Below are 115,343 nucleotides of genomic sequence, written 5' to 3'. Positions count from 1 at the left end.
CGGAACAAACCCATAAACAAATTGCCCAGTCGTGGGTCGATACCGGCAATATTTCATTTTTAAATAAAGCGATGAAACTGACGCCGCGGGAAGAGCGCTGGATTGCCAAACATCCGGTGCTGCGCGTGCTGATTAACCCGTATTACGCGCCACTGAGCATGGTGGACGAGCATCAGGAAATTCGCGGTTTGCTCGGCGATATTCTGAATCTGATCCAGCTGCAAACCGGTCTGGTTTTCCAGCCGGTGATCGCCAATTCGAATACGGATATGGTGGATATCATGCGTAAAGGCGGCTGGGACGTGTTGCCGACGGCAACGTTCAGCGCTGAACGCGAAGAGGAAATGTTGTTCACGCATCCGTTTATCGCCACGCCGTTTGTGCTGGTGACGCGGGCGTCGTCGGAGCAAGACGATTTGCTTTCGCCCGGCTCAAAAGTGGCAATCCCGGCCTATCATCCGCTGACCGACAAACTCAAAATGAAATATCCGGGCGTGGAATGGGTGATTGCTGAAAACACCAGTACCGCGCTCAGTAAGCTGATGCTCGGTGATGTGGATGCGGTGGTGTCTACGCAGCTCGCGTCACGGTTTATCATCGATCACTATTATCCGGGCACGATGAAATACACGCGCATTCCGGATGAGCCTTCGGCGCAAATTGCCTTTGCGATCCCGCGGGAATCCTCTGAACTGCAGAGCATTCTGAATAAGGCGCTGGACGATATTCCGCCGAAAGAGATCCTGAATCTGGCCGGAAAATGGACCAAAGCGCCGGACGTGAAAATCGGCACCTGGAATCTGTATAACCGGCCTTTTTATCTGGTGATCGGGCTGGCGGTTTTACTGGTGATCACCAGCCTGCTGTGGGGCGTGTATTTGCTGCGCGCCATCGGGCGGGGCAAAGCGGCGCAGGCGGCGCTGAACTATCAGCTTATTTTCAGCCAGACATTGTCCAATTCCATTCCCGTGCCGGTTTACGTCATCACGCTCGAAGGCGAACTGGAAAGTTATAACAGCGCCTTCAGCGATTTCTTTATTCCTGAGCTGCGCGGCTCAATGAATTATTCCCTGTTTGACCGGCGCAGTCCGCTGGCGGACGTTTTCCATGCCATTCAGCCGGACATTTTGCTCGGCCTGAAACCCGGTCATGTGCTCACGCATTCGCTGACGCTCAATAATGGCGGTGAAAATCGTCAGATCCTGCACTGGCTGACGCTGTGTCTGATGCCGGAAAACCGGCCTGCGATTCTGATTTGCGGCTGGCAGGACATCACGGAATCCCGCCAGCTGATGAAAGCGTTGCAGGTTGAGAAAGACAAAGCCATCGGTGCGAATCAGGCCAAAAGCCAGTTCCTGGCCAGCATGAGCCATGAAATCCGCACGCCGGTGAGCTCGATCATGGGCTTCCTGGAGTTGCTGACCACGCGCAAGCAAAGCGCGGATGAAACCAAAGAAGCCATTCAGCTGGCGTACAGCACGGCACAAACCCTGATTGCGCTGATTGGCGACGTGCTGGATATGGAAAAAATTGAGTCAGGCAATTTCACGCTGACGCCGGAATGGGTCGATCTGGAACCGGTGATTAACGCGACGGTCGCCAATTTTGAAGGGCTGGCGCGGCAGAAAAACTTGCGGCTGACGGTGGATTGCCGCCTTGAAGACGGTAAAACGCTCTGGCTCGATCCGCAGGCGGTGAAGCAGGTGCTGTCGAATCTGCTGAGTAACGCCATCAAATTTACCGCCGAAGGCAGCGTGGACGTGATTGCCCACACGCAGGCGATGGGCGAAGAGCGGGTTTATCTCACGCTCAGCGTGCGCGACACCGGCGCGGGCATCAGTCATGACGAACAGCAGCAATTGTTTAAGCCGTTCAGCCAGACGGATGCGGGGAAACGCCAGATCGGATCCGGCCTCGGGCTGGTGATTTGCCGCGAAATGGTGGAGCGCATGGCAGGGCAGATCAGCATTACCAGCCAGCCGGGCATGGGAACCACCATGATGGTGACGCTGGTCACGCAGGCCTCGGACAACGCGCCCGCAGTGCCACTGATTGCCGAACAGGAAGCGACGCGCCCGGCCGCGCTGCGGATTGTGATTGCCGAAGATAACCCGACCAACCGTCTGTTGCTGCGTCGTCAGCTAGATATTCTCGGGTATCACGTTGATGAGGCCGAAGACGGCCTGCATGCGCTGAACCTCATCAAAAATCAGGATTACGATCTGCTGATTACCGATCTGAACATGCCCAATATGGACGGCATCACGCTGACCCGGCGGGTGCGTGAGCTGAATCAGCACATGGTGATCTGGGGGCTGACCGCCAATGCGCAGACGGAAGAAAAAGAGCGCTGTCTGGCGGCGGGCATGAATTTATGCCTGTTCAAACCCATCGATCTGCAACAGCTCAAGGCCGCGCTCAGCGGCGTGAATATGCCGGCGGACGGACCGCCGCTGGATGCGTTTATCGACATGCGGATGCTTGAAGCGCACAGCCTTGGTGATAAAAAACTGATGTGTCAGATGCTGGAACAGTCACGGATTGAAAACGACAAAGACGTGGCGGCCGCCGTTCAGGCGCTGGCGCGTGAAGAGTGGGAACTGCTGCAACATCATCTTCACCGCATCAACGGCACGATGCAGCTTCTGGGCGCGACGGTTTTATATGAACTTGCCGAAACGCTGGAAAATCAGCTGGCCGCCGGGCTGCATCCGCCTGCGCTGGAAAAAGGCGTGTTGCAGCTGGAGCAGCAAATTCAATCCCTGAATGCGGCCATTGAGGCGTATTCCCGTTCCGTCCGTTATTAATGACGGAAACTCCGTAACGCCAAAATAAAGCCATCCCTTGTGATGGCTTTATTTTTATTTCACGCCGTGCTAGTTTTTGAATCAACATATTTATCACGCCATTAATATTTCACGTCCTACATCTGTAGTCGCCGACCTTCATTAAAATAATCTCCCTCTCATGGTGCGGATATTTGTTTCTGCGTATTATCTTTCCCTCAGCCACGGCAGGCTGAGATAAATGTTATTAATCGTAATAAACACTATTCTATTGAAGGATTGAGTAATGAAAAAAATTATCGCCCTTGCGCCCGTCGCTCTGATTTTGGGTTTTGCTGGTAATGTTCAGGCTGCAACTCAGGCTGATGTCACCCTGCAAGGGAATATTGTAGAAACCACTTGCGAAGTGACTGCAAATAACGGAGCTGCAACACTGAACGTGGGTTCTTTTGCTAAGACTGAATTTACAGCGGCTAAACAACAAGTCGGCGAAGAGCCACTGGTTGTTACCCTGAAAAACTGTGCAGCTGACGAAGAAGGCGCATTGCAGGTGAGCGGCGTTGTCGGTTCTGACAGCAACCTGTTCCTGAGCGACGTGACCCAGACTGCGGGCTTTATGCTGAAGCAGTCTGACAACACCACTCAGGTGACCAACGACACCAGCATCCCGGTTGTTGCTGATGAAGATGGCGCGCTGACCTATGCCTTCACCACCGGTATGGCGGTGATGGACACTGCAAACGTATTGCCAGGTGCTTACAACGCGCCAATCAAGATTTCTTACGTGAGCAACTAATAGCAACGACTCCGTCATTCCCGTGAATAACGGGGACGACGCGAAGAGTAAGAAAAGAGAGGCACTTTGCTGCCTCTCTTTTCCATTGAACGGACAGAGAATATTATGAAGTTTCATCACAAAGCAGGCGTTATTTTAAGCCTGAGTCTGTTTTTAATTCAGCCGGTATATGCAAGTATCAGTATTGGTGCATCGCGTATTATCTTTTCCGCAAACGACAGCAGCCAGAGTGTTGACATTAATAACCGGTCGGCGAATCAACCTTACCTTATTAATGTCGGTATTTCAGACAGTCTTTCGACGAAATCAACCGACAGCGCATTTATGCCCGCGCCTGCGTTATTTCGCATCGAATCTGATTCGACCAATAAAATTCGTATTCTGAAGAAAACGAATTTGCTGCCGCGTGACCGTGAATCGGTATTTTATCTGAATATTATGGCGATCCCGACCGGGAAGTCAGGCCAAAATAATACCGGCAATAGCGTCGGCGGTACGCTTCAGGTCGCGACAGGCAATACCGTAAAACTGTTTTATCGCCCGGATAATTTGCCGATGACGCAAAAAGAGGCGATGGGAAAATTGCAGATTTCCCGTACCGGCCAGGGTGTGAAGGTGATGAACCCGACGCCTTATTATATTTCCCTGAACAAGCTGATGGTCGACGGCAAAAAATCAAACTCGATGTTATCAAAGGCACCAGCATGGTGGCCCCGTTTGCGGCCAACACGTATCCGGTGAGCGTCGGACAGGGTAAAGCCGAATGGGCGGCAATCAATGATTTTGGTGGCGTGGAGGCGTTTCGTGGCACCGTCAATTAAGCCGGTTTTACTGGGTTTCACGGCAGGGCTTGCGCTGATTTTGTCCGGCGCGGCGGCCGGTGCCGCCACTACCGAAATTAAGGCCAATATCGTGGACGGCAGTTGTCAGGTTTCGCTCGATAACGCCAGCATCACCTTTGACCGCAAAGACACCACGCAATTTGCCACCGGCACGGCGCAAATTCTGCCGCTGGGCGTGAACCTGAACTGCGTGGAAATGCAGGGCAAAGCGCCGTCGCTGAGTGTGACCGGTGAATCGGCCGGGCTGACCGACACGCGCTTATTCCGTGCGGCCAGTTCAACGGCGAAATACGCCGGTTTTATGCTGAAAAAAGGCACGCTCACCAGCCTGACGGATTTCTATAACGCGGCGGATACCGTCGCGCCGGGCGAAACCGTGCTGATAAGCCAGGATGACGGCAACTCAGTGCAGCCATTTTCCGTCGGCCTGGTGCGCAGCGCGGGCGACCCGATGCTGACGCAGGGCAACGTCAACGCCAGAATCACGTTCGCCTTCATTTTCCCTTAACGCTTTCAACAGACAAACCCGATGAAAAATCTCAACATTTTATCAGGGCATTTATTTGCCCTGAGGGCGTCCCTTTGCCTGTGTCTGCCGGGGATCGCGGCCAGCGCCACGGCAGCAGACGTGCAGTTCAGCGCGACTTTTCAGGCGCCGACCTGCCAGGTTTCGGCACCGGCGACGCTGGATTTCGGCGCGGTGCTTTCGTCTGACATCCGGCAGGGCGTCAGTCTGGCAAATCCGTTACCGCTGGAAGTCAGGTTGTCGCAGTGCGCCGGATTTATTGGCGCGGTGCAGCGCCCCGGCGTCACGGTGACGGGCACGGGCGACAGCGCAACCGGCGATTTTCTGTTCCGGCAGGCCACGTCTCAGGCGGTGAATTACGGCGTGCGCATTGTGACGGCGTCGGGCGCGGTCGTGACCAACAACACGTTCCTTCCCGCGATGGTGGATGCCGCCAGTTTCAACGGCGGCTCCACCAGCATTCCGCTCAAAGTGGCACTGTCGTGCGGCAATCAGTGTACCAACGCCGCCACGAAATCCGGGCGGCTAGACGCCAGCGTCACGTTTGATTTTGTTTATCAGTGAGGATCCCGCCATGAATTTACTGTGTTTACTCGCGCGCCGGACGGTGACCGTCGCCGCGCTTCTGGCGGCGCTGGTGCAGGGTGCCGCCGCTGAAGATGGCGGGATCAGCATCAGCCGGACGCGTGTGATTTTTCAGTCCACCGATAACGCGCAGACGGTGACCCTGCAAAACCACGGGAAGTTGCCGTATCTGGTTCAGTCGGCAGTGGTCGCTACCCCGGCCGGACGCGAGCCTGCGCCGTTTCTGACCACGCCACCGCTGTTCCGGCTGGAAGGCAACAGCAAGAACGCCGTGCGTATTTTACGAAAAGGCGCTGCGGCGCTGCCCGACGATCGCGAGTCGGTGTTTTATTTCACCGCGATTGCCGTGCCGTCGATGGCGCAGCCGAAAGAGGCCGAAGACGCCTCGCTGGCCGCGCGTATTTCCGTGGGCATTCAGAACACCATCAAGCTGTTTTACCGCCCGGCCGGGCTGGCGATGTCGCAGGAAGAAGCCGCGGGGCGTTTAACGTTTCAACATCACAGCGGGCAGGTGCAGGTGAATAACCCGACGCCGTATTACCTGACGTTCTCGCGGCTGGCGTTTGATGCCGCTGAAGTGGACGTAAGCCGCGGGATCATGGTTGCGCCATTCACGCAGATCACCGTTCCGTCTTCAGGTGGCGTCCGTCAGGCGCAGTGGACCGTGATTAATGACTATGGCGGCAACAGCGCGCTGTTCAAAGCGGCCGTGCAGGGCGGAGGAAAATCATGAAACCGGCATTGAAACTCGTCCTGTTTATGGCAGCCCTGTCCGCGGCTCAGCCGTCCTTTGCCTCGCCGGATAAACCGTCCGGTTTTTCGCTCAATGAGTTTCGGATTGTGTATCCGGCGGCGCAGAAAAAAGGCATCACCTGGTCGATGACCAACAACACCGGGCGCGCTTATCTGATGCAGTCGTGGATCCGTCCGGTGGATTTCGCCACCGGATTACCGGCGGCAGAAATTGACAACAAAGCGCCCGGCGACGCCATTCCGATGATGGTCACGCCGCCGCTGCAACGCATCGACTCCGGCGAGCCGCTCCAGCTGCGTATCCGCCTGACCGGCATGACGCTGCCGCAGGACAGGGAATCGGTCTTTTATCTTTCCGTTAAAGGGATCCCGTCCGTGCCGGGCAGAGCCAGCCAGACCGGCGGCCAGCTGGTGCTTGCGGTGGTGAACAACATGAAGCTGTTTTACCGGCCTGCGGGTTTGCCCGAAGCCGGCGTGAAAAGCGCGGCGAAACAGCTGCGTTTCAGCCTGCAAAACGAGGTGCTGGTGGTCGATAACCCGACGCCGTTTTATCTCAATTTCAGCCAGCTGACCGTTGGGGGGAAACCGCTGGCGGCCGATGAACTGCGCAGGCTGGTGCCGCCAAAAGGGCAGCAGCGTTACCCCGTTTCTGCGGGTATGCGCGGTGCGGTGGAATGGCAACTGGTGGACGAAGACAGCCAGGTGACGCCGTTGCAGCGCCAGACATTATAAGGTCCGGCATTTTTCCAGACGCCATAAGACCGGGAATAATTCATTACAAAGCAGGGAACGATCTTGAGTAAGAAATTGACATCCTGTTTCAGGACAAACGGCATGGTAGCCAGTACCCGCGCCTTCCCGCGCAATTCAATTGCACTTTTAGTTTTGATGAGCTGCCACGGTGCGTGGGCAGAAGATTACTTTGACCCTGAGCTGCTTTCGCTGGGGACAGGCACTTCCGAGGTCGATTTGTCCGCATTCTCGCACGCGGGCGGTGTGGCCGAAGGGGATTATCTGGTGACGATTTTCGTGAACCAGCGCGAAGCCGAGTCCCGCGATCTGGTGTTCAAAAAGAATTCGCAGGGCAATGTCGCACCGCTGCTGACGCCTGAATTGCTGAAAACGCTGGGCGTGAATGTGGATCAGCTGCCCGCGCTGAAAGAGTTACCGAAAGATCAGCCGGTGGACAACCTGACTGCGCTGATCCCGCAATCCACAGTGAAGTTTGATTTATCGCGCTTGCGGCTGGATGTCAGCATCCCGCAGGTCGCCATGCAGCCGGGCCGGGACAGCCAGAGCGATCCCGCGCAGTGGGACGACGGGATCCCGGCGATGCTGTTTAACTACAATCTCAGCGCCGGACGCAATGAGCAGACGGTGAACAACGATCAGCGCGCCACCAACAACGTTTTTGCCAACGTGCAGACCGGCGCGAATGCCGGGGCGTGGCGGCTGCGCAGCACCATTACACACAGCCATTCCGACACAGACAGTGGCAACAACACCGACAGCACGCGTTTTTCCAATACCTATCTGGCGCGGGATATCCGCGACTGGCGTTCGCGCCTGCTGATGGGCGAAGCCAGCACCGGCGGCGATGTGCTGGACGGCGTGCCGTTTCGCGGCGTGCAGCTGCGTTCCGCCGACCAGATGATGCCCGCGCGGTTGCGCGGATTTGCGCCGCAGATTAACGGCGTGGCGAACAGTAATGCCCGCGTCACGGTGCGTCAGAACGGCTATGTGGTGTACGAGACGTACGTCGCGCCCGGCCCGTTTGAAATTAAAGATCTGTATCAGGCGGGGATGTCCGGCGACCTGGACGTGGCGATCACTGAAGCTGACGGCAGCGTTCACAGCTTTGTGGTGCCATATTCTTCGTTGCCGGTGATGCTGCGGCCGGGCGCGGTGAAATATGAAGTCACCGCCGGACAGTATGACGGCGGCACCACGCAGGGCTCGCGCCAGTCTGACTTTGTGCTCGCCACGCTGATTTACGGTTTACCGAAAAACCTGACGCTCTACGGCGGCCTGCTGACGTCGCAAAAATACAGCGCGCTGAGCATGGGGAGCGGCGTTTCGCTCGGTGACTGGGGCGCAATGTCGGCTGACGGCACGTTTTCCAGCACGCAGTTTGAAGACAAAAACCGTCAGGGCGGTGCCTCTTGGCGCGTGCGTTATTCCAAAAGTATGCTCACCACCGGCACGTCAGTCGATCTGACGGCGCTGCGTTATTCGACGCGAAACTATTACAGCTTCTCCGAATACAACAGCCTGGGTTATGCGCAGAAGGAAGACGTGTCGCCGTGGATCATGAGCCGCCGTCGCAGCAGTTTCCAGACGCAGGTGACGCAGCAACTGGGCGATTTCGGCTCGGTCAGCCTGCGCGCCAACCGTGATGATTATTACGGCTCGACGAAAACGCTCACCAGCCTTTCCGCAGGGTATAACGGCAGTGTCAAAGGCATCAGCTACGGGATTTATTACACCGTAGACCGGATGAAAGGCAACGGCGACTGGCCGGAAAACCGTCAGGTGTCGTTCAACGTGAGCATTCCGTTCAGCATTTTCAGTTATTCGTCCGCGCTGCAAAACACCTACGCCAGCAGCCAGTTCACGCATGACAATCAGGGCCGCACGCAGGGCCAGGCCGGGATCGCGGGCAGCAACGCCGACGGCGCGTTTTCTTACAGCGTGATGCAAGGCTGGGGCAATCAGGATCAGGTCAGCAGCAGCACCGCCAATCTTGGCTATCAGGGGAGCAAAGGCAATATTTCAGCCGGTTACGGCTATTCGGCAGACATGCGCTCGATGAACGTCAACATGAGCGGTGGCGCGGTGGTGCATTCGGAAGGCGTGACATTGTCACGACCGCTGGGCAGTTCCGTAGCGCTGATCAGCGCCCCCGGCGCGGAAGGCGTCAGCCTGTCAAACAACGGCGGAAAGAGCGACTCGCGCGGGTACGCCGTGGTGCCTTATCTCTCCGATTACACCCGCAACAACATCGGGCTGGACCCGAGCACGTTGCCGGATAACGTCGATTTGCCGCAAAACCAGCAGACCGTTTATCCGACCAACGGCGCGGTGGTGAAAGCCAATTTTGCCACCCGCATTGGCTATCAGGTGCTGATGACCCTGACGCGTGCAGGCGGCGCGGGCGTGGTGCCGTTTGGCGCAACCGTCGCGCTGGTGCAAAGCGCCACCAGCGAAGAAAACACCGGGATCACCGGCGATAACGGTCAGGTCTATCTGACCGGCCTGCCGCAAAAAGGCGAGCTGTCCGTGATGTGGGGCAAAGGCCACGATAAACAGTGCCGCGTGAGCTACAACCTGCACGGCCTTGCACCGACCGCCCAGATGCCGGTTATCCAGATGAAAGGCGAATGCCGCTAACCATTAACCCTCAATGAATTCCGGCGCAGGGCGTTGAAAATCACGCCCTGCGCCGCAAATGGAGTCAGACATGACCGCTTTAACTTTTCATTCAAACGTATTTTCAGACCGCCCGTGGAAACGCCGGGCAAAATACCTTCTGGGCGCGGCCGCATTGCTCAGCGCGGCGAACTGTTCCGCACTGCAACTCAGCTCCGGCTATCAGGTAATCAGTGACGTGGTCAGTACCACATTGCCGTGGACCACCGGCGGCGTGGTGCCCGGCAACAAACCCGGCTGGTACTATTCGCAAAACCTGGTGCCGTTTCTGGGTTACGGGCAGGTGGGGACAATCCTGGTTTCCGCCGCACCGCTGGCCACCGGCGAATGCATCAACATGTACCCGATGGCGACGTACGACGGTTATCGCGGCTATGAAATTGCTGCCGGGATCCTGGTGATCCCGTTTGGCACGATGTCCGGCCCGATGGTGGTCACGGCGGGAACCATGAACCCGATCACCACCGGCGGGACGTTCACCCCGAACAGCAACGTCGGCCTGAACACCACGTCCACTGCGTCATGGGATAAATTCGGCACCGGCACGGGAAATCTGAGCACCCGTACCGACTGCATCGGCGTGGGTACCACGTATACCGTCTCCACCGGCGTCGTCGAAATGAACACCGGCGGCGGCACGCAGGCGGCGATAGGTTACGGAGTTTACGTGAAACCGGGCGCGGCAAAAATGGCGACCAAAACCGTCTACGCGCAGGCCTCGCGCGGATATCGCTGGAACGCCACCACGTCAACATTTGAACAGCGGACGTTTTCCCTGACCTGGACCGGCGTCAGCTGCAACGTGAGCACGCCGTCCTCGATTTCCTTCGGCGACGTGACGCCGGCGGACGTCGGTAAACCGGGCGGCATTCCGGTGAGTTCCACGCTGGATGTGACCTGCGTGAACCCGACGGGCACCTCATTGCCGGTGTCTTATTCGGTAACGCCAAAATCACAGGCCGGCGACCAGAACAGCGTGCCGCTGATGTCAGCCAGTGGCGCTGTCAATGGCGACGTGCGCGGGTTCCGCGGCACGACGGCGGCCACCGATGCGGGTTGCACCAACAAAAGCTCCTCGGTTCCGATGGACGGCACGAAAACCACTCTGCGCACCATCACCACGGAAACATCGTGGTCCGATCCGCTGGTCTGGGTGTTGTGCCCGCGGGCGAGCGCCGACCCCGGCCTGGCGACCGCAGCGGTGGCGATTGATCTGAACTGGTAGAAGGCGGGTGACGTTGCGGTGAGAAAAGGCATTCCCTTCGGGGGATGCCTTTTTTACGGGAGGGGATTGGGTGTGTTGCGGAAGAAAGCGGCCATCTCAACCGGCTTCGAGAAGTAATATCCCTGAAAATGCGTGACGCCCATTGCGGCCAGCTTCACTTTTTGCGACGCGGTTTCCACGCCTTCTGCAATGGTCATGCAACGCATATCCTGCGCGATGGCAATGATGTTGCGCACAATGGCTTCTCTGCTGGCGTCGGTTTCAATGCCCGCCGTAAAGACTTTATCAATCTTGATATAGCGCGGACGGAACTGCATCAGGTAGCGGTAATTGGAATTCCCCGTACCAAAATCATCTATCGAAATCTGCACACCCAGCGCGTCGAGTTGTTCACACAACGCCTGAGCAAGTTGCGTATCTTCAACAGGTTCTCTTTCCGTAATTTCCAGCCCGATCTGCCAGCCAGAAAGCGGCGTTTTTCGCCTGAATTCCCGGCACCAGTCTGCAATGTCATGATTCATAAAGTCAGCGGCGGAGACGTTGAAAAATAACGTCATATCGCGGGCGGGAATAATGTCCGCGGAGTTCAGTGCGTCCGCAACATGACATAATCCCGACTGCGTTATCCGGGTGATCAGACCATTTTGTTCCGCCAGCGGAATAAACTGCTCAGGGGAAATATGACCCCGCTGCGGATGTTTCCAGCGCATCAGTACCTCGCCGCCAACGGTATTACCGCTTTGCGCTTCGACTATCGGCTGAATAAAAGGAATGAGTTCATTTTTATCCAGCGCTTTCCCAAGCATAAACAATAAAGTATTACGGCGGGAAAGTGTTTTAGTGGTTATTGTCGAGAGCAGGGCGGAGAGTAAAAGCGTCAGGAAAACCCCTGACTTTTCATCCTGCCAGACAGTTTTCAACAATAAATTCGGGCTGACCGGCGCAACCGGATTTGCGCTGATCTGGTACTGATACTCCGGGGAGAAATAGCGCGCAGATGCGGTATTGTCGCGGTGCGTCAGAACCTGGCCCGCCGCGTTAAGCGTCAGGCCGTTCAGCGTCATCTGGTAATCCGTGCGCCTGTCGTGAGTTTTAAGTTTGTTTTGCAGGTAATAGCCGTCGATGCCCACCATCACGCTCTTACCGGCATGCAAGGTGCGGTAGATGAGCAGCGAACGGTAAGGCGTGAGCGCATTGCCGTCCATCAGGGAGAGCCCGACCGGCGGCGTGCTTCGGGCATCCAGTATGAAGTTCTGAGCCCCGAAAACCGAGGAGCAATAAATCTCGTTGCCCCGGAGCAGGCTGACCGTGCGGATATCAGGGATGGTCGCGACGATTTTACGAATATCCGTTTGCGTGGCCGCATCACATTTCCCGGCCAGAAGATGCGCGGCGGCGTCACTGGCGATTCTGGCATGAGTGAGCACGCGATCAATTTCGTCGCGAATCATGAGCACGTTTTTTTCAGCTTCTTTTTTCTGGCTGAATTTCATCTTTTCTATAACAATCCATGCGCCCGCAAGATTAATGCTGACAAATGTAATAAAAGTAATAGAGAGTCTGTTGCGAAGACGCATGTGTTACCAGGTCTAATATTCGGGCGACAGTTGTAAGCTATTTCGCCTAAATAATAAATAAACAACCACCGGCTTTAACGTTATTTCAGATTGTGGCTACGCCTGTAAGAAAATTCTGACGTAATAATCATCTTACACTGATTTATTTACTTGAATTATTATGAAAAAATTAACTTAATCTGTAAATATAAAAACAGGTTATTGACTGACGATTGGGATCGTAAACGGACAGTATGAAAAAGGAATTACTATGGGCTCGCCATGCATTATTGTTTCGGAAGATAATTTTTTCAATGCCGGACTAAAAGCGCTGTTTTCATCCAATGCGTTTGGCGCCGGTTATGTCATTGTCGATGTTGAATCGACCCGCCGCTCGCAGGTGGAACAGTGCTTATCTCAGGGGAAAAAGGTTTTCGCTTTTATCGACAGCGACTTTGATTATTACGCGTTATGCCATCTGGAGAACGTGATTTTTATCGACCGGCGCAGCGGGGTCAGCGAAGTGCTTTCGTGCCTGTCGCTCAATCATGCGCATTTCAATTACCGCGTAAAAGCCAAACTTTCCGAACGTGAAGGCGAAGTGCTGTCCTGTCTGCAGGAAGGGTTAGATACCCGGCAGATCGGCGAACGTCTGGGCGTCAATATTAAAACCATCTACGCCAGCCGTTCGCGCCTGATTAACAAAATGCAGGCCGGGAACCGCATCTATCTGTACCGGAATATTGCGCGGTTGTGAGGGTGTTACTCTTCCCCGACGCTTTCAAAATTGAGGGACACGGAGTTCACGCAGTGTCTCAGGTTTTTCTCGGTTAAATACTCGCCTTCAAACACGTGGCCCAGATGCGCCTGACACTTGGCACAGACGATTTCGGTTCTGCGCCCGTCGGCATCCGGCACGCGTTCTACCGCTCCCGGAATTTCGTCATCAAAAGACGGCCAGCCGCAGTGGGATTCAAATTTGTGCTCTGAGGTGTACAGCGGTGTTCCGCAGCGCTTGCACACATAGCGGCCCGGCGAAAAATGCTCATTGTAGACGCCCGTGTGAGGGCGTTCTGTCCCTTTGTCTTCAATAACAAAGCGTTCAAACTCGGTGAGGTCATTTTTCATGGAATTCATTCCTGTTAAATTGCGTAAAACAACTATCATTATATTTTACAACCGCAACACCTCAGTGACAATGCGGTTTACCCTGACAACGTAAAAGAGTGTTTTTTAACGGCCAGCGTCTAATCCCTTCAGATAATTTGTTTACCTAAGTCATTTAGCTTTTCCTTATGAACCCATCAATACTAAAATTACAGAAATTATAAAACTTAAGTCTGAAAATGAGGGAAAGCTGTGAAAGATACAAATGTTTTGGAAAACGTACAGAAACTCAAGGACTTCGACTTAAACTTATTGAAGGTTTTCGAAACCGTTTATATTTGCCGTAGCGGCATTCGCGCCGCGGAAATGCTGGGTGTCACCGCCTCAGCCATCAGCCAGTCTTTGCATAAGCTGCGTATCTTTTTCGACGATCCGTTGTTCATCCGCGAAGGAAAGGGCGTTTCTCCGACCAGCATTGCCGACAATATCCATGAAAGCATCAGTGAAACGATCGGATTACTTTTCGAGAATTTGCTGATTTCTGAACCGACTTCGCTCAACCAAATCACTATCTATTGCACGCCATTTTCAGCGGTCAGAGTCATGCCCACGCTGGCATCTGCGTTAAAGGAAGCGGGCATACACTGCGGCATAAAGCACATCAGTTCGGACGGCATGCTGGAAACTACCGAGGAAATCCTCACTTACCGTAAGGCCGATGTGGTATTCGGTACCGCGCCTTATTACAGTTTTTCGACGGTGACCGAAGTTTTTGATTCCGCGATGGCGGTGGCCGTTTGCCGTAAAGATCATCCGCGGATTGGCGATGTTCTGACACAGGAAAACATGAAAAAAGAGAGGTCCACGTTTTTACTGAATAATACGGAAAGTGTTAAAAAAGCTCAGGTGGATCTTGAAAATTACTTTGTAAAAAGAGAATTTGCTTTCAGCAGCAGCTCGTTAATCACTATCCTGAGTATGACGGAGGCATCTGATTACATCAGCTTTATGCCTGACTGGTTCGCTGCAAAGTTTGCAGGCTCCTTTAATCTTAAAATACTAAAAAGTGATTTTGTATTACCGCCGGTAAGCATTTACATGACTTATCATAAAAATCTGATGAAAAATACTGAGCTCTTTAATGTTGTAAAAAAAATGCGTGAACAGAATAATAAAAGTGAATGATTTCATTTAAAACGTTGGCCGAGCGCCGTCTGGTCGATGTTTATTTCAAGGGTATCTCTATATGCATACTACTAATCCCATGCTCATTTCATGATCAACCTATTAGAAAGTGAGTGGTTTATTCGATAAATCATGTATCGCGTGAATAAAGTTAGTGAATTCCAGTTTCTGTTAAGTTCTTTAATTCTCTGTATATAACCAGAAATTAATTATCTGGTTAAGGGGTGCTGTATTTTGAATTCAGCAAGGCTAAAGGTAATTACAATAAGGCTATATTAAGATGCCGCCGGTAATAACGGTGGCACATAGTTAATTGATGTGCTGAATCATTAATAATCAATATTGGATTCAAGAATGAAACGTTTTTTGATTAAAGCACTTCCTGCTGCTTTGCTTCTGTCAGTTGGCGCATATTCCACTCTTGCTGCTGCATCTGATGGTGATATCACGTTCAACGGCAAGGTTGTTGCTGCGGCATGTACCCTGAACGGCTTCAACGGCGGTAATTCTGCTAATGGCGCTGTTATGGCACTGGCGACCGTGACGCCATCTTCTTTCAATTTCGCGGGGGGTTATGCGGCGATGAAAGACTTCACAATCGATCTGAAAGATTGTGATACGACTACGATGAAAAATGCGATGGTATCTTTCAGCGGCACGCCAGACACAACTGATGGCGCAATCTTGAAAAACACCCAGACCAACGGCCCGGCGACCGGCGTAGGTATCGCGATCCTGGAAAATGATGGCACCACGCCGATCGCCATTGACGGGGGTAAACCTTCAAAACCTCAGGCTCTGACTACGGGTAATACCTCACTGCTGTTTAAGGTTGCTTATAAAGCAAACACTTCTACACCGGAAGTAGAGCCAGGTGGTGTCAGTGCGAAAACGTTCGTTGATATTACCTATAACTGATACACGCACGAAAAAGTTTTTAAATTTCTCTGATCTGTAAATGAAAGCGGGCTGGTTTTAATGAATATTCATTTTATTTTTATAATGATGGTCATCATTATTATGCCCGCTTGTTTTTCACTGAATAGTTTCGCGGAAGAAGTTTCACTTAAAATTAATAATGAAACTTCCGCTTTCGATGCCGATTTTTTACGTAAAGATTCACAGGCCATTCCGCAACAGTTTTATCATCCGGATGAAACCAGCCCCGGTATTAAAACGGCCGATGTTGTTCTCAATGGCAGAACGTTATTCAAAACAAAAATAGACTTTATTCCGGTCGCCGGTAAAGAGGGCGCAGCGCCCTGTTTAACACAGGCATTGTTGCACCAGATGGGCGTCGATCATCATCTGAACGAAATGGCAAAATCTGGTGATCAGGCGTGCTATGACCTGATCGCGAAATGGCCGGAAGCCAAAATTCATTATGACGAATCCATGCAGCAGCTGGTGATCACCGCGCCTCAGGCGGCCATGAACGTCTCCTCGCAAAGTGAAATGATTGACCCGACGCTGTGGGACAGTGGCGTTAACGCCCTGCGGTTAAGCTATTCCGGCTATGTTTATCATACGGAAAATCAGGGGGATAACGCCGAATCAGCGAGCAGCGACACGGCATACCTGAGCCTGAATTCCGGGGTGAATCTCGGGAACTGGCGCTTCTACAGTTTTGACACATTTAATAAATCTGAACGGGGTTGGGAAAATAACCACGACCGTGCGTACGCCGAGCGGGATATCGCGCCGCTGGTTTCCCGTTTTACCGTCGGTGATGTTTATGCCAGCACGTCCAGCGACGTACTCGGTATTTTGCCGGTGCGCGGCATGACGCTTGAAACCAATGCGCAGATGTTGCCGTCCGATACGTTCAGCTATTCACCGGTTATTCGCGGCGTTGCCCGCAGTAACGCCCGCGTGGTTATCCGTCAGCGCGGCAACATTATTTACAGCAAAACTGTTTCACCCGGCAGTTTCGCCATTTCCGATTTAAATAACGGGCAGATTGGCGCGGATTTAGACGTCACTGTCGAAGAAAGCGACGGCAGCCAGCAGCACTTTAGGGTGCCCTATACGTCGTTGCCCAATATGTTGCGGCCCGGTTCCTGGCGCTACAGCCTCAGCGGCGGCCGCTATCGTGACAGCGGAATTTCCTATCAGCCGCTGGTGGCACAAGGCAGCCTGCAATACGGCTGGGACAAATTAACGCTCAGCGATCTGATTGTCGCCGGGGAAGGTTATCAGTCGATGGCGCTCAGCGGAGCCTTCAATTTAGGCGTGATGGGCAGCGTTTCGCTCGACTGGGCACTGGAACGTCATCAGTCCGGGAATGATAACGATCTCGCCAACAATGATGCAGCGCAGGCGGTGGGCGATCAGGGGCGGGCATTGCGCCTGCTCTATGCGCGCCGTTTTGACAGCTCGGACACTTCCCTGCAAATCATGGGTTACCGCTATCAGACGACGGATTTTATGGATTTCCCGGAATACGCCGGCTGGCGCTGGGGGGATGACGACACGCAGCGTCATCGCAAAAATGAAATTCAGGCTACGGTGAATCAGGGGTTGGGCGAGTTTGGCAGCGGTTATTTCACCTTGCAGCAGGACACGTATTACAACTCGAACGTCAAAGACACCTCTTTAACAATGGGCTACAGCTTCAATATTAAAGCGGTCAATGTGAATGTCAGTTACAGCTATCAGGCCAATACCGGCAATGAGTATGACGACAATGACAGCCCGGATCGCCAGCTGTCGCTGAACTTCTCCGTGCCGCTGGATATCGGCGAAAAACGCAGCCGCAATCTGTCGTTCGGTACCAACAGCAGTAACCATTCCGGCGATTCGCAGATGGCGACCGTGTCCGGAACCGAACTGGACAGCGCGCTCAGTTATTCGCTGTCCGCACAGCACGACAGCAGCGGTTATTCACCGGCGGGTTCGCTGGCTTACCGCAACAGCATGGCCAATATGAATGCCAGCGCGAGCGCCAGCCGGAGTAGCAAACAGTATTCGGCGGGGATCTCCGGCGGCGTGGTGGCGTACGGGCAGGGCGTGGTGCTTTCGCAGCAGCTGGGCGACACCATTGCCATTATTGAAACGCCGGGTGCCAAAAACATCAGCGTGGAAGGCCAGCCGGGCGTATCGACCAACCGCTGGGGACGCGCCGTGGTGCCGTCGATATCAGCTTACCGCGACAACGCGCTCTCGCTGGATACGCGTCACGCAGAGGATAACGTTGAATTAATCGACGGCGGCGAAAATGTCATTCCGACTCACGGCGCGGTGGTGGTTCGCCGCTTCCAGACGAAAGTCGGACGCCGGGCGATCGTGATGTTATCGCTGCCGGATGGCAAGCCCGCGCCTTTTGGTGCAATGGCCTGGCAAGGCAAGGAGCAGGTCGGCATGGTGGCCGATAACGGATTACTGTATCTCAATGGCGTTTTAGAAGACGCAGAGGCAGTGCTGGATGTGGCCCTGGAAAACAATACACAGTGTCAGTTTGTTTTACCTGTCTCCAAAGGTCAGTCTGACCTTTGGTATCAACAAGTTAACGCGATTTGTCGCTAAACCGAGTGTTCTATGAAATTGACTAAAATTGCAGTGCCGGTATTGATGAGCCTTCTGTTATTAACGAATGCGGCATCGGCGGCAGTCCGTCCGGCGCTGACGCGCGTCATTGCGCTGGAAAGTGATAAAGAAACCTCCATCAAGCTGCTCAATGACGATAAATATAACGATTATCTGGTTCAGTCGTGGGTTGAAGATCTCAAGGGTAATGATAAAAATCTGCCGCTTCTGCTGACGCCGCCGTTATTTAAAATCGGTGCGGGCCGCGAGGGGAAATTACGTATGGTGATTTTGCCGGGCAAAGTGCCTCAGGATCGTGAATCCGTTTTCTGGCTTTGGATCCAGGAGATCCCGCCGGTGAGCAAAGTCGAAGGAAATCAGTTGCAGGTCGCCATCCGCACGCGTGTCAAAGTCTTTATCCGTCCCACCACGCTGAAAGAAAAATCCGCCGATATGATTACCAAATTGCAGTGGCAGGTCGCTCAAGAGGGCGGCAAAAGCTGGCTTATCGCGAAAAATCCGACCGAATATTACGCCAGCTTCTCTGAGCTGTCCGTCACCGCCGGGGGCAAACCGGTTGCGCTTGCCGATAAAAACACCATGGTTCCGGCGAAAGGCGAAACCCGCTACGCCCTGCCCGCAGGCGTTGCCGGTAAACCGGGCACGCTGAATTATTCTGCGATCAACGATTTTGGTGGCGAAACGCCGGTAATGCATCAGTCTTTAAAATTCTAGCAGGCAAAGAAAATGGGCAGAAGAAATCCGGGATTGAAAGTCACCACCGCAGGCATCGCTTTGATGTTGTTTAGCCTGCTGCCGGTCACCGGCCAGGCAGCGGTTTTGCATTGTGATATCGATTCCGGTGGCGCTCTGCCATTCTCGCCTTACACGCGGGAAAACCCGATTGCCGCCGACCAGGATATCCCGGATTATTCCGTGGTGTTGTCGCTCGATTACGCACAGTTTTTGCCGAATATGCGCCTGAGTTGTACGTCTGACGGGCAGGAATTTGAAGCGCCCGCGGCTTTTGATGGTGACATATCGCTGAGCCTGAGCGCCGTGAATGACGCGGCGCTGGACTGGACCGGCGAGGCGCAGACCACCAACAATGGCATTAAGCTGCGGATGTACATCAAGGCCGTGGCGATTAATGAAGAGACGCTGCCGGACAGTTATCCGCCCGCCAGAATGGCTTCAGGCAAACGGCTTGGCGTGGAATACCCGGTTATCAACGGTAAAGATGACACCACGCTGGTGCAGTTTGGTGCGCAGTACAACGCTTCGAAAACGCTGTACAAATACGACAAGAAATACAATTTCGCCATCGAATCGATGCGCGCGGAGCTGATTAAATTTGGCTGGATGGAGTACGGTTCTGAGGCGGTGATCCCGCCGGGCGCACATCTCACATTTACCATCGACGGGCTCAGTGGCATCACGACGGTTGACGTGCCGCTGGGCAGCGGCGTTTATATTGCCGCACCGTCCTGCACGCTGGACAACAAACATCAGGTGGTAGATATCGGCACGCTGCGTAAAAGTGGCAGCGGTACGTTCCCGCAGGAAGGGCCACTGACCCGTTTTGGGATGGATTTCACGTGCAGTAGTTACACCAGTAACGTCGAATTCACGTTCGATGACGCGAATTCTGCCCTGATGGGAAGTGACACACTGGTGGTACACGATGCCGCGACCAATAAAGCGCTGAACGGCATTGGCGTCGGCCTTTATGACAGCACCGGCAAAGCAGTCAGAACCGGCGTGAAGCAAAATCTGGGCGTCGGCCAGCAGGGCAAAAACACCGCCACATTCCAGGCTGCAATTGTCCAGACCGCACCCGCAATTACGGATTCCGGCGGCAATAACTTCACCGGAAACATTACCGCAAAAGCGAATGTGACGATTACGTATTATTAAGTAACGGAAAAAGGGTGAGTACCTGATTAGCCAGATCTTATCGCTCAATTAAAAACAGCTATCCGGAGATAGCTGTGAGGTCTAACTGTGCGGGGAAAGCTTGTCAGACCTGCGTCAGGCCGCCATCCACGCAAATTTCAGCTCCGGCGATATAGCTGCTCTCGTCACTCGCGAGGAATAGCGCAGCATTGGCGACTTCTTCAGGTTTGCCTAGTCTTCCCAGCGGGATCGCACCGGCTAATCCGTTGCGAACATCATCAGACGCAGCCGCCATCATTTCAGTATCAACAGGGCCCGGCGCAACCACGTTTATACGGATGCCGCGTGGGGAAAGTTCACGTGTCCAGGTTCGTGCAAAAGAACGTAACGCCGCTTTACTGGCGCTGTAAACGCCGTATCCCTGAGTGCCAATCACATCGGCAATCGACCCCACGAGCACGACGCTGGCACCGGGTTTCAGCAGCGGAAGTGCTGCCTGTAACGCAAAAACAGGCGAGCGCACATTGAGGCCAAAAATTTGTTCAAAATGGGCTGCGCTGATGTCATCAATCGTGGCGTATTCGGACATTCCGGCGTTGATGACCAGTACATCGATCTGGCCAGATTCGGCCTGAATCGTCTGCATAATGCGGGTTAGCTCGCTTAACTGGCTCACATCTGCGCGCAACGGGATCCGGGTTCCTGAGATTTCACTGCCAGCCGCCTCAAGCTCTTCTTCACGCCGCGAGGTAAACCAGGTTGTTGCGCCTTCACGGGCAAACCGCTGGCTAATCGCCAGACCAATACCTTTCGCACCGCCCAGTACCACGGCCACTTTGTTGTCTAAATTGCCCATCTGTATTCTCCTGTTTGGTTGGAAAACAGATGATATAAAATTTATACTAGATAACAATTACGCACTTTGTTTATATCAGGTATAGAGGAGTATATCGGCATGGCTGAAATCGAGGGTAACAGCTTGAGAGATGTAGGAAAAACGCGTCCGGTGTTAGAACACATCACCAATAAATGGTCGATTTTAATTCTCACCGTGCTCTGTACCAGACCTTCGCGTTTCAACGAAATCCGCCGCCGGCTGGATGGGATTACGCATAAAGCGCTGGCAGACGCCTTAAAGCGGCTTGAGCGAAATGGCCTGGTTAATCGTGAAGTGTTGCCCACATCGCCGGTTGGTGTGGAATACAGCCTTACGCCGCTGGCGCAGACATTGCAGCAGCCGTTTATCGCGCTGTATGACTGGGCGCTGGAATACGGCCCGGCCCTTGAGAGGGCGCAGGCGGACTATGACCTTGTGCATGCTGATGAGGTTCAGGAGGTTTAAGAAGCACGCGCCCCCATAACTTTGCGCCATAACGAAGGAAGCTCGTCAATTAACGCCCCGGTGACGCGTTGTTTCGCCGCGCCGGGTGGCCAGATCGCCACCATCGTAATGTCCAGCCCCTGATTACCCACTTCACATTCCATCGCCTGCACGTTTTTCCAGCCTGAAGCCTGAAAATGTGTCGGTAAGAATCCCCAGCCCTGACCGTTTTCCAGCAGATAGCGCAGGGTAGAACGCTCATTGACATACAACGTTTGCCCGGAGATTTGCAGGCTGCGGGTGATTTGCTCGTCGTGTGCTTTGTGCATGACGACCTGCGGGATCAGCGAGAGATTCAGCAAAGTCAGCGGGCGTTGCTGGTGCTGAAACAACTGTGCGGACGCGTAGAAATCAAGCCCGATGTTACCCAGCGCGCGCCATTCCATTTCTGTCCCGAGTGCGCGGTTGTTGGCCTGACATACAGCAACCTGCGCTTTACCGCTTTTTAATGCGGCTTCGGCTTCTTCCCGGGAGGCGCTCCAGGCACTGAAACACAGGCCTTTTTTAGCCATTTCAGCGATCACCGCTTCGATAAATGCCGGCGAAACGAAAGGGTCGTACACCATGACCAGCTCCTGCCGTTTCGCATCCGGTAAGGATTGGGCATAAGACTCAAAGGCCTGCGCCTGACGCAGCAGTAAATGTGCCTGCCGGTGCAATTGCTGGCCTTGCTCGGTCAGGATTAATGTGCGGCCCTGACGCACAAAAAGCGTATAGCCCAGCGCGTCCTCAAGGTAATCCAGCAGATCGCGCACCGTGGTGCGATCCTTTCCCAGCAAAAGGGCGGCTCTGGATAAACTCCCTGATTCCGCAACGCAGGCGAAGGCTTCAATTTGCGAGAAGGAATAACGTAAGGCAGACATAAACTCTTCCAGTTCATCGATTTATAGGGGGATTTTCCCCCATAACGTGATTTCTTCAAGGGGTTTTTCCTTTCTATACTCCGGTTTTCTGACACAGGAGTCATTCAATGAAAAATAGACAAACCTTATTTCCGGCGGTAATGAAACCTCTGGTGCTAGCCGTGGCTTTGGGTTCCGCCTGGTCATTTGTGCCCTCCGCGCTGGCGGAATCCGCGCAAAATTGTGACGGCGTGATGCTCAGCAGTTGCCCGACGCCGCAGGACAAAACGCTGCCTGACCCGAAAGATATGCTGAACTGGGATCAGACCGCGCGCGTCATCGGATTTCGTAATGACTACCGCAACTACGCGGGCGATGTGTTTAAGCACGGTCAGTCCACGCCGTTTGTGCGTGCGGATAAGCAACTGAAAGAGGCCACGTACAGCGTGAAGGGGAAAACGTATACGTTGCAGGATTACCTCAAACGCCAGAATGCCACCGGAATGCTGGTGCTGAAAAACGGCAAAGTAGCCTATAAATATCTGGGCGAAGGCAATACCGACCAGACACTGTGGACATCGCGCTCAGTGGGGAAATCCGTGGTTTCAACGCTGGTGGGGATTGCGATTAAAGAAGGGAAAATCAGTTCTCTGGATGACCTCGTCACGCGTTATGAGCCTGACCTGAAAGGCACGGCCTGGGATGGCGTTACGATAAAACAACTTATTCAGCATACCTCCGGCGTGGCGTGGAATGAGGACTACACGAACCCGCATTCCGATTTTGCCAATCTCACGCAATGTGAAGCCAGACCGGGAACCTATGACTGTGTGCGTAAAATTGTTGTTGGCCTGAAACGTGCGCATCCGGCCGGGCAGTCATGGTCATATTCATCCGGCGGCGCGTGGTTACTGGGCGATGTGCTGGAAAAAGCCACCGGAATGCCGCTGGCCACCTACCTGCAACAGTCCATCTGGCAACCTTACGGCATGGCGCACGATGGCGTCTGGCACTCCTACGAACCGGGCAAACACGATGTGGGCGCGCACGGTTTTAACGCCACACTGGAAGACTGGGGACGCTTTGGCGAGTTTGTGATGAGCGGCGGACGTCTCCCGGATGGCAGAAAAATCCTGCCTGAAAACTGGATTGAGCAGGCAGGCAACTGGACGACGGCGAAAAACTCCGTGTCGGCAGCCCACCCGAACGGCCTTTATGGTTTTGAATGGTGGAATAATGAAGTGCCCGCCAATGCTACAGACGTTACCCCGGCACCTTCGGACTCACTGAAAGGATCGCTGTGGGCGTTAGGGATTTATGGCCAGATCATCATGGTCAACCCGGCTGAAAATCTGGTGATTGTTCAGTGGTCGACATGGCCAAAAGCCGAGCCTGATTTCAGCGCCCAGCCTCTCGAGGCATCGCTTATGTTCAGCGCGATCGCACAAAAACTTCACTGAGATTGTTTGCGCGAATGAGAATAAAAAAATCCACGCTAAGGCGTGGATTTTTTTATTGAAGCAGGAAAGAGATCAGACGTTGAATCGTGATTTTAAAGTTATGTTATTAAATTATTTATTTTATTTTATTAATTTTTTTACGTGTACTCATCATTGTACTCATTTTGGAGTTTGCTCGCATTAGTAATGCGAAGGTCGTAGGTTCGGCTCCTATTAACGCCTTAAATTTTTCAGGACAACAGAATTAGGTCATTAGGTTAGTCTTGCAACGGTGAAAACGACATATAGCCAACCCAGGTTACAAACAACTGAACTTCGTTTGCATGCTGTCGAAACCCACCTTCTCTCATTGGGAACATTCCTGTCAGAATAAGTGCACAAAGAGCATGTCGCGATGGCGCATCCGTTCGCCTTTTTTCAGGTCGGAGAATGATTCCGGCATTCACTGTGCGGGATGCTCTGGGTTGCAATACTCACGGATAAACCAGGTGGGTAAGGGATGCCGATACAGTCGGGCTGACAACGCGATGAGGATTTGCCAATTTCCATACCATCTAAAGTCAGATGAGGCTGCGGCACCGTCAAAGATTTTAATTGACGCCTCGCCTTCTTCCCTTGCTGAAGGCCTTAGGCCAGACAATGCCTTGGATATCCCAACGCTATAAATGCCCTGTGACGAGCCGCTTAGTGTTTCGAGTCGTGCTGTCGGAAACCAGCGCTCAAGTGTTACCCCCTTCATTAGAGGAAGGATCTTATCCCGCAGTGCTTGGAAGGTTTCTTCATCACTCAGTAGTGACGTCACAGTCGCGAGTGCTGGCACCAACGTTGAGGTCTGGAAGAAATCACGACTCTCAGCCTTGTTTCTGTCGAGGGCAATAGCATCTTCCAGCGAGTCGGTGTCGACCGGCAGATAACATTCTGTTCTCAGAGCATGGTGAAGCCGGGCCACAACTTCTCCTGCGATAATCCGCGTATTGTCCCAGTCTGACTCGCCCATCAGCGCGCAGAAGAGCAGGGTAAGGTCGATGCTGTGCCCGTCATAAAGGGGAAGTAGTACCCCCGAATGCTGATTGACCAGATGAATGATGGCGTTGCGGAGCGTCGTGCGAAGCGCCTCATTTCCAGATTTTTGCTGGAGTAATAGTAAGAGGGTAGACAGGCGTCCTAGTTCCTCAAACATAAGCTCCAGGTAGAAGACGCGATCCGGGCGCCAGCGGAGGACGGCTCGTGGTGACTCCAGGGTAGGCATTATTTTTTCAAAATAGTCCATCAGAGCTTGTATATGCAGCGTAACTAGGGTTTCAAATCGGTCAATAAAGGCGTGGTCGGCATACAATTCCAGTTTTGCCGCCTCGGCCCACATACGCAGTATCAGGTATTCACCGCTAACGACCCCAGGCTTTAAATTGTCTTCGCTTTTTCCCCAGACCAGCAGGACCGCCCAGCCCATCGACGCTGCGGCACATCGCCTTAAAAACTTCTTCTTTCGTGTTTCTGCACTTTGTTCTGACTCCTCGGCCTGTATTTCAAAACAGGCATCAACAAAGCGGATAAACCGGCTTATCGCCGAGCTTGACTCCTCAAGGCCGGCCAGAGCCGCGCGGAGGTCAGATTTTCCCCGTGCCAGCAGTAATGTTTCATCGAAGAGGTACTGCTCTATCCATGGTGTGATCTGATCGGTGCCCCAGAATTCAAGACTGCAAAGCGGACGTGTTGCGATGTCTTCCGTCAGGGCTGAAAAACCGGCCTGGGCTTCTTGTAGCAGTACGCCATTGGATACCAAGACGATTCGTTTATGCAGCGGCTTGAGCGGTTCAGGTAAACGATTTCTGAGGAAGTCATTGCAGGCCTCCCGGATAGAGGGATCGATAGACTGCGGCCCACCGTAAAAATCGGCCCGTCCGACGTTGCCGAATTTGATGATAAAGACAAAAACCTCATCAACCCCGTCGGCACCCACTTTGGTCGACAGCACGTCAACACCAGCCTGTGCGGGGCCAATCTGTGGGCGACTGAGCACATTGTGTCCCATGGCCTTAAGCAGTTCTGGCAGCAGTACATCGAGCTCATTGCGCTCACGCAGGCCCGCCAGGTAATGGGAGAGAACCAGCTGAATACTCATTCCAGCTCTCCTTTCCACAGTCTGTTTCTGGTCCGGTCACCTGAAAGTGGATCGGTGCGCCAGGTGAGGGGCAACTCAACTTCAATCTGAAAGGGCATCATTTCCAGCGTGGTTTCTTTTACATCGTCACCCACGGAAAACTCTACTGCGGTTTTGTTGGCGTATTTGAAATGTTGCTTTGTGAAGAACTGACCAAAAATGGAGTGCTCTTCCGAGTGTCGTTGAATCTCCCGGTTCTCACTGCGTTTCAGACTGGCATACATTAGACGCATTTCAGGCGTCATCGCGAGCTCACGAAGCGCCGGTAGTCCGTTCAGATGGTTTTGCTGTTGTTCCATCTGTGCCAGGGCGTTTTGCGCCAGTTCAAGCGAGATAAACGGGGATTCAGGGCTGGCAAGCAGTCGCTGCGTGGTCCAGGGATACTCTTCCATGTGATGTTGCAGGAGTGCCCTGGCTGCATTGAGTGCCGTGACGCTGGCTGGGTAAGCGATTGCCAGGCTTAAAGCCCAGCCGAGTGAGACGGCGGGGGAAACATGCAGGGCGCAGAGCCGGGACGCCGCCAGTATGGCGCGTGACTCATCGACGGAGGAAAGGTCGTACGCCTGTGGGGTCGCTGCTTGAAGGTGGCACACGCTTGCCTCATGCGCGAGGACTTTCGCCAGCCCATTAAGCGCTTTATCGGTCAGCCAGCAGGAGAGGGCGACTGCAAAAAGCGGAGCAGACTGACCGATTTCATGCAGGCAGTTATCTGCGGCGCGAAGACACTCTTCAGGAGACGAGGCCCTGATGGTTTCGCAACACAGCAGGGTCAGTTCCGCGATAACGGAATGGCAATTGCCGGCATCGGTTCGTAATGCAGCGAGCTGGCGATAGAGTTCATAAAACTGATTTGTCGACATACCGTCCTCAACTCAGAATGCTCAATATACGTGAGGCAGACAGCCCCTCCAGATGAAGTCACACGCCGCTTGCCGGTTCTGGCGTTTTCAGATTCTTGCCTTATCCACTGCAGCGCTTTCAGGGTTTCTTATTCGTTAATGTGGCGAGATGACGCTTAAACCCCTCTTCCTCACTCGCATACTTATTGCTGTTCAGAAAGGGCATCCACATTGATGTGATGACGTCTTTTTTGATTACATTGTTGTGGTCGAAGATTTTGTTGATGGGCTGAGTGAGAATATGGCTCGCTGAGGTAAAGCCGTTAGTTCCAGCTTGGTCAAAAAGTGGATCCAGTCCCACCCATTCGGCTGGTTTTCTCGGCATCCAGCTTACCCATTGTGTTACCAACGGTGCGAAAGTGATCCATATCCGACGCCTGAAATTAGATCCAGGGGTTAATCTGCTCTCCTGATTCGGGAGAGCTTATGGTCACTTTTGAGACAGTTATGGAAATTAAAATCCTGCACAAGCAGGGTATGAGCAGTCGGGCGATCGCCAGGGAACTGGGCATCTCCCGTAACACTGTAAAGCGCTATCTGCGTGCGCAATCTGAGCCGCCAAAATATACGCCGCGTCCTGCAGCATCTTCACTTCTGGATGAATACCGGGACTATATTCGCCAACGCATCGCTGATGCCCACCCTTATAAAATTCCAGCAACGGTTATCGCCCGTGAAATCATGGAACAGGGCTATCGTGGTGGTATGACCATCCTGAGAGAGTTCATACGTTCCTTTGCCATACCTCAGGAGCCTGAGCCTGTCATTCGCTTCGAAACCGAGCCCGGACGGCAGATGCAGGTCGATTGGGGTACCATGCGGAACGGCAAATCCCCGCTTCATGTGTTCGTTGCCGTTCTGGGGTACAGCAGAATGCTGTACATCGAGTTCACCGACAATATGCGCTTCGACACGCTGGAAACCTGTCACCGTAATGCGTTCAGCTTCTTTGGCGGCGTGCCGCGGGAAATACTGTACGACAATATGAAAACAGTGGTACTCCAGCGTGATGCTTACCAGACCGGACAGCACCGGTTCAATCCTTCCCTGTGGCAGTTCGGTAAAGAGATGGGCTTCTCTCCCCGGCTGTGCCGCCCCTTCAGGGCACAAACCAAAGGCAAGGTGGAGCGGATGGTGCAGTACACCCGTAACAGCTTCTACATCCCGCTAATGACGCGTCTGCGCCCGATGGGGATCACCGTCGATGTTGAGACCGCAAACCGCTACGGTCTGCGCTGGCTGTACGATGTGGCCAACCAACGGAAACATGAAACCATCCAGACGCGTCCCTGTGATCGCTGGATAGAGGAACAGCAATCCATGCTGGCGCTGCCGCCGGAGAAAAAACAGTATGATGTTCAGGTCGACGAAGGCCTGGTGGCCTTCGACAGGCAACCCCTGCACCATCCGTTGTCCATCTATGACACGTTCTGCAGAGGAGCCGCATGATGGTTGAACTGCAACATCAACGGCTGATGGTCCTCGCCGAACAACTGCAACTGGACAGTCTTATCAGTGCCGCGCCAGCCCTGTCGCAACAGGCAGTAGACCAGGAATGGAGCTACATGGACTTCCTGGAACATCTGCTGCATGAAGAAAAACTGGCCCGGCATCAGCGAAAACAGGCCATGTTTACCCGCATGGCGGCCTTCCCGGCAGTAAAAACGTTCGAGGAATATGACTTCACCTTCGCCACCGGGGCACCACAAAAACAACTCCAGTCCTTACGTTCACTGAGCTTCATCGAGCGTAACGAAAACATCGTGTTGTTGGGGCCATCCGGCGTGGGGAAAACCCATCTGGCTATAGCGATGGGCTACGAGGCGGTGCGTGCGGGTATCAAGGTTCGCTTCACGACCGCGGCAGATCTGTTACTCCAGCTGTCTACAGCCCAGCGACAGGGTCGTTATAAGACCCTGCTTCAGCGGGGGATCATGGCGCCCAAACTGCTCATTATCGACGAAATAGGGTATCTGCCGTTCAGTCAGGAGGAAGCCAAGCTGTTCTTCCAGGTCATAGCCAAACGTTACGAGAAGAGCGCGATGATCCTGACCTCCAACCTGCCGTTCGGGCAGTGGGATCAGACGTTCGCCGGTGACGCAGCCCTGACGTCGGCGATGCTGGACCGTATCTTACACCACTCACATGTAGTCCAGATAAAAGGAGAGAGCTATCGACTGAAGCAGAAACGAAAGGCCGGGGTTATAGCGGAAGCTAATCCTGAGTAAAACGGTGGATCAATATTAGACCGTCGGTGGAGATGTAAGTGGATCACTTTTTACCCGTCGTTGACACCATTGGTCATTAGGCGCTATTTCATTTCTGACTCGCGCGACTTTGTTGCCGACACAACTTTCCCAGTCATAGTTTTCGTTCAGAATACTGCCGGTGAGGATAATCGTGTTGAAATGTACTGGAGTAAACTCCTCGAAGCCGTCAAGGTAAGCGCCGATCAGATAGGTACCGAAGGAATGTGCAATGATCGAAATCTGCTCACCGTTCTGGCAATAATCTCTTTGAACTGAATAAATCCAGTCCCTAAATGCATCCACTGCTTCTTTCCTTTTTCCCTTGTTCAGCAGAATGTCTGGAGTGGTATAGCCGTAGATATAAGGTGCGACAATCCAGCCCTGGCTACTCGCAATAGGGATCAGATTAGCGTTCCATTCAGCGTGAGTCATGAGCCCGTGAATAGTGACCAGCACGCCCGGGGCTTCATTTAAATCGACCAGATGCCGGTTGAAGTAGGCTCTTTTGATAACTTCATAGGTATCATCATCAGGTTCATGATGGGTTGTCCAAGGTTCGTCCGGGTGATTAAGGCTTATCTGTATCACTCCCACACCACTCCCGAATCGCTCGTAAGACAGCAGTTTTAAAAACGAGGCTGTAAGAATGGGATCGTCTGCTGAGCAGAACATTATGTCAGTGCGTTTACCTTCTAAAAGCAGACGTTCTGGCCTTGTCGGGATGTGATCTTTACTTCGCAGCACGATCACGACATCCAGATCATTAGGGTCTTTTTTGTCGGTTACGTAGGAGCCACCGACCAGCACAAATAAGGCATTACGCGCGTTTGCAAAGTCCAGAATATCGATAAACGCTTTTTTCAGAAGCTGCCGCTTCTCATTAACCAGGCAAAAGCGATCAATAAACTGCTGTGCTGAACAGCGGTGCGTACCCTCAGGAAGGTACCCTTTTGCTGTAAAGTCGGGAATCGTTGTCATCATTTATTTATAGTTAAATATACAAGGATAGGAATATGTCACCAGAGATGCTCCGCAATAAAAAATGCTCTCCTGCTGTATTGTTCTGGGACTTCGGTGTTGTCGTGTGTTCTGGAAATTAATATTGTTTTTCGGTCTGATAAAAACCTCAGTCCTGTAACAGGCTGCGAACTCTTGTAGCAGTTGCAACAGACTTTTTAACTTCGTTCTGCTTTGCATACAGCTTATTGGGTTTATGATGTAATTCCAGCTCTTTTTCGCGTTCGAGTTCACGTAAAGCGATATGGATCTTTTTTACATCTTTAAGTAACTGTACGTCATTGAATCCCAGAACCTGAAGGCGTGTTTCATAGACCATCGTTTCGCTGAAATTGTGCCCCAGTCTTGCACGGCAATGGTAGGCAAGAGCTGCATCAATGTAGTTGCAACTAAAGGTCAGCGCTACGATAGCGTGTTTTAGTGCGCACTCGCGTATTTTCTCCCTCCTGGGTGAATATGGCCTGTTTTCATAGGCCATATACTGTCCCCACGCACGACGATGTGCTTTAAGAGAATCAACGGCAATACTAATAAAAAGCGCTCGGTTGCACGATGTGGACAGCATCCTGATATGGCCCCCGTGGACTTAGATCCCGGCCGTTTTCTGGAAACTGCCAGGCCACGTCCAACATAGCGAAGCCAGCGCTCAGGCTCCATGACATTTTTTATACTTCACTCCCGACCCGCAGGGGCAAGGTTCATTTCTGCCTACCACCCCGAAAAATCGAGTAATTTCGGATTTTGCCGCCTTGTAAGCAAGCTGGGCAATATAGTTCGACTGGTCCTCAAACTCCTGGCGCTGCCCCCCCGTTAACCCCTCAAAATAGGGTTCGATTCGGCGCATTTCTGCTTCCGCCTGCCCATGTTCCCCGACGAGTGCCAGAATGACAGCGTACTGGCTCCGGACCTGAACCAGCCGCTGTACCAGACCGGCTTCATTGACTACGGGCAGGACGTGTTGCTCCATCACCTCTCTGGCACCGACATAGTCCTTTCTTGCGACAAATTCGTCCGCCAGATCCTGTCCTACCCGGACTAAAGATTCGGGGGCTGCGGTCATGTTGTAAAATTTCATCGCGTGAATACGCACAAACGGTGACACTTTTCCCTGCGCGTCATTAATTCTGGCGAGTAACTCCAAGGCATCGGCCAGGTGTTTGATGTGCTCGTGAACATTTTTAGGCTGGTTGATGATTGTCCACAGCACATCCGAGTTTTTACCCATGACATCCCGTGGGGTAATACCAAATAACGCGTAATAGCGATCCACTACGCTCCGGCACAGCGTTTCTGCTTGCTTGTATTTTTTCAGTCTCCAGAGCGCGATAGCATGGGTATAGTCAAAAATACGCGCATGCTCCTCATCCGGAAGACCGGGGCGGGCGTCTTCAGCCAATTTATGTACTTGGGAATGGTCGCCCTTTTCGGATAAGAAAAGCATCCGCTTCATTGTATAGGCCGTGCGTTCCCGGTAGCCAAACTCATGTTCTGTAAGCAAGGCTTTCATCGCATCCAGCCATTGGGTGATTTGTTCAGAAACGCCGTCTTTAAGCTCGGAAAAAACCAGGCCATCGAGTGCCCAGAACTTATGAACCGGTGCCAGTGAGTTCGAAGCCGTTGCCTTTTTCAGGCTTTCCATAATGTCGACAGTAATGCCCATCTCATAAAATAGCTCTTCGCCGGACAGATCGATAAGTGTCATGACGTCGTTAAGTTTGATGTAGATCTGCGTCAGGAGAGAAAATCGCGAAGTGTCACGTGCCTGGTGAAGGCTCTCAATCAAAAGATCTTTTAACGTCAGTAACGCGTTATTTACGATATCCGCGTCCATCATGGTCAGGTGCTGCAGCCCCAGCGCCCTGACAGCGTCATGTACCTTTAATGTCTGGTTGCCATAGTTTTCAATTGTTCCGGTGGCCCGCATTTTTTTAATAAGGGTGGCCGCTCCGCTTGAAGGGATATTCAATGAGCGGGCAAGGTACTCTGAAACCTCATCACGGCTCAGTCCCACATCGGACAGACTGAACAACGCCAGGGCGTTCTGGACCAGTGGTTCAAACCCCTGATAGACACGGCTGAGAATGACTTCCTGCGCGGTTTCCGTGCTGTTTTCTTGTTGTCGCAGTTCAGCGCACAGCGTGTCTATATCCCCTTTGGATTCCTCTGCGGCAACTCTCGCCGCACTTTCGACATACAGCGGCAACCCTCCGGTATAGCTTCGTAGCTGCTCATATCCCAGCGCACTGGCGAAACCACCGAGGTCGGTCACTGCGGCAGCCACTGTGTCGATATCCCATCCCTGTAACGATTCACGCTGAAATCCGGTCATGGCCTCCAGTTGCCGGACATTGTCATGAGGCTGGCATAGCAGCACAAAATGGATGCAAGTTGTGGCATGCAAAACATCCCGCAAATTCTCTACGGGAATACGATGTGCGTTATCCAGAACCAGCAGCAGGCTGTCGTTCCGTTGCCGCAAGACGGTGTCGAACGTTCTCAGTGCTTCAACGCCACTGGCTCCAGGAAGCAGTATTCTCCGCAGGCCACCTTGCTCCTGAGTCGCAAACCTGGCTGCCAGCTCACGAACCAGCGTACTGGCAAGTGCAGGACCCGGAAGGTCGCCGGCGTCGTAATACGCACACACCTGGCTACTGTGCTGGGCGGCTTGGGCTGCCCACGCTGTTTTACCTGCACCGGACAAGCCGCAAATGATGCGCACCCGCTCATCCGACACAAAAGAGGGTTCCTCTCGTAGTGGTCGGTAGAGTGCCGGCGGTGCAGGGAAGTCCTGTAACTGAACAATCAACTGCTCGAAGAGGGCAGGAAGGTCCTTTGTATAAAAAGCATGCTGTCCGCTGGCATCGCCTCCGGTGGCGGCGAGCTGGACCAGACCGGCCAGCTTCCAGATCAGGGATTCTGGCGACAATAACGAAAAGTTCAGTTGCTCTGCTTGCGTGATGCACCAGGCTGCAGCGTCAGCCACGGTGTCCCAGGCAGGGGGAAGTGCGGGATGGCGCTCAGCGTTTGACTGGGGCCAGACAAAACGGACATCCGCAGAAAGCGTCATATCCTCAATCATCTTCTGCAGGTGCGGACCTGGCGCCTGGTTGGCGACGATAATGAACGACGCGCTTCCCTGACGGCGCCCATCAGTGTGTTCGTTACGCAGATCGGCAAACCGCGCCAGTGCGCCAGACACATCGCTGGGAATGATGGGGTTCAGGCGGGTTTTAACCTGAACGTAAATGCGCTCCTGCCTGGAGTTCAGCTCAATATCCTCATCAAGCTCCACGGTCACTGTATCCATGCTGGCTTTCTGTGCCAGCAGCAAGCAACCAACGGCATACAGGTGTTGATAAAGGAATCCCCGGTGTACGGCTTCAATACGTATCAACTGGGCAGAGTCCAGAACATCCGGCGTAGATTTTTCTTCGTTTCCCTGCATTTTTGTTCCTTAAGTTACTTGTTAGAAATACCCCAGATTTACATATCGGCGTGCGCAATGGAATTTAAGCATGGCTACCAAAAGTTTGACCAGAACACCCGGATTAATCGGTGTGCAACAATTTCACCTCATATTCTGGTGGAGGCAGATGTAGTTCGTATGGTGTTACGTCAATAAATTGAAGGAAATCCACTCGTCGTTCGATATGTCAGTAAAACTGGGTATACATCATTGATTGAGAGATGCGGGGGCGTTATTTTCATCAGTGTAGGTTCACTGGCTCCGCATTTATAGCTATCTCTACGAAATGCGTGTGGACAAAAATAATAAGGGAGGGAGAGTGCCGTGGTCAGAGTTTGTAACGTTGAAATTCAGAACTTCCGATCTATCCGTTTATTGACCTGGCAGCCTTCGCCAGGGCTCAACTGCCTCATTGGTTCGGGGGACAGTGGCAAGACCACCATTCTTGACGCTATTGATCTGTGCCTAGGGGCCCGGCGTAATGTCAGTTTCAGCGATACCGATTTTTTTGGTCTCGATGTGACTCAGCCCATCAGCATTACTCTGACCCTGGGTTCATTGCCGGATGCTCTGAAGACGATGGAAACCTACGGTAATTATTTGCAGGCGTTCAACAGCGTGACGGGACAGATTCAGGAAGAGCCTCAGCTAGGGCTGGAAACGGTTCTGTGCCTGCGGCTTAGTGTAGACAGTGAACTGGAACCCAACTGGACGCTGGTGTCTCAGCGTGCCGAGGCCCTGGGCCAGGAACGCAATCTTGCCTGGAAAGATCGGCTGCTCATCGCACCGGCGAGACTTGGCACCTATGCGAGCTCAAATCTGTCTTGGACACGCGGATCGGTGCTTAATCGGCTTACAGAGGAGCGTCCTAATCTGGGGGCTGAGCTGTCAAATGCTGCGCGTCAGGCCCGAACCAGCTTTGGTGGTCAGGCTTCGGCACAACTGGCGGCAACGCTGGGCGTAGTTACTCAGAAGGCCAATGAGTTGGGTGTACCTGTCGGTGGTCAGACTCAGGCCTTACTGGACGCTCACGCAGTTTCCATTGGCGATGGTGCAATCGCGCTGCACAACGCAGCCGGTGTGCCGCTGCGTTCTCTTGGTACGGGGTCGTCCCGTCTGCTGGTGGCAGGAATGCAACGTGCTGCCGCGCAACGGGCGTCCGTGGCACTGGTGGATGAAGTGGAATACGGCCTGGAGCCACATCGGCTTACCCGGTTGCTGAACTCTCTGGGGGCCAGGGAAACACCGCCGCCGCTTCAGGTTTTTCTGACTACGCACTCACCCGTGGCCGTGCGTGAGCTTAATGGCAACCAGCTCTTTGTCGTGCGGGGCCATCCGACAGCTCCCCACCAGGTGCTGTCGGTGGGCATTGCCGATGATATTCAAAGTACGGTCCGGGCCGACCCCGAAGCCTTTTTGGCGCGTAGCGTTATCGTCTGTGAAGGGGCGAGCGAGGTGGGGTTAATCCGTGGGCTGGATCATTATTGGACCGCCCTCAACGATAATTCCATGCTGAGTGCAGGAACCGCATTCGTGAATGTTGGTGGAGGAGAGCCTGATCGGTGTTTTGTGCGTGGGCTGGCACTGCGTCAGCTTGGCTACCGTGTTCTGGTTCTGGTGGATGCGGACAAGCCGCCCACCCCGGCGACGGTCGAGGCCTTCGAGGCTGCGGGTGGAGAACATATCACCTGGCGAGCCGGTCGCGCGCTGGAGGATGAACTGTTTGTAAGCCTGCCGGATGCAGGCGTCGATGCGCTGCTTCAGCGGGGCATTGAGCTTATGGAAGAAGAGCAGGTGGCGGCACATATCCAGACGCAGTCCAACGGTCAGGTCACGCTTGCACAGATCCGGCAGCAGCGCCAACTGAACGACACCCCTTATCCTCTGGAAATACGACAATTATTGGGGCTCGCTTCCCGTCATCGACGAAACGGGTGGTTTAAATCGGTGACCCGGTTTGAGAATGTGGCGCACGACATCCTTGGTCCTCATCTCCCGACTTCCGATGCCGGGTTCCAGGCGCTGATTAACCAGCTTTACAGGTGGGCCCATGCCGCCTGACTACAACCTGCTGGAATATCATCGGGGGACGATTACGGCCCCAGCCGGGTGCGGTAAAACGCAAATCATCGCGGACACCCTGGCCCTGCATACGGGGGCCAGACCGGTACTTATCCTCACGCACACTAACGCGGGTGTGACAACACTGCGTCTGCGTATGCAACGCGCCGGTGTTTCGGTTGCGGCCTACCGTATCGCTACCATTGATGGATTTGCCATGCGTCTTGTGGCGATGTTTCCGGCGCGCAGTGGGCTGAACGTTGAGATCCTTCAACTGCGCAATCGTGGGGCTGACTATTCCGCTATACGGCTGGCTGCCTGCCAGCTGCTGCAGGGAGGGCATCTCAATGATGTTCTGGCGGCCAGTTACGCTCACCTCATCGTGGACGAATACCAGGACTGCAACCTGGTGCAACATGCTCTGGTAACCGCGTTATCAACGGTGCTGCCAGCCTCTGTACTGGGTGATCCCATGCAGGCCATTTTTGGCTTTCGGGGTAATCAGCTCGTGGACTGGAATGCGCACGTACTCGCTCACTTTCCACTGATTGGTGAGCTCAACCACCCATGGCGCTGGGCTAACGCAGGTGCGCCGGAACTCGGTCGTTGGCTTCTGGACTGCCGGCGAATACTGTTAGATGGTGGTGCAATTGATCTTCGCCAGGTGCCTGCCGAGGTGACCTGGATACCGTTGCAGGCGGAAACCGTTGTTCAGCAGCGTCTGACTGCCGCCCAGACGCGAGCGATAACCGCGACAGGGCAGGTACTGGTGATTGGAAACAGCTACGACACTCGCGGGCGTCAGCGGATGGCCAGCCAAACGCCTGGTGCAACTGCCGTAGAGGCCGTAGATCTTGTCGACCTTATCGATTTTGGTACGGCGTTTAACCTAGGTGCTGCTGATGCGGTGACGCGTCTAGTACAGTTTGCTGCGGGTCTCATGACACAGGTTGGCCCGGCAGCTTTGCTCCCCCGATTAGAAACTCTGCGAAGAGGTAGAGCACGTAACCCGCCGACAGTGGCTGAAGCGGCTTTAGTAGCATTTGCGGATGGGCCAAGTTTTACGCTGGCCGCAGAGGCACTACGCCTTCTGGCTCGTCAGGAAAATGCGCGAGTCTATCGACCAGAGGTTTTGCGCTGCTGCTTGCATGCCTTGCAGTCAGCAGCCGTTGGTGTGTGTACTTTTGCCGAAGCCACGGTAAACGAGCGTGAACGTAATCGACACGAAAGTCGACCACTGGCCCGGCGTGTAATAGGTAGTACATTGTTGCTAAAAGGATTAGAAGGGGAGGTAGCCGTTATAACTGCACCTGAGGAGATGGATGCGCGGCATCTCTATGTCGCTATGACGCGAGGGTCTTCGAGGCTGGTTATGTGCTCGTCAACGCCAGTGATTTTGCCACGTTAGGGGGTTACAGATGAAATGGATGGATATGTACTAGAGAAAAACTTAGTAAAGATCAGCTTCGCAGTATCACCATCCGGGGCAAGGACAACCAGAAGTCGCATGTAGCAGATCTAAACCGGGATGCAGAAAACATCAACGGCAGTATTGGGCCAATTATAAGCATTAACACAACAATGTATCATTGGGGGGAGAGGCTAAATTTTCTACCGTATTTACTATGACGTTGAGTGCGAAAAATGGTTACAGATTTGGGCTGATTAAATGGATAATATATTTTTCAAATGCCTATTGATATCAACTCGTCGGTTTCTATGTTTTTGAAAAGTTGAGTAAATGAAGTAACATTGCCCTAAGTTGTCATAGTTCTCTTTTTTTTCAGTAAAATACAGACAAACTGTATTTGATAGTGATATTGACGATGTTATGAAACAACTGTGCCTGGATATTGAATTTCGCTATCAGGTGAAGTTTTTGGAAATAGGAATGGATGAAGAACACTTCTATTTGCTCGTGCAATAAGTGCCAACTTACAGTGCGGCAAAATTGCCATACTCATCAAAATCCTGACAGCACGTGATATTAAAACGCTGCCCACAAGTGAAGATAGTTCTATAGGGTAGAGAGTTTTGGACTGACGGTTGTTTTGTCAGTACGATAGGTAAGCATGAAAATGAAAGATGATTGATCGGGATCTCAAAAATCAGGGTAACGAATACCACAAATTGTATTCAGATTATCAGATGGCGTTGTTCTGATATTTCCCGCCGCTTGCGGTGGGGTTATTAATTGCTAGGGATATTAATAAATAAGACGTGTAAGGCACTGGAAAAATTAATATAAATATAATCCAGCATCTGTCTATATAATAAATAGTCAGATGCGGAATTATGTTAACACTGAAATGTGTAATTTTCACTGTGATTTATAATCGTTGATCAAACCGTAATCATAATTTGAATCATGCTTGCTGAAGCGTTTTGCTATATGGAACTCATTTGGTCTATTTGCAGCAAACTCGGCAAGGTCATTGTCAACAATGATAACTTGAAATTTACGCTCTTTTTTATTTGCTAGTTCATATATTTTATATAGTTGTTCATACACTCTTTCATATATTTTTTGGTCAGAGGCTATTTCATCACCATTGGTATTGACTGTACGATAGCGGCCAATGTTATTGCCTGGGGTATCTATCATCAGAAACGAAGGTATGTTAGAGTCATTAATAATAGAAAATATTAAGAACGACATATAAGTACTAAGGGATGTTATGGTTCTTACTCCACCGGATGTTAATTCTGTTAAAATTTTATCGCGTACGATAAAATCAAGGTTATCATTGACATGTGAATTACTTACATTTTGTAAAAGGCTGTTTGACATTAACCATCGGAATATTGTGCTTAACTTTGATATTATTTTCTCTTTCCCTTCACTTTTTTCTTTGGCTTCAATAAGTCTTACATTCAATATATCTATTGCTTTTTGAAGATTGTTTTCCTCGGAAGTTAACATGTCAATTTTATTTTGTATTATAGAGTCTCGCTCTTTTATTTTATTCTCTGCTATCAAGTTTGCTTTATAATTTTCGAGGAGCGAAATGGTTTCAACTAGTTCAGAAACTTGCCTTGCATAACTATCATTAAATGAGTATTGTAAGTCATGTATATCGCTCCTTGCTTTCTGGAGGGTTTTGATGTTTATCTCCAATTTATTTCTGGTTTTTTCTATATAATCATTAAGACTCAATATTTTTTTATTTAACGATGATTTTTCTGAATTCATATACTCTACAGATATGGTACTATCAACTTCGTTGGAGCGTTGGATGTGCTTGCAAAGTGGGCACTTGATATCAATATCAAGTGGTGCATGAAAATCTTTATGTAATTTTAATGACAACGTAATTGATTTTTTTTCTTCATTATAGCTATTTCTTAATTTAATGAAATTAGACAGATCATCATTCAAATTTGAAATAACTTCATTACATGTAATGACTATATCATTCAATTCTTTGAGTCTTCTCTCGACTAATTCTGTTGTTCCTGAAGCTGAATTATAGTCATGTTTTATTTCTGTTATTTTCTTCTCTAAATCTGTTAATTCAATTTCATGTGAATCATTAAAGAAAACATCGTCAGAAAGCTGCTCGAATCCTACATTACCTAAAAATTTAAGTATGTCTCTTCGTTCATTTTTTTTTGAATTTAATTCTTTTTGGTTCTCAGCTAATTCTGCCTCAATCTCTGAAATAAGCTCATTGTGAATGTTTAGAAGGAATTTTAATATTTCTTTGTTTTTCACATATCTATATTTTTCGCTCATATTTAACATTGTATCTGACGCTATTTCTTTTTGTTTCAAATACAGGAATTTAAGAACATCTTTAAAGCTGACTCTATTAAGGGTTGAGTCTGTCTTACTTGGTGATACCTTTATTTTTGCTATAGGAAGTCCCATTAGGCCCATAATGTAAAACGCGATGTATCCGTCAGGGGCGTCCCCATCTAAATCCGGAGATAAGATCACGGATGGGCCTGCAGGGTTGATTTTTTTCTTGAACCCTTTAATATAGGAATCTGGTTTGAACAGGTTCCTTTCAAATATATATTTATCGCTATTAATAGTTACACTAACGCGTGCAGAATGTGCCTTTGTTTCAAGTTCCCCATAAGAATCCAAATTTGAAGCTCCAAGACAATAGGCTATAATTCCTAAAATACTACTTTTCCCACAATCCAGATCGCCCCATATTATATTTATACCTTCCTTGAAAAAAATCTCATAGGATTTTGTAAGACCCATAATCTCAAGTTTATCTATAATTAGCGTAGGTGAGTTATTCATAAATCAATCCTATGAGTAAATTAAAGAGTTCCCGGTCACTTTTTTTTAAGCAAAATCTTATTAGATTAATGTTCTTAAGCCATTTGTCAGTTAAATCATATCCATCATAAAAAACCATGTCCTTTTTTAAATTAAGATAAAGGTCATGGTTTATATTTTCAACAGATACTTTTTCTAAACTCGATAGTTTTAATATCATATCACGAATATATTTCCCATCAAAAGCCTCCCGAAGATGCTCTTTATTATGATATGAATAACCTTCATCATAATCGTCATCATCTATCCCTACAACGGTATCTCCATAATATCTAAGTACTGAATTTGTTAAACTATCACTGACGATAATAGCATTGAAGAAACAAAGTTTATTAATAGTCAATTGCTTTCGCATTAACTTATTATATTGTAACTCTCTGATAATAATGCATAACCGTAAAATATTAAGGTGTGGTTCTGATAAAACATCATGATAAATATTCATCTTACACCTCGTAATGGGTTTCTGGAATATCGTTTTCTCCCCAGTAAACCTTACTTTCTTTCTTGTTTGCTAATTGATGCAACATTCCAATCTTTTCAAGAAAAGAAAAGTGTTTTAAGGCCATCTTCAACGCTGAGTCGTTGTTGTCTTTTATTTCTTTATGCACTTTGTACACTAACTCAGAACTGGTTATTTCGCCATTGCGTCTTCTATAATATTCCTGTTGATATAAAAACTTTATCTTATCATAAATATCTTCTAATATTTTCGCTTCTTTTCTGTGAAGTCTACACGCTACCTCTGCTCGAAAAAAAGAATTCTTTGATGAATCAATGAGACCTTCATCAACATCAGCTAATATTAGCTTTATAACAAAAACCTCTTTCTCATATGATGTTAGTTTCGTGGATTTCTCATCTAGCAAAAAACCATGTTCTAACATAGATGTTATTTTATCTAATATGAAGTTTTTAATGATGATGAAGTTTGTTTTTGTCATGTCCTCTGGTTTACATATGGAAGTATGATCTTCATCATTTATTTCGTAACAAATGCTCCTATTAATTCCGGCAGGAATAGCACAATGTGGTAATACAACTTCGTCGTCCAAAGCTATCAAATATAATGAGTCAGGATGTGATTGGTTGTTTTTCATCCAGTCGGTGTCTAAATTCATAGTCTGTTCGTTTAAAGGTTCAAGTTCTTTGGCATGTTTGTTTTTGCTAAATTTGGTGAATAAAGCTTTAAGCGAGCCATGGTGAGGAGTTGCTATAGATATATAACCAGTAACGTTGTTAAGATTTCCATCCTCAATGCGTTTGAGTATTAGCTTTTTGGCGACAAGACCTCCGAGACTATGCCCAATTAAGATAATTTCACTGTGATCATTAAAACGTACTCGTAACTCTGTTTCAAGACCACTTGCTAGATGAGCAATTGTTTTATTTTTTCTATTCTTTTTCTCGCTCAATTTTTTTGGCACGAATGGGATTTTACTTAACAGATTGCTTCCATATTTTGCAACTATGCCATCCATAAATTCTATTAATTTACTATAATAATTATATTCATAAAAGTCGCAATGGTTCTCAATTCTTTTGTCACTCGTTTTAAGTAGTTTTTGTAGAGAGTTGCCATTGCCATGCACCCAAGTTTCATTGTTACCTGTTAAGCCATGTATGAAAACAACTGCGATTTTATTCATCTTCTGAATGTCCATTCACTGTGTCATCAGGGTGGTTAATAATTTCCAGATATTTCCAATAAGTTAAGTAATCTCATATCTGAAGAGTAGAAGGATTTTCTATCATTGTTGATGGTAGCACATCAAGGAATAGTACTGCATTCTTATCTAATTGATCTGCCGATATACTGCTTGCTCAGGATCATCCTACCTATGGATAGTGGACACCGTGTTATGCGATTAAAATCGTTAACAGGTGAGCCCACGAAGCAAGAAAAAGGGGGCCCCTAATAAGTTGTCAAGCATGTTTATGACGCTGTTGGGGTATAAAAAGTACCGTCCGCATCATGGCGAACAGAACGTCACAGCACCGTCTTGCTAGGGCGATAAGTGCCTGGTTATGTCGTTTTCCCTGGCTCATTTTGCGTGTGTAGTAAGCCATTGGATATCTGAGCGCAGTAAAGGCTGACAGGAACAGTGTCTACCCCGTTGGGATGGGGGGGCGCGTATGGACTTATCGGAACTGGCCGGCTCAAGGGTATCAATCCCGAAGCCTACCTTCGCCATACCCAGGGCGAACTGAGAGAGTAGTCCAGCACAAGGTGGCCGAACAGTTGCCATGGAATGTGGCTCTCACCGATAAATAACCGTCAATATGGCGCTCACTTAATGCTTACGAAATAAGCACCGGTTGTGATTGATGCCGGAACGAGACCGTTTAAGAACAAACCGCCCCCGGTTAGCAGGACCGTCTCGTCCGGCAGGAAAGCATGCTAACACCTACATGTAGTTCCTGTCAGTGCCAATCCCCGACTCATTACCACCAATCTTTTTTCACCGCTGCAGAGCAAGAGCAGGGTGCGTACATTAGCGACACTGATGAAAGCGAAGCTGGAAAACCGGCTGGAGCGTCAGCTACAACAGCTGAGCTATGCGCGGGTGTTGATCCTGTATGAAATAGGCTACCTGCCGATGAACAGAGAGGAAGCCAGCCTGTTCTTCCGCCTGCTGAACCGACGGTATGAAAAAGCGAGCATTATCCTGACATCAAACAAAGGCTTCGCAGACTGGGGAGAGATGTTCGGCGATAACGTACTGGCAACGGCGATCCTGGATCGGTTGCTGCACCACTCAACCACAGTGAATATAAAAGGAGAAAGTTACCGGTTGAAGGAAAAACGCAAAGCCGGAGTGCTGCCAAAAACGCAACGCCAATCAGTGATGATGAAATGGCGGAAAGCGGACAACAGAAGTGATCAAATAGCGGACATTAAAAATGGCGAAAAACGATCATAAATCTTGGCGTTGACAACAAGTGGACGTGACACCGCTTTAAATATGTTTCCTTAGTTCCAAAGCGCATAAAAAAGCGCTGTAATCAGGGCTGTTCTTGCTTGTTTGTTTTGACTGCGTCAGTCACACCTGGAATGGGTGTTTCTGGGATCAACGTATCGACTACACCTTTCAATGAATCTCGAGCTGTATCCCTAACTGAAGGAGTGAAAAGGGACACAGCCCCGACAATCAGGAGTGTAGAAATTGCGGTCGCAAGTAGGCCAGATACACCGCCACCGAGCCACGATAAAATGCCTTTCCCGAACCGGGTATACCATACTGGCTGTGCAAGATGAGCACTGTACAACGCCGCATCTTCGCCCCACTTTTTCCATTTTTCCTGCAGGTCGATCTGATGATTATCCGTCATCGTAGCGATTGTCTGATCGTATGCGGCTGCGACCCTCTCACTTACACTGCCTACCAGCTGATCTACAGCCCGTTTTGCCTTGTCACGATAGTCCTGAAGCCTTCTTTCTGAATAAGCTATACTGTCATGGAAACTGGTGAGTTCAACCACTATGTCTGCCTCAGGAAGCAATCTTGCACGGCATTGTATTGCAAGATCATCTTTGTCTGCTTTATACATCGCATAAGCAATCAATTGTTCCGGCTCGTCTGAGTCCTGTACGAGCTCAGTAAACACCCATTTCTTTGGTTGAGACATGTTCCTTTCCACCAAAAATTCCCCCTCACTTAAGGGGCGCATTGAATCATGTAGCTATCAGCCTTTACGCACTTTATTAAAGGCTTCTTTGAAATACCCTTTGGCTTCTGCCTGAGAGAGTACGGAACCAGCTAACGACTTCTGGATGCCTGAAGCGCTTGGATTATTGAGTGTCTTACGACCCACCGTACTGATTGCAGCTCCTTTGGCCTTCGATTCGACGGGGCTCATTCTCTGAGGATTACGCGAAAATTCCACTGCGCTTTTTGATGTGGTGATTTTCTGGCGTGCTACGTCTGCCACCGCTTCACTTGCTATGGTTCGAAGTTGTTCGGCTGTCAGGGTCGGCATGCGACGTGTGGTCATAATTTATACCCCCGTATATGCAAATGAGTGTATATCGACCGACACTCGATTGCATCATAAAAGGCCAGCCCAATTTATATTAAACCGCACCTTTCACATGAAAATATCTGGCAGGTGAGTTCGGCCTGTGCAAATGTGATCTGCTGCCTAATTATAATTGCAGTACGGACTTTAGAAAAGTCCGTTGTTGGCACTGAGCTGCCTGTCAGATTAAGAGGAGGACAATGTCCCCCTGCAGGATATACGTAATAGCAAACTTTTTCTTTTTACGCCCCAAATGATTAACCTATTCGGATGACAATTTTCCCGAATGGACCTCTCTCCAGGTGTGTGAATGCAGCTAACGCGTCAGAGAAATCGTAGATTTTATCAATCACCGGTTTAATCTGATGGTGGTCAACTGCCTGACATAAATCCTCAAGAGCCCGTCGGTGGCCCACAGTAATCCCCTGAATAACCGCTCTTTTAAGCATCAGGGATACGGCAGGAAGAATCATCTCACTGCCTCTAAGGAAGCCAATCTGGGCAATCCTGCCTCCTGGCGCAAGAGCATCCGCAGACTGGCGCAGGTTATTCCCGCCGATCAGCTCTAGGATATGGTCAAATCCATGCCCCCCGGACAGCTCAGCAGCCCGTGATGACCATTCCGGTGTCTGGCGGGTATTAATCAGACTCGATGCCCCGAGCGCCTTCGCTCGCTGTAGTTTTTCTTCACTACGGGAGATAACGATCACTTCCGCACCCAGTGCCCGTGCCAGCTGGAGTCCTGCCAGAGCCACGCCTCCGGTTCCCTGGACCAGCACCCGCTGTCCCTTTCTGAGATTTCCTGTTTCCATCAGCGCAAACCAGGCCGTCAGGGCCGCAACCGGCAGAGTGGAAACTTCCTCGTCACTCAGTGACTTAGGAGAGGCGACAGCCACATCTTCGTGGAGTATGACATATTCAGCCAGCATTCCGGGCAGCGGTCCGCCCAGTGAGCGACCATGACGGACCATGTCTTCTGGCGCATCGCCATCCAGCCACTGCGTCCAGAAATTTCCTGTGACCCGGTCTCCGCTACGGAAACGGGTCACGCCGGGTCCTGCTGCGACAACAACCCCCGCCATATCTGAAACGGGCGTGAAAGGCATTTCCGGCAGGTCAGGCAACAGTTTCCCCTCCAGCACCAGTTTATCCCGGTAGTTAAGGGAGACCGCAGAGACTTTAACCAGCAATTCGTTATGCCCTGGTTCCGGCAAAGGCACGTCTGCCAGGTGGAGGTTTTCAGTGCCGAAAGACGACAACTGCCAGCGTTTCATCATTTGAGCCATAGTGTTTTCTCCAGTAAGTTGGAAAAATCATCTTATTGACAACAATACGGCGTGTATCGCGATATAAAGGAGTGATATTTCCTCCCATATGGAGACAATTGAATGGCGTTCATCCTTCATTCTCAGTTACTCAGCATGGCCGCTTTTGTGCATACGGTGGAGACAGGCAGTTTCACCGCTGCCGCTGTCCGGATGGGCGTATCAAAATCGGCGACCGGTAAACATGTCGCCCGCCTTGAACAAAGGCTCGGTGTTAAACTGCTGAACCGAACCACCCGCAGCATCAGCCTGACCGAAGAGGGTGAGCTGTATTACCGGAGCTGCCTCAGGGTTATGGATGAGCTTGATGAAACAGAATCTCTTCTGGCGTCCCGCAAAAAGGTGGTTTCAGGTACGCTGCGCATCAGTCTTCCCGTCTCATATGGCCGGATTTGTGTCATGCCTGTCCTTGCTACGCTGTGTTCTGAATACCCGGAACTTAAACTGGATATCACGTTCACTGATCGCCGGGTGGACCTTATCGAGGAAAATATCGATCTTGCTGTGCGACTGGGTGACACAGGAAACTCTGCCAGTCTTGCCGGGCGAAAAATCGCCACTCAGCGTTCTGTCATATGCGCTTCTCCTGCATACATTAATCGTCACGGCCGACCTGGCAGCGCAGAAGAACTGCTTTCACATGTCTGCCTTGGCTTTTCAAGGGATGGCAAAGTCTTGCCCTGGAAAGTGCTGGATGAAAATGGCCGCATGGTCCTGCTTGAACCCACTGTCCGTCACATTGTTAGCCAGGGGGAAGCTTTGCGGGACGCGGCTGTGGGAGGGATGGGGATTGCCTTCCTGTCAACATGGCTGGCCGGAGACGAAATAGCTAAAGGGCAACTGAGGATTATACCTGTTAAGACTCCCGAGAATGATGCTCCGGTTACGGCGCTGTGGCCTGTTTCAAGAAATCTCTCACCCCGGATCCGGGCTGTGGTGGACAGACTGTACGCTGCGTTCAATGAGGAGACAGTCCGGACCCGGTAGTGATTAATGCCGGAACGAGACAATTTAAGAACAAACCACCCCAGGTTAGCAGGATCGTCTCGTCCGGCAGGAAAGCATGCTAACACCTACATGAAGTTCCTGTCAGTGCCAGTCTCCGACTTAACACCACCAGTCTGCTTTTCACCACTGCGAAGTAAGGGGCGCTACGCTCGGCTATGCAAGGGCAAGTTTTTTTCTCCTGTGTGCTTTTCGTTTCTGTATCGGCTTCCGGTTAATCGTTTCCCAACACAACCCGTCCCGCAAGGGTGAAGTACACGCATTCTGCGCCCTTGCTGGCCGGAACGATGCCGGGAAAGCGAACCGTCAGGCGATACGAAGACGAATATCACACAACTGACGGAGAAAAAACCATGATGACTTCCCTGCATACCCAGACCAGCGCCCCTAACACCGCAGCGGCGACCAGCGTATCCCCGCTGGACCCGTCAGGCTCCTCAAAAACGAAATTGTCTAAAACCAGAACTGATATTTATCAGACCGTCACCGACAGCATCATTGCTGCACTTGAAGCGGGTGTTAAACCGTGGTCCTGCCCGTGGCAGCGCGTACCAGGTATGTCTGGTCTGCCATCCAATTACACTACTGGCGTGGCCTACAGCGGCATGAATATCATGTTGCTGTGGTGCAGTGCGTCAAAACAGGGTTTCAGCGATTCCCGCTGGATGACGTACAAACAGTCGCAGGCAGTAGGCGGACAAGTTCGCAAAGGTGAGCACGGTACGACTGCGATTTTCTACACCACGCTGGAGAAGGAAAACGACGCCGGAGACACTGAGCATATCCCGATGCTGAAAACCTTTACCGTGTTTAACGTCGAACAAATTGATGGTCTCTCACTGACGGCAGAAACTGTTGCCCCGGAAGTGGCGTTTGACCCGTTGCCGCAGGCCGAAAATCTGTTTCGTAGCAGTGGAGCTAAGATCATAGAGAAAGGCCAAAATGCCTTTTTCAGCCCTTCAAACGATGAGGTCTGGCTACCGGAGCGTCACCTTTTTTCTGATGCCGCTAATTTTTACGCTACAGGTCTGCATGAGCTGGTGCACTGGAGCGGTGCAAAAAAACGCCTGAACCGTGAAATGAAAGGGAAATTTGGCAGTGCCGATTATGCATTTGAGGAGTTGATCGCCGAGCTGGGAAGCGCGTTCCTGATGGCGGATCTGGGGATTGATGGAGAGGTCCAGCACGAAAGCTATATCGCTTCCTGGTTGAAGGCATTGAAAAACGACAAGCGTTATATCTTCAAAGCCGCCAGCGCGGCATCGAAAGCGCATCGTTATCTGATGGAGAAGGTCTGAGCAGGAGGATAAGAAGCCGCAAGGGAATGCGGCTTTAACCTTATACCGGGGCAGGGAGAGTGCCAGTGTTTCAATTTCCCTTCGAATTTTCCGGACATATTATGTCCGGAAAATTCGAAGGCTGCGGGGGCGGGCGGCAAAGAGCCCGCGCATACCGCAAAAGGAATGTTAACCCCAGTGATTACGCTACTGGCGCAGCTAAGATCGGGATGAATATTATGTTGCTGGGGTGCGTGCGTTTCAGCAAGAGTCAGTGACTCCCACAGGAGGACCTATGTCAGGCTTTGGTTGAAGGGGGACAGGTTAAGAAAAGATTATTATTTTATCCTGGCGACCATATTATCGGCCTCTGCCCCGAGGGAGTGTAAACGCTGCGCCAGAATGTCTATGCTTTCTTCGAGTTTATGACTCTGTTGCTGAATATCCTCCATCGTTTCTGATAAAACATCATGTAGCAAAACAAAATTGGCGTGGAGGGCATACACAAAATCGTTGCCGCGTATCAGCAGTTCTTCGCGTGGCATGCCTTGCTGTGCGGAATGAGTCATCCATGTGACGAGTGCTTTTGCGCACATTTCAGTGAGTACGTCCGAAAGCGGGTCGGCGTTTCTGTTCATTTTGTTTTCCTGTCTGTTTTAAAATCATGGGTTTTGCTAGGTAATACGCTCAGTTGAGCGTCCCTGTCGTCCAGCGCGGTCTAAAAATTCGCGAGAGGGCTGATGTTCGACGTCTGTCGGGCTGGGTAACCTTTCAGTCATAGCAGGGTGTCTATTATCCTGTGTACATCCACAATAGGGGCTGGCGTTTTAGTCGCGGTTGGTGGATGCTTGTTCCAGTTCATCCAGAGTACGGAAGAGAAACATTTCCCGGTTTTTCGCATCAAACGGAGCGGGAGTACTGTTTCTCATCACTGTCCTGATGCTGCCAAACAGCCTGACCAGCGATTCTTTCGTTTTATCATCCGGCATTACATACATGGCATAGTGCCAGCGTCCGGTGTCGCTGGCGGCCAAATGACTGTTAATAATGCTGATGTAGCGGGCGCGGGTTTTCAGCGAGCGCTCTGTTTCCACCGCAACGATGGCACCGCTGCTTAAGGTAATAATGCCGTCCGGTCGGTGCCGGACACCCGGATATCGCGCCATAAACGCCCCCCGGTCGCCGTTTAGCCAGCCTGTACCGCCTTTTTCCTCCAGGGCCAGCCTGACCCGCTGGTTTAACAGACGATGCTCCAGCGTCCAGTGCCTGAGTTTTCCCGGCTCAAAATAAGCGGGAAAAACAGGATCATCCGCGTTAACCACCCTTGCCAGTCCCGGCATAGTTATTCCCCACAATGATTTTTTCCCGGTCAGTACCGGATATTCATGTTTACTCAACAAGCCCAGCGCAACCGCTTTATTCAGCAGGTTATACATCGCATGGTTATGTTTTCCTTTATAGCCGACAACTTTTTTTAATGTCTGGAAATCAGAGAATGTTTCTTCCTTAAGAAAATTCAGCAGTGCCTCTATTCTCCGGTTGACGGCTTTATTTCTTTCAGTAACGTTATGAATAAGCACGGGCAGCCTCACAGATTAATGGAAGGTTTGTGAACCTGATTGTCTTTTTCAGTATGCAGCGGGTTTTTATGCTCAAATGACAGCAGGTCGATATGTTGCTTTTTCGCCGGTATGTGAAAAAGCTTTGTCGCCTTCGCCAGATCATTCTGGGTAAATACAAAACCAACAAATTTCGGCAGATTAAGCAGCATATTACTGTCGATATAATAGCGTTCAGCCTGGCGGATCATCCGGTCGGTTTCCATTTTCTCCGTCAGGGTGATATCCGTTTTCACTTTTCTCATCTCATCGTCAACCAGAATAGAGCCGGTCATCCTTGCCACCCAGTCGGCGGTATCCGGATCGCGAAGGCGATAAACCAGCATGAATTTACAGTTTTCGATAACCGAACCGGCGACGGCATCCCCCTCCAGATCTGCCGGACAGTCATATAAATCTTTCACCGACTGATGCGCCATGATGATATGCACACCTTTGTCCCTGGCTGCGCCAAGTCCCTCAAGCGCCGGGCGGGAAAGGTGATATTTGAGTTCATCCAGGAAAATAGCGATGGGCCGGGGCTTCCCTTTTATCCGGTCCCGCGTTTCGGCTATCTGGATCAGATGGGTTAAAATCATGCGTTGTGCTGAGATGATTTTCTGATTACGCATTGAACCGATGATGTAACAGCACCCACCTTCATCAAATATTGTTTTTAATGAAAATCCGTTGCGGGCGTTAATGGAATTAACCAGGGCGATTTCCTCCAGTTCGCCATAAAAAGCAGGCACATCTTCACTGAGAGATTTGACAAAGTCAGTGTGAAATAAGTCGCGTAACGTCATGCCTTTTTCATAAATAGCTGCCGTGTTTCTGGCGGCCCGTCGGTCGGCTATACGATAAAAGTCAGCGCCTTCACCTTTTTTCCCCAGACTGAAACCGGCATTAAACAACTCCTCCAGTTGTTCATGAGAAATATCAGCCAGTAAATCAAGCTGGAAATGAAGGTCATTCAGGTTAATGAGGACAAACGGTTTTCCCGCTTTCTGGCAGGCTTCACGCAATACATGCGGGGCCCACTCATCATTTTTCGGATCTTCAACAAATACCCCTTCACCAGAAAGTATTGCCTGATAAAGTAAAACACAGGCGCTGACGCCTTTACCTGCTCCGGTGGTGCCGATGAGGTCGGCGTGCTGGGTCTGAAATTCGTAGGTGGTGATATATTGCGGCTGGTCGTCTTTATCCAGCCCAATAAAAATACCGTTATTCAGGTCAATATAATCCAGCGGATTATACGAAATACTGTCTGGTAACATGTCCCTGACTTCACGAACATCCGTTCGGACATTTCTTTCCAGTTTGCTTTTTTTAATCATCCGGTGTTTTAAACTGTCGATTTCCCCGGTCAGCAGCCTTCGGGCAGTAATATGAAAAGCCAGACCGGCCAGCGTAAATCCGACCGTCAGTATCCAGAGTGATAATCTGAGCAGAATGTCATTATCTAGCACTGTAAAGAAAAAACTCAGCCCCTGAATGGTCAGCGGCAACAGCGTACCGGATATAAAGAAGAAGATAGACACGCACGCCACCGACTTTAACCAGAAGGGAGCGTTTTTTCGTTCTTCGCGTGGCAGATGAAAGATAAAGGGCAGCGTCAGCCCGGCAAATATGGATAATATGACCGGGTTGTGTTGCAGCCAGAGCAGAAAAACAGAAAAGGCATCCGAAAAGGCATTCAGCCTTTGCATCAGATGAGTTCCCATTGCAGTGATCTCCGGTCTGATTTCGGTGTGACGGGCGCACCACATGGGCGTCACCGATGGACGTGATACCCCACGTCCCTGCGCGACGCCCACCGGTGACGCCCATAAAAGGACGAAAAGCACTGAACGCCTGTGGCGCTCATGCCCGTTATCCACGCTTTCAGAAGTCTGTCGACCGGTGGTCGTCAGTCCCTGAAACGCCCGCATGACGGGCAACGGCGTGTTTCCTTTGTCCTGGCTGGACGCCCTGACAGCCGGAAACATGGGGGCAGTGTCTTCGCTGAACGCTGCGTCAAAGCCCCCAGGGTCAAGGGCGGCACACCGTCGCACGCTACGCGCGACCAACCCCTTTAAGACGCGCGTTTCGCCTGTTTTTTCTCGCAAGCTCCAAAAAACGGGAACGCTGCTTTAAAGGGGTTGGTCGCGCCTGATCGGCAATATTCCCCGCTGGGGCGTGAAATATTACCTGGCTTGACGGTGTGCGGGGCCAGCCCCCCAAATAAACCGCTGTCGTGGGCGACAGCTTTTCGCTCGCTGGGGCGGCGAAATTTATTCGGCTCCCCCCGGCCTGCTCAATTCGCTCCGGGCGAATGTTCGCAGGTGGGTGCGGTGCCTGAAAATTAACAATTCCTCCGGAATTGAATTTTCTGTCCGCGCGCCACGTACTTATTTTACGGCTTAACAATTTCTCCGAAATTGAAGCCTGAAATAAGCACGCCTGAAACCCGTCGTCTGTCAGTCTGTGGCGTCGTTCGATATATTATTAATGTCTGTGATTCACATTTGTTCGCGGGTTATTTCCGTCCGGCATTCCTGTTCAGCGTTTAATGCCGCACGGTACGCTTCATCATCGACCTTCGTGCCCTGACTTTCGGCATATTGTCTGAGCTTCTCTGCGTCCGGCTCATTAAGCTGTGAGAGATGATGTCGCAATAAACCGATGAACCGGCTTTCATATATCTCATAATAAAGCCCGCATCCCAGGCAGGCTTCTTTTGACAGAGAATCATAGATACACGTGATCGATATTCTGTCCTGATGCATTGAATGGATGTTGGAAATAAACAGGTTTGCTTTATCCACTTTTATTTCTCCATACGGGAAGTGTATTAACATAGTGGTCAGGGGGTTATTACCCTCTGACCCTGCCAAAGCTGGACAGAATTTTATTCACCGCTTCCGGATCAGCACTGGCGCATTCCCCCAGGAAAACTTTTCTGGAATTCAGGGTGTGGTAGGGTAAAAATCCGTGCCGGTTCTTTTTGACGATATTAAAGAAGGCTCGTTCAGCGGAACGACATTCCCTCCCGCCACTGTTTCCGGTTGTTTTCCCGTACATACAAAGCACCACTTCGCACGGGTCAGCAGCGAAAGAATAAACAGGCATCCCGGCAGCAATGCACAGCACTGCCGCCACAATAGCGGAATATTTCATGGTTAATACCTTACAGTAAGGTGAATTTCAGAGGGCGGGAGTATTTAATGTGAGAAATAAATTCGGGTGTCGCTGCATGTCAGGCAACCAGAGACCGACTGATATGCAATAACGCCTTTTGCGCCATACCGGCGCAGCCATTTTTTTGCAGTAAAGAATTCTGCGCCTGATGGTGTAGCAACAACAATACGCGCAGAGTGGGCGACCGCGTAAAATACGGCGGGCGTCCAGAGTGTCTCATTAAAATTCCGTGCGTGAATGGTTAATAACCATTTATCTTTTACCACCGGAGAAGGGATAATAACCGGGTTGTCTCGCCATTGCGGTAAACCGGTATTGACTGACTGGCCCGGTTTATCCCATTCAACAGGAACCGGTGGCAAGGGTGAAGAACAGCCGGAAAGTACCAGCGAAAATAGCAGCATACTGATAACCTTCATCATGCTTTCATCTCCTCAAAAAAGGCGCTGCGGTGCAGTGGCCGGAAATAAATATCATTCATCCGGCGCACATTACCGTCCAGGTCGATACTCACGATAACGTCCAGACTGTCCAGTACCTTGCGTAACATAAAGGTGTAAGGCAGCCGGGCGCATTGCGGGTTTTCATAACAGCGGGTAATAAACCCATCTACCGCTTCCATGGCTGAACCGGCATGGACAGAGGTCATACTGCCCTCATGGCCGGAGCCGGTTATTTTGAGAAAATCCCAGGCCTCACCGCCGCGCACTTCGGTTAATAGTATGCGGTCGGGATTCATGCGGTAATTCCAGCGCAGCAGGTTGGCGGGCGTCACCATTGACCCTTTTTCATCTGCCGATTCTGACGGATAAAAAAGGTGGACGTAGTTTTTATGAATAAAAAAGGTGATTTCCGGGTTATCTTCAATGGTCGTGACACGCAGGCTGCGGGGAATATAACTAATCAGCATCTTCATATAGGTGGTTTTCCCGGTACTGGTTTCCCCTGCCACCGCAATGGTTTTACCGTACTCCATGCATTTTTCCATAAAGAGCGGAATATCTTTTGCGTTATACAGGGCTAGTAATTCCTGATCGTGCGTCTGCGTTTTTTCCGTCCCCGTTACCCGGCTATAAAACCCGGCGTCGATATAGTCCTGATGCGGGATTTGTACCTGTGAAGGCTTACGCAGCGTGATGGACACGGTGTCACGCTCGCAGGCCGGGGGCACGATGATCTGACAGCGCTCACCGGATTCCAGCGTGGCCGACAGCCCCGGCTTGATATCTTCGATATTGTCGCCGTGATGCTTCGCCAGGCATCTGGCGAAGTTGTAGCAGCCCTCATAATCCAGCGGAGCGGCGTGTTGTTCCCAGACGCCGTTAATTTTGGTGAAAAGCTCGCCAGGACGATTAACGGCTATCTCCGTCAGGCCGGGAAGCGCCAGAAAATCACCAAAAAAACGCTGTTTATAGCGGTCCAGGGAGATATTTTTAGCGGTCATTTTTCATCCTCAGCGTATAGATGCCGGAGAAATCAATATCCTGTCCGGTGATCAGATTGATGATCTCCCCCTGATTTTTGTCGAGGGTCGGTGGGATATTGATGCTGTTTTCCAGCGTGGTACGTGCCATATCCGCCATGGCCTGACGGCTGTTTTCGGTATAGTCCGTGTTTCGATCTTTCTGACCAGCACTGTTGGATGCCCATGCACCAATATCAGGGATCATACCAACCAGTAATGCGCCACCGAATCGCTCTCTGAAATGCGTGTCGATCCAGCCGTCAACGCCAGCCTCGCCCAGTTCTCCGGCAGCACGGGTATCGACCAGCGGAATATCAAGGTAAGGGGGCTGGCGGGTACGCAGTTTTGTGATGATGAGAAAGGCGCGGCCCTGTCCGTGCGTCATTCCTGTCTCTGCGCCAGTCTGGTAAACGCCTGAAGCCGTGGTCCCTTTTTCAATCAGTTTCGTATTACCGCTGGCACTCCAGATATCGTCGGCGATCGTGCAACGGATTTTCCCTGCCCGGTCCGAGACAAAGCGGTAATCCAGTGAACAGGGAATGGCGGTATTTTCCGGGACGTACAGGTCCGGGTTGTAAGGAATACGCCGGACCGCTGCAGGAGAGAGTTCCGGTTGTGGCGCGGCGGTATTTTGCCGGGCAGTGGATGACGTTTCTGACGGTTGCTCGTCAGAGGTTGCCTGCGTCATCTCCTGCTGCCGGGTCCGTACCGGGGCTTGGGTCGCAGCGGCTGACCTATCGCGACGAATCAGAAAATGGGCTTTATCAAGTTGAGGTGGAACCTCAGGCTCCGAGACTGTCGTAATGCGCGGGCTGTTTTCCGCCGGTTCCGACGCTTCGGCTTCGGTATCTTGCGTACCCAGATCGGTACGCTGCCGGTAGTCGGTCCGGTTCGTCTGTGGCGCAGCATCCTGCCGCTTCTCTTCACCGGGTTGCCAGAGCAGATTGCGGTATACCCAGTTGCCTGCCCATGCCAGTGCAATCAGCGCAACGGCGGCGAGCGCCAGAAAAGCGGTGGCTTTCCCGCGCCTGCGCTTTTTCAGTTTGTTGACGGTGGGTTGTAGCGAGTTGTTCTCTTCATCGTCCTGCTCTGTGAGAAGTGCCGCTTCACGCTTTGTACGGGCCTCGCGCTCCAGCGCGGCAATATCGTCACCCGTCTGCGCCGGAGAAGGTCGGGCTCCATCAGACACAGAATGCTGATATTCGTCATTCATCTGCATGGCTCCTTAGTTGTCAGTGGGTTGAGGTTTTTCCACCCGTTCAACCTGTGGAGAAACCGTGGCACCATCAGCGGCCTGGACCCTGCCAAATCCACGATTTCCCAGGCCGACTACGGCGTTACCGGAACGCAGGACCAGACGGGGCGTGACCTCCTGAATGACCAGCACGGTGAAGTCGCCCTTTCTGCGGACACTGCTGTTAATCACATGCTCCTGGCCGTTGAGCTCTTTGGTTACGGAAGGGATGGATTTGGTCGGGGAGAAACCCACGAACGTAAAGCGGCCATCGTCATATGCAAAATCCGGAACAATCCGGGCACTGTCGCGACCCGGATATTTGAGGTAGTCCCAGTTGCGCGGCGTTTGCGCACTGTTCAGGGCCTGCTGAATGTCGGCCTGCTGCTGCTTTTGCGACTGTTCGCGTTGCCTGGCCGTCGCCTCCCGGCGGGTTTTCTCCAGCGCTTCGCCCGGATAGCGGTAGCTCACCTGGAAAGCAGGCTGCTGAGATGACTTATCATCGATGACGTTCAGCTCGATGTTGTACAGACGCCGGGTGGTGACGACCAGCAGGTTGGTATGCCAGTCCTGGCTGTTAGGGGGGATCACCACCTGCGTGGTGTTACCGTCCGTACTTGGCGCGCCCTGAACGAGCGCCACCGGGCGGACGTTGACCCGGTTGGCGTCCGGTGTGGCTTCCCACGCTTCTTCAAAACCGGGTCTGGCACTGATGACCGCTTCATCGCTGTCAAAGACCAGCGTGGTCATGAAGCCGGGCCGGGTGCTGACGACGGTGACGTTCAGCGGGTTATAGACAACCTGCTGAACGCGGGCATCATAGCGGCTGGCCTGCGGGATGGCCGCGCACCATGCCGTGCCACACATCATCAGCGCCAGTGCGATAAGGATGATGCTTTTCATTATTCACCTCCCCGGATTTCACGATCTGACTGCCAGTTGGTCACGGTAAAACCGAACGGGTTAATCTCCCGCTCCGTATCGCTCATTTCTCTGCCGGGAGCGGAGTGGAACGTCAGGCGGGCATCCCAGTATTCGGTGTGGGTGTTGTTGTCTGCGAGGCGGCGGATAGTCTTTTTGTATCGGAGAGTTGCGACTTTATCGGGGGCAGTGCCTTCGGTGATCTGATTTGACAGGATGTCGATTTGCACGGTATGAGCCGCGTTCTGCCAGACCTTGTCCGGGGCATCTTTTCCGGCATACAGCGCCAGGTAGTCATCGTTAACCTGAGGACTGTTATAAACCTGTACTGCTGCATAATCGTCCTGCAGGGAAGGGTACACGTACCGTTCACGCAGTCTGACGTAGCTGGCGGTCATCGCCTTCTGATAAGCGTCCTCGGCCGTCAGGCTGGTCTTTGATACGCGGGTGATGTGCTCCACCCGCCCGGTATGATTATCCACGGTGTACAGTTCAACGACCGTTTGTTTCAGCGGCAACATCAGCACTACGGCGATAAGCGCCAGTGCGGCGAGAAGCAGGCCCGCGCCGCCCACCATAAATCCGGCTTTTGTGGCACGTTTGTCCCGCTCAATCATCTGCTGCTCAAAAGTGCGGGAATCTGCAATGATGGCTTGTTCACTCATGACTGTTTAACTCCGCCATTATCTGAGGGGTGTTTACCGGGAGGCCCTGACCACCAAAGGCAGGAGGACGGGGAGACTGTGTGCAGCCGGAAAGTGCGCACAGCAAAGCCAGCGCAATTAAGCGTTTCATGGGGGTTTTCCTCAGTGAGATCAGTGAAATGAAAACACGGCTATGTTTTCACAAGGGATGTAACGGGGGGAGATTTCGACCAGGGATGACAGATTTAACGATGGAATTTTTGAACGGCCATTTCTCTTGATTGCGCCAGTCGCCGGGCTTCGTTGCGGGCGATCATCTGCTCAATCGCGTTTTTACGCGCCTGAGCCGCACTATACCCCGGACCACTGCCAGGTTTACCCGCACTGGCATTTCTCCAGCCCAGAATATTGTCCTGAAGGGTGCGAGTTGTCTGCAGTCCGGCTCCTGCTGTCAGTTTCCCGGCACCAAACGCCGCCGCGCCGATACCCACCGCCGCCAGCCCCTGCATGGACACGGTTGCACTGGCCCCGGCCAGCGCTCCGGCCAGTTTTGCGGAAAGGTAGACCAGTATTGCTGCACAGACACCGGCCAGACAGACCTGTGCGCCTAACTCCACAATGTTGGATTGTGCTGACAGTTGTGTTGCGATATCTAACCGCGAGTTTAAATAATTAACGACAATGCGCAGTGACAACGCAGAAAACAGAACCGTTAATATTGCGGCGAAAACATTTTGCAGCCAGTTGTTAAACATGGGGCGTAAAAAGCCATAAAGCAGACAAAAGATAAATACGGGTGCGGTAATACTGAGCAGTAACACCATGACTTCCGCGATCATTGAAATGAAGGCGGTGATAATCATTAAAACGAATATCCCGAGCCAGACATAAAATTGAGCCGTCATGCCCTCATCTTTTATGTACGTTGAGTTATCCATGTCGTGTAACGTTTTACCCAATACCTTCGCTTTACCCCATAAGCTATCCAGTAACTGCCAGATATTATCGCTGCCGGAAAACCCCTCCTTTAAGCCATTGATGGCGTCAATAACCCCATCGAGATAACCGCTGACATTTGCCACAAAGGACAGAATGATCGCCATCCTCATGATGTCCCACATGACATCCTCCATTGGCGTGGACAGCTTACCTGCCAGGGTCTGGTAACCGCGCCACATGATATAGAGCGTGGCTGATGTTGCCGCCAGCCCCACCATCATGGAGGAATATGACATCATCAGTCCCTTTGTGGCGTCAGTAACTCCTCCTATCAGGTGTTTTTCAACACCGATAAATATACCACCGGGCATATTAACCTCACTATGAGTTCAGGTCGGGAGTGGGGGCATTTAATTGCTGAATTTGATAATGGGCTTCATTGGCGTTTTTACAGTTATCTGAGGCATCGCCGGTTTTTTGGCATTTTTCATACACCGCTTTTAGCTCATCGGGATGGTCTTTGTACCACTGAGTGGTTTTGGCTTCTTCTTTGCAGCCACTGATGATGAATAATAAGGACAGGAAAGAAAGGATTAATAAACGCATGTGAGACTCCTTTAGCCGTTTAAATCAGGGGTTGGCGCAGTTAACTGTTGCTGATTCCACTGTTTAATACGCACATCCTCCAGTACTTTTTCGCGCTTTTCTGCTGCCTTCACGCTCATTTCCCACTGGTCAGTGAGCGTGTTCAGCATCACTGATTTTAGCTGAATACTGTTGGCAAGGTCCTGAGACTCCTTTGAGTCTTTGGACAGTGCGATACGGTTCGAGAGGCCGTTAATCTCGCCCAGTGTCTGGCTGACCTGATCCTGGATCTCGTCAGTCTGCTCAAGCTGGATCGCCTTATTAATGACCAGCTGTTTGCAGGTATCAGCATAGCGCCCTGACTGTTCGGCATTGCAGGTATCGAAAACCTGATACTTCGCGTACAGCGCATCGAACTGTCCTGAGGTGCCGCCGGAAAGTAGCAGATCATTGAGTGTCTGGCCTGGCTTGCGCAGTTTTTCCAGATCCGATTTCAGACTCTTCGCTTGATCCACAAAACCTGCAATATCCCGGACGCCGGTGGCCGTCGCTAACTGATTTTTATACGCCTGGATCTGGCTCTGGTAATGTTGCGCGGTCTGCATCCAGCGCTGCGCTTCTTTCAGCCATTCGAGCTCACGCATCGGGTCAGCATCAACAAGGACCGGAATACCAGCGTGCGCCAGCGGGCTGGCAATGACGCACGCGAACATCAGGGCATGAAAACGCCTTTTCATCATGGATCTCCTTTGGGTTATCAGAGTGCCTGAGCCAGGTAGGACTCCAGCCATTCATGGGGCTGCATCCCTTCGCGGTACAGGGAATCAAAGATTTCGAGGTTGTCAGCGCTGCCGCTCATCACTCGGGTGTATCTGCCGATACCGGAGAGGTCGAGCGTCACGCGTGCAGCAAAACGTTTTGTGTCGCCACGCCTGAACTGATTTTTCACGACCACATACTGACGGGCCTGCGGATCCAGATTTTTCACCACATCGAACACTTCCGGTTCAAATTTCATCCCGTCAACATAGTGCGCCCGGTCGGCACTGGGGTTGGCTGCCAGGATCTTCGTGCCGCACTGCTCAATGATGGCGGGCGCAATCTCATCCCTGATGATTTCCGCCGGGGACTGGGTGCCCACAACCAGCATCCCGTTGAGCTTACGGATGGTTTTCAACCGGTTATAGGCGAAATCCTTAAAGATCGGATCCCGCAGCCATTTCCAGAACTCATCCATAAAGATAACCAGTCGTCGTCCGTCGAGCAGCGTGGTGATGCGATACAGCAGGTAAAAGGAGATCGGCGCACAGACGTTGGCATCGTCCAGAAACTCTGTGCCGTCAATGCCGAAGTTATCGCAGTGGCTGATATCGAAGGTATCTGATGCGTTATCAAACACCCAGCCATACTCGCCGCCCTGCGCCCACTGCGACAGGCGAATACTCAGGCCGTTCTCCTGTGCCTCCCGGGTGGCAGGCTCAGGCAGATTCTCAAGTAAACGGGTGATCCCATGGATGCGGTACTGTGGTTCATTACTCATCACTGCCTGTATGGCGTCATTCAGGCGGCGTTCATCGCGGGGCGTGATGGTCGCGCCGTTGCGTGTACACAGCAATTTCATCAACTGACTGATGAAACTGATATTGCGTTTCGTCGGTAGCAGAGAAAACGGGTTCCAGCCCGTAGGGTCGCCATGTGTGATGCGGTAGTAACGGCCGCCCAGTGCCCGGATATTCATTTCCGCGCCCCGATCTTTGTCCAGATAAACGGTGGTTAGTCGTTTGGTTTTCGCATCCGGAGAAAAACTGTCCGTACGGCCGTATTTCTGCTGCATGTTTTCAAGGAAAGTCATCAGCATGGTTTTACCCGAACCATTGGTGCCAAGAATGCAGGTACTGGCCGGGTTCTTCTCATTGAACTCGTCCTTGTCCGCCAGCGTGTTATGCAGGTTCAGATAGTAGCCATCCCCTGACGGGGTGCGCAGCAAGGCCATCGCATCCCCCCAGGGCGCGTTATCGCGTTTGCCGGGGTAGAAATTGTGCAGTGCGGCCAGCTCAACAAAGTTCTGGCTGCTCAGTTCGCCCTTGCGGGGTCGCAGATGATAATTGCCTGGCAGTTGCGCCATATAGGCGGCTGAAAGCGAAAGCGCGGCGGGAACCGGTGTAATGCCGAGGTTGTTCAGGGCATTGCTGATTTCACTGGTATCGGCCACCAGATTGTCGAGTGTGTGGGAAAACACCATGATGGAGAAATGGTGTTTTCCATAAGCGATTTTCCCCGAGGTCAGCAGATCAAGTGCCACATCCAAATCCAGTCGCTGGGAAACGGCATCATCATCTGCACTCATTAACAGACGGCGGGTGCGTTTGATGGCTTTCCGGGCCTCTTCGCGTGACATGCAGGTGTAGGATTGCGTGATCACGTAATCGCAGGGGGCGTACAGCAGTGAGTCCATTATCCCTGTTGCGGTCTCCTCAGGGAACTCCTTCACCTCCAGCCCCCGGAAATAGCCTGTACCACTCGCGTGGTTTATCTGTCCGGATTCCCCGGAAAAGAACAGCGCTGCCGATCCCATCACCGAATATGCAGGAGTGCGGGTGACGCGCACCTTGCGCCAGTGGTGCGTCAACAGGTACTCATAAAAGGCTAACTGGGAGGAGAATACCGCGTTGCCTTCGGTGAAAGTGCCAAGAGGACGTGCGGCGTAGCGTGAAAGTGCGGTATCGAGTGAGCCTTTGATTTCAAGCATTTCCCGCAGCGCAGCGTCAAGCTCTTTCAGCTTCTGGCCGTCATTCATGCGTCTGCGCCCGGCCTTTTCCAGGCTGACAAACGGACGGTAACAGACAGTCAGGAACAGGCGGTTACGGCGAAACGGGTCCGCCGCCAGCGATGCATAATACAGACGGCTGATTTCATCGGCGTAAGGGTTGCCGGATGCCTTATGCAGCGAATCGGTAAACGGCTCCCGCACGTTATGGATATAAAAGGTGACCGGCATCCCCTCGAATGAGCGGATGAGTCCGTGCAACTGGTTGCGGTCAATACTGAGCGTTTCTTCTGATTCGCAATCGAACGGGGTCCCTGTCAGTTCCCAGGTGCAGTAGAGATCACTGTGTGGTGAGCGAACAACATGCTGATGAATATGCGATGAATACGGAATGTACTTCCTGAGCGTGGCACACTGATTCAGTTTCATGGCGTTGAGAAACTCCGTGATATCAACAGCATCATGCTCAACGGGCATAAACGCTGTTGCACCAAACAGACGGTTTGCTGCCGGTTTTCCTCTTGCTCTGATCCAGACGGCAATCAGGCTGAACCGCATGGGCTCATTCCGGGTGACGGATTTCATCACCAGAAATTCAACCGGGAGCAGGGCAAGGAAAGCGACGGAAGTCCAGACAGCGACGATGATGGTGATACCGGTGACACCCAGCAGGGGCACCATCGGCACCCCCCACAATGCCGCCGGGCGTTTCATTGCTTTGAGCAGCTTTGCCATAGATGACCTCTCAGCTCATCAGCAGTGCGCCGATCTCACTGCCCCCGCCAATCAGGATCCCGCCGATGATGATATAGGCGCACTGGGACAGGCTTTCGCCTTTCCAGAGCGTCTTGTAACCCACCCAGATCACGGCCACAGTGATGGTGATGGCCGCCAGACCATGAAGGCCGGTGGAGACTTTTTCCATCACGGTATTTGCGCGCTGAAACCCGTCGGCAAACGCCGGGGTGACAGAGAAAACGGTCAGCGCACCGGCAGACACTGCGCGGACTGCCGTCTTTAGCTTGCGGAAAAGCCTCATTATTCTTCCTCCTTACGGGGTGGCTGCGGGAGACTCCGGCGCACTGACGGCGGGGAGAGTTGTGCGGTGGTGATGTTTTTCTGACGGAGGTTCGCGGGGACGCCACGGACGACAGCGCCCGGCCAGATCACGCGGGGACGGGAGGCATCACCGGTAGGAAAGGCTTTCAGGGGAACGGCAGCTGTTGATTTATCCTCGCGGGTGCCGGAGACGGCATAGAGGGTGGATCCCGGAGCATAGCCGATCCGCTGGACATAGCTCGTTCCGGAAAACGCCGCTTCCGGCAGTTGCCCGGTACGGAAATTGCCCGAGTAATAGCAGCTCAGTGCTCTTTTCAGGGAACCGCCACGGCGGTAACAGTCGCTGAGGATGCGTTCAAAAACAGACAGGTTGGTGCAGGGATCAAGCAGATCAGAAGCCGTCACGCCGTAGTGACGGAAATTGGTGCTGGTGATTTGCATCAGCCCGACAGAGTAACGGTGGTCCTGTGCCCTCAGGCGGCGGAGAATACGCTCTGCTTCTTCCCGGCTGGCTGGCAGATGAGAAATAACGTGTTTATCGCCGGAAGAGCTTCCGGACTTCGGGACTATCTCGGCGATGGCATATGGGTTAAAACCGGATTCCACCCGTGCCACGTCGAGTGCTGTGGACGGATGAATGCTGGCGGCGCACTGCATGGCCGCCGCCAGAAAGGCAGTGGTGGAAAGCATGGTGGCCTCAGAAAGCAGGCAGCATGCAGGGTCTACTGATGCTGCATGCTGTGGAGTCAGAATTAAAGGGATTACTGTTCGGTTTCGACAGGATCCGTACTCTGCGACGGACTGTTTTCCTCGCGGGGTTCCAGCAGGACCAGTTTGCCGGAGATGGCAATACCGGGCGTCAGGACAATATTCAGACCGGCTTTACCGTGGTGCGCAAAGGCAACACCGACTTTTGTCCAGTACGTATTTTTCTCGCCCTGAGCATCCGGCTGACTTTCCTGGGCAATATAGGCGTAATAAACGGGTTTTCTCATGATTTACCCTCTTTCATCAAAACGGTTGAAAATACGTTCCTCGATCACATCCCGGTTCTGCATTCCGGTTTTAACGGGTCAGCGAGAACATTCAGCGGCACCCTGAATTGAGGTTATATGACAGCCCGGTTCATATTTTTAAAGAGCAATTCCCGGCCCGGACGAATTAACGTCCATCAGTTGAGCCATTGGGTGACGACGCATTCAGGATGAATGAGAGGAATTGATTTCTGAACGGGAAAGTAAAAATGAAAATGAAAGAGATTATCGGGGTGAAATTAAGAGTGCGGGAGGAGGTGGAGGGGTGCAGAATATATAATAAGGCGTCATTTTTATTTAAAAGTAAATATAAAGACGTGGAGAGAAATCTCCCCACGTCTTAACGGTAAAATTAACGTCGGCGGCGTTCAAGCTGTTCCTGACATTCGGTACAGGTTGTTATACCCGGCAGCATCTGACGTCTTTTTTCAGGAATAGATTTACCGCATAAACGGCAGTGGAATAATGATGGCGTTGCTCCCGGTTTAAAACGGCTCTGTTCAATCATCTCTTCCAACCGCTGCTCATTAAATTCCTGATCGCGATCGATCTCATCCGGCATGCAATGCCCTCCTGCTGGCGGCTTCCTGCTCACAAAGCGTGATCCTCTTCCAGACAGTAGTGAGTGGTAGCCCTTCCGTCTGCGATAACAACGTTTCAGTGACTTGCATCATGGCTACCAGTGCTTCCGGGGAAGCCAGATTTTCCACCCGGCATTTTTGCCATTGCCGCCAGATAGCTGCATCGGTCTCTTCATCTGGTTCAGGCGTCCGGCCATAAGGCACGCTGACACCCAGCAACCGGCGGCGAAGGCAGACCTCATTGGAGGTGAGGCCAAAATACTGGTTGAGTAACGCGATCGAACCACCTAAGCGAATCGCCCGGTGAATTTGCTGCTGCTGGCGGACCTCCTGACGCGCCAATACCATCAGATGGCGCAAAATGTCATGGCGGACGCTGATTGTGACAAACGGCGCTGATGACCGGCTGACAATAAACAGCTCATCAAGCGATAGCTGATTGAGGGTGTTCATTTCTTCGAAAGTGAATCCCAATGATTCACAGTGATGAACATTACCTTCTTTCAGCGCATGCAGTGCGTCGGTTAATACGGCGAAATTTAATGACGGGATCATGATTCTGTATCTCCCTTCAACGCGTTAAGCGGTTGTCTAATTTAAGGTCGATCCATTCGTCAATTTCAGATTCGAGCCAGGCTACACTGGCTGGTCCAATTTTTATTGAATGAGGAAATGTACCATCTTTCATATACAGGTAAATTTGCGAACGTTTCAGACCGGTTTTTATTTCAACCTGTTTTAGGCGTAATAGCTGATGGGATGTCATCGTTTACTCCTGTGGCCGTTATGGGGCATGCCCGGAGGAGACAAAGGAACACAAGTGGGGATGGAGAATAAAGCAGATAAGCCCGTATTACGGGTTTCAGAGTCCTTAATACGGACTTGCAGGTTAGTGGATTTTTCTCAAATCAATCTGATGAGGGGGAACCACGCTCCAGAGCAGTTTTTAGTGTATCACCACTGAACCTGTCAGTAATGCCTTCATCTGATGCCCATTGCTCGAAAATAGACAGCAGCTTATAGGGCTTCCTGATTAATGGGCTGATGGCCTCATTATGTTTACAGGCAAGCCAGAACAAGCGGGATAATGGTGTGGATACACGTGTTGAATTTGGTTTGGTTATTTTATCTCTGACTGATAGATCGATTAATTTCTCAAGTTCAGTATCACGGATAACAAAACAGGCATCATTTGGTAATTGATGAATCGGGAAGTGTTCTTTTTGGTAGCATTTGGATAGATGCGGGGATGAAATTTGTTCATGGATTTTTGTTGTTATATTTTGAGGTAGTTGGGCTATTTGTTTACTAATTCTCTCCTGCCATGTTATTTTTTCGAAAAGTAAAAATATCTCACCAGAAATATTAACGGAAATACCATGAATTCTATCATTGGCACCGGTGACGGGTAACGGAATACCGAGGGAATGAGCAAGGAAACGTTGTGTGGCGATATATTCTAGCCCCATTAACGTAGTGTCAATGATTTTGTCTATCGGTGAAAAACTCTTACTTTCAGTGCTTACTATCAAATTTATACCGTTAATAAAAAAATTCTTATCAAGAAAACAAATACGACTGGCCAGTGAGCTGTCAATTAGACTAAGTTTTACTTTATTTTTTTTAATTCTGACTCTTCGTAATATTATCGGAGACTGGAAGTATATAGAAAGTCGGATGCTTCCTTGTAAAGCATATCTGTAGATATCTCCATCTGTCAATTTATTGGTTGTTTGTCGGTTAACCATCTCTACAGCTTCTGGTATAGTAGCCCAGCTAGCGTAATTATTTTTAGTAATTAAATGCACGTCTTTTGTTGGCATAAACCATCTCCTTTCACATAACGAAATTTCCTGTTGTATAAACAACAGCTCCTGACTCCTTTAATTAAGCTGCGTGCGTTATTCTCTGAGTTAGTATTCAGGGAAAGGAAAGGTTTCGTTATTGAAGGAAGTGTTTTTAACTAATCAATTATTTTTAAATTATTTATTTTATTGTCTTTGGTTGTTTTTGATATTAAATGGTTTTTTTGTCATGTTTTTTTAAAATGGGCGGCTGTCATAAAGTGATATGATGAGAACTTCATAGCTGTGAGATTCTGCAATTTAGTGTGGAATCCCATTTTTAACGGTAACCTCCGTATCTGTAAATACTCATGCAGATCTTGCGATGTACCAAAATGGTTTTCGTTTTCACCTGTGAGAAAGTTACCTTATGTTTTATCTCTGCTTTATCATGAGAGAGAATGGCAGAAAATATGCATGGCCTGACAAGCTTGGGCTAGTGAGTCGTCGTCGAGTGTATAGGCAATACGGATATACGGTCCCATACCGAAGGCGCTTCCATGGACAGTTGCCACACCAGCTTCATCAAGTAATGCATTGACGACATCTTCGTCGTTATAGAGGACCGTGCCCGCAGGAGTGGTCTTGCCGATCAGACCTTCGCATGAGGCAAATGCGTAGAAAGCGCCTTGCGGTACTTTGCAGTGCAGCCCGGGGATCCGATTGATCGCGCTCACCACCATATCGCGCCTTCGTTGAAATACTGCACGTGACTGGACAATAAAATCCTGTGGCCCAGTTAGAGCCGCAAGTGCAGCATACTGAGAAATCGTGCAGGCTCCAGAGGTCTGCTGGCCCTGTAGTTTTTCCATTCCTTCGATCAGCCATTTGGGGCCAGTACCAAAACCGATACGCCAGCCAGTCATCGCATAGGCCTTGGAAACGCCGTTCATTGTCAAAACGCGTTCATTTAGGCGGGGTTCGACCTGAGCCAATGTGAAGAAGGTTTGACCGTCAAAGACCAGATGCTCATAGATATCGTCGGACAGCACCAGTACCTGCGGATGTACAAGTAGCACGTTGGCCAACGCTTTTAGTTCGGCAGGGCTATACACCGCGCCGCTCGGGTTGGATGGAGAATTGAGAATAAGCCAACGCGTGCGTGATGTGATCGCGGCTTCAAGTACCTTGGGTGTGAGCTTAAAGCCGCTCTCTGCTGAGCATTGGGCGGCCACAGTTTTACCACCACAAAGCTGTACAATCTCGGGATAGCTCACCCAGTATGGGGTGGGCACGATGACTTCGTCACCCTCGTTAAGCGTGGCAGCCAATGCGTTGAAGATTATCTGTTTGCCACCATTGCTCACTAGCGTGTTGTGCCAGTCTACGTCTAATCCGTTATCACGTAAGAACTTGGCTGCAATCGCTTCACGCAGCGAACGTAGGCCTGCAACCTGGGTATAGCGGGTATGACCGGAGCGGATAGCGGCGATACCGGCTTCGCGCACGAACTCAGGTGTATCTAGGTCGGGTTCACCTGCGCTGAGTGAAATAATCTGAGCGCCAGCCGAACGAAGTGCCGTTACCCGATCTATGACTTTATAAGTCGCTGAAGGCAGGGCGGCAGCCAAGAAATTATTGAGTGTATGTTTTGAGAGGCTCATTTATCGTTCCTCAGAGTGATAAGTCCTACGGGCTTAAACGCTTCACACTATGCATTTCACCCAAGTTCAAGCGAGGCTACGGCGTTGTTGCCATGCTGGCAAAAGAGTGGGGGAATGCCAAGATACATCCTGCATGTGTGGAAAAGAGCCCGGTACCCAGATGAGGTCAGAAGAGCGATCGTTTCAGTTGCAAACTCTGGAACGTCAATTGTTACCAAAGTATTCTCTGGTAATTCCGCCATCGCGGCGTGGAGAAGCGATTCAATATGGCTTGCATCTGTCGCGTAGAAAGGTCCGATACGATATCCGGTATCAGATGGACGTATTCCGATAAGGCCTTTGATTACCTGTTTCTCAGTGAGAATGAATCCTTTGCGGTTGGCATTATTGAACCAGCAAGACAACAGGTTGATACGAGAATAACCGACAAACTTCTCATCGAAAGCTATCACAGCAGGAAGGTGACCACCGTTTATAGCACTTATATTGCCAATTTTCTTAAAGTTGGCGCTTGCCACACCCTGGAATCTATGTGTGTGATAATGCGTAGAAAAGCCCCATTTACTATAGTTGGCCTCCTGAGCTGGCATCCCATCAAGGCCGATACAACGGTCGCCAGCATGTTTAATCGCCGTTTCCCAAAGAGTTAATCCTAATCCTCTGCCTCTAAATTCCGGCTTAACAATATAGTATCCAAGATGAGCGTAAGTTCCGTGAAAATTCACCACTGAAATCGCGGCAACTATCTTGCCATTTAGGCTGCCGATAAAGAATCCAGCATTATCCACGCTAAAAAATGAGAGATCATCTCCATGGCCCGGATCCCAAGTTTCTTGTTGAGCCATCTCAATCACCTCTAACCATTCCATCGGGGAGGCAATACTTATCTGAAGTGTATCTTTGAGATTGTCTGTAACGGTAATCATGATATATCTCCGTACTATCGTGGTGAATTTGAAGACCCTAAAATCCTCAGAGAACTTTATCGGTACTTCAGTTCTTTTTTGACAGCTCTTTATTCATAGCGAAGACCGTACCCAATAACGAAATAGCTAGAATTCCGATCACGACCCAGGCAAAGGAGGGGGCTCCTGCTCTATCAAGTAAAATACCGCCAACTACACCGCCACAGGCAACAGCAGTATTCCAGCCCGTTGTATACATGGCTTGGGCAACATCAACTGAGTTGCCAGCAAAGCGAGATAATGCTGTTTGGGTAATAGTCGCGAAGCCGCCAAAGGAAAGACCCCAAATCAAGACAGAGGGATAAACTATTTGCGCAAAATGACCCCATAAGCCCAGAAGCAAAGCAGAAAAGGCGAAAACAATAATGTTAGCTACGGCAAGAAATTGCAGCTTACGATCGACCATTACACCAACGAACCATAGCCCAATGACAGAGCCGAAGCCAAAGACCAAGAGGACGATATCGACATTTTCTGATAAATTCGACATCGTCAGAAACGGTTCGATGTAGATGTAGAGAACGTTGTGGGCGACAACGAAGGACATGACCACAAAAAGAACTGAGCGAATGCCACTCTTCTTAAAGACACTGATCAACGACTGGCGCTGTTCTCTGGATTGACCAGGGAAATCAGGAACGATGGCGATTACCCATATGATGAGCAAGATTGCCACGGCACTCATCAGCCCAAAAGCACCTTGCCAACCGAATGCTCGTCCTAATAATGAACCAAGCGGCACTCCTAGTACTAATGCTATCGTTGCGCCTGCCGTGGCGATTGCTATAGCTCTCCCGCTTAATTGAGATGGCGACATGCGCACAGCGTAGCCTGCCAGCAGCGACCAGACGATACCACCGAAAACGCCAGCAAAGAATCGTGCAACGATAGAGAGGGTGTAGCTGTCAGAAATCGCAGTAATAAGGTTAACCAGTGCAAATCCTAAGATCGCAGTCAATAGCAGTGGCCGCCGACGTATTCCTTGAGTAAGTGCAGTTACAGGAATAGCTGCAATAAGGGCTCCCACTGCGTAAGCTGTGATAAACTGGCCTGCCAGGCTTTCAGAGACATCTAAACCTTCGGAAATGGATGAGAGCAGTCCGGCTGGCATTATCTCGGTCAATAGTGTCAAAAATGCTGCCATCGATAGTGCTAAAAGCGCAGCCAGCGGTAAATCCTGACTATTGGTGTTAGCATTAGGCATTTCATCCTTGTCTCTTGATGTCATTCGTTTTTCCCCTCAATTTTCCGATATTAAATGCTAATCTCATGCCATAAAAGCATCGGTATTTTCATGTATGTAAGCAATTAGGCCTGCTCCTCCGAACGAATTTGTACTTCCTTGTTTAAGCCTATCTACATGGCTTTATGTGAGTGCCGATGGCCTATCATTTGGCTGCATGAATGTAAAATAAGAGTATGGGCCTAGGAGAAAGGAGGAAAAATAGGCTAAATTTCACAACATATATGACGGAAATGTCATCAATGAAGGAGGTGCTATGGAAAGTCTGGGCGTGCTTGACGTGTTTGTACGCGTTGGGGAAACGAGAAGTTTCACTGCTACTGGACGGCAGCTGGGAATATCGGCATCGGCAGTAAGTAAGGCGATTGGCCGTTTGGAAGAAAGATTACATGTGCGCCTACTGCATAGATCTACCCGCACTGTGAATCTAACCCCAGAAGGTGCGCAGTTTCTTGAGCGTTGCCGCCGTATTCTGTGCGAAGTAGAAGCTGCAGAAAATGAAATATCTCAATCGCTCTCTATCCCTTCTGGGAAATTAAGAATTAGCGTCCCTTCCGTGGGGATGCTCTTTATGCCAAAATTTGCACTATTCAAAAAAGAATATCCTGAAATAGAGTTAGATATTGATTGTTCTGACCGGTTAGTGGATGTCATAGAGGAAGGTTTTGATGTCGTCATTCGAACGGGAGAGTTAACCGATTCACGACTAACATCTCGGAAAGTCGGCAGTTACAGAAGGGTTATTGTTGGATCCCCTGAATATTTCCAACGCACTAGCTTACCCAAGAAACCAGACGATTTGAAAGATCGCGATGGGTTGTTATATCGTTATCGTAGTACTGGCAAAACAGGAAATTGGCCATTGGGTTTGACTCAAACAGCCAGTTTTGAATTACGAACAAGTATGGTGACTAACACGCTTGGCCCACTGGTCACATTTGCCGAAGAGGGTCTTGGTGTAGCGTGTATACCGGATATCGCTATCAAGAGCCAATTGGAATCTGGAAAATTAATTTCTGTACTTGACGATTTCAATAAAGAGATCACGACGTTAAGAGTTGTATGGCCTTCTGGTCGCTTTCTCTCACCTAAGTTGAGAACCTTCGTTGATTTTATAGTAGACAATTTATTCCCTCTTTAAAAAAATTTTATGCGGCTCCTGTTATCACATCAGGGGCCGAAACATATCATAGATTCGCAGAAAAAAATAATGTATATGAGATTCTAACGATTTAATTTTGATAAAATCTCATCGAGGCCTCTATCTTCTAATGTGTCAAAATGTGTTGCTCTTAATTTTTTAATTTCCATGCCTTTACGGAAGTGAACTATATTTCTTTCGTAGATGGATATTTCATCATTATATGCTGGAAGGATTAATGCTGCGGCATCGACAGTCATTGGACCTGTATTCAACCACTTATGAGAAGCAAAGAATGATTCAATAATTACTTTAGTGATTTTTATTACCAAACTTATACTTGATATATTGAAGTGTTTACAAATGAATGTGGCGAAGCTATTTTCATCCTTTGCTGATAGCAAGCAATTTCGTAATCCCTCGTGATCCTTATTTTTAGAAAATACGGAATAAAGTAGCTTCACGAGTTCCTTGTTATCAAAGGAGTTCCTGTGATTTTCCATCTTGACATCCTGAGGTATACCTGGAGCAATCAGCACTAGCTCTTCAACTTCGATTCCGATTTTTTCAAGTTGTAACGCTGCTTCAATGGCTAAAGTTGTCCCAAAAGAGTATCCCCAGAGTGTATATGGCCCCTGCTCTTGAATTTGTCTAATTTCCATAATATCCGCCGCAACCATTTTTTCTATTGAAGTGTACGGTTTCTCTTGCGTATTAATACCATATGCTTGAATTCCGTAAAATGGTTGATTTTTTCCAAGTCTATGGGCAAGTAAATTTAAACTAAGCGGATACCCACCAAGCCCAGGCCAGCAAAAAATAGGTCTATTATTTCCATTGCTCTGTAGGCAAACAACTCTGGATGGGGTTTTTAAGTTTTTTTCATTAATTATTTTAGAAATTGATTCGATAGTAGGGCTCTCAATTATAGCATGAATAGGTAATTCAATATTGAATTTTTCATTTATTGAAAGTACTAAGTCAACTGCACTCATAGAGTCACCTCCAAGAGTATTGAAATTATCATAAATAGATACCATCTCAATTTCTAGAGTGGATTTAAATATTTCAAGAACGATGTTTTCTGTTTCATTTCGTGGTCCGGATATGTTTTTTTTATGATGTTTTTTAACTAAGTTTTTAATCTTGTTTACATCAACTTTACCACTGGATGTCAATGGTATTGTTTCTGATAAAACAAAGAAACTTGGAATCATATAGTTCGGTAATTTATTTTCGAGTTCTTTTCTAATTATTATTTCCAGCTCTAAATCACCTACGGTATCTTTTAATTTAATTCCTCTGGAGCTCAGCTTAACATATGCCAAGAGATAGTCATTAAGGCCACCTACTTCGTGTGTGATAACGACGGTGGTTTCTACATACAGACTATTTTCTAAAACAACCTTGATTTCCTCTAACTCTACCCTCATACCTCTTACTTTTACTTGAGCATCAATTCTGCCGCAGAAGTTGTATCGACCGTCATTGTCAATATAAGCAAGATCTCCTGTTTTATATAAGGTAGAAGACTTTAGATCTAATTCCTTCTGATAGCTATTAAAATTATTTTTTGTCAATTGTTCAAGATTAAGGTAGCCTCGTGATATTTGTACGCCGGATATGTGTAGCTCACCTATTACCCCGTTAGGTACCGATGTGCCTGATTCATTGAGAAGATGAAACTCGACGTTATTAACGGGGTTGCCAATTGGCACGCCCGTTATGTCATCATTACAAAAAACATTGGGGAGGATCTCGTAAAAAGAAGCGTTGCACGTACATTCAGCTGGTCCATATAAATTGACAATCAAACATCCTGGCAATATGTCCATACATCTAGTTACAAGCTTCTTAGTTAGGCTTTCAGCACCACAGAGAATATGTGATAAAGAAATACAATTAGAAAACTGGGCTTTCTTGACTGCTGCTTGTAATAATGTAGGGACGCATTGAAGTAAAGTGACATTATGTTCGATAATCTCATTTAAAAGTTTGGCAAGATCTTTATTCAAACCGAATCTACTTACGAATAACTTGCTACCACTGCAAACAGTAAGCATTTCCCATTGTGCTGCATCAAAACCTATCGGTGTTTTATGAATAATTGTCTTATCAAATCCTATGTATTTTTTTTCAACCAACCATTGCATCTGATTAACCACACTTCGATGTTCAATTAATACGCCTTTTGGGTTTCCAGTGCTTCCGGACGTATATACAATATAGGCTAAATTTTCAGGTCTTAATTGAATAATTGGAGTAAAGATCATGGGTTCTTCTGATTTCGAAAAAGAACAGATATCTTCCAAAGTCACTATTTTTATATCTTTATTTGACTCGATTGATTGCAATTTATCTCTTAAATGTTGTTGTGTGAAGATGATTTTGACCGAAGCATCATGGACCATATATTCAAGTCTTTCTCTTGGAGAGTCAGGTGGTAACGGTAGATATGCGGCACCTGAGAATATAATCCCCCATAGCCCGATCATCTGCTCAAGTGATGGTTCAACAAAAAGACCAACGCAATCCTCGGGTTTGCATCCTAAAACCCTCATCACATTGGCAACGTGTAGGCTAACCTCCGCGAGTTCACTAAAACTTAAATTATCGTCCTTATCGTAAATGGCCACATTGTTTGGAGCCCTTAAAAGGTTCGAGAAAAAAAGACCAGGTAAACTGTTGTAAACACTATATTCAAAGAGAATCTCCGAAGAATTCCTATATATTTGAATACTCAGGTGATCAGAGATACCTTCGACATTGTCTTTTTTGTGCAGCCTCCATTCAAATGTACCAATACCTGTAAGCTGTCTCCAAGCCATATTTCTCAACTGTAATTGCATATCTATTCTCCGATGTGTAACATTTAAAAAACAATTGTTTAAATTTAAAAAATGAAGTTGGTTTAATAAAGTTATTTTTAATAATAGATCTTTTTTTAGGCGAATGCACGTATTTAGAAAATAAATACGTGCATCGCCAAGTCGGCTGATAGTTATAAAATAGTATATCTATCACCACGTATATTTCATTTAAGAAATGAAGTTAAAATAACCTGATTTTGAGTAGTCTTTTCCTACTTCCTTAAATCTTTCTTTTGGAAAAGGATATCCGTGTTGTAAATATAGATGTGAAAAGTAAATTGATGACTTGTCCTCAACACCAATTGAATTCAATGCTGAAATCACTTCACTTGGAGCATTTATGCCAATTCTATCCACGTAGTCTACGATGGTGTTCTTGACACCGCTTCCATCAGGCATTCTTATTTTTGGTCGGTCAATTATGTAATCCGGTAGTGCATCACGAAAAGCTTCCCGTAGGATGTATTTTTCTATTCCATCTCTGAGTTTTAAATGGTCTTTCAAGCTCAGTACATATTGCACTAAGCTGCGGTTCATGAATGGAACGCGAGCTTCCACAGTATTACGCATGCTTGCTCGATCAACCCTCTGCAAATCAGTCCTGTGCAAATTGGTTAGTCTATATCTAGAGAGTTCAGCAGGGTATTCGTGGTCTTTAAAAAGATCATATCCGTAAAAAATCTCATCACTGCCCTCACCACATAGCGATACCTTAAAACCAAGCCTGTTTGCTACATAGTATCCAAAATGTGCTATAGTGGAATCTATACCATCAATTTTCTCGAAGGACTCACTATAATATATCGTTTCCTGTATGTTTGCGATAAGATCCTCCTTGGTGAATGTGAAAATAATATGACGAATATTATTTTCTGAACAAAATCTCTTAGCGATGTCTATATCGCTAGAACCAGGCAAACCAAATGAAATAGCAGTGACATTGGGATGGTATTTTTTTGCAAGATATAGAACTACTGCACTGTCCAAACCACCGCTAAACATTACTGAGATAGGTAGATCTGTATCTATCTGGGACTTGACAGCATTCTCTAATAATTCACGTACCTTTATTTTTGCAACATCTTCGTTATCGTTACTTACCTCTCGGTATGAACTATAATCAACATATTTGTAGATGGAATTCCCGTCAAATATTGAGCCAGGATCTAACGTTTTGATATCTGATGCGAGGCTCAGCAATGACTTCATCTCAGATGCGACATACCAGATATTATCTTTTTGTACATAATATAATGGCTTAATTCCGACATGGTCTCGGCCAATAAGGAATGTATTTTTATCGTTATCTACAATAACAAAAGCAAACATACCATCAAGACGTTCGACAAAAGAAGGCCCATACTCTATATATGCTTTTAGCAGAACTTCCGTATCTCCCGCGCCTTCAAATTTATACCCAATCTCTGATAAATCTGCACGAATCTGCTTATAATTAAAAATTTGGCCATTAAGAACAGCATGAATATCGCGTTCATTGTCTGATACTGGCTGCCTTGCACAATCCCTCTCAACGATCGCCAGACGATTTGTCGCGAGTCCAAAATTATTCTTAACCAAATGTTCATTAAAATTTGATGCATCGCCACGATGTGCGATCTTCTTCATCATCGAAAAAAGTTGACCTTCAATATCAACTATTGAATTTGAGCTGGTACTATATATTGCAGCAATCCCACACATGTATAACTCCTTTCAATTAATAAGATAATCTTCATGAATTTTTTTTTGCGAGTTCACTGATTTCTGCTCCAAGGTATTTGACCTCTGAGAAATATTCAGGATAGGTTTGCCCCACGTGATAGGGTTCTTTAATCAGTATTGGTTCTCTGCAATGCATTCCGATTGTCGTGAGTGCCATTATCAATCCGTGATCATAGTGGCCGTCCAAGGTTACACCTCCATCATATCCCAAGGGATTCCCATGTATGATCAGCTGATCTTGTTTTTCATCAGATTTAACCCCGAGTTTTGAGAGCTCTCGCCTAAAGTCGGAAATGCGATCAGATTCCTTGTAGCGAATATGTTCGATGTTGTAGAAAGTACTGGTACCATTTGCAAATGCAGCTCTTGCAGCTAATGCTGGCACAGCATCTGGGGCGAGCGAACCGTCAAAATCCAAAGGGCGGATATCAGGAGTACCGGAAATTCGGATTTTGTTATCTGCAAGGAACTCAATGCCTGTGCCACTGTCGAGTAAATATTGGATTACAGCACCGTTTCCAAGCTCTTCCTCGAAAAAACCACTCAATATGACATCGGAGTTCATTGATCCACATAGAGCTAATATTGCGGCAGTACTTGCAGGGTCAGAACCTACTTCAAAATTAGTTGCAGTAAGTTGCTTTTTGCCGTTAACAAAGAATGTTCTGAAGTCTTTATCGAATGATATTTCACCACCAGCCCGCTTAAGGTTGTTGATGGTCGTATGGACCATTGATGGTGCTGTTATACTATCGGTTACACGAATCGTTAGGTCTTCGTTACCAATTGCGCCAAGATAAAGCAAACCACTTAAAAACTGAGAACTTTTCCTACAAGAAACTTCGGTATAGTTTGCCAGTTTTCTGTTTGATTTGATTTTTATAGGGAGGCGATCATCCTCGCCCATTGACTCACAGTGCACATTCAGCATTCGTAGGGCATGTACCATTTCTGTCTGAGAACGAACTCCTAATGAGTTTTCGTACTCTGTAGTAAATCTTGACTCTGGTAGATACCCTGCTACCCCCATGAAGAGTCGCAGAACTACTCCAGAGTTACCTGGATCAAAATCAATAGGATTATTTACTGAATGTATGTCGATACCATTCACTATGAGAATCCCGTCTTTCTCTTTATATGTTGCTCCAAGGCGTTCGCAGTTTTTTTTCATGGAGATTGTATTAAAACCAGTAGCTACGTTTGCTATTTTGCTTTCTCCGGTAGTTACAGCTGATGTCAATAAAGCTCTTGTTGATGAACTTTTTGATGACGGCAAATTTAAGGTACCCTTTAATCGCGAAGTGAAAGACACCTTGACTAGCTCTATGGTTTTATCAATTCTGTTACCCATAATTTCTCCTAATATATTTATACTTCCAATTTTCATTGAATGTTAGCCCCTAAACGCTTAAGGGTTTCAATGAATCCTGGAAAACCGTCATTTAGCTTTTTTACACCGTGAATTGTTGATGCTTGCTTTGCTCCAAGGGCAGCGATTACATTAGCGGCACACACTCTATGATCACCATAGCTGTGAAGTTCTATTCCTCCAGACAGTTGTTCACCACCTCCAATATATATTTTCTCGAATACTCCAATGCTATTGAAAATTAATGAGCTAGTACCACCCATTCGCCTAATATTTTCACTGATCACGAATGCCCGTTGACATTTATGGTTGTTTATTCCTGTAACACCATTAAATATCAAATGGCCGCCTAGGTTAGAGGTTGCGGCTATTATGTTTGCAGCAGCAGAAGGTAGTTCTTTTAGTGATATTTCGGTATGTAGTGGCATTGATGGCCGACGAGTAAGTATTAACTCCTTGAGTTTCAAATCGTGCTCAAGAGATAAACCAAAGTTATTGTAAATTTTGAAAAGATGTTCTTCATTGATAGTCCCGCCATGATGGTAGTTGACAATTTTTACTTGGCTTTCTCCTATTATACTTAATATTGAAGATGCCACGTAACTTAATGATGTGAAATCTGATGGTATATTTATGGTTATATCTCTCGGAGCATATTCGGCTACTTTCAGCTGCCCAGGTGTATGGATAACACTGCTCCCAAGCATTTCCATTGACTGGATTGTCATTGCAATATAACCTGCACCGACATCTTTATCGCAAACAGGTATAACTTTATTATCTAAGAAGGGGGATACGAAGAGCGCGAATGATATAAATTGTGTGCTGTTCTTGGTCGTCAGTGGTAGTTGCTCATTATGCTGTTTTCTCCTAACCTCAACTAAGTTTCGACCAATTCGAATCAACGATATATTTAACAATGAGCAGAATGCATCATCAAATAAACTCTCTCTACTGAATAGCGATTCGTTGCATTTTATCCTGACGACATCATTCGTCAAAGCTGCTAGTGCTGAACAGGTGCGAAAAAGCATCCCTGACCCTTCTGCATTGATTTCACCATTTACGTCTAGATCCCACCCCATGCCTCGAAGAAGAATCGTGGTATCAGTCTCTTCTAATACCTTTAAACCAAACTGCTTCAAGGCACGTAGAAGGTTCTCTGTTTCGGTGTTCCAAGATATATTAACAATTTTTGTAGTTCTTTCATTTAATAGAGCCAATAAAAGGGCTCTTTGTATGTGAGGCTTTGAAGAGGGGATTGAAATGTCCCCATTTAGCCCAGCACCTGGATAGACGATGACTTTTTCCATGCGATCCCCTATTTGTATTACTTTCACATTTTTCAATTTCAGGATTTGCTCCGATCCGCTAATTACAAATAGACCTAATGTGACCGAGAAAAAAATAGTTCCTAGATCCAAACAGTTATGACTATGTTGTCAATAATGAGTATTATCTTGTTATATTTCATAAGGTAATGTATTTTGCCATTTCTTATCACTTTAATTTATATTAAATGATTAATTTGTGATAACTTTGAGATTCCTTGACGCCCTTGATAACAAGTTCCTAAGAACGCCAATGGATATTCATTATGGCCTGCAGCACCAAATATCTATGTAAACATAAAGATAGAGAGACTCAGGGAAGTCCGGTTCTATGGGGATTAGTGTCCTTAATGTTTTAGCTGGAATTGATAGTGCTTTGAGGACGGTATTAAAGGAATTTTAGAGACAGAACAATGTTTGGGCTTAAAAATGAAGAAAGTATGGAACAATAAGTCCTGTTATTTTCTGCGATAGCGGAGGTGTGCATGAGAAGGAATGAGTTGATTGAAACAATTAATCAAAAGAATAAACTTTGGGTACTAGGATAATATGACCTACTAACCGAATTATAAGGTAAAGTATTTATATCAACATGTTAGAAGTAAATTTATAAAGGCCTCCAGATGTTTTTTACAATGATTCTCATTCCCCCCTGAATATTATTCTGTATCAAAGTGAGTAATGAGGGTTATACCATATTCTTGTTCTGATGTAGGCCCAAAGGCATGACCGCTAGTGTACAGACTTACCGTCTGTTCTAAACGGACAAAGCCAATGGGCATGAACTATGAGCTGCTTGTGTTCAATTTATCAGCATCTTATCTCCATATAAAGCACTGAAAATGATAAAATGCCACTATCCATTCAATAGACTGCCAGCAGCTAATTTGTGGCTAGTACATTGTTCATTTCAACAAATGAAGTTTAAAAATCGCTTATAATTGCAATAGCTGTTATTTCTACTAAATGTTCGGGCCTAACCATAGAACTCACAGCAATTGTTGTATTTACAGGTCGTATTGAATCAAATTTTTCTTTAAATCCGCGACAGTAATCATCAAAAAATACAAAATCTTTTATATGTGTAACAGTGCTTACTACATCTATTAGATTTGCATCAAGTTCCTTTAGATATTTTTCAATTTTATCTATGATATATAGCGTTTGTGTATATGCATCATCCCCCATGACGTTTCCATCACCATCCGAGGCGACGCATCCTGCAATGAAAACTTGATTCCCAATTCGTTTTCCTCTTGAATATCCCATCTTATTTTCCCACGGTGAGGGACTAAATACTGTTTTTTTCGTTTCGATCGACATAAGTATCTCCAGAATAGTAGAAAATTCATTTCTGTTAAAATATCCTATCGGCTTCAATAGGCACCCATTTTCCATTCTGAATATTAGTTAATGAAATAGATGCTTTCTGTCAAGAGGGTTTTTATTTTTGTTTGGATGCAGAGTGTCTTTTTATATCTTTAAATCATACCTATATAAGTAAAATGCGTTTTTACAGGATCGGGTTTTGATAAAGGATTGTACTAACATTATCTCAACTTATTGATTTTAATATTTAATATTTGCATGACATTAAAATAATGTTTTGGCGGAATTAAATTGTTTTCGATGGCAATGCATTTGTGACTTATGTGTCAATACACTTGTGAATAAAAGTGTGTTTAATTTTTCTGGTTTTTGCAATAGCATTTACCAAGCTTGATAAACTTGAATTAAAATGCCTAACCATAACTAAGAAGGTAAATATCATTATATAATCGTAATTTAATTTATTTTAAAGTGTGAGGTTTTATGAGTGTTTTTATTTTCATTGAAGCTAGACCAGTAGAATGTACTGGAATATCATTTGTCAGACAGCGTGGGATGTCACCCATTTTATTTACATCATTGCATAACAGAAATCCTAATTTGTTATTAGATTTGGATTTGGATTTATTTGATAATGTTTATTACTTCGAAGATTTGAATCGAGGAAGCATACTGACTCTTATCCAAGAAAAACAAATGATTGTATCTGGTATCATAGGATGCTTTGATGACGTTATGATCCTTACTTCTGAAGTAGCTAATGAGCTTGAATTACCTCATCCTTCTTTAAAAGGGTTAAAAAATGTTTACAGCAAAAAAAATACACGAGATATCCTGAAGAATAGAGGCTTCATTCAACCTATGTACCAAGAATTCTCTTTATCAACACCACCTAGTGATCCCTTTGTGCATTATCCCTTTGTTTTAAAGCCTATACGTGATGCTGGAGCCTATGGCGTTCATCTTTGTAAAAATAAAAATGAATACATCCAAACGTTAAATCAAATAAATGAATCATCAAAATTATCTATGTTAGGGAGTAAATATAATGATTTTATTATTGAAGAGTTTTTAACTGGTGAGTTTTATGGCGTAGAGGTTATATATAATTTAGGTGAGTGGTATATTGCAGGGATAAACAAAATTTTCGTATCAGAGAATAATAGTCTTTGTATGGAAGGTGTATCTCAGCCTGCGGATTTGTCGGAAGACGATTACAGGATGATTCATCATCATATCGATTGTTGGGTTGAAGCTTTGGAACTAAAAGGAGGAGCACTGAATATTGAGTTCATATTAACTGATAAAGGCCCAGTATTGGTTGAAGTAAATCTTAGAGTAGCTGGAGCAAGGGCAGTAAAGCAAGTATATATGACTTCTGGTATAGATATAATTCACCACTTGATTAATTTTCTCTGCGGTGATGAGGTCGCAATTTCTACAAAACATAAATCAGATTTTAAATATGTTGCGGATTTATTGATTTTCTCTGATGAATATGAGTGTATTACTACCATAGATATATGTACGGAAAGTCCGTATTATATTGAGAGTGGGTTTAAAAAATTACCAATTAATATTGTGTCGCAACAAAGAAATTTTGGCGCTATTATCGGTCATGTGTTAGCATGCGGTGATTCTTGCGAAGATGCTATGGCAAATGCCAAAGAGATTTCCAATACAATTTATCTTAATAAGATCTCCTAAAGAGGTAATAACAGTGTCTATTTTGATGGGGTTACTTTCTGCTCTTTGTTGGGGCAGTACGGATTTTATAGCTGGTGCTGCATCTCGGAAAAATGGTGTGGTTAAAACTTTATTTCTGAGCCAAACATTCGGACTGTTGATACTATCTGCTTTTTTATTAAAGAATTTTATTCCTTTCGAACTAAGCTATTTGAGTCTGGCAATATGTATTACTGCATCAATTTTCAATCTTTTGGCTATGCTTTTTTTGCTAAAAGCTCTTTCAATTGGTAAAGCATCTATAGTTGCTCCTATAGCTTCTCTATATGGTGCCGTTACCACAATACTTGCACTTCTAAGTGGGAAGCCTCTTACAACCTTCACTTTATTAAGCTTGGCTGTTTGTGTCATTGGTGCATGTTTAACAAGTATACCCGAAACTAAAAGAGAAAATAAGAATTCGGCTAGCTCAATTATTTGTGCGTTTCTTTCTGCTGTGATGTTTGGATTGGGGTTTTGGCTTCAGGGGCAGTATGCCGTACATGCCCTAGGAGTGATTAACTCACTATGGGTATATTATTTTACAGCTTTTATTATATTGTTTTCATTCTCGATAATTAAAAAGGATGTAACGATTCCTTCAGTTTCAAATCTGATGTTGATTTTTTCAATTAGTATATTTAGCTTAATTGGTTTTGCTTCTTTGGCTTACGGCTCAAAATTTGGTAGCGTAGCAATAGTTACGGTTTTAAGTTCGCTTGCAAGTGGTGTCACAGCTTTGCTCGCTTTTGTTATTCGCGGGGAACGCTTAAGTAAAATCCAATTCGCTGGGTTATTAATTATAATTTCTGGTGTTATCCTCTTGAAGTTATCATAATTAATGATGTGATAATTTTATATCAATTTATGGTTAAAAACAGGCATGAAGCGTTCACTGGTTTACCGAGCTATGAAAACGATAAATTTCCTCAATCTTGCAAAATTGGCCCAATCAGCATAGCCTGTCTTGAAAATGAGATTGATGAATGGATCACTGAGAAGCTCAGTTAATTGCGATCCCAACTAGGCTGATTCTTTATGTTAAAGAATATCAACCTCTTGATCAGTATCTTGGGAGGTTGATTTTTTTTCATTATTTATGTATAGAAAATTGTTCTTTCCCAAGCTTCTGTTATATCCAAAAATAATGATCAGTATGATGTATAGAAATGGCGGGGCAAGATCATCGAATTGATAAAATCTAAAAAAGTAATGCTCATTCGTAGTTTTCCAGAATCCATTCATCAAGTTTATTCGCCCATTCTTGCATCATAACTTTTCGTTCTTCAAGATAGATTGCATGATTATATGTTCGGCGCACATTATTGGTATCAGCGTGCGCAAGTTGAGTCTCAATTGCATCAGGACGATAGCCCATCTCGTTTAAACGCGTACTACCGGTAGTTCTGGTGGCATGTGGGCTATAAGTGCCACTCCAACCGAGACTTTTGAGCAGTTGCCGCAAGGAGTGTGCCGTCATAGGACCGCGCGGATTATCACGTCCCGGAAAAAGATGCTGCCTGTGTCCAGTTAATCCAATGAGAGTTCGCAACATTTTGACGGCCTGGGAGGGAAGGGGAATAACGTGTTCTCTGCGGGCCTTCATTCGCGTTGCCGGAATTGTCCACTGTGCGTTATCGAGATCGAACTCTGCCCATTCCGCATCTGTAACTTCGGCAGGCCGCGCCAGCGTCCACCACATTAGCCACATGCAATAGTTAACCTGATATGAGCCGCGACTGTTGTCAAAACAGCTTAACAGCTTCCCGATTTGCTGTGTGTTCAATGCCTGCTTGTGCTGCGTCTTGTTTGCCGGAAGTGCTTTACGTACCGGCCAGACAGGATCGCTGTCTGCTCTGAGCGTTGCTACTGCCAACTCAAAAACCGATGAAATAGTGCGTCTAGCTTCAGCGGCAACGGTCGGAGCACCACGCTTAGCTGTTTCCTGAAGAATTTTAAGAATATGGTGCGGGGTGATTTCCCTGATAGGAAGTTTGCCTATGGCGGGAAAAACTACACGCTCAAGCATATCAAGGCGGCGCGTTTTGGTGATGTCGGCCCAGTCTTTCATCTGCAACCACTCTTTAGCGATAAGCTCAAAGGTGTTGGAGGCATCGTTGACTTTGCGGATCTTATCTAACTGACGAGCCTGTGCCGGGTTGACTCCCTCTGCAACTTGCTTACGTGCTTGCTCGCATTTCTCCCGCGCCTCGGCAAGTTTTACCGCTGGATACTCGCCCAACGCAAACATGCTGGATCTGCCGTTGAGTTTAAACCGATAGCGCCATGCCTTTTTGCCGTTGGGTTTCACTTCCAAGTAGAGACCGTTGAAGTCATTGAGTCGATAGAGTTTTTCTTTCGGCTTAGCAGTGCGGCATTGCGTATTAGTGAGCATAGCGAGTCCTTGTCTATTTCTTATACCGCTATTGTACTCACCTAAAATGAAGATGGATACTGATTGTACTCATGCTTGTACTCATTTTTGACTGCGCTGTCATGAGATGGATGAGATGCCATGAAAAGAAAAATCCACGTAATTGCGTGGATTTTATGGGTTTTGTCAGTCTTCACGAGATACATTGAGATCCCATGAGACAACAAATTTTATTTAGACGTTGAACAGGAAGTTCATCACGTCGCCGTCTTTGACGATGTACTCTTTGCCTTCAGAACGCATTTTGCCGGCTTCTTTCGCGCCTTGCTCACCTTTGTAGGTGATGAAGTCTTCGAACGCGATGGTTTGTGCGCGGATGAAGCCTTTCTCGAAGTCGGTGTGGATTTTACCTGCGGCCTGTGGCGCGGTAGCACCGACAGGGATGGTCCATGCGCGGACTTCTTTCACGCCAGCGGTGAAGTAGGTTTGCAGGTTCAGCAGCTCGTAACCGGCGCGGATCACACGGTTCAGGCCTGGCTCTTCAATGCCTAACTCGGCCATGAATTCTTCACGGTCAGCGTCGTCCAGCTCGGCGATGTCAGATTCAACCGCGGCGCAAACGGCAACGACAACAGAACCTTCGGCGTCGGCGATTTTACGTACAACGTCGAGGTACGGGTTGTTTTCAAAACCGTCTTCGTTAACGTTGGCGATGTACATGGTCGGTTTCAGCGTCAGGAAGCTCAGGTAGCGGATGGCCGCTTTGTCTTCTTCGGTCAGATCCAGCGCACGCAGCATGCCTGCATTTTCAAGCTGTGGCAGACATTTTTCCAGCGCAGCCAGTTCAGCTTTGGCATCTTTGTCGCCGCCTTTGGCACGTTTCTGTACGCGGTGAATGGCGCGTTCGCAGGTATCCAGGTCAGACAACGCCAGTTCGGTATTGATGACATCGATATCGTCAGCCGGATCCACTTTGTTGTTAACGTGGATGATGTTGTCGTTTTCGAAACAACGGACAACGTGGCCAATCGCTTCGGTTTCACGGATGTTGGTCAGGAACTGGTTGCCCAGACCTTCACCTTTGGATGCGCCTTTTACCAGACCGGCGATGTCCACGAATTCCATGGTAGTCGGCAGGATACGCTGTGGTTTTACGATCTCGGCCAGCTGGTCAAGACGCGGATCGGGCATTGGCACGACGCCGGTGTTAGGTTCGATGGTGCAGAACGGGAAGTTTGCTGCTTCGATACCCGCTTTGGTCAGCGCATTGAACAGAGTGGATTTACCGACGTTCGGCAGGCCGACGATACCGCATTTGAATCCCATGTTTTTCTCACCTTAATATCTTAATTATCAAGCAATTAAATGTAATTGCGCGATGTAATGACCATAATTCCCCGCATTATACACGAGAACGGCATTTTTCTCGATCCGGTTGTGATCGTGATGAACAGCCGCTACCTCATTGACCGGATTGATTAAACCTTGCCTCGTTCCGGCCATTTTTAGATACTTGTCACAATTTTTTAACTGACTGGAAGTAAACCGGATGTCTTATGTTTAGCCCGCGTGGTCTGAAGTTGTCGGAAGTGAAGAACGAAACGCTGGCCGGATTTGTTGTGGCGGTGTCGATGATCCCGGAGGCCGTCGGGTTTTCGCTGGTGGCGGGGCTGTCGCCGATCGTCGGTTTGCACACTGCTTTTATCATCGGGCTGGTGACCGCGCTGTTTGGCGGTAAACCGGGCATGGTGTCGGGCGCTGCGGGCTCCATCGTGGTGGTGCTGATGAGCCTTGCGGCGCAACACGGCATGGGATATGTGCTGTGGGCGACGATTTTTGCCGGTGTGATTCAGATTCTGATTGGTGTGTTCCGGCTGGGTAAGTTTATCCGGATGGTGCCGCTGCCAGCGGTACACGGATTTGTGAACGGGCTGGCGATTGTCATTATGCTGGCGCAGCTTCACATGATTGCCGGGCAGGGCCCGCTGATGTACGGGCTGGTGCTGCTGGCGATCCTGGTCGTCGTGCTGTTCCCGAAACTGACCAAAATCATTCCGTCTTCGCTGGCGGCGCTGATTGTGGTTTCCGCCGTGGCGATTGGATTTAACCTGCACACGCTGCGGGTCGGGGATCTGGCGGATATCTCCGGTGCATTGCCGCACTTCAGCCTGCCGGTCGTGCCGTTCAGCCTGGAAATGCTGAAAGTGGTGCTGCCTTATGCGGTAGTGATTGCGCTGGTCGGGCTGATTGAATCGCTGCTGACCATGACGGTGCTCGATGAAATGGGCGGCCAGAAAGGGAACGGTAATCGCGAGAGCATCGCGCAGGGTGCGGGCAATACGATTTGCGGTCTGTTCGGCTGTTTCGCCGGTTGTGCGATGATCGGACAATCAATCATTAACTTTACGTCGGGCGGGCGCGGGCGGATTTCCGGCACGGTCGGCGCGATTTTGCTGATTCTGTTTGTGGTGAGTTTGTCCGGTTACATCGGGCTGCTGCCGGTTGCGGCGCTGGCCGGGATTATGCTGGTGGTGTGCTACAACACGTTCGAATGGAGTTCTTTGCGCCGTCTGCGGCGGATGCCGAAAGCCGATGCGCTGGTGATGCTGATTGTCACCGTCATTACGATTTTCACCGATCTGGCGGTTGCGGTGATCAGCGGGGTGATTATCTCGGCGCTGGTTTTTGCCTGGCAACAGGCGCGGATCCGTATCCGCGAGAAGAAAACCCAGGGCGCGCTGACGGTGTATAAGCTGGAAGGGCCGCTGTTCTTTGGTTCGGCGGCGTCGTTTTCAGAACTGTTTGAACCGCAGAATGATACGCAAAACGTGGTGCTGGATTTCGCCGGTACGCGGGTGATGGATTCGAGCGGCGTCGAGGCGATTGATAAGCTGACCACGCGGTATCTGGAGGCCGGAAAGACGATACGCCTTCGTCATCTGAGCAACGACTGCGTCAGCCTGCTGAAAAAAGCGGGGCCGTTTTGCAGCCACGAACTGGATGACCCGCAGTATTATGTCGCGGAAGATAATCTCTGACATTCAACAGGTGCCGCTCAACACGGCACCTTTTTTATTTTGGCTGCGGCACGTCAGCCGGCTGGCGCGTTTTACCGATCTCCGTCTCATCCATAAGAAAGTCCTATAACTCACTCATAAATATCGAAAAGAACCGTGATCTTGTTCACGTTTTGTTCGCGTTTCATCATGCTAGGGTTTTATTAGTCCCTAGTTAGGATTAATTAAAAAACCGGCAAGTTTTCCCGCCGGACTTCGACAACGCAAGATTGCCACCGGAGTTAACGATGAACGGGATAGACTATTTTGTCATGGCGCTGTACGCGCTCATGATTGTGATGACCACGTTGTGGGCCATGCGGCGCGTGGGTAACACCAGGGATTTTTTTGCGGCCGGGGGCAAAATGCCCTGGTGGCTTTCAGGGATTTCACACCATATGTCAGGGTACAGCGCGGCGGTTTTTGTCGCCTATGCCGCCGTGGCCTATAAGTTCGGGCTGACCATCTATTTCTGGTGGGCGTTCCCGATTTCAATTGCGGTTTTCATCGGGTCAGTCATTTTTGCGCCACGCTGGGCGCGACTGCGCATTCATATGAATATCGAATCGCCGATGGAATATCTCGCCACGCGATATAACGTGCCGACGCAGCAGATTCTGGCGTGGAGCGGGGTGTTTCTGAAAACCTTCGACGTGGGCGCTAAATGGGCGGCGATCGCCATTATCATCAATGTGTTTACCGGGCTGGATCCGCTGGTTGGGATCGCAATTTCCGGTGTGCTGTGTCTGTTTTACACCGTGCTGGGCGGCTTGTGGGCCGACGCCTGTAACGACTTCGGGCAGTTTATCGTTCAGTTTATTGCCGCCATCGTGATGGTGGTGGCCGTGGCCTTTCATCTGGGCGGATTCAGCAACCTGCTGACCATCTGGGACCGGCTGCCCGCCGGGCATACGGACATCGTGGCCGGGCCGTATTCGATGGGCTTTATTCTGGCGTATTTCGTGATTTATACCCTGAGCTACAACGGAGGCACCTGGAACTTAGCGCAGCGTTTTATCGCTTCTCCGCGCGGAAAGGACGCCCGCAAAGCAGCGTTGCTGTCTTCCGCGCTGTATCTGGTCTGGCCGCTGATTTTGTTCTATCCGATGTGGGCCGCGCCGTTGTTATTCCCGGATATCGCCGATCCCTCTCAGTCTTATTCCATTATGGCGATGCAGTTGCTGCCCAACGGCCTGATCGGGCTGGTGCTGGTGGCGATGTTTACGCACACCTTGTCGATGACGTCTTCGGATTCCAACGCGATCACCGCCGTCGTCACCCGCGATATTTTGCCGGTATTGCTGCCGAAACGCTTTGGTCAGGGACAATCTTCGCTGCTGGTGGCGCGCGTCACGGTGGTGTTGTTTATCCTCACCACGTTGCTGATTGCCGTCAATGCCAGCCGTTTTGGCGGCGTGTTATCGCTGCTGATTGTCTGGTTCGGCGGGCTGGTCGGGCCGATTTCTATCCCGATGCTGCTGGGGTTGTTGCCGTGGTTCCGTAAATGCGGATCGGCGGCGGCGATTACGTCATGGGCAGCCGGCGTTTCGGCTTTCTTCCTGGTGAAATTCGTCGTTCCGGACATGAGCACGGCACAGGTCGTCGCCATTCCGGTGCTGTTATCACTGGCGGTCTTTGTCCTTGGCGGTTTACTTCGCCGCCGCCCGGTCAGCGCGGAGGTTGACGTGTTACTGAATGCGCTTAATCAGGATCAGGCAGAGGAGTTGCCTGCGCCGGAAGTCGCTTCCGCTTATCAGACCGAATCCCGGTAACCAGAATCACGTTAAATAACAAAGCAGGTTTTACTATGACATCACCACTGTACGTTACGCAGGCGAGACGCCTGAATGTTGAAGTCTTCACCCGTCGCGAAGACATGGGGCAAGCCGCTGCCCGCGATGCGGCGGAACACTTGCGCCAACGTCTTCAGCAACAGACGCGCGTGCGGATTATTTTCGCCGCCGCGCCGTCGCAGAATGAATTTCTGGCGCATCTGGCGCAGGCCGCTGATATTGACTGGGCGCGGGTGGACGCATTTCACATGGACGAATATGTCGGGTTGCCGGAAAATTCTCCGGCGCTGTTCAGCCATTATCTGACGGAGCATTTGTTCGATATCGTCAGGCCTGGCGCGGTTTACAAAATTCCGGCGGCGGGCGAACCGGTGCAAAACTGCGCGGAATATGCCCGCCTGTTGCAACAGGCTCCGGTAGATATGGTTTGTCTGGGAATCGGTGAGAACGGGCATTTAGCCTTTAACGATCCGCCGGTGGCGGATTTTGAAGATCCGCTGCCGATGAAAATCGTTGAGCTGGACGCAGTATGCCGTCAGCAACAGGTGAACGATGGCTGCTTTGCGTCGCTGAACGATGTGCCGACGCATGCGCTGACGCTGACCATCCCGACGCTGATGGCGGCGGCACGATTATTTTGTATGGTGCCCGGCAAGAATAAGCATCAGGCGATTAAACAGACGCTGACCGCGCAGCGGTCGGCGGCCTGTCCGGCGACCGTGCTGCGCAAGCATCCGGCCTGCACGCTGTATACCGATATCGCGGGTTTCGGGGAGTTGGCGGATGAGTGAAATCACGTTACGCGGCAGGGATTATCGTACACAACAGCCGGTTGAGATTGTGGCGCACGACGGCAATATCAGTCAGATTCGTCCGGTAACGGGGGGTGAAAATCTGCCGCTGATCGCACCGGGTCTGGTGGATTTACAGGTCAATGGTTACGGTGGCGCTGACTTTAACAGTTTTCCTTTCAGCGTCGGTTCCGTTAAGCAGGTGGCGCAGGCGCTGTGGCAGCAGGGCGTAACGACGTTTATGCCCACAGTGATCACCAACGGCGCGGATGAAATCACGGAAATGGTCAGTACGCTGGCAGCGGCTTGCCGTGAGTTTCGGTCCGTCGGGGCATCGGTTGCCGGTATTCATCTGGAAGGCCCTTTTTTATCCGCGCAGGACGGCCCGCGGGGCGCACATAACCGGGTGCATATTCAGGCTCCTGATTATGCGTTGTTTCAGCGCTGGCAGACGGCGGCAGACGGGCGGATCCGCCTGATCACTCTGTCGCCGGAATGGCCAAATGCGGATGATTTTATCCGCCAGTGTGTCGCGGATAATGTGGTGGTTTCGATCGGCCATACCGCTGCCAGCGCAGAACAAATTGCCTCGGCGGTGAAAGCGGGCGCGCAGATGTCGACGCATCTGGGGAACGGCGCACATCTGACGTTACCGCGGCATCCGAACTATATCTGGGAGCAACTGGCGCAGGATGATCTGTGGTGCGCGATGATTGCCGACGGTGAACACCTGCCGCTCTCCGTGCTGAAAACCTTTATACGGGCTAAAAACGGCAGGGCACTGCTGGTCAGTGATGTCACCAGCCACGCCGGAATGCCGCCGGGACATTATCATTCGCATATCGGCGGGGATGTGGTGCTGAGCCCCGAAGGACGGCTGTCGATGGCGAACAATCCGGCGCTGCTGGCCGGTTCGGTTCAGGGGCTGTTATTCGGCGTCAACACGCTGCTAAAAAATGGCATCGTTCCGCGCCCTGAGGCGGTTCAGATGGCGTCAGTCCGGCCAGCTTCCCGGCTGAATCTTCCGGTCGCTCAGGGGCTTATTCCCGGTGCGCCGCTGGATGCCATTCTTCTGCGCGAGGATGAAAATCACGCACTCCGGCTGCTGGCGACGTATAAAAAAGGGGCGGAAGTCTGGCGGGGTGAATAGGTTGACGGGCGGATCCTCAGTCATGTAATAATGCGACGCTACGGTGTAACGCGATGGAAAGTCATGACATGAAAGACTCAGGCAAAGGACCCGCGCTGCTGCGCCAGTACAATGAAAAGCGTGTACTGGCTTATCTCCGCCAGCAGAAAATCAGCTCCCGTCTGGATATTTCCCGGGCGCTGGCGTTAAGCAAAAACACCATTTCCCTGATTGTTGATGACCTGCTGGCGCTGGGCTACGTGGAAGAACAGGGCGTGGCGCAGACCAGCAGCATCGGACGTCCGAAAATTCACGTTGCGCTGAACCCGTCTTCAATTAAAGCCGCAGGCATCATGATTGAGCGCCAGCGTCTGCACTGGATGGTCTGTGATTATTTCTCGCAGATCATTGATGAAAAAACCTTTTCCCTCGATACCTCCCAGCCGCAGTCCGTTTTGGCGGAAATCATGCGCCATTGCCAGCAGCTACAGCAGGCGTGGCCCGATCTGGTTGGCATTGGCGTCGGTTTTCCCGGCATCATCGACCATCAGCAGGGCATTTTGCATGTGTCCTCGCATCTGGGCTGGGGAGAAGTCAACCTGCAGCCTTTACTGACCTGTGCAGATAACGTGCCGGTCAGCGTCTGGAATAACGTCAAAGCGGCGGCGCTGATTGCCCGCGAAGGCGGAAGCGCCAATGACAATGACGCCCGTTTTTATCTGCGAATTGGCGAAGGGATTGGCGGCGCGCTGTTAACCGAACATGGCGTGTATTCCGGCGGAAGCTGGACGGCGGGCGAGGTCGGTCATTTAGCGGTACTGCCTGGCGGGCCGTTATGTTCATGCGGTCAGCGGGGTTGTCTGGAATCCCTGATCGGCCTTTCGGCCATTAACCGGCGACTGGAACAGCGTCAGCCGGGGCTGAGCTGGGATAACCGCCAGCAGTCGGCTGAAATTGTGAATGAGGTGATGGCGCAGGCCGGGCAACTTCTGGGTAAAGCGCTGAGCCAGATTATTCATTTAATGAATCCGAAAACGTTGCTGATTGATTGCCCCTATAACGTTCATCCTCTATTTGTTGAAAATACACTGGCCGCAGCGCAGCAATTTACGCTGACGTTTCCGTTCAGCCGCACGCAAATCACCTTTGTTACCGAACGGTTCAATCCCGCGCGTGGCCTGGCGCTGGCGATGTTCCGGCGTTTCGAATCCGTTTCCCTCACGTAATCCCTTCAGACACCAAACCGCCGACAGCAGCTGCGTCTGGCTGCCGGCGCGCCGTAAGATAATCGCTTACATTTAGTGGCAAAAAAGCGGCTAAATTCATATCGCCGAAAATTCTGTAATGTTATACGGTTACGCTCGGTTAATCCGACACGAACTGGCATCCGGCCAGCGTGGCGGATTATTTTTTCTCCTCTGCCGGAGCGGACATGAGCATAAACAAAGCATCCGGAACGGACGATGCCAGCAAGCAGCTGCGCTTTCAGTCCGCCGCTTCCCACACGCGCTGGCTGAGCGGGCTGATCCACGCCGTGATGGTGATCAGCAGCGTGTTGTATCTGATATTGCTGATGCTGTATCTGGTCACGCCGGAGTCAGTCTGGCCGTGGGTGGTCGGGAATATCATGGCGGCGATGTGGGTTTGCGCTGCCTCGCTGCAATGCGCCCGGCGCATTACCCGCTGGCGCGAGCAACAGTTTGCCTCCCGTAACGGCCTGGTCGGGCCGCAAGTTCCCCCCGGATTTTCACAGCGTCTGGCCTCCCGCGCGTGGATGCGCCCGCTATTACGTTATGTCGATGCGCACGTTTTCTTTCAGGCACTTCCCGCATTAGCCGCTTTGCTGCTCATCGCGCTGCTGTGGCAGTTGCCGTTACCGGTCAATGAAACCGGGAATACGGGCTATTTCGCCGGTTCTTTCTTTATTCTTTGCGCCTTCGCCGTGCTGGTACTTGAGCGTCACTGGACGTTAAAAAATCCGCAGGAATGGCCGGAAGCGGCAAAACTGGCACCACTGATGCGCATGTTAATCGGCGTCTTTCTGCTGACGGCGCTGGCCCTGATGTTTGCGCGAGGAACCGCGGTATGGCCCGCACACCTGCTGGTGCTCACCGGATTGTTACCGGCGCTGGTGGCGCTGGAGCTTTTCCTGCGGGCGCTGATCGCGGTGTTTTCACCGCCGCGCGAGGACAAAGAGCTGGAGTTTATTGCGGGCAGCCTGCTGGCGGCGCAACTCTGCTGGCCGCCGCGTCCGCTGCAATTTGTGCAAAACGAACTGCATCAGCACTTTGGTATTGATCTCCGCCAGATTTGGGCGTTCCGTTTTATGCGTCGCGCGCTGTTGCCGCTCGGTGCAATCCTCCTGCTGACCGGCTGGCTGCTGACCGGCATCAGCGAAGTGCCGCTGACGCAGCGCGGGATCTATGAATCCTTCGGCAAACCGGTGGCCGTCAGACAGCCCGGTCTGCATGCCAGGCTGCCGTGGCCCTTTGGCCGCACGCTGATGGTGGATAACGGCGAAGTGCATGAACTCACCACGGGTTCTGAAGAACCGGTAAGCGCCACATCCGTCGCGGTGGCAGATACGGCAGAAGGCCCCGCGCCGGAGAGCGCAAACCGGTTATGGGATTCCGGCCACAGCAGCGACAAATCACAAATCATCGCCAGCGCGGCGAACGACCGGCAAAGTTTTCAAATCATGAATATGGACGTCCGTTTCGTATACCGCATCGCCATGAATGATGACGCGGCGATGGCGAGCCTGTATCACACCGAAAATATGCCGGTGCTGATCCGCAGTATTGCCAATCAGGTGCTGGTGCATGATTTTTCCTCGCGCACGCTCGACAGCCTGCTGGGCAGCGACCAGACACGTCTGGCCGGAGATATCGGGCAGAAAGTGCAGGCGCAGCTTGATCATCTCAACAGCGGTGTGGAACTGCTGGCGACGGTGATTGAGTCGATCCATCCGCCTGCGGGCGCGGCGGACGCTTATCACGGCGTGCAGGCGGCACAAATTCTGGCGCAAAGTGCGATTGCCGGTGAGAAAGGTCAGGCCGCACAGCAGTTGAATGCCGCGCAGCAATTTGCCGGGCTGGCGCGGGATGCGGCCACCGCACAAAGTCATGAAAATCTGGATCAGGCGCAGGTCATGGCGCTGTCCTTTAACGCCGAAAATCAGGCGTATCAGACCGGAGGACAGTCGTTCCTGACCGAACGCTATTTCAGCCGTCTGACGCTGGCGATGCAGCAACATCCGAAGGTTTTGATTGTCGATCATCGCATGGGGGTCGGGACGCCGCCGGTGCTGGATCTGAGAAATTTTACCCTGCCATTTACGCCCGGAGCGGATAAAGCGGCGCATTCTGTCAAAGCGGAGAGTACCCGGTGAGTGATTCCCAACAATCTGAAGGCCACGGACACGATCACGACGCGCACGGCGGGCATCATCACGGTGCCGGACATCATCATCACCATCATCATTCCGGCTCGGCGGCGCCTAAACTTTGGCGGCGGGTCACGATTGCCACCGTGCTGGTGGCGCTGATTGCCGCCACGGCCTGTCTGGTGCAGGTGCGTTCAGGTGAAGCCATGGTGATCACGCGCTTTGGCAATCCCGTGCGCGTGCTGTTGCAACCGGGGCTGGCGTGGCATCTGCCGGTTCCGCTGGAAACGGCGATCCCGGTAGATTTGCGTATCCGTACCACGTCCAGCGGTTTACAGGATGTCGGCACGCGCGACGGGCTGCGGATCATCGTTCAGGCTTATACCGTCTGGCAGGTAAAAAACGATCCCCAGCACGTGCAGCGTTTTATCCGCGCGGTACAAAATCAGCCGGATATGGCGGCTGCGCAGATACGGACGTTCATCGGCTCAGCGCTGGAAACAACCACCAGCGGTTTTGCGCTGGCTGACCTGGTGAATACCGACGCCAGCAAAATCCGGCTTTCCGGTTTTGAACAGCATCTGCATGACCAGATCGCCCGCCAGTTGCTCGACAGTTACGGCATCGAGCTGGTGCAGGTTGGCGTTGAGCGGCTGACGCTGCCGTCGGTGACGTTAGATGCCACCGTTGACCGCATGCGGGCCGAGCGGGAAACCATCGCTACCGAACGCTCTGCCGAAGGTAAGCGTCAGGCGGCTGAAATCCGGTCTTCCGCTGAACGTGACGCCCGCGTTATTAAGGCGGATGCCTCAGTCAGCGCGGCCAATATCGAAGCGCAGGCACAGGTGCAGAGTGCGGCGATTTACGCCAAAGCCCGCGCCGGTAATCCTGAACTCTACGATCTGCTGCGCTCGCTCGATACGCTGAGCAGCGTCATCACGCCGGGCACGCAGCTGGTGCTGGGCACCGGTGCGGCACCGTTCCGCCAGCTGGTCGAAGGCCCGCCGGCATTGCCCGCTGCCCCGGCTAACGGAACGCGCCCATGAATCCGTTATCCCGTTTTCAGGGGAATGCGTGGTTTCAGGCGGGGCGTCTGGCGTATCTGGCGCTGTTCGCCATGACGCTGATTGCTGCGGCGAGCTGGCTGTTTTCCAACGTCCGGCAGATAGAGCCGGACAAGCGTGCGGTAGTGATGCGGTTTGGTGCCGTTTCGCGCACGGCGGGAGCCGGGCTGTTGCTGGCCTGGCCGGAACCGCTGGAACAGGTTGAAATCTTACCCGCGTCCGATCGGGTGATCGAACATCATGTCACCGCCTTGCTGAGAGCCGACATTGTGCCCGCGTGGAACAATACCGGTGGCGGGAAAAGTGATGCCGTCGCCGGTGCGGGATATTTACTGACCGGAGATTCCGGCGTGGTTCAGCTGGATGTACAGGTGTACTACGTGATAACCGATCCGGTGGCATTTGTGCTGCAAGGCGAACACGTGTTACCGGCGCTTGACCGTTTAACCGAGCATGCGGCGGTGGCAATTTGTGCCTCACGGGATCTGGACACCATTCTGGTCGCCCGGCCGGAAATAGCAGGCAACGGCAGCAACATCGCCGAACGCCGCGAACGGCTGCGCGGCGACTTGCGTCAGGGCATAAATCAGCAACTGGCGGCGCTGAGCGCGGGCGGGAGCAGTACCGGTATCGAAGTCCGCCGCGTTGACGTGCAGTCGTCCCTGCCTCCGTCGGCGGTGGATGCGTTCAATGCGGTGCTGACGGCCAGCCAGCAGGCGGATCAAAACATCGCCAACGCCAGTAATGAGGCGGCGCGCGTTCATCAGGACGCTGTTCAGTCGGCAGACCGCGCTTTACAGGTTTCACATGCTAAAGCCAGCGAGCAGATTGCCCGCGCGTCCACCGATACCGCGACCATCGTGCAGCTGGCGGACGACCATTCGCCGGAATTGCTGTGGCGTTTGTGGCGTGAACGGATGCCTGCGATCCTCGCGCATGCCGGCAGCGTCACTGCTGTTGATCCCCATGACGACGCGCATCTGATCCTGCCGGGGCCAGATCGTCCGACATCTCAACCCTGAGGTATTGCTTCCGTGACTTCTTTTTCCTCTGAAGAACCGCACACGTCGCCCGCAAAAAGCGTGCTGCTAACGCGGCATGAACAGCGAAATATGGCGGTGCAGCTGTTGCTGGCGATGGCTGCATTTGGTCTGTTGCTGTGCGGCTGGATCTGGCAGTGGCTGTTTCCGCAACAAAGTGACGTCGGGCAAATTCTGTTTGGCGTGGCGTCACTGCTGGTCGCGGTGCCGGTGCTGCGTTCGGCGATTTACAGCTTACGCAGCCCCAGTCTGCACGGCGTGACCGATCAGCTGATTGCCATCGCGATGCTGGGGGCGTGGGCAACCGGCGACCTGATGACCGCCGCACTGCTGCCGGGCATTATGATTTTTGGTCACATTCTGGAAGAGCGCAGCGTGATCGGTTCGCAGGAAGCCATTGACGCGCTGAGCCATCTGACGCGCAGCCGCGCCCGGCGGATTTTGCCTGACGGTGAAATTGAAGAAATCGATAACCACCAGCTGCGAACCGGCGACCGGGTTGAAGTCCGCGCCGGTGACCGGTTGCCCGCCGATGGCCGTGTGTTATCCGGCAGCGCCAGTTTGGATACTGCGCCGATCACCGGCGAATCCGTGCCGCAGGAAGCCCGCACGGGCGATGACGTTTTCGGCGGTGCCATTAATCTCGATGGATTGCTCTGCGTTGAAGTCACGCGCACCGGCGCGGATGCCACGCTGGGTAAAGTGATTGCGCTGATGCAAAAAGCCGAACACGCCAAACCGCCGATCACCCGTTTGCTCGAACGCTATGCCGGGCAATATCTGGTGCTTATTCTGCTGATTGCCGCCGCCACCTGGTTTATCACGCGTGATGCCCATGCCATGCTGGCGGTACTGGTGGCGGCCTGTCCGTGCGCGCTGGTGCTTTCCGCGCCCGCCACGGCCATTGCCGGGATCGCGGTGGCTGCGCGTCACGGAATACTGATCCGCAGCTCCGCATTTCTGGAAGAACTGGCGGACCTGAACGCCATCGTGGTCGATAAAACCGGTACGCTGACGCACGGTGAACTGCATTTACAGCGCACGGTGCTGGCCGCACAGGCGTCTTCGGATGCGGTGTTCCGGCTGGCGGCCAGCCTGGGCGCGGCGAGCAGCCATCCGGTCAGCCGTGCGCTGGCAAAATTACTGCCGCGTGAACAATATTTACCGCTGGATGACGTGTCAGAACAGCAGGGCATGGGCGTGCGTGCGCGTACCGCACAGGGCGACGCGCTGTTAGGGCGCCCGGCATTTTTCAGCCAGAACAATATCCCGGTCAATGACGAACCGGAACATGACGGGCCGCTGGTCGGGCTGGCACTTAACGGGCGTTTTCTCGGCTGGTTGCTGCTGGCCGATTCGCTCAGGCCGGAGGCGCAAACGGCGCTGGCCGAACTGCGCCAGCTTGGGTTGCAACGGCAACTTTTGCTGACCGGTGACCGCACAAGCGTGGCCAACCGTATTGCCGGAGAACTGGGCATCAGTGAAGTCGTTGCGCAGGCGTTACCGGAAGATAAACTGCATCAGGTTTCAGCCGAAATTGCACAAGGGTTCCGGCCAATGGTGGTCGGCGACGGCATCAATGATTCTCTGGCGTTAAAAGCGGGCGTGGTGGGCATTGCGATGGGGGCGGGCGGCAGCGATATTGCGCTGGCTTCCGCCGACGTGGTGCTGATCGGCAGCGATCTGCGGCGTCTCGGGACCTGCGTTCGGCTGAGCCGTGCATGCCGTAAGACGCTGAAAATCAATGTTTGCATCGGGCTGGGCTGGACGCTGGTCGTGATGGCGGCGGCGGCAATGGGATTACTCGGCGTGGGCGGTGTGCTGATTGCCGCTTTGTTGCACAATCTGAGCACCTTGCTGGTGCTGGGCAATGCCGGGCGCTTACTGCGGTTTGACGAGCCACTTTAAGCCCGTCAGTTAAAATAAAAACGGGCGCAAAAGTTGCGCCCGTCAGCAGGAATAGCGGTCAGCCTGTGCGGATTAAAGTTCGGCTTTAAACGTGTGCAGACGACGCATGGTTTTTTCCAAACCGTCTTTCATCAGCAATTCAGTGCAGCGCAGTGACTCATCAATCGCATCATCAATCAGCTTCTGTTCACTAGCTGGCGGCTTGCCCAGCACAAATCCCACAACTTTGCTTTTATCGCCCGGATGGCCGATGCCAATGCGCAGACGGTAGAAATTCGGATTACCGCCGAATTTGCTTTGGATATCTTTCAGGCCATTGTGGCCGCCATTGCCGCCGCCCAGCTTAATTTTGGCCATGCCCGGCGGGATATCCAGCTCATCGTGCGCGACCAGAATTTCGTCCGGCTCAATGCGGTAGAACTGCGCCATCGCCAGAACGGCTTTGCCGCTCAGGTTCATGAAGGTGGTCGGCACCAGCAAACGAACGTCCTGACCTGCCAGGGATAAACGCGCGGTGTAGCCAAAAAACTTACTTTCTTCTTTTAACTGCTGGTTGTGCTGGCGGGCCAGAAGATCAACATACCAGGCACCCGCGTTGTGGCGGGTTTGGGCATATTCGGCTCCGGGATTGGCCAGCCCGACGATCAATTTAATGCTGCTCACGGTTTTCGCTTCTTAATCGGGTGAGGTTTAGCGGGGTAGTTTACCTGTCCGTTTTCGCTGTGCCAAATATCCGGCCACGTTATTCCGTTAAATGGGGTCGTTTCTGAATAGTTTCCAAAGTTAATTATTAACTCTCCGAATGTATCTGACTGGAAAACGTAAAGAATTGTCATCTAATGTTCTCTGTCTGTGATCGTGACCGCAAAGTGAACCGGATGGGACGTCTATAGTTAAGGCAGGAAATGACAAGACAGCAATGATGCTAAGACTATCGACAACCGGAGGTGACAGATGAAACGTAAAACCGCAATGAGACTGGGCAATGCCCTGATGGGACTCGGTTTGCTCACAATGGTCGGTGGCGTTGGTTATTCCATTTTAAATCAATTGCCTGAATTGGGATTACCGCAGTTTATGGCTCACGGTGCTGTCGGCAGTATTTTCATCGGGGCTATTTTGTGGCTGGCCGGTGCCAGAGTCGGCGGACGCGAACGCGTTGCAGATCGCTACTGGTGGGTGCGTCACTACGACTCACGGTGCTCAAACAGTAAGACACATCGCCATTCCTGATTAAACGGCCTGAAAAGAAAAAACCGTTGTTGCTTACGCTTCAACGGTTTTTTGCATTTCTGAATCAGTCAGTTTTTACAGAAAACAAAACGCCCCTGAAAAGGGGCGTTGTGATTAATGCTCGAACATCGCAGAAATGGATTCTTCATTGCTGATGCGGCGGATAGCCTCAGCCAGCATGCCTGACAGGGTCAGGGTGCGTACTTTTTTCAGTGCGCGGATTTCTGCGGACAGCGGAATGGTGTCGCATACAATCACTTCGTCGATGACGGAGTTTTTGATGTTTTCCACGGCGTTGCCGGAGAAGATTGGGTGAGTTGCGTAAGCGAATACGCGCTTAGCACCGCGTTCTTTCAGTGCTTCAGCGGCTTTACACAAGGTGCCACCGGTGTCGATCATGTCATCAACCAGCACACAGTCACGGCCCGCGACGTCACCGATGATGTGCATCACCTGAGAAACGTTGGCACGTGGACGGCGTTTATCGATGATAGCCATGTCGGTATCGTTCAGCAGTTTCGCCACGGCACGGGCACGAACAACGCCGCCGATATCCGGGGAAACAACGATTGGGTTTTCCAGGTTCTGTTGCAGCATATCTTCGAGCAGGATAGGGCTGCCGAAAACGTTGTCTACTGGTACATCAAAGAAGCCCTGAATCTGCTCTGCGTGCAGGTCAACGGTCAGAACGCGGTCAACACCGACGCTGGACAGGAAGTCAGCCACAACTTTCGCCGTGATTGGCACACGGGCAGAACGCACCCGGCGATCCTGACGTGCATAGCCGAAATAAGGAATAACGGCTGTGATACGACCAGCGGAGGCGCGGCGTAAGGCATCAACCATGACGACCAGTTCCATCAGGTTATCGTTAGTAGGCGCGCAGGTGGACTGGATAATGAAAATATCTCCGCCACGTACATTTTCGTTAATTTGCACACTTACTTCACCGTCGCTGAAACGACTGACGGCGGCGTCACCAAGGCTGGTGTATAAACGGTTGGCAATACGTTGTGCTAGTTCCGGGGTGGCGTTACCAGCAAAAAGCTTCATATCAGGCACGAGAAGAACCTCAGGCTTGCGTCCAGGGAAGACATTGGCTTTTGGCACCACCGGGCGGTGAGCGGTACCAAAGCATTATGCTCACGATACTTCTAAATCTTACTGCTTAAACAAAACCGGTGAATAATTCGCTGGCAAAGAACAGACACAAAACCGCTGTGACTCTCTACGCTTTGCCCGCAGTTCTCAACGCGGCTTCGCGAAAACGGTGTAACGGAGAAACGTTGACACCGCGTGCAACAAAACCCCGACTCCATGCCGGAATTTCATTTAATACCTGACGGGCTTCGGTTTCGGTGTCGAATTCAGCAAACACACAAGCACCTGTTCCGGTCAGTCGCGACGGCGCGTATTCTAACAGCCAAGAAAGTAGCTGTTCAACCTCGTAAAAACGTTTTCTCGCAATCGGTTCGCAATCATTTGCGTAAGGCGTGTTCAAAAGCACATTTACAGGGCGTTTTGGTGTATTTCTGGTCAGTTCCGGATCGCCGAAAATCACCGGGGTCGGAATGTGAACACCGGGATGTACCACCAGGAACCATTTTTCCGCCGGTGTGACCGGCTGCAGGATTTCACCAATGCCTTCGGCAAACGCGGCAAAACCCATCACAAATACCGGCACGTCCGCGCCCAGCGTGATGCCAAGTTCAGCCAGTTCCGTATCCGTCAGCCCGCAATTCCACAAGGTGTTCAGGGCAACCAGAACGGTTGCAGCGTTAGAGGAACCGCCACCCAGGCCGCCGCCCATTGGGATCTGCTTTTGCAGAGTAATATCCGCGCCAAGCGGGGTTCCCGTGTGTTTCTGTAAAAGACGTGCGGCGCGCACCACCAGATTTTGGTCGTCTGAAACGCCCTCAACCGGTGTGGTCAGGGCGATAACGCCGTCGGTGCGCACGTTAAAACTCAGGCTGTCGCCGTAATCGAGAAACTGAAACAGCGTCTGCAAATCATGGTAGCCGTTGGGGCGCTGCCCGGTGATATAAAGGAACAAATTGAGTTTAGCCGGAGACGGCCACAATTGCTGCGTCATCTCAGTTTAATGTCCAGTTATCCATTTTCAGCTTGATGCGCTGTTCGCCCTGGGTCATTTCCAGACGTTGAGGCAGGGACGGTTTGGCGTCGTCGTCGTAGGCCTGATACACCACTGTACCGCTCTGACCATTCTGGCTGAACTTAACCTGGGACAGACGATACTGGCTGTCGAGGGTGAAATCAGTGCCATCACCCGGCAGACCGAGCATCCACAAACGCAGGTTGGACAGCGGAATCGACATCCCGGTCAGCTTGCGGATCATGTCGTCAGGATTGTCGCTGGTGTAATGCTTACCTTCGTTGTTGGTCAGCTGTGCGATGCCGCTTTGTACTTTCAGCTCCATTTCGGTGCTGCCAAGCGGATTGGTCAGCAGCAGACGGTAGCTTTCAGGTGAGTATTGCTGCCAGAAGAAGCGGGCATAGACTTTCTGTTTATCGGAAATGTAAGCGAAAGAGCCGCGGGTCTGATAATGCTCGAGTTGTTTGACCTGAGCTTCATGTTCACGCCATTGCGGAGACGTCGGGCTGGTCGCCGGGCCTTTCGGCGCATTAGTCGAACACGCAGCAAGCACTAAACTTGCCAGAGGGAGAAGGCGAACAAAATGTGTTTTACGCATTGGCATAACAGGTTAAATCCTTTGTGCTTTGGCGGCGGTGGCTTATATAAACAGAAAAGGGGCCAGTCAGATACGGCGTGCGCTAGTTTAGCACAGCCAGCGCATCGGGTGATCGGCGCCCGGTACAGATGATCGACGATCGGAGAGTTTTGGGACAATACTGATTTGTAAATGGATTTAACGTTAGATGCTGTACGGCTTTTATTGATCCCGCGCATCTTGTAGAATGCGCAGCAGACGTAAACCCATACTATTATAAAGTATAAGTCGATAATCGCTTCCCATATGACCCTGCTTGCATTAGGTATCAACCACAAAACCGCCCCGGTGTCTCTGCGTGAACGGGTAACATTTTCACCCGAGACTCTTGATCAGGCGCTCTCCAGTCTGCTCCAGCAACCGCTGGTGCAGGGCGGAGTCGTGTTGTCTACCTGTAACCGGACGGAGCTCTATCTGAGCGTCGAACAACAGGAAAACCTGCAAGAACAGCTGGTTAAATGGTTATGCGATTATCATCATCTCAGTGAAGATGAAGTCCGTAAAAGCTTGTACTGGCACCATGATAATGACGCCGTCAGCCATCTGATGCGCGTGGCGAGCGGGCTGGATTCGCTGGTGTTGGGCGAACCGCAGATCCTCGGGCAGGTCAAAAAAGCCTTCGCCGAATCGCAAAATGGCCGTGCCGTTTCCGGCGAACTGGAACGTCTGTTCCAGAAATCCTTCTCCGTTGCCAAGCGTGTCCGCACTGAAACCGATATCGGCGCAAGTGCCGTTTCCGTCGCTTTCGCCGCCTGTACGCTGGCGCGCCAGATTTTCGAATCCCTTTCTGATGTGAATGTATTGCTGGTCGGTGCGGGTGAAACCATCGAACTGGTAGCGCGTCATCTGCATCAGCACAATGTCCGTCACATGATGATTGCGAACCGTACCCGCGAACGTGCGCAGGCGCTGGCGACCGAAGTGAATGCGGAAGTGATCAGCTTGCAGGATATTGATTCCCGTCTGGCCGAAGCCGACATTATTATCAGTTCTACCGCCAGCCCGCTGCCGATTATCGGTAAAGGGATGGTGGAACGTGCGCTGAAAGCGCGCCGTAATCAGCCGATGCTGATGGTTGATATCGCCGTTCCGCGTGATATCGAACCTGAAGTCGGTAAGCTTGCCAACGCGTATTTATACAGCGTTGATGACCTGCACAGCATTATTCAAAACAATCTTGCCCAACGTAAAGCCGCCGCTGTTCAGGCGGAAACCATCGTTGAGCAGGAAAGCTCAAACTTCATGGCCTGGCTGCGTTCGCAGGGAGCCGTTGAAATTATTCGTGATTATCGCTCACGTGCTGATATTATTCGCGCCGACGCACAAGCAAAAGCCTTAGCCGCCATCGCGCAGGGCGCTGACGTCGAAGCGGTGATCCAGGAATTAGCCCACAAATTGACCAACCGCCTTATTCACGCGCCAACCCGTTCTCTGCAACAGGCAGCCAGCGACGGTGATGTGGAGCGTTTGCAAATTTTACGCGACAGCCTCGGGCTGGATCAGCAGTAATTCTCCTTTTCTCACAGGGTTAAACACCACGCATGAAGCCTTCTATTGTTGCCAAACTGGAAGCGTTACAAGAGCGCCACGAAGAAGTGCAGGCGATGCTCGGCGATGCCAGCGTCATTGCCGATCAGGATAAATTCCGTAGTCTTTCCCGCGAATACGCTCAGCTAACGTCTGTCTCCGAATGTTTTCTGGCCTGGCGTCAGGCGCAGGAAGATTTAGAAACTGCCGAAATGATGCTCGACGATCCCGAGATGCGCGAAATGGCGCAGGACGAAATCAAAGATTGCAAAGCCACCATCGAAGATCTCGAACAAAAATTACAACTTCTGTTACTGCCGAAAGACCCTGATGATGAACGCGGGTGTTTCCTTGAAATTCGTGCAGGAACCGGCGGTGATGAAGCGGCGATTTTTGCCGGTGATTTATTCCGCATGTACAGCCGTTACGCAGAATCGCGTCGCTGGCGTGTGGAAATCGTGAGCGCCAACGAAGGCGAGCACGGCGGATATAAAGAAGTCATCGCCAAAGTGAGCGGTGAGGGCGCGTACGGCCAGTTCAAATTTGAATCCGGCGGTCATCGTGTTCAGCGCGTTCCGGAAACTGAATCTCAGGGACGTATTCATACGTCAGCCTGTACGGTTGCCGTGATGCCGGAAATTCCGGAAGCCGAATTGCCGGAAATCAACGCCGGTGATCTGCGCATTGATACGTTCCGCTCTTCCGGCGCGGGCGGTCAGCACGTTAACACCACCGATTCCGCGATCCGTATTACCCATATTCCGACCGGGATTGTGGTGGAATGTCAGGACGAACGTTCTCAGCACAAAAACAAAGCCAAGGCGATGTCCGTGCTCGGTGCACGTATCCGTGCGGCAGAAGTGGCGAAACGTCAGGCGGAAGAAGCCTCTACGCGCCGTAACCTGCTGGGCAGCGGCGATCGTTCTGACCGTAACCGGACCTACAATTTCCCTCAGGGCCGCGTGACCGATCACCGCATCAACCTGACAATTTACCGTCTGGATGAAGTGATGGAAGGCAAACTCGACTCGCTGATCCAGCCGATCGTGCAGGAATATCAGGCCGATCAGCTCGCAGCTCTTTCTGAGCAGGACTAATGGATTTTCAGCGCTGGCTGCGTGATGCCACCCGCCGTCTGGCTGCGGGTGAAAGCCCGAAGCGTGACGCTGAAATCCTGCTCGGCTTTGTGACTGGCCGGGCAAGAACCTTCATTATGGCGTTTGGCGAAACACCGCTGACGGCTACTCAGCTTCAACAACTGGAAACCCTGCTGGCGCGACGCGAGCAGGGTGAACCTGTTGCCTATCTGACCGGTGAACGCGAGTTCTGGTCGTTGCCGCTGTCCGTTTCTCCTGCCACGTTAATTCCGCGCCCGGATACCGAATGTCTGGTCGAACAGGCGCTTGCGCGTCTGCCGTCAGAGTCGGTGAAGGTGCTGGATTTGGGCACAGGAACGGGCGCGATTGCATTAGCGCTGGCCAGCGAGCGGCCTGACTGCCAGCTGACCGGTATCGATTTGCAGCCAGACGCGGTAACGCTGGCGCAACACAACGCGCAAAAACTGAATATCACCAACGTGCGTTTCTTACAGGGCAGCTGGTTTTCGCCGGTTGCCGGTGAAACGTTCGCGCTGATCGCCAGTAACCCGCCGTACATTGACGCCGCCGATCCGCATCTGGCGCAGGGTGATGTCCGTTTTGAACCGTCGAGTGCGCTGGTGGCAGAAAATGCCGGTCTGGCTGATCTGGCTCATATTATTCAGACGGCACCCGCGTATCTTCAAAAAGATGGCTGGCTGTTGCTCGAACACGGCTGGCAGCAGGCGGCAGACGTACAAAAACTGCTGTGCGAGGCCGGTTATCAGCAGGTTTCGACCGTGAAAGACTATGGCGGCAACGATCGCGTTAGCCTCGGGCAGTGGAATTCGTAGTCAAAACCTTTTGAATTCAAAACAATAAAAGAAGGAAACAGGCAATGGCGTATGTCTGGATAAAGCATCTCCATCTGGTCACGATCACCCTGAGTATTGCGCTGTTTGTTTTACGATTTTTTTGGAAATGGTCGGGTTCTGCTATGATGCAGAAACGCTGGGTGAAGATAGTTCCGCACATTGTGGACACCTTGCTGCTTTTGAGCGGCATTTCGCTTATCTTCATCACACACTTTTATCCGTTCAGCCCACAGGGAACCTGGCTGACCGAAAAGATTTTTGGCGTTATTATCTATATCGCGCTGGGCTTTGTGGCCCTGAGCAAGCGACCTGTTAGCCAGAAAACCCGCTGGCTGGCCTTTATTCTGGCGCTCGCTTGCCTGTATCTGGTCCTCAAACTGGCGCTGACGAAAATACCGCTGCTAATGGGATAACTATGAGTACCCTTGCTGATTTTGAATTTAACACCACCCGGCTCAGTACCGGGGTGATCAAAGTAACGGAATCTGTGCGTTTTGATTTCAATGCGGACGATGTGCGCCAACAGCTGCAAACGCTGGTTGATGAAGCACGCCGCGTGGTTCCTGAGGAGCTTGATCAGGATCAGCAGCTCGAAGTGTTGATTGAACTGTTTTACCGCACCTGGGGATTTGGTGGCGCGGGCGGTGTTTACCGCCTTTCGGACGCTATCTGGATCGACAAAGTGCTGGCTTCACGTCAGGGCACGCCGGTTTCGCTGGGCGTGATTTTCCTGCACATCGCGCATGAGCTGGATTTACCGCTGATGCCGGTTATCTTCCCGACACAACTGATCCTCCGCGCTGACTGGATGGATGAAGAAATGTGGCTGCTCAACCCGATCAACGGCGACACGCTCAATGAGCACATGCTCAACGTGTGGCTGAAAGGGAACCTGGGCGTGACGGCGATTATCGAAGACGATGACCTTGAAGAATCCGACAACACGATGATCGTGCGTAAAATGCTCGACACGCTGAAAGCCGCGCTGATGGAAGAAAAACAGTTCGAACTGGCATTGCGGGCGAGTGAAACGGTTTTACAGTTTGATCCGGATGACCCGTATGAAATCCGCGACCGGGGTCTGATTTATGCTCAGCTGGAGTGTGACCACGTAGCGATTTCCGATCTCAGCTATTTTGTTGAGCAGTGCCCGGAAGACCCGATTTCAGAAGTGATTAAAGTGCAGATCCACTCGATTGAGCACAAGCAAGTCACGCTGCACTAATTTTAAATTACCTTACGTTATCACCGGATAAATGCTGATGAAACAACGCGTTGATGCATTTTCAGGTGAAGGATTTACCATTAAAAAGGCCAAAGCATGAAACATAAAGTGGTTAGCATTCAGGACATTAAAGTCGCCAACGATCTGCCGTTTGTGTTGTTCGGTGGGATGAACGTACTCGAATCACGCGATATGGCGATGCGTGTGTGTGAACATTACGTCACCGTGACACAGAAACTCGGCATTCCTTACGTTTTCAAAGCGTCTTTTGATAAAGCCAACCGCTCCTCTATTCATTCCTACCGCGGTCCGGGTCTTGATGAAGGTATGAAAATCTTCCAGGAACTGAAGAAAACCTTCGGCGTGAAAATCATCACCGACGTTCACGAATCCTGGCAGGCACAGCCGGTTGCAGACGTGGTTGATGTGATTCAGCTGCCTGCTTTCCTGGCACGTCAGACCGATCTGGTTGAAGCTATGGCGAAAACCGGTGCCGTGATCAACGTGAAAAAACCACAGTTCGTGAGCCCTGGCCAGATGGGTAACATCGTGGATAAATTCAAAGAAGGCGGCAACGATCAGGTTATCCTGTGCGATCGCGGCAGCAACTTCGGTTACGACAACCTGGTTGTCGACATGCTGGGCATGAACGTGATGATCAACGCCACGGGCGGACACCCGGTAATCTTCGACGTGACTCACGCACTGCAAACCCGTGACCCGTTCGGCGCGGCTTCCGGCGGCCGTCGTGCACAGGTTGCAGAACTGGCGCGTGCAGGTATGGCGGTCGGTATCGCGGGCCTGTTCATTGAAGCACACGAAGATCCGGCTCACGCGAAATGTGACGGCCCGTCAGCATTGCCGCTGGACAAACTGGAGCCATTCCTGGTTCAGATGAAAGCCATCGACGATCTGGTGAAAAGCTTCCCGGCGCTCGATACCAGCAAGTAATTTGCGGTTTGAATGTCAGTAAAAAGGCGACCCTCGGGTCGCCTTTGTTGTTTCTGAAACAAATGTTTTGAAGACTTACAGCGCCTCCGCCAGACTCCCGTGGAAGCTCAGGCGGCCTTCGACCGGCTGCATTCTGGCGCGCGCCAGCGTTTTCAGCGGCTGGAAGGGGATTTCTGCAATGCGCAGCTCCGTATCTTCCGGCAGTGCGTCAATGAAATTGCGCAAGGCGTTAACGCCGCCAGCATCCAGAATGGCGACGCGATCCCATAGCAGGACAATCACTTTTTTGCCTTCGGCACGCGCCTGGAGTTCGCTGAAAATGCGTTCGGCAGCGGCGAAGAATAACGGCCCGTTGACGCGCAGAACCAGCGTGTTATCCGGTGTCTCGACGGCAACTTCAGTCAGGCGCGTCAGCCGTGCAATACGGCGCATAAACAGCAGCGAAGCCATCACAATCCCGGCCGTAATCGCAATTACCATATCGAACAATACCGTCAGGCTCATGCAGGTCAGCATCACCAGAATGTCGTCTTTCGGCGCGCGGCGCAGTAAATCCACCACTTTATGCGCTTCACTCATATTCCACGCCACCATCAGCAGCAGTGCTGCCATCGCTGCCAGCGGAAGCCACGAAAGCAGCGGAGCAAGAATGAGCAGGGCAAGAATGACCAGCAGCGAGTGAATAATGGCGGAAACCGGCGATGTCGCACCGGCACGCACGTTCGCCGCCGACCGCGCAATGGCCGCCGTGGCCGTAATGCCGCCAAAGAACGGGCTGACCATGTTGCCAATACCCTGACCGATCAGCTCATTGTCTGAGTGATGCTTTTTGCCGGTCATACCGTCGAGCACGACCGCACAAAGCAGGGATTCAATCGCGCCCAGCATCGCCATGGAAAATGCGGCGGGAAGCAATGCCTGAACCAGCGACCAGCTCAGGCCGCTGCCGTCAGGCTGTGTCCACGGCAGCGCGAACTGCGGCAGGATCGGCGGAATGCCGTTGCCCTGCGTGCCATCCGGCAAAAGGAAGTGAAAACGCGAACCGATGGTGGCAACCGGATGCCCGGCCTGCATGAAAATTGCCATCACGGCGCAACCGGCGAGTAATGCAGGAAGATGGCCGGGAACGCGCAGCCCGAGTTTCGGCCACAAAATCAGCACGCCAAGCGTCACGATACCAATTGCCGCATCGCCGATATCCAGCGTCGGCAGTGCCATCACCAGCGCGGCGACTTTACTGAGGTAATGTTCCGGCACGCTCGCCATCGTCAGGCCAAAGAAATCTTTGAACTGCATCGTCCCGATGGTGATCGCAATGCCGGACGTAAAACCGAGCGTCACCGGCAGCGGAATATATTCGATTAACCGCCCAAAACGCGCGAGGCCCATCAGCAGCAGAATAAACCCGGACATCAGCGTCGCTAGCAATAATCCCGACAAACCGAACTGCTGTGAAACCGGATAGAGAATGACGACAAACGCCGCCGTGGGGCCGGAAACGCTGAAACGCGAGCCGCCGAAAATGGCAATAACGATGCCCGCAATCGCCGAAGTGTACAGCCCGTACTGCGGCGGAACCCCGCTGCCAATTGCCAGTGCCATCGCCAGCGGGATGGCGATGATTCCCACGGTGACGCCTGCAATGGCATCTTTGAGTAAACGCTGAAGGGTATATTTTTCACGAAAACAGGCGTCTGTCAGGGCGCTGAAAAGACTGACATGGCGTCTTCCTGAGGTATTCATAGGGCGTAAACCACCTGGAGAAAATATTGAATATGAACCCGGTCTTCCTTCACCGGAAATTTGTAGCCTACGCCGGTTACACTGATTTTGCATGGACCTAAATCAAAGCAGGGCAATGCAGCCGGATACGGACTTCGCATTATTATGATTGCTGGCAATGTGACGTGTCGCCAGTTATTTCACAGACGCACACGACGGAGGCATTCATCATCTATATTTAAGTTAATACCCGTAAATCGGTCAGGGAAAGCGTGAGAGGGCGCCGTTAAATATGCCGGACATCATGTCACTGGGAAGTTTGTATGGGGATATTTGCGTCACCTACGCCACGCTTTCAATCAGTTTTTTTGTCCTAAGCCGCAGTGAACCTTTCACGTTTAAAGGCGCCCACTGGAAACGGCTGGCGTTCGGACTGGTTGCGGGGATCACAGCCTTATACCTGCGCGGCAACCAGCTGGTGCTGAACGAAAATCTGTCGTTCAGTTTTGAAATGTTACCGATGATTTTAGTGACATTTTTCGGCGGCTGGCTCAGCGGGTTAACCAGCTATTTCGTTGCATTTCTCTTCAGTGGCATGTTCACGCTGAATAATCTGTTTATCGGCATTATTCTCGGCACGCTGTTTTTATTTCGCGTCTGGCGAAGGCGTAAACATCGCGAACTGTATATTACGATCGTGCTGGTGGGTATTTTCCGTCTGGCGCTGGTTTCCGGAATTCACGGTATTGCAGTGCCGTGGACAGAGCTGATTTTCTATCAGGCGATTGCCGCCTGCTGCATGATCCTTTGTTATCACGCGCTGAATTATAAAGAAATCTACATGAATAAAGTCTTCACCATCCGCGTGAAGGCCGCCACAGACGAACTGACTCAAATTAATAACCGCGCCAGTCTGGATTACTGGCTGGCTCAGCGGCAAATCCGGCGCGAAGCCTGCGGGTTAATTCTGCTGGATATTGATAACTTCAAACGGGTCAATGACACGCTCGGTCATCTGGTGGGCGATCGTGTATTAATTGAAGTAGGACGTTTATTACGCCACCTGACGCGCAACGAAGATTTTGCCGGGCGTTACGGTGGCGAGGAATTTCTGGTGATGACGTCAGCGTATGATCCCGCCACGTTACTGGCGATTGCTGAACGTATCCGCAAGGAAGTGGAGGATTGCGTGATCATTCTCGAAGATGGCCGCACGCTGAGAGTGACAGTGTCACTGGGCGTCTCGTTATATTTACCGGGTATGATTATCCGCAAGTCGCTGAAACTGGCCGATCTTTCGTTATATGAAGCGAAACGGAAAGGGAAAAACTGTGTCGTAGCCAGTTCCATTCTGATGCTGGCCGCGCTCGGCGCTAAACGCCACCCGCACAGAATGTAAAAGGAGCCTTTACGGCTCCTTGCTTACCTGTTCACGGTGACTTCCTGTTTACAGCTACTTCTGCGTGCCTTCTTCTATTTTTGGCGGAGAGGTCAGATCCGCGTCTTTACGCATCTTCGCCACGTCTTTCGCCGTCACCGTCGCGCCTGCCGGATTACCGAACTGCGTGCTGACATAATTGCTCAGCGTCGCAATCTGCTCATCATTCAGCTGGTTTGCGAACGAAGGCATCATGATTTCGCCTTTATCCATATGGCGCTGGACGCCATTTAAGATCACCGAAACCTGATTACGGCTGTCATAAGAACCGGTGCTGGTGTGGCTGAACAGCGACGGATACGCGTGGAATCCTTCGCCGCTGCCCGCGCCGCCTTTACCGTGGCAGGCTGCGCAGCTGGCGTTAAACAGCGCGGCGGCGGATTCATTCACAGTCTGGCCTTCGGCGCGCAGAGGATACACATCCTGATTCTGCTGGCCCCAGGCATCCCGTGGTTTGGTCTGCTTGTCGTCACCGACAGCCGGAACGGAACGGATATAGGTCGCGATCGCGTTCAGGTCGCTGTCAGAGAGATGTTGCAGGCTGTGCTCGATCGCTTCACCCATAGCACCGGACGCTGACGCTTTCCCGGCCACAAAACCGGTTTTCAGGTACGTCACCAGTTCCTGTTGCGACCACGTGCCGATCCCGGCGTTTTTGTCCGGCGTGATGTTAAATGCCACCCAGGAACCTAAATCACCACCGGAAAACGCTTTGTCGGTGTCCATGCCCATGGTCAGCGTGCGCGGCGTATGGCAGGTGCCGCAGTGTTCAAGCGCTTCCACCAGATACGCGCCACGGTTCCAGTCCGCAGATTTGGACGGATCGTTTTTCAGCTCGCCTTTGTCGAAGTTAAACAACTTCCACACGCGCATGCCCCAGCGCTGGTTGAACGGGAAAGACAAATCGGTTTGCGGCCCGGCGGAATGCACCGCAGGCAGCGACATCAGATAAGCTTTCACCGCCAGCACGTCATCGCGTTTCATCTTAGTAAAAGAGTCATAAGGCATTGCCGGATACAACTGCTGCCCGTCTTTGCCGACACCTTCACGCACCGCACGCACGAACTCATCATCCGTCCAGTTGCCGATACCAAATTCTTTATCAGAGGAAATATTGGTGCCGTAAATCACCCCGAACGGCGAGGCCAGCGGGTAACCGCCGCCGAATTTCGCGGTTTTATCCGCACCCGGTGCCGTATGACACGCGGTGCAGTCACCGGCAGTCGCCAGATACTCGCCGCGTTTAATCAGTTCCGCATTACCGGAGGCGTCATCCGCCCAGGCGCTGGTCGCTGCCACTAACGGCAGCATCGCCAGCATGAATTTCATTTTCATTGCTCAGTCCTCAGAAAATCAATCAGGCCAGGCTTTTCAGCACCGTGTCCGCCATGCGTAATGCCAGTGCTGTACCGGACAGCGTGGAGTTCACCGTGGAGGCCGACGGCATAATGCCGGTACCGGCAATGAACAGATTCGGGTGGTCATGCGTACGACAGTCGCCATCCACCACGGAATCCTTCGGATCGCTGCCCATAATCATGGTGCCGGTGATGTGCTGGTTGTTGTCGTAAACGCCACGCTTGCTGTACACCACTTCGGTGCCGCCCATCTCTTTGACGATCTTCTGGAAATCGAGCATTGACTGGTCATAGCCGCGATGTACGTATTCCGGGAATTTGTAGTGGACTTCCAGACGCGGAATGCCCCATTCGTCTTTCTCCGTTTTACTCAGCACCACGCGGTTTTCCGGCTCAGGCAGCATTTCCAGCAGGCATTTCAGCTGGATAAAACGCTCGGACTGGAACGCCAGTTTGTCGTTCAGTGCCTTGCCGTAGTAGCCCTGACGCACCAGCCGTTCCGTGAGATAACGCACCGGGGACGTATTGGCGACGTCGATACGTAACGCGGAACGGTCGCTGCGGAATTCACCGTCGCGCAGGTTATTGATACTGCCCGGACGCATCGGGCCGCGGCCGAAATACACCGGTTCATCGGCATAGAACTCTACCGAGGTGCCGGGGTGATCCATCAGGTTACGGCCGACCATGCCGGAACTGTTGGCGATGCCGTCCGGGTATTTATCACTGGTGGACATCAGCAGCAGTTTCGGGCTTTCGATGCCGTTGGCGGTCAGGACGAAACGCTTACCGGTGACTTTGTGCGTGACTTTGTCGGCATCGAGATAATGCACGGCAACAATCTCGCCGCTGTCGCTGGCTTCAATTTTGTACACCACGGCATTGGCAATCACGCGGACACCGGCTTCGATGGCTTTACGGGCGGAAATCCCGCCGTGGTATTGCGCATCAATCGGGCAGACCGGCATGCAGTTATTGTTGCCGCAGCAGGCAGGGCGGCCATCGTAAGGAATACTGTTGCGCGCCTGCGGGCCGATGCCCAGCACGTAGCCCAGTTTGGCAATACGCTTGCTGATACGGTCAAAGCCGTAAGGCAGCGGAATGCCCGGCAGCGGATACGGCTGCGAACGCGGGGAATCCAGCGCATCGTCACCGGAAACGCCCATCTGAATTTCGGCTTCGGTGTAGTACGGTTCCAGCTCTTCATAACTGATGGGCCAGTCGCGTCCGATGCCATACAGCGTTTTGATTTTCATGTCGTTTGGCAGCAAACGGAACGCCTGTCCCGCCCAGTGCCAGGTGGTGCCACCGACGCCGCGCAGGTATTGCGCGGCATACAGATCCGGGCCTTTCTGAATCAGATAGTTGTTATCTTTTGGCTGGAATTTCGGTTGCGGCGCCCAGGGTTTTGGCGGATAGGGTTCGGTAAAATCGCCTTTCAGCGGCGACTGACGAAACAGTTCGACCGCTTCGTCACGTTTAATTACCGGGCCGGAATCCAGCATCAGCACGGAAACACCGGCTTTCACCATTTTCAGTGCGGCGAGAGAACCGGCGATACCGGCACCAATGACGACGACGTCAGCATTCAGCGCATCAGCCATGAGTGACCTCCGGGGAATTTTGTTGCGTTGTGGCAGGTTTGTTAACCCAGAAATTCGGCTCGCCCGGCGCGTAGCTTGGCGGCAGCAGGTTATTTTTCAGCAGCTGATAGCTGACGATGTTTTCGAATCCGATGCATTTCTGGCTGCCGGGCTGGCCGACCACGCCGAGATACCAGCCGCTGACCAGTTGCTGATAAAGCTGCGCCAGTTCCGCGGGCTGTTGTGCCAGCAACTGATGCAGGTCATCGCCGACCACACCGTCATGCGCAGTGAGCAGCGTGGAAAGGGCGTCGAGCTGGGCATCGAGTTGCTTATCATGCAACCAGCTGTAGAGCGCCTGGCCGAGATGCGGTTCGAGCGATGCCATGCCGGTCAGATGTTTTGACAGCGTCATAAACCCGGCGGGCATAGTGATGGCTGAAGCCAGTGGTGGTGCGGCATGCGCCAGTGTGGCAAATACGCCACCGCCAAGCATCTGGCTGCCAAAACCCGCAGCCAGCACGCCCGCGGTGCCGAGAACCATCCGGCGACGAGAGAGATTGATCATGCTGAAATTCCGTATACGTTCTGAAACGGTCACGGGCGTGACCGTCAACAAGAAGAATTAAAGAAAAATGCCTGTTATTTCAGGACGCCGGCCGCTTTTTCAGAAGACTGGTTATCAATATCCTGCTTCGGCGTGCTGACGCCCACGGCGCCAACCACTTCGCCGTTCAGGGTCAGCGGGAACCCGCCGCCCAGCGCAACCGCGTGCGGGATCGCCAGCACCGTGGTTTCGCCACCGGCCAGACGCTGCATGAATTTCATCGACGGCGCGTGATACAGCGCAGAGGTGCGGGCTTTGCCAATTGATGCATCGACACAACCGGCCGGGGAACCGTCGAGGCGCTGAAATGCCAGTAATGAACCAGATGCGTCAACAACGGCCACGCAGCCGGTGCTGTGCTGTTCGGCCAGCGTGGATTTCACGCTGTCGATCACTTTGGCAGCCTGGGCGTTATCAAGCTGAGGATGCTCAGCAGCGAAAACGGATGTGGCAGAAAACAGCAGTGAGGAGACACAAAGTAGTGTTTTAGCGGTGTGTTTTTTTACAGACATAGACTCATCCCTTGTAACAGTAGCAACAACATTGCCTTGAAAGTGTTTTGAAATAAAAACGCTGAAAATGAATAAGTTAAAAGCCAATAACGTTGCCGAGCTGAGCATTTAACGATGCTTCTTAATGCCACAACGAAGAAAGTGTTATTGCTTTTTGTTTCGTGGATGTTAATTCAATTAACAAAATAGCAGAAGTGACAGTTGCGGCTGGCAACTAATTCTTACAAGGGGTTTGTGGGGGTATTTCCACCAAATCGAGCTTGCAAGCCTTGCAGAATAAGGGTTGAGCATTTTGTGCGGTTATGTACCAGATGATCCGTTTGTATTAACAAAGTGTGATCCAATTAACAAAAAACCTCCCGTTAAAGAGGTTTTTTGTTAAGGCACAGGTGCGGGATTTCAGTGCGTCAGGGGGCGTGGGCTGCCTTCCTGTGAGAGCCCCGCAACGGCGCGATCGCGGCTTTCCAGCCAGGCGATAATGCTGCTTGCCGCCTGACGCCCGTCGTCCATTGCGGTCACCACCAGATCCGCGCCGCGTACCGCATCACCTCCGGCAAAAATCTGCGGATGGCGGGTCTGGTACGGGTAAGCTCCCGCGTGCGACGTAACCAGACGCCCGGCCGAATCACGCTCAACGCCCGGTTCGTTCAGCCACGGCATGGCGTGGGGCTGGAATCCGAACGCCATAATAATGGCATCAGCCTCGAGCAAAAATTCAGAACCGGGGATCGGTTCAGGGCGTCGTCGTCCGCTGGCGTCTGGCGCGCCGGGCGCGGTACGTAACAGGCGGATCCCGCAAACCCGGCCCTGTGAATTCAGTTCGATACTGACCGGCTGAACGTTGAACTGGAATTCCGCGCCTTCCTCACGGGCATTTTTCACCTCTTTTTTTGAGCCGGGCATGTTTTTTTCGTCGCGGCGGTACGCACAAATCACGCTGGCAGCGTCCTGTCTTAATGATGTCCGCAGGCAATCCATCGCCGTATCGCCGCCGCCCAGAACCACCACGCGCTGTCCCTTCATGCTGATGTACGGCTCGTGCGGCAGTTCCGGCAAGTGCATCAGATGTTTGGCATTGGCAATCAAAAACGGCAGGGCGCTGAACACGCCCGGTGCGTCTTC

General features: G+C 50.8%; 102 protein-coding genes and 3 pseudogenes (2 of these 105 running past the window's edge). 48 read left to right on the top strand and 57 right to left on the bottom strand.

Features of this window, described 5'->3' with window-relative positions:
* From IV433_RS17390 to IV433_RS17350, 10 genes are all read left to right on the top strand, one after another.
* On the top strand, positions 1–2,807 hold the 3' portion of the coding sequence (locus IV433_RS17390; protein WP_229893446.1) for a response regulator. Its footprint begins 793 nt before the window's first position; only the last 2,807 of its 3,600 coding nucleotides appear in the window; its start codon lies off the left edge, out of view; its stop codon occupies positions 2,805–2,807.
* Positions 2,808–3,072: 265 nt separating this feature from the next.
* Complete coding sequence (locus IV433_RS17385; protein ID WP_195815009.1) at positions 3,073–3,582, top strand: fimbrial protein; 510 nt, start codon at positions 3,073–3,075, stop codon at positions 3,580–3,582.
* A 105-nt stretch (positions 3,583–3,687) separates the two neighbouring features.
* The gene (locus IV433_RS17380; RefSeq protein ID WP_229893443.1) at positions 3,688–4,323 is read left to right on the top strand and encodes a fimbrial biogenesis chaperone; all 636 of its coding nucleotides are present in this window, start codon (positions 3,688–3,690) and stop codon (positions 4,321–4,323) included.
* On the top strand, positions 4,287–4,403 hold the full coding sequence (locus IV433_RS26175; protein ID WP_229893442.1) for a fimbrial biogenesis chaperone: 117 nt from the start codon (positions 4,287–4,289) through the stop codon (positions 4,401–4,403). Before IV433_RS17380 ends, IV433_RS26175 begins: the two co-directional genes overlap by 37 nt.
* Positions 4,387–4,932, top strand: a complete 546-nt coding sequence (locus IV433_RS26170; RefSeq protein WP_229893440.1) for a fimbrial protein — start codon at positions 4,387–4,389, stop codon at positions 4,930–4,932. Before IV433_RS26175 ends, IV433_RS26170 begins: the two co-directional genes overlap by 17 nt.
* A gap of 21 nt (positions 4,933–4,953) precedes the next feature.
* Positions 4,954–5,514, top strand: coding sequence for a fimbrial protein (locus IV433_RS17370; RefSeq protein WP_195815010.1), 561 nt, complete (start codon positions 4,954–4,956; stop codon positions 5,512–5,514).
* Positions 5,515–5,524: 10 nt separating this feature from the next.
* Entirely contained in the window at positions 5,525–6,268 is a 744-nt protein-coding gene (locus IV433_RS17365) for a fimbrial biogenesis chaperone (RefSeq protein WP_195815011.1), read from the top strand.
* Positions 6,265–7,020, top strand: coding sequence for a fimbrial biogenesis chaperone (locus tag IV433_RS17360; protein ID WP_195815012.1), 756 nt, complete (start codon positions 6,265–6,267; stop codon positions 7,018–7,020). The genes IV433_RS17365 and IV433_RS17360 overlap by 4 nt, the downstream gene beginning before the upstream one ends.
* Before the next feature lie 102 nt (positions 7,021–7,122).
* The gene (locus IV433_RS17355; protein WP_195815013.1) at positions 7,123–9,678 is read left to right on the top strand and encodes a fimbria/pilus outer membrane usher protein; all 2,556 of its coding nucleotides are present in this window, start codon (positions 7,123–7,125) and stop codon (positions 9,676–9,678) included.
* Positions 9,679–9,748: 70 nt separating this feature from the next.
* Positions 9,749–10,942: a hypothetical protein gene (locus tag IV433_RS17350; RefSeq protein ID WP_195815014.1), complete on the top strand. Its 1,194-nt coding sequence runs from the start codon at positions 9,749–9,751 to the stop codon at positions 10,940–10,942.
* A gap of 53 nt (positions 10,943–10,995) precedes the next feature.
* Here IV433_RS17350 and IV433_RS17345 read toward each other — a convergent pair whose 3' ends face one another.
* Positions 10,996–12,393 (bottom strand): EAL domain-containing protein, encoded by a 1,398-nt coding sequence (locus tag IV433_RS17345; RefSeq protein ID WP_195822785.1) that lies wholly within the window; start codon positions 12,391–12,393, stop codon positions 10,996–10,998.
* A gap of 376 nt (positions 12,394–12,769) precedes the next feature.
* Here IV433_RS17345 and IV433_RS17340 point away from each other — a divergent pair, with 376 nt between their 5' ends.
* Positions 12,770–13,255 (top strand): helix-turn-helix domain-containing protein, encoded by a 486-nt coding sequence (locus IV433_RS17340; RefSeq protein ID WP_195815016.1) that lies wholly within the window; start codon positions 12,770–12,772, stop codon positions 13,253–13,255.
* A gap of 5 nt (positions 13,256–13,260) precedes the next feature.
* On the opposite strand, the gene IV433_RS17335 is transcribed toward IV433_RS17340, so the two are convergent.
* Positions 13,261–13,626, bottom strand: a complete 366-nt coding sequence (locus IV433_RS17335; protein ID WP_195815017.1) for a methionine-R-sulfoxide reductase — start codon at positions 13,624–13,626, stop codon at positions 13,261–13,263.
* Positions 13,627–13,857: 231 nt separating this feature from the next.
* On the opposite strand from IV433_RS17335, the gene IV433_RS17330 reads away from it, so the two are divergent.
* The 5 genes from IV433_RS17330 to IV433_RS17310 all read left to right on the top strand — a co-directional run bounded on the left by IV433_RS17330 (position 13,858) and on the right by IV433_RS17310 (position 20,232).
* Positions 13,858–14,790 (top strand): LysR family transcriptional regulator, encoded by a 933-nt coding sequence (locus IV433_RS17330; RefSeq protein ID WP_195815018.1) that lies wholly within the window; start codon positions 13,858–13,860, stop codon positions 14,788–14,790.
* A gap of 354 nt (positions 14,791–15,144) precedes the next feature.
* Positions 15,145–15,708 (top strand): fimbrial protein, encoded by a 564-nt coding sequence (locus tag IV433_RS17325; RefSeq protein ID WP_195815019.1) that lies wholly within the window; start codon positions 15,145–15,147, stop codon positions 15,706–15,708.
* Positions 15,709–15,810: 102 nt separating this feature from the next.
* Positions 15,811–18,315 (top strand): fimbria/pilus outer membrane usher protein, encoded by a 2,505-nt coding sequence (locus IV433_RS17320; protein ID WP_229893438.1) that lies wholly within the window; start codon positions 15,811–15,813, stop codon positions 18,313–18,315.
* A 12-nt stretch (positions 18,316–18,327) separates the two neighbouring features.
* Positions 18,328–19,050, top strand: a complete 723-nt coding sequence (locus IV433_RS17315) for a fimbrial biogenesis chaperone (RefSeq protein ID WP_195815020.1) — start codon at positions 18,328–18,330, stop codon at positions 19,048–19,050.
* Between the two features lie 12 nt (positions 19,051–19,062).
* Positions 19,063–20,232, top strand: a complete 1,170-nt coding sequence (locus IV433_RS17310; protein WP_229893437.1) for a fimbrial protein — start codon at positions 19,063–19,065, stop codon at positions 20,230–20,232.
* Positions 20,233–20,335: 103 nt separating this feature from the next.
* On the opposite strand, the gene IV433_RS17305 is transcribed toward IV433_RS17310, so the two are convergent.
* On the bottom strand, positions 20,336–21,067 hold the full coding sequence (locus tag IV433_RS17305) for an SDR family NAD(P)-dependent oxidoreductase (protein ID WP_195815021.1): 732 nt from the start codon (positions 21,065–21,067) through the stop codon (positions 20,336–20,338).
* Positions 21,068–21,166: 99 nt separating this feature from the next.
* On the opposite strand from IV433_RS17305, the gene IV433_RS17300 reads away from it, so the two are divergent.
* Entirely contained in the window at positions 21,167–21,553 is a 387-nt protein-coding gene (locus tag IV433_RS17300; RefSeq protein ID WP_195815022.1) for a winged helix-turn-helix transcriptional regulator, read from the top strand.
* On the opposite strand, the gene IV433_RS17295 is transcribed toward IV433_RS17300, so the two are convergent.
* A complete protein-coding gene (locus IV433_RS17295; protein WP_195815023.1) occupies positions 21,550–22,455 on the bottom strand; it encodes a LysR family transcriptional regulator in 906 nt (301 codons plus the stop codon). The genes IV433_RS17300 and IV433_RS17295 overlap by 4 nt on opposite strands.
* A gap of 140 nt (positions 22,456–22,595) precedes the next feature.
* On the opposite strand from IV433_RS17295, the gene IV433_RS17290 reads away from it, so the two are divergent.
* Positions 22,596–23,894: a serine hydrolase domain-containing protein gene (locus IV433_RS17290; protein WP_370530268.1), complete on the top strand. Its 1,299-nt coding sequence runs from the start codon at positions 22,596–22,598 to the stop codon at positions 23,892–23,894.
* A gap of 442 nt (positions 23,895–24,336) precedes the next feature.
* Here the strand turns inward: IV433_RS17290 and IV433_RS17285 are convergent, their stop codons facing one another.
* The gene (locus IV433_RS17285) at positions 24,337–26,016 is read right to left on the bottom strand and encodes a hypothetical protein (RefSeq protein ID WP_195815025.1); all 1,680 of its coding nucleotides are present in this window, start codon (positions 26,014–26,016) and stop codon (positions 24,337–24,339) included.
* On the bottom strand, positions 26,013–26,915 hold the full coding sequence (locus IV433_RS17280; RefSeq protein ID WP_149380794.1) for a hypothetical protein: 903 nt from the start codon (positions 26,913–26,915) through the stop codon (positions 26,013–26,015). The genes IV433_RS17285 and IV433_RS17280 overlap by 4 nt, the downstream gene beginning before the upstream one ends.
* A 465-nt stretch (positions 26,916–27,380) precedes the next feature.
* On the opposite strand from IV433_RS17280, the gene istA reads away from it, so the two are divergent.
* Positions 27,381–28,403, top strand: coding sequence for an IS21-like element ISYru1 family transposase (gene istA / locus IV433_RS17275; RefSeq protein ID WP_195815026.1), 1,023 nt, complete (start codon positions 27,381–27,383; stop codon positions 28,401–28,403).
* On the top strand, positions 28,400–29,182 hold the full coding sequence (istB, locus tag IV433_RS17270; RefSeq protein ID WP_042526046.1) for an IS21-like element helper ATPase IstB: 783 nt from the start codon (positions 28,400–28,402) through the stop codon (positions 29,180–29,182). The genes istA and istB overlap by 4 nt, the downstream gene beginning before the upstream one ends.
* A gap of 15 nt (positions 29,183–29,197) precedes the next feature.
* On the opposite strand, the gene IV433_RS17265 is transcribed toward istB, so the two are convergent.
* From IV433_RS17265 to IV433_RS17255, 3 genes are all read right to left on the bottom strand, one after another.
* The gene (locus IV433_RS17265; protein WP_195815027.1) at positions 29,198–30,184 is read right to left on the bottom strand and encodes a DUF6932 family protein; all 987 of its coding nucleotides are present in this window, start codon (positions 30,182–30,184) and stop codon (positions 29,198–29,200) included.
* 145 nt (positions 30,185–30,329) lie between these two features.
* A complete protein-coding gene (locus IV433_RS17260) occupies positions 30,330–30,698 on the bottom strand; it encodes a hypothetical protein (protein WP_195815028.1) in 369 nt (122 codons plus the stop codon).
* A gap of 168 nt (positions 30,699–30,866) precedes the next feature.
* Positions 30,867–33,665, bottom strand: a complete 2,799-nt coding sequence (locus IV433_RS17255) for an SEC-C metal-binding domain-containing protein (RefSeq protein ID WP_195815029.1) — start codon at positions 33,663–33,665, stop codon at positions 30,867–30,869.
* 345 nt (positions 33,666–34,010) lie between these two features.
* Here IV433_RS17255 and IV433_RS17250 point away from each other — a divergent pair, with 345 nt between their 5' ends.
* The 3 genes from IV433_RS17250 to IV433_RS26415 all read left to right on the top strand — a co-directional run bounded on the left by IV433_RS17250 (position 34,011) and on the right by IV433_RS26415 (position 37,674).
* Positions 34,011–35,747, top strand: a complete 1,737-nt coding sequence (locus tag IV433_RS17250; protein WP_195815030.1) for an ATP-dependent nuclease — start codon at positions 34,011–34,013, stop codon at positions 35,745–35,747.
* Positions 35,737–37,155: a UvrD-helicase domain-containing protein gene (locus tag IV433_RS17245; protein ID WP_155006826.1), complete on the top strand. Its 1,419-nt coding sequence runs from the start codon at positions 35,737–35,739 to the stop codon at positions 37,153–37,155. Before IV433_RS17250 ends, IV433_RS17245 begins: the two co-directional genes overlap by 11 nt.
* A 423-nt stretch (positions 37,156–37,578) precedes the next feature.
* Positions 37,579–37,674, top strand: coding sequence for a hypothetical protein (locus IV433_RS26415; protein ID WP_370516462.1), 96 nt, complete (start codon positions 37,579–37,581; stop codon positions 37,672–37,674).
* Positions 37,675–38,067: 393 nt separating this feature from the next.
* Here IV433_RS26415 and IV433_RS17235 read toward each other — a convergent pair whose 3' ends face one another.
* The 4 genes and pseudogenes from IV433_RS17235 to IV433_RS17220 all read right to left on the bottom strand — a co-directional run.
* Positions 38,068–40,005: an AAA family ATPase gene (locus IV433_RS17235; RefSeq protein ID WP_149380802.1), complete on the bottom strand. Its 1,938-nt coding sequence runs from the start codon at positions 40,003–40,005 to the stop codon at positions 38,068–38,070.
* On the bottom strand, positions 39,998–40,489 hold the full coding sequence (locus tag IV433_RS17230; protein WP_195815031.1) for a hypothetical protein: 492 nt from the start codon (positions 40,487–40,489) through the stop codon (positions 39,998–40,000). The genes IV433_RS17235 and IV433_RS17230 overlap by 8 nt, the downstream gene beginning before the upstream one ends.
* Before the next feature lies 1 nt (position 40,490).
* Positions 40,491–41,693 carry an ABC-three component system protein gene (locus IV433_RS17225; RefSeq protein WP_195815032.1) on the bottom strand — a complete coding sequence of 401 codons (1,203 nt, stop codon included), beginning with the start codon at positions 41,691–41,693 and terminating at the stop codon, positions 40,491–40,493.
* Between the two features lie 287 nt (positions 41,694–41,980).
* Positions 41,981–42,150: pseudogene (locus tag IV433_RS17220) on the bottom strand (IS110 family transposase); the annotation flags it as partial.
* Positions 42,151–42,179: 29 nt separating this feature from the next.
* Between IV433_RS17220 and IV433_RS17215 the strand changes: the two are divergent.
* Positions 42,180–42,319: pseudogene (locus IV433_RS17215) on the top strand (transposase domain-containing protein); the annotation flags it as partial.
* Between the two features lie 214 nt (positions 42,320–42,533).
* Positions 42,534–42,928, top strand: a pseudogene (locus IV433_RS17210) (ATP-binding protein); the annotation flags it as partial.
* A 122-nt stretch (positions 42,929–43,050) separates the two neighbouring features.
* Here IV433_RS17210 and IV433_RS17205 read toward each other — a convergent pair.
* The 3 genes from IV433_RS17205 to IV433_RS17195 form a co-directional block, all read right to left on the bottom strand.
* Entirely contained in the window at positions 43,051–43,674 is a 624-nt protein-coding gene (locus tag IV433_RS17205) for a hypothetical protein (RefSeq protein ID WP_149380808.1), read from the bottom strand.
* Positions 43,675–43,731: 57 nt separating this feature from the next.
* Positions 43,732–44,040 (bottom strand): hypothetical protein, encoded by a 309-nt coding sequence (locus tag IV433_RS17200; protein ID WP_195815033.1) that lies wholly within the window; start codon positions 44,038–44,040, stop codon positions 43,732–43,734.
* A gap of 281 nt (positions 44,041–44,321) precedes the next feature.
* The gene (locus IV433_RS17195; protein ID WP_149380811.1) at positions 44,322–45,350 is read right to left on the bottom strand and encodes a zinc-dependent alcohol dehydrogenase family protein; all 1,029 of its coding nucleotides are present in this window, start codon (positions 45,348–45,350) and stop codon (positions 44,322–44,324) included.
* Positions 45,351–45,452: 102 nt separating this feature from the next.
* Here IV433_RS17195 and IV433_RS17190 point away from each other — a divergent pair, with 102 nt between their 5' ends.
* Both IV433_RS17190 and IV433_RS17185 read left to right on the top strand, forming a co-directional pair.
* Positions 45,453–46,376 carry a LysR family transcriptional regulator gene (locus IV433_RS17190; protein WP_149380813.1) on the top strand — a complete coding sequence of 308 codons (924 nt, stop codon included), beginning with the start codon at positions 45,453–45,455 and terminating at the stop codon, positions 46,374–46,376.
* A 371-nt stretch (positions 46,377–46,747) separates the two neighbouring features.
* Positions 46,748–47,692 (top strand): ArdC family protein, encoded by a 945-nt coding sequence (locus IV433_RS17185; RefSeq protein ID WP_149380815.1) that lies wholly within the window; start codon positions 46,748–46,750, stop codon positions 47,690–47,692.
* Between the two features lie 317 nt (positions 47,693–48,009).
* Here the strand turns inward: IV433_RS17185 and IV433_RS17180 are convergent, their stop codons facing one another.
* From IV433_RS17180 to IV433_RS17070, 24 genes are all read right to left on the bottom strand, one after another.
* On the bottom strand, positions 48,010–48,309 hold the full coding sequence (locus IV433_RS17180; protein ID WP_149380817.1) for a hypothetical protein: 300 nt from the start codon (positions 48,307–48,309) through the stop codon (positions 48,010–48,012).
* Between the two features lie 189 nt (positions 48,310–48,498).
* Complete coding sequence (gene mobC, locus IV433_RS17175) at positions 48,499–49,251, bottom strand: MobC family replication-relaxation protein (protein ID WP_149380819.1); 753 nt, start codon at positions 49,249–49,251, stop codon at positions 48,499–48,501.
* Positions 49,252–49,259: 8 nt separating this feature from the next.
* Positions 49,260–50,996, bottom strand: coding sequence for a type IV secretory system conjugative DNA transfer family protein (locus tag IV433_RS17170; protein ID WP_149380899.1), 1,737 nt, complete (start codon positions 50,994–50,996; stop codon positions 49,260–49,262).
* A gap of 777 nt (positions 50,997–51,773) precedes the next feature.
* The gene (locus IV433_RS17165; protein ID WP_155006824.1) at positions 51,774–52,079 is read right to left on the bottom strand and encodes a dpoa decarboxylase; all 306 of its coding nucleotides are present in this window, start codon (positions 52,077–52,079) and stop codon (positions 51,774–51,776) included.
* Positions 52,080–52,128: 49 nt separating this feature from the next.
* A complete protein-coding gene (locus tag IV433_RS26165; protein WP_229893435.1) occupies positions 52,129–52,431 on the bottom strand; it encodes a kikA from plasmid origin in 303 nt (100 codons plus the stop codon).
* Positions 52,432–52,475: 44 nt separating this feature from the next.
* Entirely contained in the window at positions 52,476–52,874 is a 399-nt protein-coding gene (locus tag IV433_RS17160) for a cag pathogenicity island Cag12 family protein (RefSeq protein ID WP_195815034.1), read from the bottom strand.
* On the bottom strand, positions 52,871–53,896 hold the full coding sequence (gene virB11 / locus IV433_RS17155; protein ID WP_195815035.1) for a P-type DNA transfer ATPase VirB11: 1,026 nt from the start codon (positions 53,894–53,896) through the stop codon (positions 52,871–52,873). Before virB11 ends, IV433_RS17160 begins: the two co-directional genes overlap by 4 nt.
* Positions 53,886–55,130, bottom strand: a complete 1,245-nt coding sequence (locus tag IV433_RS17150) for a TrbI/VirB10 family protein (RefSeq protein WP_195815036.1) — start codon at positions 55,128–55,130, stop codon at positions 53,886–53,888. Before IV433_RS17150 ends, virB11 begins: the two co-directional genes overlap by 11 nt.
* Positions 55,131–55,142: 12 nt before the next feature.
* Positions 55,143–56,054 carry a P-type conjugative transfer protein VirB9 gene (virB9, locus tag IV433_RS17145; protein ID WP_195815037.1) on the bottom strand — a complete coding sequence of 304 codons (912 nt, stop codon included), beginning with the start codon at positions 56,052–56,054 and terminating at the stop codon, positions 55,143–55,145.
* A complete protein-coding gene (locus IV433_RS17140) occupies positions 56,054–56,737 on the bottom strand; it encodes a virB8 family protein (RefSeq protein WP_195815038.1) in 684 nt (227 codons plus the stop codon). The genes virB9 and IV433_RS17140 overlap by 1 nt, the downstream gene beginning before the upstream one ends.
* A 224-nt stretch (positions 56,738–56,961) precedes the next feature.
* Positions 56,962–58,026, bottom strand: a complete 1,065-nt coding sequence (locus IV433_RS17135) for a type IV secretion system protein (protein ID WP_195815039.1) — start codon at positions 58,024–58,026, stop codon at positions 56,962–56,964.
* 10 nt (positions 58,027–58,036) lie between these two features.
* Positions 58,037–58,261: an EexN family lipoprotein gene (locus tag IV433_RS17130; protein WP_195815040.1), complete on the bottom strand. Its 225-nt coding sequence runs from the start codon at positions 58,259–58,261 to the stop codon at positions 58,037–58,039.
* Positions 58,262–58,272: 11 nt separating this feature from the next.
* Positions 58,273–58,977 (bottom strand): type IV secretion system protein, encoded by a 705-nt coding sequence (locus IV433_RS17125; RefSeq protein WP_195815194.1) that lies wholly within the window; start codon positions 58,975–58,977, stop codon positions 58,273–58,275.
* Between the two features lie 20 nt (positions 58,978–58,997).
* Positions 58,998–61,742 carry a VirB4 family type IV secretion/conjugal transfer ATPase gene (locus IV433_RS17120; protein ID WP_195815041.1) on the bottom strand — a complete coding sequence of 915 codons (2,745 nt, stop codon included), beginning with the start codon at positions 61,740–61,742 and terminating at the stop codon, positions 58,998–59,000.
* Between the two features lie 10 nt (positions 61,743–61,752).
* Positions 61,753–62,046 carry a TrbC/VirB2 family protein gene (locus IV433_RS17115; RefSeq protein ID WP_195815042.1) on the bottom strand — a complete coding sequence of 98 codons (294 nt, stop codon included), beginning with the start codon at positions 62,044–62,046 and terminating at the stop codon, positions 61,753–61,755.
* Positions 62,046–62,756: a lytic transglycosylase domain-containing protein gene (locus tag IV433_RS17110; RefSeq protein WP_195815043.1), complete on the bottom strand. Its 711-nt coding sequence runs from the start codon at positions 62,754–62,756 to the stop codon at positions 62,046–62,048. Before IV433_RS17110 ends, IV433_RS17115 begins: the two co-directional genes overlap by 1 nt.
* A gap of 71 nt (positions 62,757–62,827) precedes the next feature.
* Entirely contained in the window at positions 62,828–63,061 is a 234-nt protein-coding gene (locus tag IV433_RS17105; RefSeq protein WP_195815044.1) for a hypothetical protein, read from the bottom strand.
* 391 nt (positions 63,062–63,452) lie between these two features.
* Positions 63,453–63,662: a TraR/DksA family transcriptional regulator gene (locus IV433_RS17100; protein ID WP_048331252.1), complete on the bottom strand. Its 210-nt coding sequence runs from the start codon at positions 63,660–63,662 to the stop codon at positions 63,453–63,455.
* Complete coding sequence (locus tag IV433_RS17095; RefSeq protein ID WP_195815045.1) at positions 63,652–64,236, bottom strand: DUF2857 domain-containing protein; 585 nt, start codon at positions 64,234–64,236, stop codon at positions 63,652–63,654. The genes IV433_RS17100 and IV433_RS17095 overlap by 11 nt, the downstream gene beginning before the upstream one ends.
* A gap of 16 nt (positions 64,237–64,252) precedes the next feature.
* Complete coding sequence (locus IV433_RS17090) at positions 64,253–64,447, bottom strand: AlpA family transcriptional regulator (protein WP_155006812.1); 195 nt, start codon at positions 64,445–64,447, stop codon at positions 64,253–64,255.
* A 142-nt stretch (positions 64,448–64,589) separates the two neighbouring features.
* Complete coding sequence (locus IV433_RS17085; protein WP_155006811.1) at positions 64,590–65,504, bottom strand: hypothetical protein; 915 nt, start codon at positions 65,502–65,504, stop codon at positions 64,590–64,592.
* Positions 65,505–65,914: 410 nt separating this feature from the next.
* On the bottom strand, positions 65,915–67,129 hold the full coding sequence (locus IV433_RS17080; RefSeq protein WP_155006810.1) for a pyridoxal phosphate-dependent aminotransferase: 1,215 nt from the start codon (positions 67,127–67,129) through the stop codon (positions 65,915–65,917).
* A 56-nt stretch (positions 67,130–67,185) separates the two neighbouring features.
* Entirely contained in the window at positions 67,186–68,055 is an 870-nt protein-coding gene (locus IV433_RS17075) for a GNAT family N-acetyltransferase (protein WP_155006809.1), read from the bottom strand.
* A 67-nt stretch (positions 68,056–68,122) separates the two neighbouring features.
* Positions 68,123–69,322, bottom strand: a complete 1,200-nt coding sequence (locus tag IV433_RS17070; protein WP_229893434.1) for an MFS transporter — start codon at positions 69,320–69,322, stop codon at positions 68,123–68,125.
* A 271-nt stretch (positions 69,323–69,593) separates the two neighbouring features.
* Between IV433_RS17070 and IV433_RS17065 the strand changes: the two genes are divergently transcribed.
* Positions 69,594–70,478 carry a LysR family transcriptional regulator gene (locus IV433_RS17065; protein WP_155006808.1) on the top strand — a complete coding sequence of 295 codons (885 nt, stop codon included), beginning with the start codon at positions 69,594–69,596 and terminating at the stop codon, positions 70,476–70,478.
* Positions 70,479–70,561: 83 nt separating this feature from the next.
* On the opposite strand, the gene IV433_RS17060 is transcribed toward IV433_RS17065, so the two are convergent.
* The 5 genes from IV433_RS17060 to IV433_RS17040 all read right to left on the bottom strand — a co-directional run bounded on the left by IV433_RS17060 (position 70,562) and on the right by IV433_RS17040 (position 79,093).
* A complete protein-coding gene (locus IV433_RS17060) occupies positions 70,562–73,327 on the bottom strand; it encodes a non-ribosomal peptide synthetase family protein (RefSeq protein WP_195815046.1) in 2,766 nt (921 codons plus the stop codon).
* Between the two features lie 189 nt (positions 73,328–73,516).
* A complete protein-coding gene (locus tag IV433_RS17055) occupies positions 73,517–75,049 on the bottom strand; it encodes an asparagine synthetase B family protein (protein WP_195815047.1) in 1,533 nt (510 codons plus the stop codon).
* Between the two features lie 31 nt (positions 75,050–75,080).
* Positions 75,081–76,457: a 3-phosphoshikimate 1-carboxyvinyltransferase gene (gene aroA / locus IV433_RS17050; RefSeq protein ID WP_229893433.1), complete on the bottom strand. Its 1,377-nt coding sequence runs from the start codon at positions 76,455–76,457 to the stop codon at positions 75,081–75,083.
* Positions 76,454–77,752, bottom strand: coding sequence for a 3-phosphoshikimate 1-carboxyvinyltransferase (locus IV433_RS17045; RefSeq protein WP_195815048.1), 1,299 nt, complete (start codon positions 77,750–77,752; stop codon positions 76,454–76,456). Before IV433_RS17045 ends, aroA begins: the two co-directional genes overlap by 4 nt.
* Positions 77,753–78,694: 942 nt before the next feature.
* Entirely contained in the window at positions 78,695–79,093 is a 399-nt protein-coding gene (locus tag IV433_RS17040; protein ID WP_229893432.1) for a RidA family protein, read from the bottom strand.
* 489 nt (positions 79,094–79,582) lie between these two features.
* Here IV433_RS17040 and IV433_RS17035 point away from each other — a divergent pair, with 489 nt between their 5' ends.
* Genes IV433_RS17035 through IV433_RS26410 form a run of 3 tightly spaced genes read left to right on the top strand, consistent with a single transcriptional unit; the run spans position 79,583 to position 81,835 of the window.
* Positions 79,583–80,806: an ATP-grasp domain-containing protein gene (locus IV433_RS17035; RefSeq protein WP_195815049.1), complete on the top strand. Its 1,224-nt coding sequence runs from the start codon at positions 79,583–79,585 to the stop codon at positions 80,804–80,806.
* A 13-nt stretch (positions 80,807–80,819) separates the two neighbouring features.
* On the top strand, positions 80,820–81,662 hold the full coding sequence (locus IV433_RS17030) for a DMT family transporter (protein WP_195815050.1): 843 nt from the start codon (positions 80,820–80,822) through the stop codon (positions 81,660–81,662).
* Positions 81,663–81,691: 29 nt separating this feature from the next.
* A complete protein-coding gene (locus IV433_RS26410; protein ID WP_195815197.1) occupies positions 81,692–81,835 on the top strand; it encodes an AlpA family phage regulatory protein in 144 nt (47 codons plus the stop codon).
* A gap of 205 nt (positions 81,836–82,040) precedes the next feature.
* On the opposite strand, the gene IV433_RS17020 is transcribed toward IV433_RS26410, so the two are convergent.
* Both IV433_RS17020 and ychF read right to left on the bottom strand, forming a co-directional pair.
* Positions 82,041–83,219 (bottom strand): tyrosine-type recombinase/integrase, encoded by a 1,179-nt coding sequence (locus tag IV433_RS17020; RefSeq protein ID WP_195815051.1) that lies wholly within the window; start codon positions 83,217–83,219, stop codon positions 82,041–82,043.
* 213 nt (positions 83,220–83,432) lie between these two features.
* Positions 83,433–84,524: a redox-regulated ATPase YchF gene (gene ychF / locus IV433_RS17015; RefSeq protein ID WP_101079643.1), complete on the bottom strand. Its 1,092-nt coding sequence runs from the start codon at positions 84,522–84,524 to the stop codon at positions 83,433–83,435.
* A gap of 230 nt (positions 84,525–84,754) precedes the next feature.
* Here ychF and IV433_RS17010 point away from each other — a divergent pair, with 230 nt between their 5' ends.
* The 9 genes from IV433_RS17010 (at position 84,755) to IV433_RS16970 (ending at position 97,364) form a co-directional block, all read left to right on the top strand.
* Positions 84,755–86,236: a SulP family inorganic anion transporter gene (locus IV433_RS17010; protein ID WP_195815052.1), complete on the top strand. Its 1,482-nt coding sequence runs from the start codon at positions 84,755–84,757 to the stop codon at positions 86,234–86,236.
* 266 nt (positions 86,237–86,502) lie between these two features.
* Positions 86,503–88,026 (top strand): sodium:solute symporter family protein, encoded by a 1,524-nt coding sequence (locus IV433_RS17005; protein WP_195815053.1) that lies wholly within the window; start codon positions 86,503–86,505, stop codon positions 88,024–88,026.
* 35 nt (positions 88,027–88,061) lie between these two features.
* A complete protein-coding gene (locus tag IV433_RS17000; RefSeq protein WP_195815054.1) occupies positions 88,062–88,838 on the top strand; it encodes a glucosamine-6-phosphate deaminase in 777 nt (258 codons plus the stop codon).
* Positions 88,831–89,988, top strand: coding sequence for an N-acetylglucosamine-6-phosphate deacetylase (locus IV433_RS16995; RefSeq protein ID WP_195815055.1), 1,158 nt, complete (start codon positions 88,831–88,833; stop codon positions 89,986–89,988). Before IV433_RS17000 ends, IV433_RS16995 begins: the two co-directional genes overlap by 8 nt.
* A gap of 53 nt (positions 89,989–90,041) precedes the next feature.
* Positions 90,042–91,193 (top strand): ROK family transcriptional regulator, encoded by a 1,152-nt coding sequence (locus IV433_RS16990; protein WP_229893431.1) that lies wholly within the window; start codon positions 90,042–90,044, stop codon positions 91,191–91,193.
* Positions 91,194–91,399: 206 nt separating this feature from the next.
* Positions 91,400–93,358 carry an SPFH domain-containing protein gene (locus tag IV433_RS16985; RefSeq protein ID WP_195815056.1) on the top strand — a complete coding sequence of 653 codons (1,959 nt, stop codon included), beginning with the start codon at positions 91,400–91,402 and terminating at the stop codon, positions 93,356–93,358.
* Positions 93,355–94,398 carry a protease modulator HflC gene (gene hflC / locus IV433_RS16980; protein ID WP_195815057.1) on the top strand — a complete coding sequence of 348 codons (1,044 nt, stop codon included), beginning with the start codon at positions 93,355–93,357 and terminating at the stop codon, positions 94,396–94,398. The genes IV433_RS16985 and hflC overlap by 4 nt, the downstream gene beginning before the upstream one ends.
* The gene (gene hflK, locus IV433_RS16975) at positions 94,395–95,438 is read left to right on the top strand and encodes a protease modulator HflK (RefSeq protein ID WP_195815058.1); all 1,044 of its coding nucleotides are present in this window, start codon (positions 94,395–94,397) and stop codon (positions 95,436–95,438) included. The genes hflC and hflK overlap by 4 nt, the downstream gene beginning before the upstream one ends.
* 12 nt (positions 95,439–95,450) lie before the next feature.
* Positions 95,451–97,364 (top strand): cation-translocating P-type ATPase, encoded by a 1,914-nt coding sequence (locus IV433_RS16970; RefSeq protein WP_195815059.1) that lies wholly within the window; start codon positions 95,451–95,453, stop codon positions 97,362–97,364.
* A gap of 72 nt (positions 97,365–97,436) precedes the next feature.
* On the opposite strand, the gene pth is transcribed toward IV433_RS16970, so the two are convergent.
* Positions 97,437–98,027 carry an aminoacyl-tRNA hydrolase gene (gene pth / locus IV433_RS16965; protein WP_192938081.1) on the bottom strand — a complete coding sequence of 197 codons (591 nt, stop codon included), beginning with the start codon at positions 98,025–98,027 and terminating at the stop codon, positions 97,437–97,439.
* 291 nt (positions 98,028–98,318) lie between these two features.
* Here pth and ychH point away from each other — a divergent pair, with 291 nt between their 5' ends.
* Positions 98,319–98,597, top strand: a complete 279-nt coding sequence (ychH, locus tag IV433_RS16960; RefSeq protein ID WP_152326296.1) for a stress-induced protein YchH — start codon at positions 98,319–98,321, stop codon at positions 98,595–98,597.
* A 114-nt stretch (positions 98,598–98,711) separates the two neighbouring features.
* On the opposite strand, the gene prs is transcribed toward ychH, so the two are convergent.
* From prs to lolB, 3 genes are all read right to left on the bottom strand, one after another.
* A complete protein-coding gene (gene prs / locus IV433_RS16955; protein WP_013575591.1) occupies positions 98,712–99,659 on the bottom strand; it encodes a ribose-phosphate diphosphokinase in 948 nt (315 codons plus the stop codon).
* A 166-nt stretch (positions 99,660–99,825) separates the two neighbouring features.
* Complete coding sequence (gene ispE / locus IV433_RS16950) at positions 99,826–100,689, bottom strand: 4-(cytidine 5'-diphospho)-2-C-methyl-D-erythritol kinase (RefSeq protein ID WP_195815060.1); 864 nt, start codon at positions 100,687–100,689, stop codon at positions 99,826–99,828.
* 1 nt (position 100,690) lies between these two features.
* Positions 100,691–101,314, bottom strand: a complete 624-nt coding sequence (lolB, locus tag IV433_RS16945) for a lipoprotein insertase outer membrane protein LolB (RefSeq protein ID WP_195815061.1) — start codon at positions 101,312–101,314, stop codon at positions 100,691–100,693.
* 279 nt (positions 101,315–101,593) lie between these two features.
* Between lolB and hemA the strand changes: the two genes are divergently transcribed.
* From hemA to kdsA, 6 genes are all read left to right on the top strand, one after another.
* On the top strand, positions 101,594–102,856 hold the full coding sequence (hemA, locus tag IV433_RS16940; RefSeq protein ID WP_195815062.1) for a glutamyl-tRNA reductase: 1,263 nt from the start codon (positions 101,594–101,596) through the stop codon (positions 102,854–102,856).
* 32 nt (positions 102,857–102,888) lie between these two features.
* Positions 102,889–103,971 (top strand): peptide chain release factor 1, encoded by a 1,083-nt coding sequence (prfA, locus tag IV433_RS16935; protein ID WP_195815063.1) that lies wholly within the window; start codon positions 102,889–102,891, stop codon positions 103,969–103,971.
* A complete protein-coding gene (gene prmC, locus IV433_RS16930) occupies positions 103,971–104,804 on the top strand; it encodes a peptide chain release factor N(5)-glutamine methyltransferase (RefSeq protein WP_195815064.1) in 834 nt (277 codons plus the stop codon). The genes prfA and prmC overlap by 1 nt, the downstream gene beginning before the upstream one ends.
* 44 nt (positions 104,805–104,848) lie before the next feature.
* Entirely contained in the window at positions 104,849–105,238 is a 390-nt protein-coding gene (locus tag IV433_RS16925) for a SirB2 family protein (RefSeq protein WP_195815065.1), read from the top strand.
* Between the two features lie 2 nt (positions 105,239–105,240).
* Positions 105,241–106,050: an invasion regulator SirB1 gene (gene sirB1, locus IV433_RS16920; protein ID WP_195815066.1), complete on the top strand. Its 810-nt coding sequence runs from the start codon at positions 105,241–105,243 to the stop codon at positions 106,048–106,050.
* A 96-nt stretch (positions 106,051–106,146) separates the two neighbouring features.
* Positions 106,147–107,001, top strand: coding sequence for a 3-deoxy-8-phosphooctulonate synthase (gene kdsA, locus IV433_RS16915; protein ID WP_152326288.1), 855 nt, complete (start codon positions 106,147–106,149; stop codon positions 106,999–107,001).
* 75 nt (positions 107,002–107,076) lie between these two features.
* On the opposite strand, the gene dauA is transcribed toward kdsA, so the two are convergent.
* Positions 107,077–108,744, bottom strand: coding sequence for a C4-dicarboxylic acid transporter DauA (gene dauA, locus IV433_RS16910; protein ID WP_195815067.1), 1,668 nt, complete (start codon positions 108,742–108,744; stop codon positions 107,077–107,079).
* 271 nt (positions 108,745–109,015) lie between these two features.
* On the opposite strand from dauA, the gene IV433_RS16905 reads away from it, so the two are divergent.
* Positions 109,016–110,122, top strand: a complete 1,107-nt coding sequence (locus IV433_RS16905; RefSeq protein ID WP_195815068.1) for a GGDEF domain-containing protein — start codon at positions 109,016–109,018, stop codon at positions 110,120–110,122.
* Between the two features lie 54 nt (positions 110,123–110,176).
* Here the strand turns inward: IV433_RS16905 and IV433_RS16900 are convergent, their stop codons facing one another.
* From IV433_RS16900 to aegA, 5 genes are all read right to left on the bottom strand, one after another.
* Positions 110,177–111,496, bottom strand: coding sequence for a cytochrome c (locus IV433_RS16900; RefSeq protein WP_195815069.1), 1,320 nt, complete (start codon positions 111,494–111,496; stop codon positions 110,177–110,179).
* Positions 111,497–111,518: 22 nt separating this feature from the next.
* Positions 111,519–113,123 carry a GMC family oxidoreductase gene (locus IV433_RS16895; RefSeq protein ID WP_152326284.1) on the bottom strand — a complete coding sequence of 535 codons (1,605 nt, stop codon included), beginning with the start codon at positions 113,121–113,123 and terminating at the stop codon, positions 111,519–111,521.
* Entirely contained in the window at positions 113,116–113,670 is a 555-nt protein-coding gene (locus IV433_RS16890; protein WP_195815070.1) for a sugar dehydrogenase complex small subunit, read from the bottom strand. The genes IV433_RS16895 and IV433_RS16890 overlap by 8 nt, the downstream gene beginning before the upstream one ends.
* 74 nt (positions 113,671–113,744) lie before the next feature.
* Positions 113,745–114,221, bottom strand: a complete 477-nt coding sequence (locus tag IV433_RS16885; protein ID WP_195815071.1) for a GlcG/HbpS family heme-binding protein — start codon at positions 114,219–114,221, stop codon at positions 113,745–113,747.
* Between the two features lie 399 nt (positions 114,222–114,620).
* On the bottom strand, positions 114,621–115,343 hold the end of the coding sequence (gene aegA / locus IV433_RS16880) for a formate-dependent uric acid utilization protein AegA (RefSeq protein WP_195815072.1). It continues 1,278 nt past the right edge of the window; only the last 723 of its 2,001 coding nucleotides appear in the window; its start codon lies beyond the right edge, outside the window; it ends in the stop codon at positions 114,621–114,623.

The sequence above is a fragment of the Rahnella laticis genome, from assembly GCF_015644585.1.
In the GTDB taxonomy this organism is placed as follows: Bacteria; Pseudomonadota; Gammaproteobacteria; order Enterobacterales; family Enterobacteriaceae; genus Rahnella; species Rahnella laticis.
This window is presented reverse-complemented; position numbering and strand designations above follow the sequence as displayed.

Bases quoted from the DNA above. Each gene is read 5' to 3' on its own strand.
- IV433_RS17055 (WP_195815047.1), bottom strand. From the start codon at position 75,049: ATGTGTGGGATTGCTGCAATATATAGTACCAGCTCAAATTCAATAGTT.
- IV433_RS17110 (WP_195815043.1), bottom strand. From the start codon at position 62,756: ATGCTTTCCACCACTGCCTTTCTGGCGGCGGCCATGCAGTGCGCCGCC.
- IV433_RS16895 (WP_152326284.1), bottom strand. From the start codon at position 113,123: ATGGCTGATGCGCTGAATGCTGACGTCGTCGTCATTGGTGCCGGTATC.
- IV433_RS17130 (WP_195815040.1), bottom strand. From the start codon at position 58,261: ATGCGTTTATTAATCCTTTCTTTCCTGTCCTTATTATTCATCATCAGT.
- IV433_RS17035 (WP_195815049.1), top strand. From the start codon at position 79,583: ATGAGTGTTTTTATTTTCATTGAAGCTAGACCAGTAGAATGTACTGGA.
- virB9 (WP_195815037.1), bottom strand. From the start codon at position 56,054: ATGAAAAGCATCATCCTTATCGCACTGGCGCTGATGATGTGTGGCACG.
- sirB1 (WP_195815066.1), top strand. From the start codon at position 105,241: ATGAGTACCCTTGCTGATTTTGAATTTAACACCACCCGGCTCAGTACC.
- IV433_RS17205 (WP_149380808.1), bottom strand. From the start codon at position 43,674: ATGTCTCAACCAAAGAAATGGGTGTTTACTGAGCTCGTACAGGACTCA.
- IV433_RS17305 (WP_195815021.1), bottom strand. From the start codon at position 21,067: ATGGGCAATTTAGACAACAAAGTGGCCGTGGTACTGGGCGGTGCGAAA.
- IV433_RS17120 (WP_195815041.1), bottom strand. From the start codon at position 61,742: ATGGCAAAGCTGCTCAAAGCAATGAAACGCCCGGCGGCATTGTGGGGG.
- IV433_RS17280 (WP_149380794.1), bottom strand. From the start codon at position 26,915: ATGTCGACAAATCAGTTTTATGAACTCTATCGCCAGCTCGCTGCATTA.
- IV433_RS17245 (WP_155006826.1), top strand. From the start codon at position 35,737: ATGCCGCCTGACTACAACCTGCTGGAATATCATCGGGGGACGATTACG.
- IV433_RS17235 (WP_149380802.1), bottom strand. From the start codon at position 40,005: ATGAATAACTCACCTACGCTAATTATAGATAAACTTGAGATTATGGGT.
- prfA (WP_195815063.1), top strand. From the start codon at position 102,889: ATGAAGCCTTCTATTGTTGCCAAACTGGAAGCGTTACAAGAGCGCCAC.
- IV433_RS17340 (WP_195815016.1), top strand. From the start codon at position 12,770: ATGGGCTCGCCATGCATTATTGTTTCGGAAGATAATTTTTTCAATGCC.
- IV433_RS17075 (WP_155006809.1), bottom strand. From the start codon at position 68,055: ATGATTACCGTTACAGACAATCTCAAAGATACACTTCAGATAAGTATT.
- IV433_RS17370 (WP_195815010.1), top strand. From the start codon at position 4,954: ATGAAAAATCTCAACATTTTATCAGGGCATTTATTTGCCCTGAGGGCG.
- IV433_RS17005 (WP_195815053.1), top strand. From the start codon at position 86,503: ATGAACGGGATAGACTATTTTGTCATGGCGCTGTACGCGCTCATGATT.
- IV433_RS17315 (WP_195815020.1), top strand. From the start codon at position 18,328: ATGAAATTGACTAAAATTGCAGTGCCGGTATTGATGAGCCTTCTGTTA.
- ispE (WP_195815060.1), bottom strand. From the start codon at position 100,689: ATGACGCAGCAATTGTGGCCGTCTCCGGCTAAACTCAATTTGTTCCTT.
- IV433_RS17360 (WP_195815012.1), top strand. From the start codon at position 6,265: ATGAAACCGGCATTGAAACTCGTCCTGTTTATGGCAGCCCTGTCCGCG.
- ychF (WP_101079643.1), bottom strand. From the start codon at position 84,524: ATGGGATTCAAATGCGGTATCGTCGGCCTGCCGAACGTCGGTAAATCC.
- kdsA (WP_152326288.1), top strand. From the start codon at position 106,147: ATGAAACATAAAGTGGTTAGCATTCAGGACATTAAAGTCGCCAACGAT.
- IV433_RS17020 (WP_195815051.1), bottom strand. From the start codon at position 83,219: ATGCTCACTAATACGCAATGCCGCACTGCTAAGCCGAAAGAAAAACTC.
- IV433_RS17195 (WP_149380811.1), bottom strand. From the start codon at position 45,350: ATGGCTCAAATGATGAAACGCTGGCAGTTGTCGTCTTTCGGCACTGAA.
- IV433_RS17380 (WP_229893443.1), top strand. From the start codon at position 3,688: ATGAAGTTTCATCACAAAGCAGGCGTTATTTTAAGCCTGAGTCTGTTT.
- virB11 (WP_195815035.1), bottom strand. From the start codon at position 53,896: ATGACCGCTAAAAATATCTCCCTGGACCGCTATAAACAGCGTTTTTTT.
- IV433_RS17085 (WP_155006811.1), bottom strand. From the start codon at position 65,504: ATGCCAACAAAAGACGTGCATTTAATTACTAAAAATAATTACGCTAGC.
- IV433_RS17115 (WP_195815042.1), bottom strand. From the start codon at position 62,046: ATGAGGCTTTTCCGCAAGCTAAAGACGGCAGTCCGCGCAGTGTCTGCC.
- IV433_RS16905 (WP_195815068.1), top strand. From the start codon at position 109,016: ATGCCGGACATCATGTCACTGGGAAGTTTGTATGGGGATATTTGCGTC.
- IV433_RS17300 (WP_195815022.1), top strand. From the start codon at position 21,167: ATGGCTGAAATCGAGGGTAACAGCTTGAGAGATGTAGGAAAAACGCGT.
- IV433_RS17100 (WP_048331252.1), bottom strand. From the start codon at position 63,662: ATGCCGGATGAGATCGATCGCGATCAGGAATTTAATGAGCAGCGGTTG.
- IV433_RS17345 (WP_195822785.1), bottom strand. From the start codon at position 12,393: ATGATTCGCGACGAAATTGATCGCGTGCTCACTCATGCCAGAATCGCC.
- IV433_RS17310 (WP_229893437.1), top strand. From the start codon at position 19,063: ATGGGCAGAAGAAATCCGGGATTGAAAGTCACCACCGCAGGCATCGCT.
- IV433_RS17070 (WP_229893434.1), bottom strand. From the start codon at position 69,322: ATGACATCAAGAGACAAGGATGAAATGCCTAATGCTAACACCAATAGT.
- IV433_RS17225 (WP_195815032.1), bottom strand. From the start codon at position 41,693: ATGAATAAAATCGCAGTTGTTTTCATACATGGCTTAACAGGTAACAAT.
- IV433_RS17265 (WP_195815027.1), bottom strand. From the start codon at position 30,184: ATGATGACAACGATTCCCGACTTTACAGCAAAAGGGTACCTTCCTGAG.
- IV433_RS17135 (WP_195815039.1), bottom strand. From the start codon at position 58,026: ATGCCCGGTGGTATATTTATCGGTGTTGAAAAACACCTGATAGGAGGA.
- IV433_RS16995 (WP_195815055.1), top strand. From the start codon at position 88,831: ATGAGTGAAATCACGTTACGCGGCAGGGATTATCGTACACAACAGCCG.
- IV433_RS16985 (WP_195815056.1), top strand. From the start codon at position 91,400: ATGAGCATAAACAAAGCATCCGGAACGGACGATGCCAGCAAGCAGCTG.
- IV433_RS17335 (WP_195815017.1), bottom strand. From the start codon at position 13,626: ATGAAAAATGACCTCACCGAGTTTGAACGCTTTGTTATTGAAGACAAA.
- IV433_RS17105 (WP_195815044.1), bottom strand. From the start codon at position 63,061: ATGAGAAAACCCGTTTATTACGCCTATATTGCCCAGGAAAGTCAGCCG.
- dauA (WP_195815067.1), bottom strand. From the start codon at position 108,744: ATGAATACCTCAGGAAGACGCCATGTCAGTCTTTTCAGCGCCCTGACA.
- IV433_RS17180 (WP_149380817.1), bottom strand. From the start codon at position 48,309: ATGAACAGAAACGCCGACCCGCTTTCGGACGTACTCACTGAAATGTGC.
- IV433_RS17260 (WP_195815028.1), bottom strand. From the start codon at position 30,698: ATGGCCTATGAAAACAGGCCATATTCACCCAGGAGGGAGAAAATACGC.
- IV433_RS26175 (WP_229893442.1), top strand. From the start codon at position 4,287: ATGGTGGCCCCGTTTGCGGCCAACACGTATCCGGTGAGCGTCGGACAG.
- IV433_RS17255 (WP_195815029.1), bottom strand. From the start codon at position 33,665: ATGCAGGGAAACGAAGAAAAATCTACGCCGGATGTTCTGGACTCTGCC.
- IV433_RS17285 (WP_195815025.1), bottom strand. From the start codon at position 26,016: ATGAGTATTCAGCTGGTTCTCTCCCATTACCTGGCGGGCCTGCGTGAG.
- hemA (WP_195815062.1), top strand. From the start codon at position 101,594: ATGACCCTGCTTGCATTAGGTATCAACCACAAAACCGCCCCGGTGTCT.
- IV433_RS16925 (WP_195815065.1), top strand. From the start codon at position 104,849: ATGGCGTATGTCTGGATAAAGCATCTCCATCTGGTCACGATCACCCTG.
- IV433_RS17190 (WP_149380813.1), top strand. From the start codon at position 45,453: ATGGCGTTCATCCTTCATTCTCAGTTACTCAGCATGGCCGCTTTTGTG.
- IV433_RS17230 (WP_195815031.1), bottom strand. From the start codon at position 40,489: ATGAATATTTATCATGATGTTTTATCAGAACCACACCTTAATATTTTA.
- IV433_RS17140 (WP_195815038.1), bottom strand. From the start codon at position 56,737: ATGAGTGAACAAGCCATCATTGCAGATTCCCGCACTTTTGAGCAGCAG.
- aroA (WP_229893433.1), bottom strand. From the start codon at position 76,457: ATGAAAATTGGAAGTATAAATATATTAGGAGAAATTATGGGTAACAGA.
- IV433_RS17170 (WP_149380899.1), bottom strand. From the start codon at position 50,996: ATGGGAACTCATCTGATGCAAAGGCTGAATGCCTTTTCGGATGCCTTT.
- IV433_RS17290 (WP_370530268.1), top strand. From the start codon at position 22,596: ATGAAACCTCTGGTGCTAGCCGTGGCTTTGGGTTCCGCCTGGTCATTT.
- prmC (WP_195815064.1), top strand. From the start codon at position 103,971: ATGGATTTTCAGCGCTGGCTGCGTGATGCCACCCGCCGTCTGGCTGCG.
- hflK (WP_195815058.1), top strand. From the start codon at position 94,395: ATGAATCCGTTATCCCGTTTTCAGGGGAATGCGTGGTTTCAGGCGGGG.
- IV433_RS17090 (WP_155006812.1), bottom strand. From the start codon at position 64,447: ATGACATCCCATCAGCTATTACGCCTAAAACAGGTTGAAATAAAAACC.
- IV433_RS17045 (WP_195815048.1), bottom strand. From the start codon at position 77,752: ATGGAAAAAGTCATCGTCTATCCAGGTGCTGGGCTAAATGGGGACATT.
- IV433_RS16900 (WP_195815069.1), bottom strand. From the start codon at position 111,496: ATGAAAATGAAATTCATGCTGGCGATGCTGCCGTTAGTGGCAGCGACC.
- istB (WP_042526046.1), top strand. From the start codon at position 28,400: ATGATGGTTGAACTGCAACATCAACGGCTGATGGTCCTCGCCGAACAA.
- IV433_RS17295 (WP_195815023.1), bottom strand. From the start codon at position 22,455: ATGTCTGCCTTACGTTATTCCTTCTCGCAAATTGAAGCCTTCGCCTGC.
- IV433_RS16990 (WP_229893431.1), top strand. From the start codon at position 90,042: ATGGAAAGTCATGACATGAAAGACTCAGGCAAAGGACCCGCGCTGCTG.
- IV433_RS17160 (WP_195815034.1), bottom strand. From the start codon at position 52,874: ATGATGAAGGTTATCAGTATGCTGCTATTTTCGCTGGTACTTTCCGGC.
- lolB (WP_195815061.1), bottom strand. From the start codon at position 101,314: ATGCCAATGCGTAAAACACATTTTGTTCGCCTTCTCCCTCTGGCAAGT.
- ychH (WP_152326296.1), top strand. From the start codon at position 98,319: ATGAAACGTAAAACCGCAATGAGACTGGGCAATGCCCTGATGGGACTC.
- IV433_RS17080 (WP_155006810.1), bottom strand. From the start codon at position 67,129: ATGAGCCTCTCAAAACATACACTCAATAATTTCTTGGCTGCCGCCCTG.
- IV433_RS17060 (WP_195815046.1), bottom strand. From the start codon at position 73,327: ATGCAATTACAGTTGAGAAATATGGCTTGGAGACAGCTTACAGGTATT.
- IV433_RS17065 (WP_155006808.1), top strand. From the start codon at position 69,594: ATGGAAAGTCTGGGCGTGCTTGACGTGTTTGTACGCGTTGGGGAAACG.
- IV433_RS26410 (WP_195815197.1), top strand. From the start codon at position 81,692: ATGGTTAAAAACAGGCATGAAGCGTTCACTGGTTTACCGAGCTATGAA.
- IV433_RS17000 (WP_195815054.1), top strand. From the start codon at position 88,062: ATGACATCACCACTGTACGTTACGCAGGCGAGACGCCTGAATGTTGAA.
- istA (WP_195815026.1), top strand. From the start codon at position 27,381: ATGGTCACTTTTGAGACAGTTATGGAAATTAAAATCCTGCACAAGCAG.
- IV433_RS17095 (WP_195815045.1), bottom strand. From the start codon at position 64,236: ATGATCCCGTCATTAAATTTCGCCGTATTAACCGACGCACTGCATGCG.
- IV433_RS17385 (WP_195815009.1), top strand. From the start codon at position 3,073: ATGAAAAAAATTATCGCCCTTGCGCCCGTCGCTCTGATTTTGGGTTTT.
- IV433_RS17200 (WP_195815033.1), bottom strand. From the start codon at position 44,040: ATGACCACACGTCGCATGCCGACCCTGACAGCCGAACAACTTCGAACC.
- IV433_RS16885 (WP_195815071.1), bottom strand. From the start codon at position 114,221: ATGTCTGTAAAAAAACACACCGCTAAAACACTACTTTGTGTCTCCTCA.
- IV433_RS17355 (WP_195815013.1), top strand. From the start codon at position 7,123: ATGGTAGCCAGTACCCGCGCCTTCCCGCGCAATTCAATTGCACTTTTA.
- IV433_RS16890 (WP_195815070.1), bottom strand. From the start codon at position 113,670: ATGATCAATCTCTCTCGTCGCCGGATGGTTCTCGGCACCGCGGGCGTG.
- IV433_RS26165 (WP_229893435.1), bottom strand. From the start codon at position 52,431: ATGAAATATTCCGCTATTGTGGCGGCAGTGCTGTGCATTGCTGCCGGG.
- IV433_RS17320 (WP_229893438.1), top strand. From the start codon at position 15,811: ATGCCCGCTTGTTTTTCACTGAATAGTTTCGCGGAAGAAGTTTCACTT.
- IV433_RS17010 (WP_195815052.1), top strand. From the start codon at position 84,755: ATGTTTAGCCCGCGTGGTCTGAAGTTGTCGGAAGTGAAGAACGAAACG.
- IV433_RS17350 (WP_195815014.1), top strand. From the start codon at position 9,749: ATGACCGCTTTAACTTTTCATTCAAACGTATTTTCAGACCGCCCGTGG.
- IV433_RS17365 (WP_195815011.1), top strand. From the start codon at position 5,525: ATGAATTTACTGTGTTTACTCGCGCGCCGGACGGTGACCGTCGCCGCG.
- IV433_RS17185 (WP_149380815.1), top strand. From the start codon at position 46,748: ATGATGACTTCCCTGCATACCCAGACCAGCGCCCCTAACACCGCAGCG.
- IV433_RS26415 (WP_370516462.1), top strand. From the start codon at position 37,579: ATGAAACAACTGTGCCTGGATATTGAATTTCGCTATCAGGTGAAGTTT.
- IV433_RS17040 (WP_229893432.1), bottom strand. From the start codon at position 79,093: ATGTCGATCGAAACGAAAAAAACAGTATTTAGTCCCTCACCGTGGGAA.
- IV433_RS17325 (WP_195815019.1), top strand. From the start codon at position 15,145: ATGAAACGTTTTTTGATTAAAGCACTTCCTGCTGCTTTGCTTCTGTCA.
- IV433_RS17150 (WP_195815036.1), bottom strand. From the start codon at position 55,130: ATGAATGACGAATATCAGCATTCTGTGTCTGATGGAGCCCGACCTTCT.
- IV433_RS17125 (WP_195815194.1), bottom strand. From the start codon at position 58,977: ATGAAAAGGCGTTTTCATGCCCTGATGTTCGCGTGCGTCATTGCCAGC.